Here is a 100,022-nt window from a genome sequence, read left to right as displayed (position 1 = left end):
AAGCCCAAGCCCAAGCCCAAGCCCAAGCCCAAGCCCAAGCCCAAGCCCAAGCCCAAGCCCAAGCCCAAGCCCAAGCCCAAGCCCAAGCCCAAGCCCAAGCCAAACCCGCCGCGTAAAACCCTCAAACACAAAAGGCCGGTCAGCAACACGAAGTTGCTGACCGGCCCCTTCGCCGCCGGCCGCCGGCCACCCGACAGCCGACCGCAGACCCGCTTAAAACGAGTGATGAACGCCCGTCAGAAAGATGGTCTGATTGCGGCTGTTCGAGACACCTGCCGTGAAGAACGCAGCGTCCGTATTCGAACCCGCCCGCTCGTATAGCGCATTCACATACACCTGCGTCGACTTCGACAGCGCGTAGATATCGCCGATCTCAAACTGCGTCCAGCGATGACCGTCGAAGCTCGTCGTTGCCGCGCCGCCCGCCACGCTGTTAAACGGTGTGAACTGATAGTTCGCGCCGGCATCGTAGCTCTGATACGTGCTCGAGTACCCCGGATTGTCCAGCTTCACGCGCGTGTACAGGCCATGCACCAGCAGGTTGCCGAACTGATACGACAAGCCGGCACCCATGTTCTCCATCTTGTCCGCCGTGTAGTTGGCGGCCGTCATTCCCTGGAAGTTCGTGATGCCCGTCGTGACGATCGACGGCGTCTGGTTATGCTCGTTCGAGTACACGGCACCGGCCTTGAACGGACCGTTCGCGTAGCTCGCCGCGAAACTCAAGGTGCGGCCGGTGGCGAAGTCGGTCGTGTTGCCGAGACCCATCATTGCGCCGACTGAGAAGCCGCTAAAACTCGTCGAGCGGAACTTCACCGAGTTGTTGAACGGCACGATGCTCGTGTCGGCGAGTTCGTCGATATTGCCGGGGTGGAACGCAAACCAACTGGCGGCGAGATAGCCCGTGCTAAGCGGGCCGAGCACGTCGAAATTGAACGGCGTCTGGTGACCCAGCGTGAGCGTGCCGATCTGATCCGAACTCAAACCCACATACGCCTGGCGGTTCCACAGCGTGCCGGGCGAAGACATCGCACCAGTTGTCGTCGCGAAGCCGTTTTCCAACTGGAAGATCGCGTGCAGGCCACCACCCAGATCTTCGACCCCCTTCAGGCCCCAACGGTCAGGCTGCATGTTGCCCTGTTCTGCCATCCACTTCGTTCCGCCAGCCACGTTGCTGACGTACGCGACTCCGGCATCCAGGCTGCCGTAAAGCGTGACACTGCTTTGTGCCCACGCCCCTGTCGCGGCGCACATCGCGGTAAGCCCGACTGCAATGATTCTTTTCACCGTTGGTTCTCCTGATCATATGACGAATGGCTAGATCCCATTCCGCCGTCCGTATTGCGTTGAGTGAATGAGCGGTAGTCGTGGTTTATGCGCCAAAACTTCGCTTCTTATTTGTTCCACCTATGGGCGTGTGTATCGCCTATGGAAAGTATAGGGTTTTCAGAAGTGGTCAAAATAAATTTTCGAGCCCCGAGGAAACCCGAATGCCAGGTGGACGGTTGCCGAGGATGTCGAGAGAAAAGCCTTACGGAATAGACATGTACGGTCGGGGCGCTGCCTGGCCGGTACGGGCAGTCATGTCTTTCCTACGCCACATCAGTGTTTTCCCCTAACGCCACAGATTTTTATTTTTTCTTGCTGGGACGACTCCTATAATTGTCCATACACGAACTGACGTTCCTCCAGTGGAACGTGTGGGCTTCAGGAGAAGGTAGCACATGAGTGAACAATGGCGTTGCGCCGGACATGCCGGCGAACTGTCCGAAGACGCGCCGCTCGAGTTCAAGCTCGACGGCACGGAGATCGGCATCTACAAGGTGGGCGATGCGCTGTACGCGCTGGAAAACGTCTGCCCCCATGCGTACGCGTTGCTGACGCAGGGCTTTGTCGACGGCGATACCGTCGAATGCCCGTTGCACGAAGCCGTGTTCCATATCCCGACAGGCAAGTGCCTGAAAGAGCCGGGCGGTCGCGACCTGAAGGTGTACGCGGTTCGTCTCGCCGGTGAAGAAATCCAGATCAAGGTGGAATGACATGCGAGAGCAAGCCGTGAAATTCAATCCCTCCCTGAAGCCGTGGCTCGCGCCGCAGCCGAACAACGTGGCCGGCAAGGGCGTCATCGAAAAGCCGGGCGAGGCGCAAAACCTCGTGTGGCAAAACCGCAAGGCCGAGCCGACGCAGTACGAGAACGACTTCGGCGATGCGCTCGAAAAGGTGTTCGACGCAGGCGCAGTGGAACTGGAAGAAGTCGTTGCCGGGCTGAACCGCGTGGGCTTCCGGACGCCGGAAGGCGCGACGTGGACGGCCGAACGACTCGCCGCCGAATTCCGCCTGCTCGCCGAATAAGCGCGCTACCCAGATAACTACGCGAACCCGTCGCCCCGTTCCCGCATTCGGAGTCTCTTCATGACGTCCCCCACATCCCACACCACGACGGACCACGGCGCCGCCGATCCGCTTCAGGCTTACCTCGACCTCGGTCTGCGCAACTACTGGTATCCGGTCGCCCCGAGCTGGCAGGTCGGCAATGCACCGATCGGCCTGACGCGTCTCGGCGATCAGATCGTGCTGTGGCGCGATCAGGAAGGCCAGGTCCGCGCACTCGAAGACCGTTGCCCGCATCGCGGCGCGCGTCTGTCGCTCGGCTGGAATCTCGGTGGCAGCGTTGCGTGCTGGTACCACGGTATTGAAATCGACGGCGGCGGCACGGTCACCAAGGTGCCGGCCGTTTCGAACTGCCCGCTGGAAGGCCAGAAGTGCGTGAAGTCGTATCCGGTTGAAGAGCGCGCCGGTGCGATCTTCCTGTGGTTCGGCGACGACGCGCACAAGGAGCCCACGCCGCTCGTACTGCCGGAAGAACTGGTGGGCGAGGAGTACGCGAGCTTCCTCTGCATGTCGAACTGGAAGTGCAATTACCAGTACGCGATCGACAACGTGATGGACCCAATGCACGGCGCGTATCTGCATGCCACCTCGCACTCGATGGCTGAAGGCGACAAGCAGGCCGACATGCGCGTGCGCAAGACCGACACCGGTTTGATGTTCGAGAAGGTCGGCCAGCGCGACGTCAACTTCGACTGGGTCGAACTCGGCGAAACCGGCTGCCTGTGGATGCGTCTTGCGATTCCGTACAAGAAGAAATTCGGCCCGGGCGGCAACTTCGGGATCATCGGCTTCGCCGTTCCTGTCGACGAAAACAATTGCCAGGTTTACTTCTGGCGTACCCGCAAGGTTTCCGGCTGGCAGCGCGACGCATGGCGCTTCCTGTATCGCAACCGCCTCGAAGGTCTGCATTGGGACGTGCTGGAACAGGACCGCTATGTCCTCGAAAGCATGGCGCCGAACGCGCGTCAGCACGAATTCCTCTATCAGCACGATGTCGGCATGACGCGCGTGCGTCGCATGTTGCGCCAGCGTGCGCAGCAGGACTTCGACGCACTGGCCGCGCATCGTGAGCAAGCGGCGACTACTGCAGCGGGCGCAGCCGCAGGACATAGCCATGCATAACGCCAACGCGGCGCTCGCGGCGCTGAACGGACGGCGCGTGATCGTCACGGGCGGCGCGCGCGGTCTCGGTGCGGCGTTTGTGCGGTCGCTGGCGCAAGCCGGCGCGCAAGTCGCGTTCGGCGATGTGTTGCACGAGGAAGGCCGTGTACTCGCCGAGACCCTGAAGGGCGAAGGTCATGCGGTGCATTTCCTGCCGCTGGATCTCGCCGAGCCGTCGAACGTTCAGAGCTTCGTGGCCGAAGCGGTTGCACAACTCGGCGGTCTCGACGCGCTCATCAACAACGCGGCGATCACCAACTCGGGCGGCAAGTTCGCCGGCGAGCTGGCGGTGGATACATGGGACGCCGTGATGAACGTCAACGTGCGCGGTACCTGGCTGATGAGCACGGCAGCGCTGCCGCATCTGCGTGACTCGGGCCGCGGCGCCATCGTCAACATCGCTTCGGATACGGCGATGTGGGGCGCGCCGAAGCTGCTGGCGTATGTCGCCAGCAAGGGCGCCGTGATTGCGATGACGCGCTCGCTGGCGCGCGAATTCGGTGTGCATGGCGTCACGGTCAACGCGATTGCGCCGGGCCTCACCGAAGTCGAAGCCACCGCCTACGTGCCGGCCGAGCGCCACGAGTACTACCTGAAAGGCCGCGCGCTGAACCGCGCCCAGGTCCCCGACGATGTGACGGGACCGGTCCTGTTCCTGTTGTCCGATGCCGCACGTTTCGTGACCGGCCAGTTGCTGCCGGTCAACGGCGGCTTTGTGATGAATTGATCTTGTCTTGACCGAAAGGAGAAAGAGATGGCGGACACCGATATCGAACGTAAGTCGTGGGATCAACCCACGGAAGCCAGCTTTGCGCAGTGGATGGACACGCGCGTCGCGCGCCTTGAAACGCGTCGTTACGACTGGGACGCGCTGAAGTTCCAGGCCGACTACGACCCGAAGTATCGCCGTGCGCAGATGCGCTATGTCGGCACGGGCGGCACGGGCGTCGCCAAGGACGTCAACACGGTGCCGGCAGGCGGCTTCACGTTTTCGACGATGGTGATTCCGGCCGGCAACATCGGCCCGAGCCATATTCATATGGATGTCGAAGAAATTTTCTTCGTACTGCGCGGCAAGATGAAAGTGATCTGCGAGCGCGATGGTGAGACGTGGGAATCGGTGCTGGGCGAACGCGATCTGATCTCGGTGCCGCCGGGCGTGTATCGCACGGAAGTGAATATCGGCGAAGAAGATGCGCTGATGTGCGTGATGCTCGGTTCGCCGAAGCCGATCACGCCGACGTATCCGCCGGATTCGCCGCTTGCCAAGCTGAAGCGTTAAGCGCCAGGCGCTAGAGATAGTCCACACGGCAACCGTGCAACGCACGGTTGCCGTACCGAAGCCACTTCACCTTGCCCTCGCAGATAGAAACCATGTCCGCTGTCCCATCCGTCACTGCCGATCTCGCCGCTCCGCTCGAAGCGCGTCTTGCGCGCTTTCTCGCGCAGCAGACCGTCACCGCGGCGGGGCAGCGCGTGGGATATCGCGAAGCAGGCGCGGCGTTGGCGAACAACGGCGCGTTGCCGCTTGTGCTGTTGCATGGCATCGGCTCGGGTGCGGCGTCGTGGGTGCAGCAGTTTGAAGCGCTGGACGGCACGCGGCGAGTGCTTGCATGGGATGCGCCGGGGTATGGCGCGTCCACGCCGGTTACCTCTGCTTCGCCTGAAGCGACGGACTATGCGGAAGTACTGCGCGACTGGCTCGACGCGCTGGGTATCGAGCGTTGCGTGCTGGTCGGCCATTCGCTGGGCGCGATCATCGCGGGCGCATTTGCTGCGGCGAATCCGCAGCGTGTCGTCGGCCTGTTGTTGATCTCGCCCGCCGGCGGCTATGGCGCGGCCGCAGCCGACGTGCGCGAAACGAAGCGCGACCAGCGTCTCGCCATGCTCGCCGAGCTCGGCCCCGCAGGCCTCGCCGAAAAACGCAGCGCGAACATGCTGTCGCAACATGCGGACGACACGGCCCGCGCCTGGGTGCGCTGGAACATGGCGCGCATCGTGCCGCGCGGTTATGCGCAAGCCACACACCTGCTCGCCAACGCCGATCTCGCCACCGACCTTGCCCGTTTCCACGGCCGCATCAACGTGGTGGTGGGCGCCGACGACACCATCACGCCGCCATCCGCCTGCGAACGGCTGGCCCTGTCTGCGTGCACGCCTTTGCAGATCGTGCCGCGTGCGGGCCATGCCGGTTATATCGAAGCCGATGACGCGTACACCGCGATCATCGACACGTTCTGCCGCGCCAGCGCGGCACCACGGAGCCACTGAATGACGCCCGACACGATGAGCGCCGAGCGCGAAACAGGCAATACCCGGGACGACACCGGAGACGACACCGGCTACAAGGTGCCGGGTCTCGAACGCGGTCTGAAGATTCTCACCGAGTTCTCGCCTCGCGAGCCGGTACTAGGTGCACCGGAATTGTCCCGGCGCCTTAAGATTCCTCGCACCACAGTATTCCGTCTGCTGCAGACGCTCGAATCGCTCGGTTTTCTGGAGCGTGCCGACAAGGACCGCAACTATCGCCTCGGCGTCGCAGTGCTGCGCCTCGGCTTCGAATATCTGAGCTCGCTCGAACTGACCGACCTCGGCCTGCCGATCATCGAGGCCTTGCGCAACGAGACGGGCCTGACGAGCCACATCCTGATTCGCGACGGACGCGACGTCGTGTTCGTCGCCAAGGCGCAAAGCCATACGCCGATCTTCAGTTCGGTGAAGGTCAACGTCGGCACACGTCTGCCCGCTCACGCCACGACGCATGGCCAGGTGCTGATGGGCGACCTGACGCTCGACGACTTGCGCAGGCTGTATCCCGAGCCGAAGCTGCATCGCTTTACGAAGCTCACGCCGGAGACGATCGATGAGCTATACGAACGGATTCGCGACGACGCGCAGCGCGGCTTCGCGATCAGCGAGTCGTCGTTCGAGCGCGGCATTTCGGTGGTGACCGCGCCGGTGCGCAACGACACAGGCCGCATCGTCGCGGTGATTACGACGACGATTCCCCGTCCTGAGATCGACGCGGCGCTGCTCGACAGCGGCCTGATCGACAAGGTCCGCCATGCGGCCGACGAACTCTCGCAGCGCCTGAACTACCGTCCGAAGCACGGGCCGGGGGCGGGCAGCAAATACATGAAGGCATTGGGGATCTGATGATTCAAATCGATTTGACCGGACAGGTGGCGGTGGTGACGGGCGGCTCGTCCGGCATCGGTCTCGCTACTGCCGAACTGTTTTTGCGCGCGGGCGCCTCGGTGGCGATCTGCGGTCGCGATGCCGACCGGCTCGCGCAGGCGGAAGCCTCGTTGCGGGCGCCATTCCCGGCGGCGCAATTGCTCGCGGTGCGTTGCGACGTGCTCGCCGCCGATGAAGTGAGCGCCTTCGCGCAGGCCGTGCAGGATCGTTTCGGCCGCACCGACATGCTGGTGAACAACGCCGGCCAGGGCCGCGTGTCGACCTTCGCCGACACCACCGACGACGCCTGGCGCGAAGAACTCGACCTGAAGTATTTCAGCGTGATTCGCCCGACCCGTGCGTTTCTGCCGATGCTGCGCGACGCGGCCGGCGCGGGTAACGCGTCGATCGTCTGCGTGAATTCGCTGCTGGCGCTGCAGCCTGAGCCGCATATGGTGGCGACCTCTTCGGCGCGCGCCGGCTTGCTGAGTCTGATCAAGTCGCTCGCGGTCGAACTTGCGCCGCAGCGCATCCGCGTGAACTCGATCCTGATCGGCATCGTCGAGTCGGGCCAATGGCGCCGCCGCTTCGAGACGCAAGCGCAGCCCGGTCAAAGCTGGGAAGACTGGACCGGTGAGCTCGCACGCAAGAAAAACATTCCGCTTGGCCGCTTCGGCCGTCCCGAAGAGGCCGCGCAGGCACTCTTTTATCTGGCTACGAACCTGTCGTCCTATACGACGGGCAGTCATATCGATGTCTCTGGAGGCAATGCACGACATGTCTAATAAAACCACCGTCGGCGAGCTGATTGCCGCCTTTCTCGAGCAATGCGGCGTTCGTACTACGTTCGGCGTGATTTCGATTCACAACATGCCGATCCTCGACGCGATCAACAATCGCGGCAACATCCGCTATGTCGGCGCGCGCGGCGAAGCCGGCGCGGTCAACATGGCCGATGGCCTCGCGCGCGTGTCGGGCGGCCTCGGCGTGGCGTTCACCAGCACGGGTACGGCAGCCGGTAATGCGGCCGGTGCGATGGTTGAAGCGCTGACGGCGGGCACTTCGCTGCTGCACATCACCGGCCAGATCGAAACCGAGTACCTCGATCAGGACCTCGCGTATATCCACGAAGCGCCGGACCAGTTGTCGATGCTGTCGTCGATCTCGAAGGCCGCGTATCGCGTGCGTACCGCTGAAACCGCGCTGCCGACGATCCGCGAAGCCGTGCGCGTCGCGCAAACGGCGCCGAGCGGTCCGGTGAGCGTCGAGATTCCGATTGACATTCAGGCCGCAGAAATCGAATGGCCCGCCGACATGGCCGCGCCGCACGTGACCACCCTGACGCACGACAGCAAGCGCGTCGAGCAGCTCGCCGAAGCCTTGGTGAAGGCCAGGCGCCCGCTGCTGTGGCTGGGCGGCGGCACGCGCCATGCGCGTGCCGCGGTGGAGCGTCTGGTGGCGCTCGGCTTCGGTGTCGTGACGAGCGTGCAGGGCCGCGGCATTCTGCCGGAAGATCATCCGGCGACACTCGGCGCGTTCAACGTGCATGCCTCGGTGGAAAGTTTCTACAAGACCTGCGACGCGGTCCTCGTGGTCGGTTCGCGTCTGCGCGGCAACGAAACGCTGAAGTACAAGCTCGCCTTGCCGCAACCGCTGTATCGCATCGACGCCGACGCACTGGCCGACAACCGCGGCTATCGCAACGAACTGTTCGTGCATGGCGACGCCGTCTCCGTGCTGGAAGAACTGGCGACGCTGCTCGAAGGCCGTTTGAAGGTCGATCCGACGTTCGCCGCCGATCTGGCCGCCGCGCGCGAAATCGCCGTGGCCGATGTGGGCAAGGGGCTCGGCCCGTACAAGCGTCTCGTCGACGCGCTGCAGCGCTCGGTCGGCACGGACTACAACTGGGTGCGCGACGTCACGATCTCGAACAGCACGTGGGGCAACCGTCTGCTGAAGATCTTCTCGCCGCGCGCTGGCGTGCACGCGCTGGGCGGCGGCATTGGCCAGGGCATGCAGATGGCGATCGGTGCGGCGCTGGCTGAAAACGCTGCGAAGACCGTGTGCCTGGTGGGCGACGGTGGCCTGATGGTCAACGTCGGCGAACTCGCGACGGCCGTGCAGGAAAACGCCAACGTGATGATCGTGCTGATGAACGACCAATGCTACGGCGTGATCCGCAACATTCAGGACGCGCACTACGGCGGCCGTCGTTGCTTCGTCGACCTGCATCAACCGGATTTCGCGCAGTTCTGCGAGAGCCTGAAGCTTACGCACTACCGCATCAAGTCGCTCGACGACGCGGACGAGATCATTCGCGAAGGCCTGGCGAAGACCGGTCCGGTGCTGGTGGAAGTGGACATGCTGTCGGTCGGCTCGTTTGCCACCGCGTTTGCCGGGCCGCCGGTCAAGAAGCAGGAGCCCGAACATGCTTGATGGTCGCCAGTTGGGACATCCGGGGCATCACGCACCTGTCGATGTCGCGATGATCGGCTTTGGGGCGATCGGCCAGGCGGTGTATCGCTCGGTCGTCGCCGACCCCCAGGTGCGCGTCTCGCATGTGATCGTGCCCGAGCGCCATGCCGCTTCGGTGCGTGAAGTGGTGGGTGCATCCGTGGATGTGGTGTCGTCGGTGGCGGCGTTGAACAGCCGTCCGCAATTCGCGCTGGAATGCGCGGGCCACAGTGCGCTGGTCGATCATGTCGTTCCGTTGCTGAGAGCCGGTACGGACTGCGCGGTGGCTTCAATCGGTGCGCTGTCCGACGTGATGCTGCTCGATGCGCTCTCCGTTGCAGCCGATGAAGGCGATGCGACGCTGACCTTGCTGTCCGGTGCGATTGGCGGCGTAGATGCGCTGGCCGCGGCGAAACTGGGTGGCCTCGACGAAGTGCTGTACACGGGCCGCAAGCCGCCCACAGGCTGGCTCGGCACGCCCGCCGAAGAGGTCTGCGATCTGCAGACGCTGACGGAAGAGCGGATCATCTTCGAAGGCAGTGCACGCGAAGCGGCACGGCTTTATCCGAAGAATGCCAACGTGGCGGCGACGATAGCGCTCGCGGGTCTCGGTCTTGATCAGACGATTGTGCGGCTGATCGCAGACCCGGCGGTCACGCGCAATGTGCACCGGATTCTGGCGCGCGGCGCGTTCGGCGAGATGTCGCTGGAGATGAGCGGCAAGCCGTTGCCCGACAACCCCAAGACTTCCGCGCTGACCGCATTCAGCGCGATCCGTGCCCTGCGCAACCGCGCGGCGCGCTGTGTGATTTGACCTGATTGAATTGATGTAACTGAGCGGATGACCGACATGACTCACTTCGATACCAGCCTCGTGCCCACCGGCGATATTTTTGTCGGCGGAGAATGGCGGCAAGGGCGTGGCAACCCGTTTAAAAGCCTGTATCCGGCGGATCAGTCGGTCAATATGGAAATCTCTACAGCCAACGCTGACGACGCGCGCGACGCGGTCGAAGCGGCGGACGCGGCATGGCGCAAACCGGATTGGGCCGGCCTGAAGCCGCATCAGCGTGCGCTGATTCTGTATCGCATCGCCGATCTGATCATGGCCAGGCACGAAGCGCTTGCCAACCTGCAGCGGCGCGACAACGGCAAGCCGATTGGCGAAACGCGCGTGCTGGTGGCGAGCGCGGCGAACACGTTCCGCTATTTCGCCGCGTGCCTTGAAACGCTCGACGACGAACTCACGCCCTCGCGCGGCGACTACATGACGATGAGCGTGCACGAGCCGATTGGTGTGATCGCGGCCATTACGCCGTGGAATTCGCCGATCGCCTCGGATGCGCAAAAGCTCGCCCCGGCGTTGGCGGGCGGTAACGCGGTGGTGTTGAAGCCTGCTGAAGTGACGCCGCTGGTGTCGCTCGCTTTGGCGCGCATCTGCGAAGAAGCCGGCGTGCCGAAGGGCGTGCTGAGCGTGTTGCCCGGCAAGGGCTCGGTGATTGGCGACGTGCTGGTGCGCCATCCGCTCGTGAAGAAAGTGTCGTTCACCGGCGGCACCGAAGTGGGCCGCGGCATCGCGCGAATTGCAGCGGACAAGCTGATGCCGGTGTCGCTGGAACTGGGCGGCAAGTCGCCGACCATCGTGTTCGACGACGCGGACATCGATCACGCCGTCAACGGCGTGCTGTACGGCATTTTCAGCTCGTCGGGCGAAGCGTGCATCGCGGGCTCGCGCCTCTTCGTGCAACGGCCGATCTACGACGCGTTCATGAAGCGTTTGACGGAAGGCGCACGCAAGTTGCGCGTCGGCGATCCTTCGCGCGCCGAAACGCAAATGGGTCCGCTGATTACGCCGGCGCATCGCGAATCGGTGGAACGGTATGTGGCTTTAGGTCTGGAAGAAGGTGGACGCTTGCTGTGCGGTGGCGAACGTCCCGTAGGCGATGGACGCGAAGCCGGCAACTTCTATCAGCCGACCATTCTTGAAGGCCTGTCGAACAGCGCACGCATCTGCCAGGAAGAGATCTTCGGACCGGTGCTGGTGGCGATGCCGTTCGACGACGAAGCCTCGCTCCTCAAGGAAGCCAACGACAGCGTGTTCGGCCTCGCCGCGGGCATCTGGACGCGCGACTACAAGCGTGCGTGGCGCGTCGCGCGTGCGCTCGAAGCGGGCACGGTGTGGATCAACACCTACAAGCTGTTCTCGATCTCGACGCCGTTCAGCGGCTGGAAGGAGAGCGGGATGGGCCGCGAGAAGGGGCGCCTCGGCATCCGCGAATACATGCAGCAGAAGAGCCTCTACTGGGGCTTGAACGACGCGCCTCTGGCGTGGGCGAACTAGGAAACACGGGGCAAGACATGACGATTCTCGGTATTGAACAGATCACCTACGGTGTAACGGACCTCGAAACCTGCCGGCGCTTTTTTGCCGACTGGGGTTTGAAAGAGACTGCGCACGACGAAACGCGCGCCCGCTTCGAATCGCTGAACGGTTGCACGATTCTCGCCGTCGACGCAAACGACCCGTCGCTGCCGCCTGCCTTCGAAGAAGGTCCGACGCTGCGCGAAGTGACCTGGGGCGTGGCGACGCGCGCCGAACTCGACGCGTTGCGCGGCCGCTTCGCCGGGCAGCCGGGTCACTTCGAACAGGACGATGCGGTGGGGTGTATCGACCCGAACGGCATGGCGATCCGCGTGGAAGTGACACGCAAGCGCGAGCTCGACACGCACGGTTCGCCGTCGAACGTGTGGGGCCAGACGTTGCGCGTGAATCAACCGTCGCCGATTTACGAACGCGCGGAGCCGGTGGAAGTGGGGCACGTGGTGTTCTTCACGAACAACCTCGCGGAAACGGAGAAGTTCTATCAGGACCTGCTTGGGTTCGAGATGTCCGACCGTTATCCGGGCCGTGGCGCGTTCCTGCGCTGCGCGCCGCATGGCGGTCACCACGATCTGTTCTTGCTGGCGCTACCCAATGGCAAGCGCGGCCTGAATCACGTCGCCTTCACGGTGCGCGACATCCACGAAGTGTTCGGCGGCGGCATGCATATCAGCCGCTGCGGTTGGGACACGCAACTCGGGCCGGGCCGCCATCCCGTGTCGTCCGCTTACTTCTGGTACTTCCAGAACCCGGCCGGCGCATTGATCGAGTATTACGCGGACGAGGACCAGCTCACGCCGGAATGGCAACCGCGCGATTTCGAACCGGGTCCGACCGTGTTCGCCGAATGGGCCATCGACGGCGGCATTGACGGCAACACGCGCCGGCAGAAAAACGCCAAGGCGCCGGAAGGCAAGTTCATGACGGAGCGCAAACATGACTGACGCTGCTACTCAGCACGCGCAAGCGGCCCACGCCGGACTGGAAGCACCGCGCACGATCGTCGTGATCGGCGGTGGCCAGGCAGCGGGCTGGGTCGTGAAGACGTTGCGCAAGGAAGGTTTCGACGGCCGCCTCGTGATGATCGCCGATGAGATCCATTTGCCGTACGAACGCCCGCCTCTGTCGAAGGCGGTGCTGGCGGGCGAAGCGGACATCGACACCGTGCGTCTCGTCAAGCCGGACGACTTCGCCGCGCTGAACATCGAAGCGTGGCAGCCGGACACGGCCACCGCGATCGATCGCGAACAGCGCATCGTACGCACGCAGTCCGGTCGCGAAGTGCAGTACGACCGCCTCGTGATCGCTACGGGCGGCGCGGCGCGGCGCCTGCCGGACGCGCTGGTGAAGACCTCGAATATCGCCTATCTGCGCACGCTCGATGAAGCCGTCGCGCTCGGCGAACGGCTTCGTGCGAGCCAGCGTGTGCTGGTGATAGGCGGCGGCTGGATCGGGCTCGAAGTCGCGGCTACTGCCCGCAAGCTGGGCGTCGCGGCCACCGTGGTTGAAGGCGCGCCGCGTCTGTGCGCGCGCTCGGTGCCGCCGGCGATTTCGGATTTCCTGGTCGAACTGCATCGTGCCAACGGCGTCGACGTGCGCCTGAATTCCGGCCTTGTTTCGCTGGACGATCACCCGCACGATGCGAAGCGCGTGCGCGCCACGCTCGCGGACGGCACGACGCTCGACGCCGACTTCGCGGTCGCCGGCATCGGCCTCACGCCGCATACGGCGCTCGCGGAAACAGCAGGCCTCGCCGTTGCCGACGGCATTGTGGTGGACCATTTCGGCGCGACTTCGGACCCGCGCATCTTCGCGTGCGGCGACGTGGCGAATCATCCGAGCGCGTGGTTGAAGCGCCGTGTGCGGCTCGAGTCGTGGGCGAACGCGCAGAACCAGGCCATCTCCGCGGCGAAGGCGTTGCTCGGCGTGTTCGAAGCGTATGCGGACATTCCGTGGTTCTGGTCCGATCAGTACGACGTGAACCTGCAGATTCTCGGCGACATCCCCAACGATGCGCAACTCGCGGTACGCGGCGATCTGCCCGGCAAACGCGCGACGCTCTTCTACGTGGAAGACAGCGCGATCCGCGGGGCCATTGCGATCAACATGCCGCGCGATCTGAAACTCGCGCGCAAATGGATGAACCAGGGCCGCACGATCGACCTTGCAACTCTGACCGACGCCAGCACGGCGCTCGCGTAACTCTTTTCGGACGGCGATAACGGCATGAGAACCATCGACAACACCATGGGGGACCGCAGCGGCGCCGGTGTCTCAGGCCCCGTGACCCGGGGCTCGATCATTGCGCGTCTGGAGCGCTTGCCGGCCAACGCCATGCAGATTCGTGCGCGTATCCTGATCGGGCTGGCGACGTTCTTCGACGGCTTCGATGTGATCGCCATCGCCGCCACGCTGCCGATCCTGATCCAGAAGTGGGGCCTCACGCCGTGGGAAATCGGCTTTCTGATTGCGTCGGGATCGATCGGCCAACTGGTGGGCGCGTTCGTGTTCCCCTGGTATGCGGAACGCAAAGGCCGGGTGCGAGCGATTGCGGTGAGCTCGGGGATTATCGGCGTAACGAGCATTGCTTGCGGGTTTGCGCCGTCGTTTACCGCGTTCGTCGTGCTGCGGATTGTTCAGGGCCTGGGCCTCGGCGGCGAGCTACCGGTGGCTGCGACCTACATCAACGAAATCAGCCGCGCACATGGTCGTGGACGATTCGTGCTCCTGTATGAAATCGTCTTTCCGGTGGGACTGCTCGCGTCGAACGCACTGGGTGCGTGGATCGTGCCGCGCATCGGCTGGCAGGCGATGTATTTCATCGGCGGCATGCCGTTGATCCTGTTCTTCGTGTTGCGCAAGCTGGTGCCGGAATCGCCGCGCTGGTTGGCCGAGCGTGAGCGGATGGCCGATGCGGATGCGGCCGTGCTGGCGTTCGAACGCGCAGCGAAGGGCCCGCTGCCGCCGGTCGAGCATGCTGCGGAATTCGATGCGATGGCGAACCGCCATCCGCGCCGCCGGATCGGCGATCTGTTTGGGCCCGCTTATCTGAAGCGCACGCTGGCGGTGGCGATGCTGTGGGTGACGTGCGGATTTATCCAGTACGGTCTGTCCACCTGGCTGCCGACTATCTATCGCACGGTCTATCACGCGCCGTTGCAACTGGCGTTGAATCTGGCGGTGGCGGCATCGGTGCTTGGCGTGATCGGCTCGTTGACCTGCGCGCTGCTGGTCGACAAGGTGGGGCGTAAGCCGATCATCAATTTGTCGTTCGTGCTGTGCGCGGTGTCGTTGGCGCTGGCCGGCGTGTTCCACAACTCGTCGGTGTATGTGGTCGCGACATGCTGCGCGTTCGCGCTGGGCTTCCTTGCCTGCGGGTTTATCACAGCGTATGTGTACACGCCGGAGTTGTATCCGACCAGCATTCGCGCGTTCGGCTGCGGCGTGGGCGGCGCGTGGCTGAAGGTGGCGGCCATCTTCGCGCCGGCGATCGTGTCGAAGACCATGGTGGGCGGCCATCTCGACATCGCGTTTTATATCCTCGCGGCGGTGCCGTTCCTCGCGGCCTTGACCGTGCATTTCCTTGGCATCGAGACGAAGGACAAGGTGCTGGAGCAGTTGGAGGCTTAATCTCTACAGCGCCTTTCGGTACACTACAAAACCCGAACGGTCCGCGATGCGGTCATAGAGTTTCATCGCGGTCTGATTCGTCTCATGGGTTTGCCAATACACGCGGCTCGAACCGGCCGCTTTCGCCTGCTCGTAGACGGCTTCGATCAGCGCCCGCCCGACGCCTTTGCCGCGCTCGCTCGCCAGCGTGTAGAGATCCTGCAGATAGCAGATCGGGCCGGCCATCGTCGTGTGTCGATGGTAGAGATAGTGGACGAGGCCGAGCAGTTGACCGTCGCGTTCCGCGACCATCGCATGCATGGGCTCATAGCCGTCGAAGAAGCGCGTCCACGTCAGCAGCGTGATATCGCGGGGCAGCGCCGTCTCGCCGGATCGTCCGTAGAAAGCGTTGTAGGCGTCCCATAGCGGCAGCCAGGCGGGGAAATCGGCAGTGGTCACGGGGCGGATCTGGATCGGTTGTGTCACGAGCGGGGCTCCTTGTTTGGGTATCGTTGAAAGTGATGTCGTGGATGGCGTTGGTCGCGTCGTCAGGGTTGGGTCGAACAGGCGAGCAGCGTTTCACTGAGCCTCTGTTCGCGGTCGTACCTCTCGCCGGATTGTGCGGATTGTGAGGATTGTGAGGATTGTGCGGATTGCCCGGTTTGCGGGTTTGCCGCCGCCGCGCTTCGCGACTCATCATAGGCAGCAACACACGCGTCCATCCGCGCACGCGCGTTTGTCACCGGCTCCAATGCGTCATAGCCCAGCGCGAGGAGAACAAAAGCCAGCACCCAAGCCGCCCGCTTCATCAGCGCGCCGCGCCTGCGCACCGGCGCTTCAGCTTCACCATGAGTGGACCGGCCGAGAGCGGAGGTATCCATGTCAACGACCCTTATCGTTAAGTGCCTCGTACCCTTCCACGCTGCAACCGGCACTGCGGCTCGCGGCACGACCATACCGTCAGCTTAAGAAATTTGTGGCACCATTGTTAGCTCCACGCACCCGCAATTATCTGGAGCCACGCATTTGGACTACGGCCTGTTGATGTCGAACTTCGCGAAGCAACTGGGCGGCCGCAAGCTCACGCAGCAGAACCTGCTCTACGAAAGTTTGCGCCGGGCCATTCTCGATGGCGACATCCGGCACGGCAGTCAGCTCATTCCCACCCGCTCGCTTGCCGAACAACTCGGGATTGCACGTAACTCGGTGCTGTATGCGTACGAGCGACTGACCGAGGAGGGTTTCGTCAGCACCAGCCGTCACGGCTCCGTGGTGTGCATGGTGAGCCGCGCGGCGGCGCCGCCCGCGGCGCAAGTCGATAGCGCGGGTGTGCCGGTCAGCCGTCTGTCGCGCCGCGTGGCCGACCTGCCGCGCGAACGCACGCGCGCGAACGACCCCACACCATTTCGTCCCGGCGTGCCCGCGTTGAACGAATTCCCGATGGCCCAGTGGCGCAGTTCCATGGAACGCGCGTGGCGTTCGATCGACCCGCGTGAACTCGACTATCGCAACAACGCGGGACATCCCGCCTTGCGCCGCGCGATTGCGGAATATGTACGCGTGTCGCGCGGCGTGCGCTGTTCGGCCGAGCAGGTATTTATCACCTCTGGCACACAGGCGAGTCTCGATCTATGCGCCTGCATGCTGGCCGATCCGGGCGAGCGCGTCTGGATGGAAGACCCCGGCTATCACGGGGCGAAGGCGGCGTTTCAGGCGGCAGGACTGAGCCTTCAGCCTATCCCCGTGGATGCCGCCGGGATCGCGCCGACCGAAGAACACTGGCAGCGCACGCCGCCGCATCTGATCTACATCACGCCATCGCATCAGTACCCGCTCGGCAGCGTGTTGAGCCTCGAGCGCCGTTGGTCGATCATCGAACATGCGATCGAGCGCGGGGCATGGATTATCGAGGACGATTACGATAGCGAACTGCGTCACAACGGGCCACCGTTGCCGTCTATCCAGGGGCTGACGGAGAACGCGCCGGTGATCTATCTGGGCACCTTCAGCAAGACGATCTTTCCGGCTTTGCGGATGGGGTTCATGATCGTGCCGGCCCATGTGGTGCAGGAGGTGCACGCTGCGCACAGCGAGATCGCGCGTCAGGGGCGCGTGGCCGAACAGATGGCGTTGGCCGATTTCATCGAGAGCGGCAAATACGCCCGTCACCTGCGACGCATGCGACGGATCTACCAGCAACGCCGCGCCGCGCTCGTGGCCGCGCTGGAGCGGCACATGGGCGATCTCGTCACCGTGTCGTCCGATAGCGGCGGCATGCATCTGACGGTTCGTCTCGATGCGCCGCTGGTCGATGCGGACGTGACCGTGGCCACGCGCGCGCATGGCCTGACGATCGCGCCGCTCAGCACCTACTGCGATCCCGCAACAGATAGCACGAAGTACAACGGCTTCATGCTGGGATACGCCGGTATCGCGCCGGAAGCCGCGGACGCGCTAGTGGCGAGGCTTGCGCAGATTGTGCGGTCGCTGGTGAGCGAGCGCGTGTGACCGCGCGGTGGCCGCCGCGCTAGTTCTTTCGGCTTGTGGAATGCCGCAACGTGTCGCGCACTTTTTTCGCCACGAGGAGCGGCATGTAATCGAACACGCGGGCATCAGTCTTGTAGTTAGCCAAAGTGTCGGCGTAGATCTTCGAGACCGTTTCCGTGGGGGTATTGGTTTCCGCGGCAATGGCCTGTACAACTTCGTCAACGTTGGTCTGGGGCTGAGCCATGAGGTTCTCCGGGTTTGGCAGGGGGCAAACTGCAAACAACAGGAGTTTCATTACAGGATGCGGACGGCCATCATGCCAATTGAATTGGCCTATGAGGTATCTGCTTCAGACATGTTTTTGCTTGCAATAGCGAAAGGGAACGATCGCAGGGTGCGATCCTGACGCGCCGCCGCATCCGTTGCCTGCCTGTCTGCGTATAAGCTGCATCGCTCCTGGATGAGGATGTCATGCCGCCTGTCGCCGTCGCCGTGATTGCACTGGTTGGGCTCGTGCTTGTGTTCGGCGCCGTCTGGGCGTGGCAAGTGAAATCGGAAAATGCGGGCATGATCGATCCGGTGTGGGCGTATTCGCTCGGCGCCGTGGCGGTGTTGTACGCGGTGCTCGGCACGGGCGATTCGCCCACCCGCGCGCTCGCCGCGCTCGGCGGCCTGATCTGGGGCGCGCGCCTTGGCACGCATTTGTGGCGGCGCAATTTCGGCCAGCCGGAAGACGCCCGCTACCGACGCTTTCGCGAGGAGTGGGGCGATGCCGCGCCGCGTCGGATGTTCTGGTTTTTCCAGTTGCAGGTCGTGATTTCGATGCTGCTCTCCGTGGCGTTTCTGGCGCCGTCCTATCGTTCGAGCGAACCGGCCACCGGCTGGATTCTGCTGGCGGTAGCGATCTGGATCGTCTCGGTGGGGGGTGAAGGTCTCGCGGACCGTCAGTTGCGCCGCTTCAAAAACGATCCGTCCAACCACGGCAAGGTCTGTCGCGAGGGGCTATGGCGTTACTCGCGGCATCCGAACTACTTTTTCGAATGCGTGCACTGGGTATCGTATATCGCGCTGTCGATCGGCTCGCCGTGGATCTGGCTGACGTTCTTGCCGCCCGTGCTGATGGCGTGGCTGTTGCTGAAGCTCTCGGGTATTCCGTTGCTCGAAGCGAGTCTCGCGAAGACACGAGCCGGTTACGCCGAATACATGCGCACCACCAACGCCTTGATTCCGTGGCCGCCGGCCGCGCCCGGCGACGGCTGGCTGATTCGCTGCTGCGAGCGCGGCTGGTTGCCCGACCCGCTGATCCGCCTCGGCATGCGTCAATTGATGGGCCAGCGTCTGCGCGACGAGGCCATCCACAACGGCGAGCTCCGCGCACAACGCCTCAACCGTTTGCTCGACGACCTGCGTTCAAGTCCGATCGCCATCGAAACGCAGGCCGCGAATACGCAGCACTACGAGGTACCCGCAGCGTTCTTTCATACGCATCTTGGACCGCATCTGAAGTACTCGTGCTGCCTGTATCCGGAAGGCAAAGAGACGCTCGCCCAGGCCGAAACCGCGATGCTCGAACTGTATGCCGCCCGTGCTGAACTGGCCGACGGTCAGCGCGTGCTCGATCTCGGCTGCGGCTGGGGTTCGTTGTCGCTGTGGCTGGCGGCACGCTATCCGAATTCGCGGATCGTCGCGCTATCGAACTCGCACGGCCAGCGTGCGTTCATCGAGGCTTGCGCGGCCGAGCGCGGGCTGACGAACCTGAAGGTCGTCACCGGCAATATCGTCGATTTCGAATTCTCCGAGGCCCAGCTCGCGGGCGGCTTCGACCGGGTGGTGTCGATCGAGATGTTCGAGCATATGAAAAACTACGGACTCCTGCTCGCGAAGATCGCGCGCTGGATGCGCGACGACGCGAAGCTATTCGTGCATATCTTCGTGCACCGCACGCTCGCCTATCACTTCCAGGTGGAGGACGGCAGCGACTGGATGTCGAAGTACTTTTTCACCGGCGGCACGATGCCGTCGGAGAATCTGCTTCTCCACTTTCAGGACGATCTGCGCATGGAGCGGCAGTGGTGGGTCAGCGGCACGCATTACGAGCGCACGGCGAACCAGTGGCTGGCCGCGCTCGACGCCGCCAAAGACCGCGTGATGCCGCTGCTCGTCGACACCTACGGCGCACGCGATGCGGCCATCTGGTTACAACGCTGGCGCATGTTCTATATGGCCGTGGCCGAACTGTTCGGCTACGCGAACGGCAACGAATGGGGCGTCGGGCACTATCGCTTCGAGAAGCGCTGAGCCGCGGCGTCGAGGCCGCGGCCGCGCTAGACCTGCCGCGCCCGCGCGAATTCGAGCATCGTCTGCGCAAAGCGCACGGCGGCCGGGTTGCCGGCATCGCGCCGCGTGACCAGATGCAACGGGGCCGTGATGGCCTCGTCGCTATCCATCGGGCAATACACCACGCTTTCCTGCTGATAACGCTGCATCGAGGCGGGCACGATCGTCACGCCTGTCCCGGCCGCGACGAGATTGATGGCGCTCAGCATGCGCGGCACTTCGGTGGCGACGCGCGGCGTAAAGCCCGCCGCTTCGCAGGCGTCGATGAAGTCCGCGTACATGCCGCGCGCGCCAGGACGGCGCACGAAGATAAACGCTTCGTCAGCCAGCGCGTCGAGTGCAATTGGCCGTATCCGGCCGGACTTGCCGCGCCCCTGCAGCAGACGATGCCCCACCGGCAGCACGAGGACCATGCTCTCTTCCAGCAGCAGATCGAAGCGCAGTTCTTCCGGCGTGTCGCTCGGCTTGCGCAGGATGGCCGCGTCGACGCGGCCGCTCACCATCCGCTCGATAATCTCCGCAGCATTGATTTCGTTGAGATCGATGGCGATGTCCGGGCAGGCCTCGCGAAACGCGCGAATCGCAGCGGGCGCGAGTGGGTGGAATGCCGATGAGCTGGTCAGCGCGATCCGCACCGAGCCGATCCGGCCGTCCGCAATGCCTTTACCCTTGGTCACCGCCTGATCGAGCGCCTGCAGCACAGCGCGCGCATCGTCGGCGAAGGAGGCGCCCGCCGAGGTGAGTTCGACCCCGCGCGCCACCCGCGTGAACAGCGCAAAACCGATCTCGCTCTCCAGCGCCTGGATCTGCTGCGACAACGGCGGTTGCTGGATGTGCAGTCTTGCGGCGGCACGGGTGAACTGCCGCTCGTCGGCGACCGCCAGGAAGTAACGCAGATGTCGCAATTCCATCGCAATGCCTCATATATATGAAACGTATGGCAGGGTCATTCGATCGGTATTTTACATTTACCGCGATCATCCGTACGCTTGAGGGATAGAGAAAAAAGGCTTAAGGAGACTTATGGACTCGATGCTTTCCGCCGCGGCGTCTTCCGCGCATCCCGTTCCCGTGCCGGCAGCTTCGCAGGTGCGGCGTGCCGTGATCGCCTCGGTGATCGGCAACGGCCTCGAGTGGTTCGATTTTCTGATCTACGGGTACTTCGCGAAGACCATCTCGCACGTGTTCTTTCCGGTCGGCAATGCGTTCCTGTCGACGGTGCTGACGCTGGCCACCTTCGCGATCGGCTTCATCGTCAGGCCGGTGGGCGGCATTGTGCTGGGTGCCTACGCGGACCGCGTGGGGCGCCGCCGCACCTTGTCGCTGCTGATCCTGCTGATGGCGGCCAGCACGCTGCTGATGGGCCTGACGCCGGGCTATAGCAGCATCGGCATTGCCGCGCCTTTGCTGGTGTTGCTCTCGCGCGTGCTGCAGGGTTTGTCGGTGGGGGGCGAGTTCGCCACGGCCGCGGCGATGTTGTCGGAGTACGCGCCGCGCGGCAAAAAGATGTTCTATGGCAGCTTCCAGATGACGTCGCAGGCGTTCGCGCTGCTGCTCTCGTCCGCGTGCGGCTATTTGCTGACCACGCATCTGGACCGCGCCTCGCTCGAAGCCTGGGGCTGGCGCGTGCCGTTCCTGCTCGGCGCGCTGATCGGGCCGATCGGCTTTTACATCCGCCACAAGGTGGCGGAATCGCCGGAGTTTGTCGAGATGCGCGAGCGCCTTGGGCATGCGCCACAGCAATCGATGCGGCAGTTTCTGCGTGAACGCAGCGATGCCTGCCTGTGTGCGATGGGCGTGATCATCGTCGGCGCGGCGACCAATTATCTGTGGCACTCGTTTTTGCCGTTGTACGTGGAGCGGCAGTTGCATTTGCCGCTGAAGAACGCGTTGTTCGGCACGGCCGTGTCGGGTCTGATCAGCATCGTCGCGTATCCGCTGGCGGGTAAGCTCGCCGATCGCGTCGGCGCATGGCGCGTGTTCTTTCCCGTGGTGGTGATCTGGGCGGTGATCGCGTATCCGCTGTTCGCGTGGGTGGTGGCGCAACCCACGGCCGAGCGCCTGTTCACTGCGCAGATGATCGCCACGCTGGTCTTGAGCATCATGTCCGGCCCGCATCCGGGGATGCTGACGCAGTTGTTCCCCACCGCGACGCGTTCCACCGGCGTCGCACTGTCGTACAACGTCGCGGTCACGCTGTTCGGCGGGCTGGCGCCGTTGACCGTGACGACCTTGATCAGCTTCACCGGCTCGAATCTGGTGCCGGCGTATTACCTGATTTTTGCGGCGATCGTCTCGCTGCTGCTGGTTGGCCTGAGCCGGTCCGGGCGGCGCTTGTTGCGCGACCCTGATGCCGTGCCGCACGACTAACCCCATTTTTTCGACGTTGATTTGACCATGACCGATTTCAGTCCCCGCGAGCGGGCCCGTCCGCGCAACGAGTATCCGGTGCGCGTGGTCGGCAGCGAGCGGTTTCGCGTCAGCACGGCGCGCGGGTCCGGCTGGGTGCCGGTGTACCGCTCGGCGGGCGAGGCGCTCGATCATCGCGTGAGCCGTGTCGTCATCGTGCTGCACGGCCGGCTGCGCGACGCGGATGCGTATCTGTTGTCCGCGCAACGTGCTTTGGCCGCGGCCGATGTCGACCCTGACGACACCTTGCTGCTCGTGCCGCAGTTTCTCGCCAGCGCCGATATCGCTGCGCACGACCTGGATGCAGATGCGCTGCATTGGGACTGGACCAGCTGGATGGGCGGCGACGATGCGCTCGGTCCCGCGCCGCTTAGTTCGTTCGATGTCCTTGATAGTGTGATCGAAGCCGTCGCGGACCGCTCGCGCTTTGCCGCCTTGCGCGAAGTGGTGATTGCCGGTCACTCGGGCGGTGCGCAGGTGGCGCATCGTTACGCGGTGGTGGGGCGCGCGGCGGCCCTGCTTGAACAGCAGGGCGTGCCTTGCCGTTATGTGATCGCCAATCCTTCGTCGTATGTGTATTTCGACAAGCTGAGGCCCGATGGACAGGGCGGCTTCAGTCCGGTGGACGAACGCGACTGCGTCGGGGTCGATACCTGGAAGTACGGCATTCACGAGCCGCCGCGTTACGCGAGTAGCGCGGCGTTTGCGACGCTCGAGCAACGCTACGTCAGCAGCGACGTCATCTATCTGCTTGGCGGGGCCGACTGCGATCCGCAGCATCAGGCGCTCGACCGCTCTTGCGCCGCCAACGCGCAAGGCCCGCACCGGCTGGCGCGTGGTCTGGCTTATGTGGCGTACCTGCGCACCCGGCATCCGCAACTCGGGCACCGCTGCTGGGAGGTGCCCGGCGTGGGGCACAACGGCGAGGGCATGTTCAATTCGGCTGAGGGTCTGCTGGCGCTGTTCGATGCAAAGGCGCGGGCGGATTGGGTGGACGCGGGCGGACTGGCGTCGCAAGCGCAATCGGATCCGAGCGAGGGCGGCGCGACGGAGTGACTCGCGGCGCGAACTGGGGTACGCCCGCGCCGTAGTGCGCGTCTCGACAGCACACGCCGCACGGCGTCATACTTTGCGGGCTGCGCGGCGCTTCACGTCCCGTTATCGCGCGGCTTCGACGGAACCGCCTATGACGACGCCTATCCCGTTCATCCCTGATCGCTTCAAAAGCAATGCCGCTCACTATCTGAGCGGCCGCCCCGCTTATTCGCCGCGTCTGATCCGCCGCGTGGCCGAATCGTGCACGCTCGACGGCACCCAACGATTGCTCGACGTCGGTTGTGGGCCGGGGCAACTGTCGCTGGCGTTTTCGTCATGGGTGGGCACAGGCGTCGCGCTCGACCCCGAGCCGGAAATGCTGCGCATCGCGGCTGACCTTGGGCTAGGCATCGCGCCGAACATCGAATACCGGCTGGGGAGTTCATACGATCTGTCGGCGGAGTGGGGCCGTTTCCAGCTTGCCGTGATCGGCCGTGCGTTTCACTGGATGGACCGCCCCGACACGCTGGCACGACTCGATCAACTGCTCGATCCCGCGGGCGCTGTGGTGCTGTTCGCGACCTCGCATGCCGACGATGCATCGACGCCCTGGCACGCGCCGTATCGGGCGCTCCTCGATGAGTATGCGCAAACCGATCCGGCGCGCGAGCAGCGCAAGTCCGATAGTTGGGAGAGTCACGAGACCGTGTTGCTGAAGTCTGCGTTCAACGCGCTGGAGCGTGTGTCGATCATCGAAAAGCGGCGCGTGGCGCTGGACTCGCTGTTCGCGCGGGTGCTGTCGATGTCGAGCCTCTCGCGCGAGCGGCTTGGCTCAAGGCTCGATGAACTGTTGGCACGCGCGCGGCAGTTGCTCGAAGCGCATGCGGTGGATGGCTCGCTCGACGAGCGGGTGGAATCGATCGCGCTGATCGCGCGACGTTGAGAGCGGTGCGGTGGACGTCATGCACAGCCTCATGGCGACCACCTCGGCGCAAACATTTGCCACCGGATGGTGAACGGATGCGCCAGCGTGTTGATGCATCATGCCGATGCTGGCGCACCCTCCACGTTTATCTAGCCGCCCGAGGGTGACGTGTGGCCAAGCACGCCGGCCACGACCAGGATAGCCACCATCGCCACGGCCTCAACCGCCAGCAACCGGTCGAAGCTGCGCTGCGCATCGCGATACGCGGGGCCGCCGTCAGCCGCAGTGTGTTGGAGGCGCGGCAGATAGATCATCCGGTTGTAGCCCCCTAGCAGCACCGCCAGCGTGACCAGCACCAGCTTGAGCGCCAGCACGCGCCCATACAGTACGCCTAGCAACGGCGCGGTGAGGTGCGCGGTGTCCTGCGTGGCGTTATAGATGCCGGTCACGATCACCACAGCGAGCGCGACGGTTGCCAGATGCGACAACTGCGCGCAGAACGCTACGCGGTTTGCGGGCCCGGCGGAGGCTACCGTGGTTGCCTCCGTGGATACCGCCGCGTTCGAGTTCCACCTCCACAGCACCGGCGCAGCAACAATCACGCTACCTGCCCACAAAGCCGTCGCACTCAGATGCAGGACATGGATGCCTTCGCGTAGCGTGAAATCGCCGGCATCGGCCGCGTGACTGGCGGCAGCCTTGCCCGCCACGTAGACGATCATGCCCGCCGTCGCCACCCACCCTGCTGTGCGGCCGCGACGCGCGCCGCCGAAGCAGGCGAGCACCGCACCGGCGCATCCCACCGACCAGGCAATCCCAAAGTGCGATTGCGTCAACACCGCACTCACGACGGGTCCCGCCTCGCTTAACGGCGTCCCGCCCATCACGGCGGCTTGCAGCCACAGATACAGGCCGCAGGCGAGTACCAGCAGCACAAGCGCAGCGAGTCTCGAACGGCCAAGCGCAGCCGAAGCGGCCGGGCAAGCGGACGGTTGCCGCTCGAGCATCGCACTGCACGCGAGCGCCCCAACCGCGAGCGCCAACACCATGTCTTGCGCGGCCGCGACGAGGATCTGCACGACGACGAGCGGATCCACCGTCACTTCACCGTGAAGCTGTAGTGGCCCTGCGTACGGTGCCCGTCTTCCGCCACCGCGACCCATGCGACCGAGTAGTCCCCAGGTGTCAGCGGGTTCAGCGTCACCGACATGTGCTTGTTGTTCGACGGATCGACCACAGCCTTGCCGCTCGTCACCGGCTTGCCTTGCGCATCGGTCACGGTGATCGAGCTGAAGGCCGGTTCGAGGCCGTCGTCGAAATCGATCGCCACGTCCTTTTGCGAGGTGGACACGGTGGCGCCGGCGGACGGCGCCTGGTGAGTCGGATAGGCATGAGCGTGCGCGAGTTGCGCGACCGTCAGCGTCAGCGCGGCGACCAGGCCGCGCGCGAGGGATGAGTTCACGAGAGCGTTTTTCATTTAGTTGAAGAGCGGCTTGCCAAGAGAGTTAGGGAAGATGTCGTCAAAATACAGGTGCGCGTCGAACAGCACGCCAACGTGATTGCCGCTCAGGTGATTGACCGGAATCTGCGCTTCGATGCCGAACTGGCCGTAGCGGTTAAGCCAGAGAAACCCCGGGTTGATCGTGCCCGTGGTTTGCCCGGCGCACGCGCCCTCCGTACAGGTGCTCATCGGCGCCTCTACGACCAGGACCATGTCTTTGAACGGTTGCGGAATTCCGAGGTCCTTCACCTGGTCTTGCAGGTAAGGAATGCTGTACTGCAAGGTGAAGCCCCAGCCGAAGGAATTCGGACCGTTGTCCGACGAAGCCGTCGTCAGGTTGGGACCCAGTTCGCCGGTGATCGCGAACGGCCGCAGGTAGCTGAGCGACGCGGGCAGATCGCCGAAGCCCTTGCCGAAATAGAAGGCCGGTGTGAAGGTCGAAAACGAGTTTGCAATCGATTTCGCACCCGTGCCGCCGATTTCCGTTTCGAGCCCGATCGACATCATGAATTCATGCCGCGCGTTGGCGTAGAGCAGATATTTGGCGCCGACGGTGACGTTGTCCCAGCCCTTTGTGGATCCGCCGTTCGGGTCGTTCTGGCTGACGTAATCGCTCGATACGCTGAAGGCGAGATTCTTCGTGATCAGCTTGTCCCACTCATACGAGACCGTGTTGACGCTCATGTCGTTGCCGCTGTCGTCCGGGGTTTTGATGTGGCCGAACTGGGTATCGAACTCGTCTCCTACGCCGGGGTCGTCGACCGTCAGCGTGGCAGGGAAGACGCGGTCGCCCACTACCGCATGGGCTGAAGCACCAGGCGAGCTGGCAAGACACGCGGCGCCGGCCGCCGCCATGAAGGCGGCGCGTGCGGGTGCCGCGTGCCGTTTGAAAAACGTACGCATGATCTGATTGTTCTCCGATCGTGTTGATCAGTCGCCGTACAGATAGATGCGCGGCGACATTCCGCGCCTGCTCGCGCAGCGCGGGTACGGTTCGTGTACGGATCGAATCAGGAGAGGGGAGGCGCACGCGGCTGGGCCGCGGTATAGACGAGCGGGACGTGGACGGTCTCGTGCGTGACGGCGATCGTTGCGCGTGCAACCGATAGCTCGGCGACGAACGCGGCGGCCGTGCCCGGCAGCACCGGCACATGGGCGAGCATGCCGCAATACGCGCACGCTTGCCAATGGAATGCGGAAGAATGGGATGATTTGCTGTCGTGCGCGAGCGGGCTGTTGGCCGGGTCCGCAGAGCAGTAGGTGGACAGCGCCTCGCCCAGGCGGTCGTGTGCTGCGAGCGCCTGCGAAACCGTCGGCGCAAGCGTACTCATCAGGATTGCAAGCAATCCCAACAAGCTGCCGATTTTCTGGAGGCGCAGACGTAGCATGCTGTGCGTCGAGCACGAGAAGAAGCGATGATTGGCGCAGATTATGCCACGCAGGCCGCGATGAATATACGCAAGAACCGCATGCCGGGCATCTTCAGTCGATGCGTTACCAAGGGCAGCGGTAACGTAGGCAGGGGTGTTCGGGCCACCGGCGTACGCGCAAGGCCGTTTCATAGGAAGATTGTGTATTTCGTGCGCGCGGCAGGGAATAAATCGCTGCGGCGCGGCGTTTGCATAATTGGCTGCTGTCACGCTATGCACCAACGCCGACGTTTCGCTGCTTCATTGCCGGTTTAATTTCAAACAGCTTTCGCATTCGCGCACAATTTCGGACGGAATTACCGATGAGCACTCAGGCCAACTCCCCCCTCGCCGACACGACCAGCGTGCAGGCGGTTGCCCGCTACACCCGCACGGCCATGGTGCTGCACTGGATCATCGCGATCCTGATCATCTGCAACGTGGTGCTGGGGTTGAGCGCCGATTCGCTGCCCGACGACTGGGTGCGTCCGGTGATCGACACGCATAAGTCGATCGGCATCACCGTGCTCGGTCTCGTGCTGCTGCGCCTTCTGTGGCGCGTCTCGCATCGGCCGCCGCCGCTGCCGGCGGCGTTTCCCACATGGGAGCGGATTGCCGCGCACGTTGCGCACTTCCTGCTGTATTTGCTGATGATCGGCCTGCCGCTGTCCGGCTGGTTGCACGACTCGGCCTGGAAGGATGCGGCGACGCATCCCATGCATCTGTTCAACCTGGTTCCATGGCCGCGGATCGGCTATGTGATGAACCTCGACCCGACGCTCAAGGAAACCTTGCATGACCGCTTCGGCGCCTTGCACACCTGGCTGGGTTACGCGCTCTACGCGCTGCTGGCCATGCACGTGGGCGGTGCGCTGAAACACGAGTGGATCGATCGCAAGTCCGTGTTGAAGCGCATGATTCCCTGAGGACGGCGATTCCGTCCCGCATGCTTCTTCGCGCGCGGGTTGCGGCAGCAGGTCCGCACCCGCAGGCGCCATCCGCAGGTCCCACCCGCGGTTCCCATGATTAACCCCGCAGTATCGACGGATTCAGCAGCTATTTTGAAGAGAACTCTGGAACAAGCCTTGGCGCTCGCCTCGCCCCGTATCGTGCCGCGCCCCACTACGCTGTTGAGCACGTTCATTCACCTCAGCGTGGTGGTGCTGTGGTTGCTGCTGTTCGCGCGCGCGTTTTTCCTGCAAGGCGTGGTGGCGTGGTCGACCGGGATTGCTTACGTGGTCTACGACACCTTGCTGCTCGTGTTCGTCACGATCAAGACACTGCCGCTGATACGACCGCTGCCGTCGCTCGATCCGGCCTCGGACCGGCGCGGCTTGCCGAGCATGGGCGTGATCGTCGCCTCGCATAACGAAGCGGCGGTGTTGCCGGTCACGCTCGCCGCGCTGCTGCGGCAAACGCACGGCCCCGCGCAGATCGTGATTGCCGACGACGGCTCGACCGATGGCACTGCCGCGCTGCTGACCGGGCGCTTCGGCCTGACCGCTGCGCCGGACGGCGAACTGAGCGCGCCAAGCGCGCTCCACCCGAACCTGTACTGGCTGCGCGTGCCGCACGGCGGCAAGGCGCGCGCGCTGAACGCGGCCATCACGGAGATGACCACGGATACGGTGATGACCGTCGACGCCGACACCCTGCTCGACGACGACGCCACCTACGCGATGCGAGCGGCCTTCGCAGACCAGCCGAAACTCGTGGCGGCGGCCGGCATCCTCGTGCCGGTCTGCGGCAAGACCGTCTCGGGGCGCGTGTTCCAGTGGTTCCAGACGTATGAGTACATGCGCAACTTCATCGCCCGCTTTGCTTGGATGCGCGCCGACAGCCTGCTGCTGATCTCGGGCGCGTTCGCTTCGTTCAAGCGCTCGGCGCTCGTCGAAGTGGGCGGCTTCGACCCGCAGTGCCTGGTGGAAGACTACGAGTTGATTCATCGGCTGCGGCGCTATTCGGTCGATCATGGGCTCGGTTGGGACGTGCGCGTGGTGGGCGATGCGCAGGGACGTACCGACGCGCCCGGCACGCTCGGCAGTTTTCTGCGGCAGCGGCGCCGCTGGTTTGCGGGCTTTTTGCAGACGCAGTACTGGAATCGCGACATGACGGGCAATCCGCGCTATGGCACGCTCGGCATGCTGATGCTGCCGGTCAAGGCCATCGACACGATGCAGCCGATCTACGGCCTGACCGCCTTCGCGCTGCTGCTCGCCTTTCTGTTCGGCGGGCATGGGACGCTCGTGCTGTCGATTTTTGGCGTGATCGGCGCCAAGATCGCTATCGATCTGGCCTTCTACGTGTGGTGCATCCATCTGTACCGACGCTGGACCGGTCAGCGTGTCGGCTCCAACCTGGGGCTGGCCCTGGTGGCGGCGATTGTCGAACCCTTCACGTTCCAGTTGCTGCGCCATACCGGAGCCCTGATGGGCTGGCTGCACTTTTTACGGGGTGGCCGCGTGTGGGGCGCGCAGCGCCGCTCGGGGCTGGTGGCGCACGATGAGGGCTGACCGGGGCCGGGGCTGACAGGGACGGACTGGCGGGAAACCCTACATATTGTCAAAAACATCGATCACGCACCTTCTAGTAGACTGAGTCCTTATGTTGGCCGCCCGTGCAAGTTACGGGCCCACCCAGATCTCAGACTGCAAGGAGGCGTTGCCCATGCATGTAGTTCCTTCGCTGGACAGCAGCACTATCGATGCGCCTACCGAGGCACCGGCCGAAGCCGCCGATGACACATCCACTGAGTCACTCAGTGGCGCGCCCGTGCGCGATCTGCGCCGCGTCCCCATCCACCCCGATTACTGGTACCCACTGGCGTGGTCGCGCGAGCTGAAGCGCGGCAAGGCGCACGGCGTCACCTTCGCGGGCGAGCCGATCGTGCTCGTGCGCACCGAGTCGGGCAAGGCGTTCGCGCTGGAAGACCGCTGTGCGCACCGGCAGGTGCCGCTGCACGGCGGCGTGGTGGATGGCGAAACGATTCGCTGCTGTTACCACGGCTGGACCTACGATTGCAGCGGCCGCTGCGTCGACATTCCGTATCTGGGCCGCGAGCGTTTGCCCAACGGCGTGCGCTCGTATCCGTGTCGCGAGGAGCAGGGGCTGATCTTCGTGTTTCCCGGCAATCCCGCGCTGGCTGAGGAACGTCCGTTGCCGCCGCTCGCTTCGGTGGGCGACAAGGCCTACAAGACGCGCCGCCTGGGCCGCGAAGTGAAGTGCCATTACTCGTTCATGCACGAAAACCTGATGGACATGAACCATCAGTTCCTGCACCGCAAGCAGATGGGGCAGATGCGCGCGCGTTCGCTGGGACGCCGGCGTGGCGACGACTGGGTCGAGGTGGATTACACGTTTGCGCGGATGGCCGGCGAACAGCCTATCGGCGAGGCGCTGGTGTTCGGACAGAGCCGCAAGGGGACGCAAGGCGCGGACAAGGACGTGATGACCATCCGCACCCAGTATCCGTATCAGACGCTGCAGATCCGCACCTCGGATTCGACGCTGGTGATGAACCTGTGGATCGTTTATGTGCCGCTCGATGCCGAACAGCGCACTAACCGCACCTTCGGCCTGCTGTCTATCCGCAAGCCGGGCATTCCGGTCCTGCTCGATATCGCGTGGCCCTTGCTGGTCTGGTTCACCGAACGCATTTTCAAGGAAGACCGCTGGATCGTCGAACGCGAGCAGGAAGCGCACGACAGGCAAGGCGCGGACTGGAATCACGAGGTGTTCCCGGTCATCAACGAACTGCGCGCGCTGCTGCGCGAGTGCGGTGCGCCGCCGTCAGCCGGCCATTTCAAGGGCGTGCGGATTGGGCCCGCCGAGGCGACGACATAACGCGCGCTCCGCTCGCGTTCATTCGCTCTCGCGGATGCCGGCTTCGGACAGGCCGGCTCCGCTCGCGAGGCCGGCCGTGCGCCTGTTCTGCAGCCACGGCCCGGCGATCGAAGCCACCGCGCCGATCGCTCCCATTGTCAGCGACAACAGCACGATCAACAGGCCGGTATGCCCACGTCCGGCGAATAGGCCCACCAGCAAGCCCGCGAGCGGCTGGGTCAGGTTGTTCAGCAGGATGATGACGCCCGTCGTTTTACCGTAGTCCTTTGGCGGAATGATCTTTTGCCGGGCGCTGCGGATATAGACGTTGAACATCTTGTCGAAACCGATAATCAGCACGAAGCCCACCGCGTAGCCCCACGGACTGGCACTCGCGCCGGCGATCACGCCGCCGAGGCAGATCGCCAGAAACGCCAGCAGCCCTAGCGTTTTCCTGGAAAACGAGGCGCGGGCGATGGTCAGCAGGATCAGCACGGTGGCGATGGCGCCGATGGTTTGCAGTACCGCGTAAAAGCGTCCCGATTGATGATGGATGCCGGTGACCATAGCCGCGGAGGTGGCGAGCGTCACGCCGATCACGAGATTCTCGGCGGCGGCCAGCAGGATGACTTTCTTCAGGCCGGGCAGACGCATGACATGCTCTACGGCGGTGCGCAGCGGCTGCGTCCAGTGACCCTGAGGCGGTTCAGCCGCCGTGGCCTGAAATCCGCTCACGCGCTGCCACAGCACGAATGCGGCGTCGGCGATCAGGAACAGCGCGCCGGTCGCGGCCACCACGAATTCCCAGCGCCACCAGCCGAGCAACAACGCGGCGGCCATTGGGCCGAGCACCACGCCGAGCTGGTCGGCCAACTGCGAGACGGCCAGCACGCGCTCGAACTTATGAGCCTTGAAGATCTGCGGGAGCATGACCTCACGCGCGACGAAGCCTTGGCTCGTGAGGATGCCGCAGCAAGCGGATAAAGCAATCAGCCAGCCGATGCCACCGCACAGCGCATAGCCCACCACCCCCGCGATACATACGACGGCCCGGTACGTTTGACTGATACGCATCAGCTTGAGCGGCGAGAAGCGATCGCTGAGCGCGCCGAACAGTGGGAAGAACAGATAGCGCGGCAGCGCCTCGACAAAGAAGGCGATGCCCGACCACGACACCTTCTGGGTCGTCTGGAACACGACCAGCGGGACCAGGAAGAGCAGAATCTGGTCCGCCAGCCGCGCAAAGAAAAGCGAGCAGAAAAAAGCCTGATGGTTGACGCGCACGGTTTGATCGCCTGTTGTTCGCTGCGTGACGACTGGGCAGCCGCACACTTGCGGACAGACTGAAGGATACCGCGGGAGACGCTTAACGTATGGTTTGTGCCCTATACCGCTGTCCGCGCAGGCGCCGCGGTGGCGGAGGTGATTGAGATATCTTTCGCGGCTTTTGCGGTTCTATGCGTCAAGCACATTTGACGAGCGTATGCTGGAGGAAGCCGGTTGCTCTGCCAGATCGGCGAGCCGGCGTCTGCATGCTAGCGTGCAAATCATCCGAAAAGCACTCCCTAATGTCCGTTCCCGGCGACTGAAATTGGCTTAACTACGGATGGGCGCAATTCACGTTCCCGAGTCTTACATTTGACGTTCCATTTCCGGGCTTGGCGAAGAGCCCTTCACCAGTTCTTGAAATAATCAACGGCAAGGATCGCGGAAATGAAACGCTTACTCTCGATGCTCGTCCCTATGGCTGGGGCAATGTGTAGTACTGCTAATGCTCAAGGCAACCTGACGATCAACGGAACGACCTATACCTATTGCGCGGCGGAGAACCAGCAGTGCTCGTTCACGGGTAGTGCGCTCGTGGTGTTCGGCACGACGAGTCCCTCGCTGATGTACGACATTAATGGACCGTTTACGAACGGCGTGGATTGTGCGAATGGTGTGGTATCCGCGACCGATCCGGCCTACGGTTATGCGAAGAGTTGCTGGTATGGTCCGACGGGGACGCCCACTTCTACGCCCGCCCCGACTCCGACTCCCGCCGGGACGTTGACGAAGTGCGCGTCCGAGAATGCGGCCTGCGCGTTTACGGGGACGAAGCCCGTCACGTATGGAGGCAGTACGACCGCCAACAATGTGACCAAAACGTTCACTAACGGTGTGACGTGTTCCAACACGGCTTTCGGAATGGATCCCGATCCAGGTGTGTTGAAGGCCTGCTGGATTCCGGCGATTGTGACGCCGACGCCGACACCGACACCGACACCGACGCCGACGCCGACGCCGACGCCCACACCGACGCCCACACCGACGCCCACACCGACGCCCACGCCCACACCCACGCCCACGCCCACGCCCACACCCACACCCACACCCACACCCACACCCACACCCACACCCACACCCACACCCACACCCACACCCACACCCACACCCACACCCACACCCACACCAACGCCCACACCAACGGGCACCATCGCCTGCGCCAAGCCCACCACCACCGCGGGCGGCACGCCAATCGGCCTCATCACAGCCGACACGCCAACCGCCAACGGCACCCGCCTGTTCGCCGAAGCCACCGCGTTTCAGGTGTCGTTCATCACGGCGGCGCCTTCGGCAGACACCGTCGTATGGTCGATGCAGGACCAGTTAGGCAACATCAAAGGCAGCGGCTCGTTTGCGGTCCCGAGCGGCACGCAGACCAGCACGATGTCGTGCAACGCGGCCGTCTCCGGTTACTTCGCCATCACGGCAACGCTGTCCGCAGCGGGTGGTACCTTACCCCGGGCCGGCACGCGGCCCACGGGAATCACAACCTTCGGTATCCTGCCTAATTTGTCCGCCACGATCCCGGTTGTGAGCTATGCGCATCAGGAGCAGCATCGCTTCGGCATGCAGGGCTTCAACGACAACGGCGCCATGCTGGCGGACCTCGGGGTTTCGCAGACGATCGACAACCGTCAGCTCTCCACGATGGAACCGACCGCCGCGAACACGTGGACCCCGGCTCTATCCGACCTCGATCCGTTCTATACGAATGGGAAGATCATGCGGCTGATCCGTCTGGACGGCATCCCGGCATGGGCCAGTCCGACCGGCGCTTACCAGGACGACACCAATGCGCCCACGAGCGAGACCTATTACCAGAACTATATGGCGCGCGTCGGCACCGATTCGGTGGCGATTCGCCAGGCCTATTTCCCGAATCAGCAATACGACTACTACCAGGTGACGTGGGAACCGCAATGGGCCGATTCCACCGCCAACTTCGTGGCCATGTATGCGGCGGTTTACAAGGGCCTGCACTCCACCGACGCCAATGCGGTGGTGATGGGCACCACCAACCCCTTCCCTGGGAATTGCGTGACGCAGTGCACGCAAGGTTATCTGCAGACCTACGTTCCGCTCGGGCTGGGGAGTTACATCGACGGTGTGACCACGCATGGCTACTACAACGCCGGGACGTATCCGGCGCATCCGCCCGAACAGTACGACACGGACCCGAACCCCGCGAACGTCGCAAATGCACTGGATCAGCAGATGCGCTCGCTACGCGCCGAAATGCAGACGTTCAAGCCGAACATGCGCTTGTGGTCCACGGAGCTGGGCATCAGCTACGACGCGGGCGCGGCGTACGGTTCAAGCTATCCGCCCGCCAACGAACTGTACGGGCAAGCGGCGGTCGCGATACGTGCGCATCTCATCATCCTCGGTGAGGGGGCGCAGGTGACCTACTTCTTCTATGGCTCGGACTTTCCCGCGGAGGTCGGCGACGGCACGTTCTTCGACATCGTGGACGCGCAGGGTCAATACGGCGCCACCAATCTGAGCCCGAAACCCGAGGCGATGGCGATGGCGGCGCTGACTCGCGTGATCGACGGCACGCAGACACTCGGGCATCTCAACGGCTTGCCGTCGATGGTCTACGGCTATGCCTTCCAGCAGCTTAACGGCGGCTCTGTGATCACCGCGCTGTGGACGCACAACAATGCGGACTGGCCGACCTCGGCGGGCACCTATAGCTCGACCTACAGTACGACGTATGCGCTGAGCGTGGACTCGGCGGGGACGAGCGGCCATGTGACGGTGATCGACATGATGGGCAATCCGTCCTCGGTGGCGTATAGCAACGGCGTGGTGAACCTGACGCTGACGGAATCGCCGATTTACGTGGTGTCCTCCAATGCGACGGTGATGAAGAGCAATGTGACCGCGCCGGTGGGGTATACCGGACAGTAGCGATGGATGAGCGCGCGGTGAGTGTGCGATGGGACGCCGCGCCTTGAGGTAAGCTGCGAACGTTCCGTTACCCGCTTGCCAAAGCATCCAGATGAATCCAACGCCCGAGAGTCTTGTCGAAACGCTGTCGCAACGAGGCATCCAGGTTCCGGAGGGCCGACTCCGAATCGTCGGATTCGGCGATTCCGAGGCGCTCTCGGCCGAACTCATCGCGCTGATCCGCGAGGGGACCAAGCGCGGCACCTGCAGCATGCTGTGGTCGTGGGAGTTTGAGGGCGAGGACATTCCCGCGGTGGGCGACATCGGGATCGTGCTCGATTATGCCGATCGTCCGGTGATGATTCACCGCATCACGCGTGTCGAGATCGTGCCGTTCAACGAAGTGTCCGCCGAATTCGCCGCCAGTGAAGGCGAGGGCGATCGCTCGCTTGCGTATTGGCGCAAGGCGCACTGGGATTTCTTCTTGCGCGAGTGCGCGCAGATTGGCCGCACGATCGACGAAACCATGCCGCTTGTCTGCGAGACCTTTGAGGTGGTGGAGACGTGGGCGTGAGTTATCATATGGGCCTGCGCGACTGGCGAGAAAAGATGGATCACCATCGGGAAGCGTAGAGGCCGCACCGCCGTTCGCCTGGGCATCTTGATCGTTCTCTATGGAGACTTCCAATGACTGCCCTGATTGCTACTCTGACCGTTCCGCCAGCTTTTACATTCCCCTCTGCTGTACCTCTGTCGCGGGCATTCCCTCCTCCGCAGGGACTCGTACTTGCCCACCTTCGTTTTGATCTACTGCAACGTAGCGGCTTTGACACCGCAACGGCCGGGAGCTGAGCGATGAACCACCCTCTGACATGCCTGATCCTGGACGGCAAAGCGGTTGCAGCCCAGGGCGAACACGACCTGTCCGCACGCGTCGCCGCGCTCAAGGCAATCAACGGCGCACGCACGCCGATCCTGGCCACCATTCTGGTCGGCGACGATCCCGCTTCGGCCACTTATGTGCGGATGAAGGGCAACGCGTGCCGGCGCGTCGGCATGGACTCGCGCCTCGTCGCTTTGCCTGCCGGCAGCACCACGGACGAAGTCCTCGCCGAGATCGGCCGGCTCAACGCCGACCCAGACGTTCATGGGATCTTGTTGCAACACCCGGTGCCGGCTCAGGTCGACGAGCGCCGCTGCTTCGATCACATCTCGACCCTCAAGGATGTGGACGGCGTGACGAGTCACGGCTTTGGCCGGATGGCGCTCGGCGAGCCGGCGTTCGGCCCCGCCACGCCCACCGGCATCATGCGGCTACTGGCTCACTATGGGATCGAGCTTGCCGGCAAACGTGCGGTGGTGGTCGGGCGCAGCGCCATTCTGGGCAAGCCGATGGCGCTGATGCTGTCGAATGCAAACGCGACCGTCACCTTGTGTCATTCGAAGACCGTGAATCTCGAAGCGGAGGTGCGGCGCGCGGAAATTGTCGTGGGCGCAGTGGGCAAGCCGAAGTTCATTCCGAACCACTGGATCAGAGATGGCGCGGTCGTGATCGACGCCGGCTACCATCCAGGCGGCGTCGGCGATATTGATCTCGACGGACTGGCAAGCCGTTGCGCGGCGGTGACGCCCGTGCCCGGCGGCGTCGGACCGATGACGATTGCGACGCTTATCGCGCAGACCGTCGATGCCGCCGAGCAGGTTGCCCACCCCACCGGCCAAACCGATTGACCAAAAAATTAACGCGCGTTAGCATCGTCCCATGACCTTCGCTACCCGCTCACTCGTCTGCTTCATGCCTGCATGCTGTCAAAGCCTGCCAGCGGGAGCTTGCGTCTAGCGCGTCGCGTTACGTCACGTCCGAGCAAGTCCCGATGGCCACCTGTTGAAAAACCGGTGGCCTTTTTGTTTTTTGGGCATCCCTAACCCCCAACACTCAACCCACGGAAATGCCGATGTCTCTCGCCTTGTACGACACCTGGTCGCGCGCGCTGCGCCCGTTCACTGCTTTGCAACCCAGCCACGTGGGTCTGTACTGCTGCGGACCGACGGTGTACGACCATGCGCATATCGGCAATCTGCGCACCTACGTGTTCGAAGACGTGCTGCGGCGTGCGCTCGCGCTAAACGGCTACGAGGTGCGGCATGTCGTGAACATCACCGATGTCGGTCATCTCGTCTCCGATGCCGATGAAGGCGAAGACAAGATGGAGAAGGGCAGCCGACGCACGGGCGCATCGGCCTGGGAGATTGCCGAACGCTATACCCGCGCATTCATGAGCGACTGGCAAGCACTCAACCTGCTGGAACCCACCGTGTGGTGCCGCGCGACGGACCATATTGCGGAGCAGATCACCTTCATCGCCGAGCTGGAACGCAACGGCTACACATATCAGACCAACGACGGCGTGTACTTCGACACCAGTCGCCAGGACGACTACGGTTATCTGGCGCGCCTCGATCATGCGGGCTTGCAGGCCGGCAAGCGGGTGGCCGTCGGCGAGAAGCGGCGCGCGACCGACTTTGCGCTGTGGAAATTCAGCCCGCCCGACTCGACGCGGCAAATGGAATGGGACAGCCCATGGGGACGCGGTTTTCCGGGCTGGCATATCGAGTGCTCGGCGATGTCGGCCAAATACCTGAGTCCGTGGTTCGACATCCACTGCGGCGGCGAGGACCACATCGCCGTGCATCACAGCAACGAGATCGCACAGACGCAGGCTTGCCACGGCACGCGGCTTGCCAACTTCTGGATGCACGGTCATTTTCTGACGCTCGATGCCGCCAAGATGTCCAAGTCGGATGGCGACTTTCTGCGCCTGCAGAGTTTGACCGAGCGTGGGATCGATCCGCTGGCGTACCGCTATCTTTGCTTGAGCGCGCATTACCGGAGCAAGCTGCGTTTCAATCATGAGGCGCTCGATGCCGCGCAAGCTGCATTGGACAGACTGCGCAAAGCGTATGCGAGCTGGCCTGCGGGCGGTACGGTGGACGCGGGATTCGTTGCGCGCTTCAATGCCGAGGTCAATCAGGATCTGAATTTGCCGCGTGCGCTGGCGGTCGTGTGGGAGGTGGTGAGAAGCGATCTGCCGGTGGAGACGCGTCGGGCGACGGTCGAAGCCTTCGAACCGGTGCTTGGATTGCGGCTCGCCGATTGGCATGCAGAGGCGTTCGAGATTCCGGCGGATGTGGCCGTGCTGGCTCAACAGCGTGAGAGGGCTCGCGCTGCTAAGGACTGGGCCGAGTCAGACCGGCTGCGTGAGACGTTGAAGGCAGCGGGTTGGCAGGTTGAGGATGGTGTGGGCGGACAACGCTTGAGTCCGCTGGCCGGGACTGGGATCCAGGAGCGGAGTTGAAGCGATGCTCTACCGAGGCGCGGCTCAAGCTCACGCTCACGCTCACGCCTAGCCGCGCCCCTCTGCGCAACAACGCGGCAGCGGGTGTGCGCTAACGCTTACGCTAGGGAAGGTCAACGAGACCGGGTATCTCATCGACGCTCTCGAGTAGACGCAGTGGCGACTGATCCGCCAATTCCTTGCGCGAACCGTATCCCCATAGCACGCCGACTGAACCGATGCCATTCGCATGAGCGGCCAGCAGATCCACAGAGCGATCGCCGATCATCCTCGCCTGCGGATCGACAGCACCGTCGCTTAGCAAACGCGCGATTTGCTGTTGCTTCGTCACGCCGATATCGCCACCGCTAATAAAGCGAAAATGGTCGCGTATGCCGAACCGGTGCAAGATCTTGTCCGCGAAGTTTGCGAGCTTCGACGTGCAGATGCCCATGGGGATGCCCTGTTGCGCCAGCGCATCGAGTGCGGTGTCGATGCCAGGGTAGAGCGTATTTTCTGCGAAGCCGGTTTCGGCATAACGTTCGCGATACAGCAAGATCAACTGGCGGACCTCAGCTTCGGGCGCGCCGGTGACAACCCGGAATGTGTCGTCGAGCGGAGGTCCCACATACTGCGCGACCTCCGACTCGGGAAGCGCCGTATATGCAGACTGCGCTACGATCATTGCTATCGCTGCGCGTTCTCTCGCCGTCCTCCCAAGCAGCATAAACGACACCTCCAACCCTACCCGCATATGAAAAGCGCTCGCGCCTTTTTCGACCGACTCAATCAAGACTATCTGACGATTCATCAAAAGGAATGCGAGCTCTTCTGGCTAACACACACCGGCCAGAGCGACGACCACGACGCGCAGGGCGCGGCTGGTCTCGCACGCAGAACCTTCCTCGCAGACGCGCAACGCCTGGCGCAAAGCCGCGACCATCTCGCGAGGATTGAGGCCACGGCGCAGTGTGACGAGCGCGATGGGCTCGTGACCGGCCTGCGCGGCTGGGTCGCGGCCTTCGAAGGCAACGCGATGGGTAGCGAGCGCGCCAACGTGTTGCTGACCGAGCTGATCAAGATGGACGCCGAGCTGTTCGCGTGCCGCCAGGCGTACAAGATGCATCATGTCGGCGCGTCGGGGCTTACCGAAGAGGCCTCACCTGCCACGCTACGCTCGAACCTGGCATCGAACCCGGACGACGCGTCACGCAAAAGCTCGCACGAAGCGCTGCATGGACTCGAACGCTGGGTGCTGGACAACGGTTTCCTCGAGATTGTGGCGAGGCGCAATGCATTGGCGCGTGAACTCGGCTATCGCGACTTCTTCGACTACCGGCTGCGCACCGGCAGCGGCATGAGCCCCGAGCAACTCTTTGCGATCTTCGACGAGTTCGAGCGGAGTACACGCGAGGCGCATTTCGCCTCGTTGAACCGCCTCGTCATGGAGCACGGCGACGCGGCCTTGCAGCCGCACAATTTACCCTACCGGATGCGCGGCGGCGCGGCGCAAAAGGTGGACGCCTACTTTCCGTTTAGCAAGGCGCTGGAGCGTTGGGCGGAATCGTTCCGGCGACTTGGCGTGTCGTATCGCGGCGCGCGGATCGAAATCGATTTGCTGGACCGGCCCGGCAAGTTTCCGACGGGCTTTTGCATCGCGCCCACGCCGAGCTATCGCGACGACAGCACCGGCTGGGTGTCGGCGGATGTCCGCTTCACCTCGACGGCACGCCCGCAGCAAGCGGGTGCAGGACTGCAGGGGCTCAACGTGCTATTCCACGAGGCTGGACACGCTGCGCATTTTTCTAACGTGGCGCGCAATTCGCCCTGCTTCTCGCACATCTACGCCCCTAGCTCGCCTGCGTACCTTGAAACGCAGGCGAAGTTCTTCGATGCATTGCCGGGCGATCCCTGCTGGATCAGACGGTATGCGCGCAACGCAACCGGCGAGCCGATGCCCGACGACATGCTGCGCTCGCGTGTCGAGTCGAACCAGGCGTTCCTCGCTCACGCCGAACGCCGCGATCTGGTGCCGACGTATTTCGAACGGGCGCTCTATGCCATGGACGATGCCGAGCGCACCATGGAGTCGGTGCTCGAACTGGCGCGTTCGCTGACGCTGCGCATCCTTGGTGTGCCTCATCACACGGGCTATGTGCTGAGCATGCCCCATCCTATCTATCACGACATCGCGGTCTACTATCACGGCTACCTGCTGGCTAAGATGGCGGCGTCGCAGACGCGTGCCTATCTGACGCGCTCGCTTGGTTATATCGTCGATAACCCCGCCGTCGGGCCGCTGCTTGCGAAACACTACTGGACGTCGGGCAACAGTCTGACGCTCGATCAAACCTTGCGGAACATGACGGGGGAGAGTTTGACTTCGGCCTATCTGGCGACGGAGTGCAATCGTTCGCCGCAGGAAGCGTGGGCACTCGCACAGGAAGCCTTCGAGCGGGCCGATCGTGTCGCGCCGCTTATGGCCACGGGCGAGGGAGATCTTGATGCGTCGATCTCGATCGTTCATGGCGCACAACGCATTGCGACCAACGAGGCGTCGCTACCGGCAATGTACGCGGAGTTTGAGGCGTGGATTGAGCGGTCGGCGCAGGTCGCATAGCGAGTTGAGGCGGCACAAGGTTGAGCGAAAGCGGCATGGTGCGCGAGTGCGCCCTCGACATTCCGCTTTCCGTTTTCCGCTTTCGGTAGCGGACCTCACATAACACTTGTGCCAATTTCAATGATCGTTTATAAAAACATATCTCGATCACAAGTCGAGATAACACCTATCTAACGTTCACTCGCGGAGGATGCTATGTCACCGTTAAACGTAATGCCGCACTGATTTTCCCACTCTCCACGCAGCACGCGCCGCCTTTCATTGGCCGGCACTTCTCGCTTCGCGCATTTCCTCGTATCCGTTTCCCTCGCTCGTTTCACTTCGCTTCCGCGCGTCGCGCGACAACTCGAATTCACCATTTGATAGCGAAGCAGAAATGAAACCGCAACCTACCTTGACTGGCACAAAGCGTTGCCATCCAACCCGACGCCGCGCTGCCGCGAGCGTGCCCGATCGCCCCAGCCTCGACGCGCTCGAAGCGCAGTGGACCGAGTATTGGCAAGCGCAGCACACCTACCGCTTCGACCGCAACGCCGAGCGCGACGAAGTCTTTTCGATCGACACTCCGCCGCCTACCGTCTCGGGTTCCTTGCACATGGGTCATGTGTTCAGCTACACACACGCGGACATCATCGCCCGCTATCGGCGTATGACGGGCAAGAGCGTTTTCTATCCGATGGGATGGGACGACAACGGCCTGCCGACGGAGCGGCGCGTCGAGAACTTCTACGGCGTCATCTGCGACCCGGATGCGGCCTACGACCCGCACTATCGCGAACCTGCGGCACCGGCTGCGCGTCGCGCGGAATTTGCGCGGATCAGTAGGCGCAACTTTATCGAGCTGTGCCATAAGCTGACCGCCATCGACGAACGCGCCTTCAGGGCACTGTTCGTGCGTCTTGGCATCTCGGTGGATTGGAGTCTCACCTACGCTACCATCGACGACCGGTCGCAGCGCGCCAGCCAGTTGGCATTCCTGCTGAATCTGGAGAGAGGAGAGTTGTACAGCCAGGACGCACCGTGTCTGTGGGACGTGACGTTTCAGACCGCGGTCGCGCAGGCGGAGCTTGAAGATCGGGAGCTTGCTGGGGCGTATCACGATCTGCGCTTTGTCGATCATGGCGGCAACCCGATCGTGATCTCCACGACGCGCCCGGAACTGTTGCCGGCTTGCGTGGCCCTGGTGGCTCACCCCGACGATGGGCGTTATCGCCATCTGCTGGAAACGACAGTGCGCTCACCGCTCTTCGGGATCGATGTGCCGGTCATGGCGCATCCGCTTGCGGATCCCGCGAAGGGCACGGGTCTCGCGATGGTTTGTACCTTCGGCGATGTCACCGATGTGATCTGGTGGCGCGAGCTCAGCCTGCCGACGCGCAGCGTGATTGGCAAGGACGGCCGTCTGCAGGACGAGGTGCCGCAGTGGCTCGCGTCGCCGCGTGCCCAGCAGGCTTATGCGCGGCTCGCCGGTGCGTCTGTCGCGCAAGCGCGCAACCGTATTGTCGAGATGTTGACCGAAAGCGGTGACCTGTCCGCGCCGCCGCGGCCGCTGACACACAGCGTCAAATACTTCGAAAAGGGCGATCGCCCGCTCGAAATCGTGGCCACACGGCAATGGTATCTGCGCAGCGGAGGACGCGATGACGCATTGCGCGCGCAATTGCTGGAACGAGGCACGCAACTGAGCTGGCATCCCGAGTACATGGCTGCGCGCTACGATCACTGGGTGGCGGGCCTGAACAGCGACTGGCTCATCAGCCGCCAGCGCATTTTCGGCGTGCCGATCCCGCTGTGGTATCCGCTCGACGCAGCCGCCGAGCCGGACTACAGCAAACCGATACGCCCCGACACGTCTGCATTGCCGGTGGATCCACGTTCGCACGTGCCGCCCGGTTATACCGAGGCGCAACGAGGCCAACCCGATGGCTTCGTGGGCGAAGCCGACATCATGGACACGTGGGCCACCAGTTCGCTGACGCCGCAAATTGCAGGCGGCTGGCAGGACCCGGACGGGTGTTTTGCGAGAGTCTTCCCGATGGACCTGCGTCCGCAGGCACACGACATCATCCGCACGTGGCTGTTCTATACGGTGGTGCGCGCTGGCTTCGAAGCGCAGAGCGCGCCCTGGAAACACGCGATGCTCTCCGGTTGGATTCTCGATCCGGATCGCAAGAAGATGTCGAAGTCGAAGGGCAACGTCGTCACACCGATGGCGCTGTTGGACACCTACGGCTCCGACGGCGTGCGCTATTGGGCCGCGATGGGCGGGCCGGGCACGGATACCGTCTTCGAAGAAAAGCAGATGAAGGTGGGCCGCAGGCTTGCGCTCAAGCTGCTGAACGTGTCGAAGTTTGCATTGGGCTTCGATGGGGATCCGGATGGATGCCCGACCGAGGCCCTCGACCACGCCATGATGCGGCGTCTGGCCGCTGTGGTTGCGGATGCAACGGTCGCGCTGGAGGCGTTCGAGTACAACCGGGCCATCGAATGCACGGAAGCTTTCTTCTGGTGGTATTGCGACGACTACGTCGAACTCGTGAAGGGACGCGCCTATGGCAACGGCGCGCCGGCGGAGTCGGCCCGCCACGCGCTGGCCGCTTCGCTCTCGGTGCTGCAGCGGTTGTTCGCGCCGTTTTTGCCGTTTGTTGCGGAGGAGTGCTGGTCCTGGTGGATGGAGGGAGCGGTGCATACCGCGCAGTGGCCGACGCTTGAGGCGTTCGAAGCAGCGACCGGAAGCGATGACGGTTCGTCGTCTGCGGTGTTCATCGCGGCCGTCTCTGACGTGCTGGGCGAGATTCGTAAAGCCAAATCCGAAGCCAGCTTGTCGATGAAGGCCGAGGTGAAGCAAGTAGTGGTCGAAGACGCGCCAGGCCGGCTGGAACTGCTCAAGCTCGCACAGGATGACTTATGCGAGGCAGGACAGGTCAAGCGGTTGGAAATGCGTGCCGCTGATGGGTTCCGTGTGCGAGTGGAGTTGTCCTAGCGCAGCCGCTCAACCCCATGCCGCGTTTTGCAACACGACGCGGTAACCATCGGGGTCTTCGAACGTCACGCCCTGGCGGTCCCAATAGGGATTCTCGGACCGGCAGGGCGCAATGCCCAGCGCCTGCATTCTCGCGACCGCTGCGTCCCACGCCTCGCGCTCCGGCAGATACAGCACCAGCAAGTGCTCCGCCGTGGGCGCGTTGGCGACGGTCACGCCGTGCTGATGCGTGAACTCGATGTGCCACGGATAGTCCCGCCGTCCCAGGATAATCCCGTCAAAACCTTCATGGTCTTCGAAGTGGGCCAGCACCTCGAAACCTAATCCCTCCGTGTAAAAGCGGGCGACTCTGCCGATGTCGTTCGTTGGCCGTGCGACGCGCAAAATGGGCGGGGGCATCTCATCGCTCTCCATAGGGGTGGGCTCGCAATTTCGATGCACAGCATAGCGTGCGCTTCGGGACTGCGCCGAATGCCCGTGGGACGAACGGGTTATTCCGCGCTGCCGTTCCCTGTGGCCACCATTGCGCGCGTTCATCGCGGCATGTATCTTGGCGATGAACCTGCCGACACGTCTGCGCCACGAACGCGATCGTGCGAATCGTGCGTCGCGATGGCTCGGCACTCACACTCTGGAATCGCTCATGTACCCATCAATTGAACCCTACAAGCACGGATTTCTCGACACCGGCGACGGACACCAGGTCTACTGGGAGTTGTGCGGCAATCCCAATGGCAAGCCGGCGGTGTTTCTGCACGGCGGCCCTGGCGGCGGCTGCAGCCCGGAGCACCGGCGTCTGTTCGACCCGGCGCGCTACAACGTGCTGCTGTTCGATCAGCGCGGCTGCGGCCGCTCCAAGCCGCACGCCAGTCTCGACCACAACACCACGTGGGATCTGGTAGCCGATATTGAACGGCTGCGCGAGATGATCGGCGTCGAACAATGGGTGGTGTTCGGCGGCTCGTGGGGCAGTGCGCTCGGCCTCGCCTATTCGGAGACGCATCCGCAACGCGTCACGGCGTTGATCGTGCGCGGCATCTTCACCATGCGCCGTGCCGAACTGCTCTGGTACTACCAGGAAGGCGCGTCGTGGCTGTTCCCCGATCTTTGGGAGGGCTTCCTCGCGCCGATCCCTGTCGAAGAGCGTGGCGATCTGATGGCGGCCTATCGCCGCCGTCTGACCGGCGACGATGAAGCTGTGAAGCGACAAGCTGCGCGCGCGTGGAGCCTGTGGGAGGGGCGCACGATCACCCTGCTGCCCAGCCCCGAACTCGAACAACACTTCGGCGACGACGAATACGCGCTTGCTTTTGCGCGGATCGAAAACCACTACTTCGTCAATGACGGGTTCGTCGAGGAAGGACAACTGCTGCGGGACGCGCATCGCCTCGCGGACATTCCCGGCGTGATCGTGCAAGGTCGTTACGATGTGGCTACGCCGGCACGCACCGCGTGGGATCTGTCGAAGGCGTGGCCCAAGGCGAGTTTCCAGATCGTGCCGGACGCCGGCCACGCTTATAACGAGCCTGGCATCCTGCAGGCGTTGATTGCGGCGACGGATCGGTTCGCGAGCTAGGCGAGCAAAGCGTGCGTTGCTGCCTTAGGTAAGCGATGTCCGCAGAGGGATAAGCGGACATCGCAGTACCCTGCCTCGATTGATCAAGGCTTCGCTTGCGCGCGGACCAACCGAATGCCCCAGCCCGTGCGGATGGTCCCGTCACTTTGCTGCAAGCCTGATAGCGCGTGAATCACATCTTCACGCAGCCGCGCTTTGGCCGGTGCGGAGAGCCGGTCGATATCGTAGGTTTTGGTCAGCGAGTCCCACAGCTCGTGGGGAAGCGGTTCCCAATCGACATCCAGGTCTTCGAACTGCACGTTTTCGAAGTCGTGCTTGAGCAGTTCGGTCCATCCTTCGTTGCTCCGAGTCCGGGCGTCGCCGAACGGGAGCGATCCTGCATCTTCCTTGAGAACGGGCAGGAGAACGTCGCGCAAAACCTTGTTCGCTTCGCCGAGCAAAAAGCTGCGTCCCACCACCGTGGCGAATTGCCCTTGCGGACGCAGCACGCGCCGGATTTCCTTGATCACCGCTTCGATATCGTCCATCAGCATGACGGCCATGTGCGACAGCAGGCAGTCGACGCTGCCCGTTTCGACGGACAGTTCCTGCGCGCGTTCCTTCAACAGCGCGACGGAGTCCGGAAGCGTGGCCCGCGCGACGTCCAGTTCGCCTTGGCTCATGTCGACGCCAATCAGCTTCAGCGACGGCCCCGGTCGGTCTGAGAGCAGCTTGAGCAGATGTCCGTCGCCGCAGGCAAGATCGAGGACCGTCAGCGGCGCCTTCGACGCCGGGACGCATGCGACAAGGGCGTCATAGGTCGAGGCGTAGTCGGCCGCGCAGGAGTGGGCACGAAGGTGCGCGAACGCGGCGCTCGTGGCGCCGGGCTCACGCTGATGGAAGTCTTGCAGATACGTCTCGACAGGGGACAGTGCTTTCATGCGTGGCGACTCCGGACAAGATATGCGTGACGCGTCGTTGACGAAAACGTTTCGGCCGAGCGGGGGGCGATTATCCGTCGCCGAAGCGGCCTTGGCAATTCACCTGGAGCGCGCTGCCTGGACGCGCTGAGCGTCTTTCGATCACCTGTCATGGGCCGGCGCGCGACGCTTGACGCAAACGCCGCGAACCTGGAATATGGGCGGGCGTGCGATAACCGACGTTGTCCCTTTCATACGAGAGGTGCGAGATGGCTTTCGAACAATCTTCTTTCTTCGAAGGCGGCTGTACCTGCCGCGCGGTGCGTTACCGCATGACGAGCAAGCCGCTGTTCGTTCACTGCTGTCACTGCCGCTGGTGTCAGCGCGAAACCGGCACCGCCTTTGCGCTCAACGCCTTGATCGAGGCGGACCGCGTCGAACTGCTGCAAGGGGAGATTGAACTTGTCGATACGCCGTCGCTAAGCGGTAAGGGGCAAAGAATTGCCCGCTGTCCGACATGTCATGTGGCGGTGTGGAGCCACTATGCAGGAGGGGGCAATGCGGTTTGTTTTATTCGGGTGGGGACGCTCGATGAGCCTGATCGTTTCCCACCGGACATTCATATTTTCACCGCGTCTAAACAACCTTGGGTCGTGCTGCCGGAAGGCACGTTTGCGGTTGAAGAGTTTTACAAGGCTTCCATTTATTGGCCGCAGGAGAGTCTTGAGCGGCGTGCCGCGCTTGCGGCTCGGAAGTAGCTTAAGGTAGCTCGCGGTATCAAACGCAGTGGTTGCCTGTCACACGCCTCAATACCCAGGTAGAGATCTTGACGCGCACTCAACAAGAAGAAGCGATCGCAGTGGACCCATTCGAAATCTACCGGACTTCGTTTTATAAGCTGAGCCAGGCGTATAGCTTCCATGTGCCTGGTTATCTGATTCTCGAAACGCTTTCGCCTGCTCGGCGCTTCTCTGATATTCCCAGCGAGGCCGATGCCGATCTGGTGTCGTGCTTTCGCGTCGCAGAGCGGCTGCTCGATAGCTTGCTAAACCCTGAGCGGATCTACTTTCTTCGTTTTGGCGAGAGCACGGAGAATATCCACTTCCACATCGTGCCGCGCACCAGTGCGATAGCGGACATGTATGGACGGCCAGCTCCTGGTGAAGACGCACTGAACGGCGCGGGCGTCGTCAGTTGGTTGTGGGCGAATCATCAGCGTCTGGGGTACGCGGAGTCGGACGTTCGCGTGTTCATCCAGGCCGCGCGGCAGAGTCTCTTACCCTAATCACTGCCCCTCCAGCCCTTTGGGCAACTCTCCCAACTGACGAAACACCGAAAGCCAATCCTCAAGATGCCATGTCTTCGCAATCAGATTCCCGCGCATCTGATGGAACGAGTGAATCGCGAACTGGATGTGTTTAGAGCTTGCAGCAATCCCAAGCAGTTCGCCGGATTGCGTGCCGCTCACCTCCGCGCGAACGCCCACCCGGTCGCCATGCACCAGCACGTCGAGAATGGTGATCCGCATATCGGGAAGCGCTGTTGCGAGGTTGTCGAAGATGGGGATCATCTGGTCGGGCCCCAGCGTCGCTCCGGCGGGCTCCGGGACATATTCCCAATCGGGGGTGACGACCGCTCGTAGCAAGGTCACGCTTTTCTTCTCGACGGCCTCGTAGAACGCCTTAATCGTTGCCTGCGCCACCTGTTCGCTGGTGCTTTCGGTCATGATCGGTTTCTCCTGAAGAATGCTCCACGGATGCTTCGTAAGCATGCACTCCACGTTCGCGATCAGGCAAGCGGTTTGCAAAGAACCGTATTCAACCGCCGACCAGCGACATCCGCACGGTGGGATAAACCTTTGCCGATCCCGGCCTGCGCGGCGCCGAACGGAGTTCGGAATAGCGGTCGTCGCGCTGGATCCACCGGCCGCGCACCGCCGTTGCCAGTTGCTCGACGGAGGCGTTGTCAGCGAGCCAGGGTCTGAGGTCCGTGCCCTGGGTGGCGAACAGACACGTATAAAGTTGACCGTCGGCCGATACGCGGGCGCGCGTGCACGTCCCGCAGAACGGTTGCGAGACGCTCGCGATGAACCCGACGTCGCCCTCACCATCCGCATGGCGATAGTTGACGGCCGTACCCATCTGCTCAGGACTGACGATGGGGATCAACGGGAACTCGGCTTCGACGATTTGCCGCGTTTCGCGCGCCGTGATCACCTTCGTGTTCGACCAGCCGCCCGCACCGCCGACGTCCATGTATTCGATAAAGCGCACGGCCACGCCGCTGCCCTTGAACTGCCGGACCAGCGGCAGGATCTGGCTGTCATTGACGCCCCGCTCGACCACCGCGTTGACCTTGATCGGCGCGAGTCCGACCGCGCGTGCTGTTTCGATACCGTCCAGGATCCGCGACACAGGCATGTCGACGTCGCTCATACGGCGGAATACGGCATCGTCCACCGCGTCGAGGCTGACCGTCACGCGATTGAGGCCGGCGTCGCGCAGCGAGCGTGCCTTCGCGGCGAGCAGGGAGCCGTTTGTCGTGAGTGCGAGCTCCATCGGCTTGCCGCTGGCGGTGGTCAGCTTCGCGAGCTGTTCAATCAGCGCTTCGAGCCCACGGCGCAGGAGCGGCTCGCCGCCGGTGATGCGGATCTTCTCCACGCCGAGCAGAGCGAACGCTTTCGCGAGCTTGACCATCTGTTCGAACGACAGGCGTTGCGCAGACGGCAGGAAGGGATAGTCCGGGCCGAAGGTGTCGCGCGGCATGCAGTACGTGCAGCGAAAATTGCACTGATCGATGACGGACAGACGCAGATCGCGCAGCGGCCGATTGAGTTTGTCGAGGGGGGGCGAGGCATCGCTGACGGATACGCGATGGCGGTATTCCGTTTCTGCGGCGATGGGCGCGTCGATGATGTTCACGAACTATCCGAAAGTGGGCAGCGTGCGGCGGGGACCGAGCAACGCTACGGCCCTTAATGACATGCTGTCAGGATAGTGTTTCCCTCCCGCGTATGGGACGCACAGTCTGTGGAGGATTTAAGGAGTACAGTTTTGTGCACCGCATGGTCATCGGACCGCGCAACCTTTACCGCATCGCGCAGGCATTCGGAAACCATCATGTATTCGTTTCGCGCCTGCTCTCTTCTTCGACGGTAAAGATTGCCTCGGGAACGGCTTCGAGGCGGGCCTTCGGTATCGGGTCGCCACTGGCGTCGGAGAAGCCGTAGGTGCCGTCCGCAATCTTCTGCAGCGCCCGCTGGATGTTTTGAATGCGACGGTCGTTCGCATTACGTAGCGCCTGATTGACTTCATCCTGAGCCATGCCCTGTGCGTCGTCTTCGAACTCCTCGGCTTCCTCGCCGTGCTCCTGCTCGTCTGCACGGCCACGCGCGATCGTATTTTCTTCTCCGCCCAGCACTTCCCGGCGCAGCGCTTCGAGACGCGTACGTTGCTGCGCAATGAACTCCGTGCTCAATGGGGTGGGTTGCGCCGGCATGGTTTTCTCCTCTGTCATGGCTATCGTGTGGTTCGACGCGTCAGCACGCCGTCGCGGCAGCACGTAGTGATCCGCCCTGGATTTAGCATAGTTGAAGTTCGTGGAAGTCCCAATGCTATCTGGTGGACTACCGTCAGGTAAACGACAGCACGATAAGTATTACTGAGTTAATCGTGAACGCCGGTCGATAGCCTTGTGGATTCCCAGATTGGCACTACACTGGTGGACGGGCTCTCATGCGCCAATCGTGCACCCTTCGCGGCTAGACACGGAGAAAACAATGCAGACACACACTGTTTCGTACGGCGAATTCGAAATCGTCGTGCGGCCCGAGCGAAACGCGCGCGGTGCTTGGATCGCAGACGTGAGTGTGAGTCGCGGCGCGCAAACCATTGTCGATACGCGACCGTCTACTGTTCAGCCGGAATGGTTGAACGAGGAGGAAGCGATCAGAGACGGGATCGAATGGGGCCGCCGGTTTATCGACCGTGAGTTCAACACGCACGAATCCGGCTCCTGGGTTGCGGCCCGTTCGCGTGCGGAACGCTGGTTCCGCGACGCCGAGGAATCGTAGATCGCCGGTGCTGCACGTGCGCCTGAATGTCTCGCGTGTTGTCGGCTGTAAAATAAAAGGATTGGTAAAGGGGACTGTCATGAGCGACCTGCCTTCACGCCCGTCGTTGGGCGCCGCGGTGTACTACGACGATGCGTTTGCCGCGCTGGACTGGCTCGAGAAGGCCTTTGGCTTCGAGCGTCAGTTCGTCGTCACGGACGAAGACGGACAACTTGCCCATTCGGAAATGCGTTTCGGCGATAGCTATGTAATGGTCTGCCGCGCATGGAACGAGGACATGGCGAGCCCTCAGACGTTGGGCGGCAAGAACACGCAGTCGGTGCATGTGCAACTGCGCGATGGCATTGACGCCCATTGCGCCCGGGCGCGCGCAGCCGGCGCGGTGATCACGCGCGAACCGGAGGATCAGTTCTACGGCGATCGCGTCTATGCGGCGCGCGACCCGGAAGGCCACGTCTGGAGTTTCGGCCAGACGTTGCGCCAGGTGTCGCGCGAAGAGGCCGAACAGGCCACTGGCCTGAAAATAGACGGCTGGGTGTGAACCGGCGGCTTGGGTCGCGCTTCCTGCCGGATTCTCCAGCCCTTTAGCTACCCGCAGGAAACAGTGCATCTCCCTGGCGTAGCTAATGCGCCGTCCACCTGAGGCGATAATTGTGGTCCGCCACGCGGGCTGCGAATTCGTCGCGGCGACCGCACGGATAGGCTCCTTGAGAATGCGACGCGCTAGCCGCGTGCGCTAACGGAGCCTGCCTCATTCAATCGTACGCAGGCTGGCGACGATCGCCAGCCGCCAGGAAACTGTTTGCATGTATAAAAAGGGCGTGGCCTTAGAAATTCAGTTTGCCCCTGAGCGACTCAACGATGGGGCCGGCGATCCGTACTGGATCGATCTGACGCTGACGGAAGCGCAGAGTCTGCTTCAGACGCTACAGACGCAGTTAGCCGCGAACAGCGCGGGGACCGCCGCGCCGCTGGTCGTGAGCCTCGATGACGCGCAAGCTTCGCGCGAAGCGCAGTCCGCCGATTTGTCTGTATCCGTCGACGTGCAGGAGGTGTCGGCCAGCAGCGAGTTCAAGCAGTGGGTGTGCGTGATCTGCGGCTGGATCTACGACGAAGCGGCTGGCGTGCCGGAAGAGGGCATTGCCCCCGGCACGCGCTGGGCCGATGTGCCCGTTGATTGGCGCTGCCCGCTGTGCGACGTGGGCAAGGAAGATTTCGCGCTGGTCGAGTTCTAGCCGAGGTGGAATTCATGCGAGGCCGGCTCGGGAACCGGCGCGGCCCGCGCCTAGCTCGATCGCGGCCAGGTTTATTTGGCCATGATCCGTTGGCGTTCAAACGTTACGGCCGAGGCCTCGCCAAAGCGGCCACTCAGAGAAGCGTACAGCACACTGATCCAGAGAATCGCACCGGTTGCAAACTCTCCGGCTGGGTAGTTCGAATCGGCGCCTGCCATCCACGGGTAGGCCAGTGCGACGACGATCAGCGCGAGGCCGGTGACGTAGTGTCGAGGCGCGCGGAACAACCGCGCCAGGGGAAGCAGGTGTAGACCGACGATCAGGATGACTGCAGGTGCGGTCCAGCCGGGACGCCCGACGGCATTCAGGACGATATTCGCTACGACGACCGCGAGCCACTGCACCGCGTTGATCCATCGAAAAGCGCGTGCACGCGCTTTCTGCGCCGCGGGTTCCGCTTTCGGGTCGACGTATGGCCGAAACGCGCGATAGTCGCACCACGCCCACAAAAACAAGGTGCTGCCGGCCATCAATATCAATCCGAGCATCGGCCAATCCCAGCCATGCAGGTGCAGGCACCAGGCTGTCATCCAGAGCGTGCCGAATCCGGCGAAGAACATCTGCCCAACGGCTGAACCGGCTTTACGAGCATACATGGCGTGTTCCACGAATCTCTCCCGAGAAAGGCTTTCACAGAGGTTGATCAAGGGCTTGCAGTTCTGCTGCGGTGCTTGAGTCCTGAATCCGTACGACGATGCATGGCGCGGCTTGGGCGATACCGCTTACCGCAACGCGTCACCGGGGTGCATCAAGGCGTACCGTCGAGAATGCCGCGCAGGTAATCGACGTAGCGCTCGAACGCGCGCCGGCCCGCTGTGGTCAGCGCTACGCGCGTGCGCGGTTTCTTGCCGACAAAGTCTTTAGTGATCTCGATGTAGCCGCACTTTTCCAGTGTGGCGAGATGCGCGCCGAGATTGCCTTCAGTGGCGTCGACGATGGTGCGCAGCCGGACAAATTCGATGGGCTCGCGGTTGGGCAACGCCTTGAGCGCTGCCATGATCTTGAGCCGAACCGGCTGGTGGATGGTTTCGTCTAGCTGATCCATTTACGCGGTCCTCAGCCACAGACCGGCCAACATTAGCGCGCCGCCGCCTACCACCGCCATCCAGAGGAAAAAGTAGGCGGGAAACAGGTAAAAGCCGACGACGGTGAATGCCGCCATGGCGATACCGGTGATCGCCAACCGGACCCCGATCCATATACCGCCCAGCACGTAAAACAACGCGACGATCAGAGCCATCAGCGCCGCGGATTGTTGCCCCGAGAACGGCTGAAAAATGTTAAGGATGACGATGTAAAACACGAGAATGGCGGCGATAGAACCCAGCCAGCGCCACGCGATGCTATTCGATGCTTCCTGCTTGCCTTTCCCGCCGAGGTACATGCATCCGGCTATGCCGATCACGTCGAGCGCGATCCACAGCCGCGAGGCGAGGGTGGGGAAGAAATGCGTCATGGCAAAACCGATCAGCCAGATGACGCCCCAAAGCACCAGCATGGGCGCGAACCGCTGGTACTGATAGAGCTGGCCGCTGCGGTGGCTAACCGCCTCGACTTCGCGCAGGGCCTGCGATGCTTGCTCAGAGGAGAGTGTCATGATGACTCCATCAGTGTCGTTTCAGAGTACTCTATACGGCAGAGTGAAAAAGTGCAAGGACTCTGTTTTGTGCGATTTTGGGGTTGGGGCGCCGCCTGTTGCTGGTTCAGGGTCAGCAGGTGCGCGCGCCAGGACCATTTGGTAGAGTGGCGGCGTCACCGCAAACCAAAATCAAGAACGAGATGAACGACACAAAACAACCCTACCCGACTGTTGTTCAAACCCGGCGATTCGTCCTCTCGCCACTTAGGGCGACTCATGCCGAACGGATGTTCGAGGGACTCAGTGACGAACGAGGCTACGACTTCATTCCCGAGATGCCGCCTGCCAACGTGGGTGCATTGGCGGACCGATACACACGCCTGGAAGGTCAAGTCTCGCGTGACGGTCAGGAAGTCTGGTTGAATTGGGTGATCGGTTCGGCGAGCGAGCCGACGCTATACGGCTACGTGCAGTTCACGATCAGACCGGCCGAGCAGCGCGCGTTCGTTGCCTATTTCGTTTTTCCGCGCTATCAGCGGCAGGGGATCGCGTCGGAGACGGTGGCCGCCGCCTTGTCGAGCGTGGCAGCGACATTTCAGGTCACCCAGATCGACGCGGAGATCGATACGCGAAACGCAGCATCGATCGCGCTGGTGGAGTCGTTGGGCTTCGTTCGCACTCGCGTGGTCGAGCATGCCGATGAATTCAAGGGCGCCGTCAGCGATGAATACCACTATTCGTTCCACGTGTCCGGCAAGCGCTAGGCTGACCGGCTGTCCAGAAGACCCACAGTCGCGTGTGCAAAGCGCCCCTTTATACAAAGCAAAGGAGTTTGCCGAGTGAGCCATGATCCCGCATCAACTGTCACCCTGGCGCCGCAGAACATTTACGACGATACGACCTTCTTCGAAGGCTATAAAGCGCTTCGCGACAACGACACAGGCCTGAACGGCGTATTGGAAATTCCCGCCCTGCATCGCCTGTTGCCTGATCTCTCGAACCTGCAGGTGCTCGATCTGGGCTGCGGCTTCGGCGAGTTCGCGCGTTTTGCGCGAACGCAAGGCGCGGCCTCCGTGACCGGTGTCGATATCTCGAAGCGAATGCTCGAGGAAGCCGCCACACGGACAAGCGATGCGTCGGTGATGTATCTGCATTGCCCGATCGAGCACTACCAGCCGGCACCGGATGCCTTCGACCTCGTCGTATCCTCGCTTGCGCTGCATTACATCGAAGACTATGCGGCGCTGGTCGAGCGCGTGTTTCAATGCCTGAAGCCGGGTGGTCGCTTTCTGTTCTCGGTGGAGCATCCGGTGTGCACCGCGTATCCGGCGGGCTGGGCTCGCGATAACGAGGGTCGCAAACGACACTGGCCGGTCGATCACTACCGTCAGGAAGGCAAACGGGACACGCGCTGGTTTGTCGATGGCGTGATCAAGTATCACCGCACCGTTGAAACCTACATCAACACGCTGATCCAGGCGGGCTTCCGGCTCGAGCATCTCGGCGAACCGGCGCCTTCCGCAGAGGCCTTGAAGGTTCGTCCCACGCTCGAGGACGATTGCCGTCGGCCGCCGTTTCTGTTTTTACGCGCTTTGCGGCCAGTGGGTTAGGCGCGCGGATGGCCTTCGCTACAAGCAAGCATGTCATTCTCTGAACCGCGGCCACTTTCAGGCGTGTCATCGTTTTCACCCGCCACATTTCCCCTGCCTTAAGCATTTCGTAGTCATTCGGCATAATTGCAAATGAGAATCGTTTGCAATTATGCCGAAACTGTCCCATTATTAAGCGTGCCTCAACGTGGTGATTTTCCTGCGCATGCTTTTACTCGTCCTACCTGTTCAAACTGACTTGACCGTCCTCGGCGAAGCGCATCACTGCGCGCGTCTGGCATTGCGATCGTCCAGGGCTGCCGGCCACCGGCCACTCCTTAAACCGGAGGTTCCATGAATTTCCATAGCTCATCCGCAGTGATGCATTCACTGCTGGAGGATCCATCCAGCTCGCACGCCGACGAAGCCGAGCAGACGGTCCTGAACGCGGTTCGCACCTGGTTGCGTCCGCGCTGCGATGCACAGGGCCGCAACGGCGACTGGCGCGACGTGCTGTCCGACGCCGGCGTGACCGTCGACGGTCTCGGCTATTTCGACCTCCTGATGGGTCTGCTGCGACGCTTTGCCTATCGACGCATCGACACGCGCTGCCGTTGCGCGAGCGACCTCGCGAAAGACGAAGCGTCGCTGCTGCAGACCATCGCGTTGCTGCAGCGGGTGCGCAGCGATGCCGCCGTCGAGTTGCTCAACGACTGGCTGCCCGAGCCTGCGGTCAGCGGTGCGCTTAAGATCGTGCGCTGGTTCGCGATTGCGTTGCTCGATGCAGGACTCGTGATTCAGGTGCGCACGCGCCGCGTCACTTATATGCACTGATTGAGCGGACGAGTCTTTGCATGTCGGTTAACTCTTCAATCGCAATTGCGGCAATCGCGGACGAAACACCGGTACCGTCCCACCCATCCAGTCCCGCCCGAATCGACGGTGCCGACGTTGCCGTTGTGCCGGAACTCGAATTTGTGCCTTGTAGCCTCGCGTACCGGCACGCCGCCGGCATGGTTCATCCGAAAGACGGAGAGTTGCTGCTATGGCGCTTTCGTCCGGAATGGCATCTGGTGTCGAAGGATGAGGCCTACGCGCGTCTTTCGAAGGCCGAACTGGCGCGCGTCAGGAGTCATCCCAATCCCGCGCTCGGCAAGCGCTTTGCCGTGGGCCGTGCGGTGATGCGCGAGATTCTGGCCCACATGGTCGGCTGCGCGCCCGGCGACGTCGAACTGACGGAGGATGAGCGCGGTCAACTGCGTCTTGCGAACGCCGACCCGCGTGAACCCATCGAAATCGCTATCGCTTATGCGGGGATCTGGATCGTGATCGGCGTGAGCACGAGTCCGCTCGGACTCGCGACCCGTGTACCGACGCTGCCGGACAATGCCGCTAGCGGTCACCCGGAAGCCACGACGCGGTCGCGTCGAACCAAGGCGAGCCGGTCGATCGAAACACGAAGCGGCGTGCGCCACGACAGCCTCACGATCGCAGCAGGGACGCCCGTGCTGAATGCCGACGCGCACGTATTGCGGCAGGATTCGGCGAGCTTCGTGATCGATACGCCCGGCGCCATGCGCTGGCACATTCTCGACCTGCCGATGCCCGGCATCATCAGCGCGGCAGCCGCGGTCGCTCAACCGTTGACGCGCGTGCTTGCGTTCGGTTGGGCGGGGCGCGACGGCCGGACTATCGCACGCTAGCGCGACGCCCCATTCAACGAAGCCGGTGCCGTCAGCACTTGAGCGGCCGCTGCCGCATCGCGCGCAATCGCTGCGTCGCTGAACGGCACGCGCAACCAGCGTTGCTTCGCGTACTCGCGCGTGCCGTCGGCGTAGTGCGGAGAAGCGGGATCATCCGATTCCGATGAGGCGAGCATCGTGTCCGCCACGACCTCGCCCTGCTCGAACCGCACTATCTGCAGATAGCTGTTGCCGTCCGGATTGACGTCCATCGAATACGCGCGCTGGTCGAAAGGATGCTGGGCGCACGCGGCAGTGATATAACCGCCCTCGCTGCAGCCGCCGAACAGCGGAATGCGCTCGTCATTGCGTTGTACGTAGAGCGCCTGGCTGCGCGGGGCGTCGATAGGGATGCCGGCGCTCTGCAAGGCCGCGAGTGCCGCGCGCATCACTGTCGCGAGTTTGGCGCGGTCGACCGCGATGCCGGACGGCGTCGTCAACGGCCGTTGCGGATCGAACGGCACGGCGTATAACTGCGAAGCGGGAAGATCGTCGAGGCGTCGCCAGAATTCGTCCCACAGTGTCGCGCCGCGTGCATCGACCGCGCCCGTATCGTTCCATGCTGCCAGAACCGTGCATGCCTGCTGCAGATCGCCGGCGTTAGCGGACCCTCGTGAGCTATCCGCGAGCGGCGCGGACGCCGGTGCTGACGTCGTGGTTGCCGAATCAGTCGTGCACAAGCGATCGAGCACAGGCTGCTTGAAGAGGATCGCCGACATCGAGCGGCTGTCCAACGCCACACGCTGCAGCGCGCCGGCCGACACACCCGCCGGATCGGCCTGCAGTTGCGCGGCGATGGTGTGGCCAAGGCGGGTACGCAGGGACTGCGCGGTGTCGCTTGCGCCGATCACGCGCGCATAGCCCGTCAGCGGTTCGGCCGGATTGGCGAGCCAGAAGCTGCCGTTGAAATTGCCGACATAGTCGCGCCGCAGCAGGCTCGGCATGTGGGCGACCGGCAACGCTTGCGGCTGCACGGAGTCGCGCTCGACCTGCCAGTCGCATGCGCTGTGTGCGCCGTCGAGGAACGGCACGCCAGGCATGAAGCGAGCGAACGCCTTGCCGATCGCCGTCGTGCAGCTTTGCGCGAGACGATCGGGAACATCGGGTACGGCGCCGATGTCCGCGTACCACACGCGCGGATCGTCGCGGCCGATCGCGAGCGTATTGACCCACGGCATCGCCGCATTGCGCTTCTGGATGCGGATGAAGTCATCGAGCGAGCGCGCCTGATTCCACTCAAGGAAGTTTTCGAAGACGCGGAAGTTGTCGGCGTTGATATCGCGCAGCGCGAACGCCTGCTGTGCATTCCACGCAAGCGCTGGCGATTTCGAACTCAGGTTGACCAGCGGACCGAAGCGCGAGCGGTATAGCGTTCGCGTGACTGGATGCAGGGCGCCATCGGCCGCACGGACCTGGACCGTCACGCGCGTGGGGGTCATCGTTTCCACGTGTCCATCGTATTGATAGGACGTGGGCGACCCCGCCACGAGGCTTAACTGAAACAGACCGAAACGCGCTGCGGTGGAGACTGTATGGGTCCACGCGACATCACGGTTAAAGCCGATCATCGTTACGGGGACGCCGAGAAGCGACACACCGCTGACGTCGAGCTTACCGGGAATCGTCAGTTGTGCCTGGTAGAACCGGTCCGGTCCGCTCCAGAACCAATGCGGATTGCCGAACAGGAGGGCGCTGTCGTTGTGCGTCGCATCCGCACCGAACGCGAGTCCGTTGCTGCCCACGCCTTCATGGCCGCCGAAATGCGCGAGCGGCGCGGTGGCGGCCACGCTAAGCGAGGCCGGCGAACCTTGCGGCGTGGCTGGTGAGCGCAGTGGTGTGGCCGAGGCGGCCTGATGCGGTTGCGATTCCGTGACCGCGCCGGGCGGCTGAGCCGTTGCAATGGCGGACGCGAAGCGCGCCGCGCCGCCCGCGAGATTCAACGCATAGAGACGCCGGTAGATGTCCGCCGAGCTGATCTTGCCCACCCACGGCGCCGAGCGGCAGGCCGCATGCGCGCCGGCAGATTCACCGTGGGCGAGCTCGTCCACATAGCGGTTGTAACCGCTCGCGAAACCGTCGACCAGCGCGCGCATCGGTTCGCTCTGGGCGTTGCGGTAGCGCGTCACGGCCGCATCGTCGTCGATGAAGCGGAAGAAGAAGTCCGCGTCGAGATTGGTCGGTTGACCGAAGGTGGCCTCGCTTGCGGGCTTGGCATCGGCGCCGAAGTAGCGTGAACGCTCGCCCCGGAAGGTCACGAAGGCATCGGCCATCGTGCACAGGTTGTCCTGCGCCTCCACGTAGCCATACCCGTAGCCAAGGCTACCCCAATCGTCCGCCTTCAGATGCGGAATGCCCAGCGCAGTGCGGCGGATCTCGACCCGGTAAGCCGGCGTGCCGGTGTCGGCGTGCTGCTGGACGTCTGAGGAAGGTGCAGTGCAACTGAGTAGGGCAAGCGCGATAGGGACAGCGAGCAGCAGACGCGCGCTGCGGATCAGCAAAGGTATCAGACGCATGGAGTGGTGGGCCGTGCAGGGGTTTCGGAAGGCGCTAGCCGGGAGCGCAGCCGCATGGGAGGTCCGCAGCTGACGGACTTCTTCGACGCTTGGGGTTGCCCCACGTCAGGCCCATACTAATGCGAATGATTCGCAATTACAAGCAAGCGCAACCTTCGCGGTTCTTTCATTGCGTTACGAACCCGGCGGCCCGCTCAGCTTCCCAACGCGGCCAGTTGCCTCAGGCGCCGCGCCAGCGCCTTCGATACGACCTGCGATTTCGCGCCGTTGCCGATGCCGCGCGCGGCTTCGCTCTCGCGCAGGAACGCGGCGGTCTCGCTGGCCACGATTTCGCGTTCGTTGTCCGACGTGATCATGTGATACGAGTCGTCGAGGTAGATCGTGCGCAGGAACGGCGAGGCAATCTTCGCTGCGACGTAGTGCGCGTTGCGAGGATTCGCGGTCTCATCGTCGATGGCATGGATGATCAGGCAGTCGGTGGCGATATCCGCGAGCTTTGCACGCACGCGTGTCGCAAGCCGGCTGGCCTCGCGTAGCGCGGGCAGTGAAATGGTCGACGGTCCGACTTCGCTGATGCCGTTGCGCTGCATGGCGCGAGCGATCTTGGCGCGCAGCGCTTCGTTGCGTAGTCCGAACGGCGACGCCTCGCGATATCGCCAACGGCTGCGCAGCGGCGTGTAGTACGCCCAGCCAAGCAGAAAGCGGTACCACGGGATCGCCCAACCGTCGTACGAGAGCGTGACCGACAGCAGCACGACCGCATGCGCCGTCGGCCGCTGGTTGACGACCGCCAGCGCCAGCGCGGCGCCCACCGACAAGCCGCATACCGAGACGCGGGCATAGCGCTTGGCGAGTTTGTCGAACTCGTGCACGGCGGCGTCGACCCATGCCTGCATGTCGCGTTCGCTCGTCCCCGCGCTGTAGCCGTCCAGCACTGGCGCAAAAGCGGTGAAGCCCTCGTTGTTCAGATGACGCGCGAGAAAGCGCATTTCGAGCGGTGAACTCGACAGGCCGTGCAGCATGAGTACGGCGTGCTCGCCGCCTTCCTGGAGGATATGTTTGGCTCGGTCCAATGCTTAATCCTCGATGCGCAGGACCAGGAAATCGCCGGCGTGTGTCGTAAATCGCTCGCCGACGCAATCGACAGGCTTGTAGTGGTGCTCGCCGCTCTTGACGCGCAAGCGATGACTGCCGGGCGAAAGCGTGTTTTGCAGACGTGCGATATCGGCCGGATGGACCGAGGAAAAACGGCTGCCCGGCGCACTGGTATGCGGCAGCGTGCTGGCGCTGCCGGCGGTGTGCTCGGCATCTGGACGCAACGACGCTTTCCGGTCGAGCGCCTGAATCAGAATAATGGTGTCGTGGTAGTGAGGCAGATGGCGCAGCAGGCGATGCGTTTCGTCGATCGTACGAAGTCGCAGCGCACGGTTATTGTCCGCGCGCAGCAGCATTTCATAGCGCGATTTCGCCACTGACGCGAATAGCTCGGCACGGAACTGCATGCGCCGCAGCCGTTCGATCAGGGCAATGATGAAGATCGTCAAGGTTGGATACGAAAGCAGCAGCCTGACGTCGTGGTAATCGAATACCGAGAAATCCGCATAAGGGGGAACAAACAGATAGTCGGCAATCACGAGTCCGACCAACATCACGGTCAAAGCCGGCCCCAGCCCGAAAAAATATTCGATGAGGGTGGCGGCGACGCAGAAGAATGCGCCCGGCATGGCCGGACCGACGAATGGATTGAGTAAAAGGCGTACCCCGCTCGCCACCGCCAAAGCCAGGCACGCGGCAAGCCAGGCCCGGGAACCGCGTGGCGCCCACCGTTTGGCGTTTTGAATTTTCACAGCACCGCGTGCTTCGTAGCACGCTTAATTTAGAGATTGGGCGCCAATGGTATCGCATTCGCTGGCCGGCGACATCGATTTTGCTAGCACTAATGTGAAGAAAACGCTACAGGGTCTCCGTTTCCGTATGTTTCGGTTGCTTACACAATCGACAGGTTTGGGTGTACTCACTAATCGGCACGCGAGGCGAGCCGTTAGAACGTGTACGTCAGTGCGAGCGTGTCCGTGTTTTGCTGAACCCGCCGTGTAATCGGACTGGAAGCAGAGTTGCCATACAGACGGGCAAATTTCAGCTCGACGGTGGCGATCAGCGATTTGGTGATCAGATAATCCGCTTCGACCGTGACGTAGCCCGTCGCCGCGCCGCCGTGCGCGTCGTAGACAGGCAAACCGGACGCTGCGCTCTGGCTCGGCGTCACGCCGAAAAACGTTTGCTGGTAGGTCCCGTTCGTCCACGTGACGCCCGGCCCCGCGGTTAGATACAGCTTTTTGCCGACCGGCAGCGTGAGGGTGGTGTTGGTGTCCACCACCAGCCCTTCGCGGTTGCCGGCAATGTCCTGGGCCGCCGAGGTCGAGAACGTGAAAGCCGATTGCGTGTAGGTGAGGAAGGCCTTGGCGCGCGGCGTGGCGGGCACGTTCTGCAGGCCGCGCAGCCGTGCGTCTTCGCTGGTCTCGCGCTCGGTGAAGTCGTATTGGAGCGCGAGGCCCGCGCTCCAGTTGGCGTTGTTGACGAAATACACCCCGAACAGCATGTCTTCTTTGGCGAAGAAGCGATTCTTGTATTCGATGTCGAACGCTGGAAACGGTCTGAGCCGCATGAAGTTCGCGCCCGGATACGCGGGTTCCCATTGCGCTTCGGCGCCGACGGTCACGGTCCAGTCCGGCGCCGGCGCGGCGGTGGTGGCGTTGGCCGGGGCCTGTTGCGCAAACGCCGCGACAGGCGCCAGCAGGCCGGCAAGCGCCATCAGGCCGGCGCCGAGTTGGGGTGACGAAAGCATAGTGCTCGTTCGGAGAGGAGGAAGATCTCTGAGGCGGGACTGTGCGGTTTAAACGCTTCGGTCCTCTATTTAAGCCTCATTGTGAAGCCCGGAAGATTCAGGGCGCGCGTGATTATGAGGGATGCAGCGCAAACCTGCACGCCTTGTCAAAAGCAAAGCGCTGTACAGATGGGGGACACGAGGGGAGATTGGACCGTTGACGCATGCCTCGGCGGGAGGCGTGCAGCGGGCCGCGCGCAGCAGGCGCGGCCCGTGTGGTTCAAGTGTGGAGGCGTCGAACCGTGGCGCAGATTAGAACTGGTGACGCAGGCCGACCGTCACCGCAACCTGGGTACCCGTCGACGAAGGCGACAACGTATTGATCGTGGCATCGCCGAGTACCGAGCCGGTCCCTGCGCCATGGACGTGTTGATACACGCCTTCGACGTAGACATCGGTCCGCTTGCTCAGCGAGTAATCGGTTTGCAGCGTGAACTGATTCCACTCCGGCGATGCGCTGGCGCCACCGTTGCCGTACGAGCCGTCCGTGAAGGTGTACGCACCGGCGAGGCTCAGGCTCGGCGTCAGCGAGTAGCGTGCATTCACTTCGTAGTTGTCGAGGCGCAGGCCGCCACCCAGAGCGGTGTAACCGTCGCCGCCGGCAAACACGCTCGAGAGGTTGTCGATCTGCGAGTGGGTCCATAGCAGGCCCACGGTAGCCGGACCGAACGCATAGTTGCCGCCTGCGCCCCAGATGCGTTGACGTTGCGCGACGAAGTCGGCGCTGCCGTCGTCGAGCGCGACGGCGCCGTTCGGATTCGTGTCGCTTACGCCGCCGCCGGCGTTGTTGAGCTGCAGGTAGCCGGCCGCCAGGTTCAGGGGGCCATGCGCATACGTGGCGCCAAAGCCATAGGCGCGGTTGTTCGAGAAGCCGCCGGCCTTGTTGCTGAACGCGTACATGCCTTCAACCGTGAAGCCGCCGTAGGTGTTGCTGGTGTACTTCACCGCGTTGTTGATGCTCATCGAGTCCGCAGCGAGGTTATCGTTGTTGAACGGATGCGCGGAGAGGTTGCCGCCGTAGCTGCCGCCGGCTGAGGAGATCGGGCCGAGCACGTCGTTGACGGTGTCGAACTGGCGGCCGAGCAGCAAGGTGCCGAACTGATCTGTTTGCAGCCCGACGTAGGCCTGCTCGCCGAACGCGTCGCCCGCGTTGTAGAGGCTGCCGTTGTTCAGGTTGAAACCGTTTTCCAGTTTGAAGATGGCGTGCAGGCCGCCACCCAGGTCTTCCGAACCCTTGAGGCCATACACGGTGTTTTCCGTGGCGGCGCTGGTTTCTTGCCAGCTGTTATGGCCACCCTGATTATTCGCAAACACGAGACCCGTATCGATAACGCCATACAGGGTGACGCTGCTTTGCGCGTGCGCGGACAATGCGAATACGCCTGACAGCGCGAGTGCCAGCAAAGACTTCTTCATGCTTTTAAGCTCCATGATGTAGCGGGGACTGCGAGAGTCAATCGCCCTAAGCGGTCATACCGTCGTACGGCTTGTCCATGCAGGCCGTACCGCCGCGTCGGGAATCCTGCGGGGTCGTAATGAACGAGAACCGCGATGCTACGGGTTCGGAAATAAAAACGTTGTATAAAGTGACGGCGCTAATCGCGCCAAAAAAGTAAAGGCGAGCCGGCCATTTACGTCGCTGGAACAACAATCTGTTCTCTTTCAATGCGCTATTCACGGTGCATGTCCGCTCATAGAATCGCTTCCTCAGCCTGTTCGTCTGCGTCGTGGACGAACTGCCCTCAAGACGCCAGCAAAGTTGACGATGACGACAGTTCTGCCGCTTAAGCAGCGATATAGCGCAACCGCAATGGGCCTTCACTGGCTTATCGCGTTGCTGATCGTGGCCGGTTTTTATCTCGGCTGGATCATGACCGATATCCCCGGTTTCACGCCCACCAAGCTCAAGTACTTTTCCTGGCACAAGTGGATTGGCGTGACCGTGTTCGTGCTTGCCGTGATTCGCCTCGCCTGGCGCCTGACGCACCGCGCCCCGGAGATGCCGCCCGGCATGGCGCCGCTGCAGAAGCTCGCAGCGGAAGCCGCGCACGTGTTTCTGTACGTGCTGATGCTGGTGATTCCGGTCACGGGCTATCTGTACAGCTCGGCAGCTGGGATTCAGGTGGTCTATCTGGGCATCGTGCCGTTGCCGACGCTGATCGGGCCGGACGCCGCGCTGAAGGTCATGCTGAGAATCGTCCACATCTGGTTGAACTACACCTTGCTCGCGCTGGTGATTGTTCACGTGCTGGCGGCCCTGAAGCATCACTTCATCGATCGCGACGGCTTGCTGGCGCGCATGATCCCTTTTCTTAAGTAGCTCTCAAATAGCCTCACGCTCAAGGCAGATATGAAAACTCCTTTCCTTCGCTGGATCCTGGCCGCGACCGCGCTGACCTCGCTGTGCCTCGGCGTGGCGCATGCGCAGGTCGATACGTCGAAAAGCACGGTGACCGCCACGTCAAAGCAGATGAACGTGCCCGTCGACGGGACGTTCAAGAAGTTCACGGCACAGCTCAACTTCGATCCGGCCAAGCCGGCCGCGGGCAGCGCCAAGCTGAGCATCGATACCGCGAGCTACGACCTCGGCGACGAAAGCTACAACCAGCAGGTGCGCGGCAAGGAATGGTTCGACGCCGCGCAGTTTCCGAATGCGACGTTCGTCTCGAGCGCGATTGCGCCGGCGGGCGGTAACCAGTTCAAGGTCAGCGGCACGCTGACCATCAAGGGCAAGTCCGAAAACGTCACGGTGCCGGTCACCGTGGCGCAGCAAGGTACGACTCAAAGCTTCGACGGCGCATTGCCGATCAAACGCAGCCAGTTCGATATCGGCACGGGCGAATGGAAGGACACGTCGGTTGTCGCCGACGAAGTCGTCATCAAGTTTCACATCGTGGCAGCCAAGAAATAAGCCGCACAACCCACCTGGAGAATGATTTTGAAAAAGCAACTTTTGGCTGTAGCCATCGCCGCAGTGGCAGCAGGCGCATCGTTTGGCGCAATGGCCGCTGACGTGACCTATACGCTCGATCCGACCCACACCTACCCGAGCTTCGAAGCCGACCACTTCGGCGGCGTCTCGATCTGGCGCGGCAAGTTCAACAAGAGCAGCGGCTCGGTGACGATCGATCGCGAAGCGAAGACGGGCACGCTGGAAGCGACCATCGACATGACCTCGGTGGATATCGGCAACGGTACGCTGGATACGGAGTTGAAGAGCCCGAAGTTCTTCGACGCCACGCAATTCCCGACGGCCGTCTATAAGGGCACGTCGATGAAGTTCAACGGCGATGTGCCGGTCGAAGTGATCGGCGAGTTGACCTTCCACGGCGTGACGAAGCCGCTGAACCTGAAGATCGAGTCGTTCAAGTGCTTCCAGAACCCGATGCTCAAGCGCGAAGTGTGCGGCACGGAATCGACGGCGACGTTCGACCGTTCTGACTTCGGCGTTGACTTCGGCAAGACGTATGGCTTCAAGATGGCCACCGTTCTGCACATCCAGGCGGAAGGCGTGAAGCAGTAAGCGAGGATGAGCCCGCTACGCGATGGCGGGTTGCCTTGATGGACGCCCCGGTCTGAGATGACCGGGGCGTTTTTGCATGGGGCGTTGGTGCTGCGCTCGCGTGAAGGCGCGTGTCGGCCCGTATCGGCCCGTTAAGCCTTGCTGCCGGACGGCTTGCCGTCATGCGGACCCATCGGACGCACGGGCCAATCCACCCAGCGGTCCTCGCGGGTGGCTTCGTGAGCCTCGTTCATCGGATAGCGAATCCGGTTTTCCTTCTTTTCGGTCTCGCCGATGACCAGCAGCCGCACGTCGTGATCCGTGTTGTTCATGAAGGTATGGCAAATCCCGGTGCCCGCCGGAAACGCGACCGAGTCGCCCGGCTTCAGCGGATGCAGATGGCCGTCGATCCACACATCCGGCGTGCCTTCGATCACAAACACGAATTCTTCTTCCGCACTTTCGGCATGCGGGTACGAGCTCCGGCGGCCGGGCGGCAGGCGCATGTGGTGAATGCCGATGCGCTGCAGGCCCAGTTTCCTCGCGAGCGGCGCGCCGATACCGAGCAGTTCGGTACTGCCCTTGTAGTGGGCGTCGTCCGCACTCTCCAGCTCGGTCCAGTGGCGGATGAACTCGGGTCGTTCCATCAATGTCTCCTTGTATGGGCGTTCCTTGCGGGTCCGCCGTGCACGGGACGGCCGCACCCGTTTTGATGGCGCGCCGCGTGCGACGATCTTACTGCAGCCAGGGAAGACTTCGTACCGCTACAAAATTCTCCGTGCGTTGCGCCGCAAGCGCGTTGCCGCCTTAGCGGCGCAACGCGCGCAGATGCTCGAGCAGCCTGTCGATTTCCGCCTCGGTGGTCAGATAGCTCACGGATGCGCGAGCAATCGTGTCGAGACCCCGGGCAGTCATATCGAGCGGCGTGTAGGCCACGCCGTTGCTGCCGATCGATATGCCCTGCGCGGCCAGCGCGCGTTGCACCGCGGCCGGCTTGTGGCCCGCCAGGTTGAACGCCACCAGCCCCGAGCGTTCGCGGCCCTGATCGAGGACGGTCACGCCATCGATCTGCGCCAGCTCGGCGCGCAACGTCTGTGCAATGGTGTCGATGCGTGCGCGGATGTGGTCGAGGCCGATATCCAGCGCCTCCTGCAGCGCATTGGCCAGTCCGCAGCGCAGCGCCGGCGCCAGTTCCGACGGTTCGAGGCGCGCGGCGTCGGCCCGCAGGATGGGCTCGCCGCTGGCATCGAGCGGTGCCGAATGGGTGTCGACGAACGCCGGCGTGAGCTGTGGCAGAAAGTCCTGCCGCACATACAGCAGGCCGGTGCCGCGGGGACCGCGCAAGGCTTTGCGACCCACGGTGGTCAGGACATCGCAGCCGATCTGCTGCACGTCGATGGGCAACTGTCCCACGCTTTGCGCGCCATCGATGAAGTACGCAATGCCATGGCGACGCGCAATCTGGCCGATGGCCGCCGCAGGATTGATGAGGCCGCCGTTGGCCGGCATCCACGTCAGCGCGATCAGGCGCACACGCTCGTCGAGCATTGCCTCAAGCGCTTGCGGATCGACGGCGCCGCTGTCGTCGGAGGGAATCGTTTCGATCGAGGCGCCGGCCCGTTGCGCTGTCAGGCGCATGGTTGCGAGATTGCCGCCCCATTCGTGGCGCGCCACGAGGATACGGTCGCCCGGCCGCCACGCGCCCAGCGCGGCGAATGCGCCGCCCCAGGCCGACGAGTTGCCGGTCGTCACGGCGATCTCCGACGGCTGCGCGTTGAGCAGTCGAGCCGCGAGTGTGCGGGCCTGTTCCGTTTGCTGACGCGCTGTCACACCTGCTTCCATGGGACCCTGGGTCGCTTCGCGCCAGAGGTGCTCGCGGATCGCTTCCAGCGTAGCCGTTGACGGCAATGACGAACCGGCGTGGTTGAAGTGCGTGATGTGCTGCGTACCCGGCGTCTGGGCGCGCAGCGCTTCCACGGCGGCAACGGTAAGAGGGGCTGGCATGCTTGGGGTGCTCCAGTGGGGCGGGCAGGGTTTAGGGCTGCGGTTTGCAGGCTGCGCTTCAGGGCTGTGAATCACGGTTGTGACTCACGGCTGTGAATCACGGCTATGACTCAGACCCTGCGTACGAGGGCCACGTTTCAGGATTGCGTGAGCGAGACGACGGCCTCGACTTCCACGGCCACCCCGGAAGGCAACGACGCGACACCCACCGCGCTGCGCGCATGCCGGCCGGCGTCGCCGAACACCTGCACCATCAGATCCGACGCGCCGTTGCCAATCGCGCTCTGACGATTGAACTCCGGCGTACTGGCGACAAACACGCCAAGGCGCACGATGCGCGCCACGCGGTCGAGCCGGTCGCCGGTAGCGGCGGCAATCTGCGAGAGGATGCCGAGCGCGGCGAGACGCGCCGCCGCGATGCCGTCTTCGTCCGTGACATTGTCGCCGAGACGGCCCAGGTATGCAGCCTGGCCGTTCTTGCGCGAGATCTGCCCGGAAATGAACAGCAGTTGACCGTCCTGCACGAACGGCACGTAGTTCGCGGCCGGCGCGGCGGCGGATTCCAGGGTGAGGCCGAGTTCAGCGACGCGAGCGGTGAGGGAGAGGCTCATGGTGGGTGTCTCAATGGAATGAATGAACGACCATCCTATGGTGGCCGCCGCCCGCTGACCAATGAATTCTTGCCGGCGACACGTGAGCCAAACTCATGCGTTCAGTCTGGCGAATCTTGCGCGGCCATCTGCATCAACCATTCGCGGAAGGCCGTCGCGGCTTCGCTCTCGCCTGTCGCCGTGCGCGGCGTGACGAGCCACCAGCCGATGCGCGGATCGTCCAGCACCGCGTCGGGCGCCGGCTGGATCAGCGCGCCGCTTGCCAGTTGCGCGGCGATGAGGCGGTGGCGGCCCATTGCGATGCCTTGTCCGGCGAGTGCCGCTTCGACGACGATGTTGTAGTCGTGCAGATGCACCGTCGTTGCATGACTGAGATCGACGCCGAAACGCGTGGCCCAGGCTTGCCATTCGAAGGGCATTTTGGCGTGCGAGGCGAGCAGCGGATAGCGCAGCAGGTCTTGCGGCGTGCGAGGCCGCCGTGCGCCGGCGAGCAGCGCGGGTGCACACACCAGCGAGAGGCGCTCGGACATGAGCTTGCGGGCGCGTACGCCGGGCCAGCCGCCGCGGCCATAGCGAATCGACAGATCCACTTCGCCGCCGGACACGTCCGCTAGCGCGATATCGGGCCGCAGTTGCAAGTCGATACCGGGATGCGCGGTGGAAAACGCCGGCAAGCGGGGCGCGAGCCAGCGTGTGGCGAACGAAGCCAACAGACCCACGCTGAGCTTCATCCGCGCAGCAGCGGGAGCACGCGTTTCCTCGGTGCCTGCGCGCAGCAGTTCGAAGGCGGCATGTACCTTGGCATAGTAGGTGTGTCCGGCAGCGGTCAGTGCGACCGCCCGCGTGCGCCGTTCAAACAGCGGCACGCCCAGTTCGCTCTCCAGCTTCTGGATATGGTGGCTGACAGCGCTTTGCGTGACGAAGAGTTCCTGAGCCGCCTGACTGAAGCTGAGGTGTCGTGCGGCCGCTTCGAAAGCGCGCAGAGCAACGAGTGGCGGCAACGGACGCATGGAACGCATGGGGCTGGAGCGAAGACCTGAGTGAGTGCGTCATGCTACCCGTTGTTGCCGGACAGCGCGTGTTTTGCGGTGGCGGGTAATCTGATTATGATGTGTGTCTCCGCCCGACATTCCCGTCAGGCGCACGATCACCGCGTGCCTTCCAGGCGCTGCCCGTAGCGATGTCACTTATGAACTCTACCCCCGATGCTGTTCCGCGTCCCGCCATGCGTCCTCTGACGCCAGTCGAGGCGCGCGTGCTCGGTGTGCTGGTCGAAAAGCAGCACACGGTGCCGGACACCTACCCGCTTTCGCTCAACTCGCTGACCTCCGGCTGCAATCAGAAGACGGCGCGCGCGCCGGTGATGAACGTCACGGATGCCGAAGTGCTCACTGCTATCGACGGCCTGAAGCGTCTCAGTCTGGTGCTGGAAGGCAGCAGCAGCCGTGTGCCGCGTTTCGAGCACAACCTGAATCGCGTGCTGGGCATTCCCAGTCAGTCGGGTGCGTTGCTCACGGTGTTGATCCTGCGCGGTCCGCAGACCGCGGCGGAATTGCGCCTGAATACCTCGCGCCTGCATGACTTCGCTGATATTTCGTCGGTCGAAGTGTTTCTGGATGAACTGGCGGCGCACGAACCGCCGCGCGTGGTGAAGTTGCCGCGCACGCCAGGTGAGCGCGAGAATCGCTGGGTGCATCTGCTGTGCGGCGAAGTCAGCGTGAGCGAAGCGTCTTCGCGTGGCGTCGTGGAAGACGCTACGCCCTCTGCCGAGGTCGAGACGCTCAGCGCGGAAGTGAAGCGTCAGGGTGAGGAACTGCTGCGCCTTCAGACACTGGTCGAACACATGGCCGCCGAACTGGGTATCAACCTCGACAAGTTTGCGCGCGAGCCGTAAAGCGCATTCGCCGACCGGTCAGTCTCCGGGAAAATCCGCGAACGGGTTACCCGTGTCTTTCGTTTCGGTGCTCAGGTTGTATTCAGCGCGTACGGCCTTGAGCACTGCGGCGATGTCGCGATCGAAACCGGCGGCATTGCCGAAGTGCTTCATGTCCCAGTTGCAGCCGCTTGCGTCGGGCTCCTGAAGCTGCGGCCGCGGCACGCGAATCCTCACGCCGTCTTCGACGATTTCATGCAGTCGATGCAGCCGCCGGTTCACCTCCTGCTGCAACTGCGATGCGTTGAGCGTTTTGCGTATCATCGAAATCTCCTTTGGATTGCCCTTGCGAGTGTATCTGGTGTCGCGCTGCTGCCCACCGCGCGTGCTACGCTCCGGGAAAATCCAATCAGATCAACCATGCGCTCATTATCTTCTCGTTGTTGGCTCGGGGCTGCGCTCCTTGTTGCGGTACTGTCAGGCGCTTGTGGTGGCGGGGGCGGTGGGGGCGGCGGCAGTGGCCAGGCATCGAGCGGGACGTCCGGCAGTTCCACCAGTTCCGCCAGCAGCAGCACCAGCACGGTCGTGCCTTCGGGGTCAACCAATGTGACGATCGCGGCGGCTCGCAATCTGCCGGCGTCGCCGGTCTGGGCCGTCTACTACGGCACGGCTGCGCAAACCGATATCAATCAGCTCGCCTCGAGTTTCAACGTGATCGTGATCGACGCCGATCCGGGCACCGGCACCCCCAACTTCACGCCCGCGCAGATCACCGCGCTGAAGGCGCATGGCGCGAAAGTGCTCAGCTATCTGAATGTCGGCGCCTGCGAGACCTGGCGAACCTATTGGACGACGGTGCCCACCGGCTTCGTCTCCTGCGGCGCGAACCAGGCGGCGCAACTGGGCCAGTACAGCGGCTACTCCAACGAGTACTGGATGAACGTCGGCAACGCGGACTATCAGAACCTGATCGTCAACTACGTCGCGCCGCGCCTGGCGGCGACCGGCGTCGACGGCTTCATGCTGGATAACTTCGAGATCGTCGGCCACGACGCGAACGCCGCACAAGGTCCGTGCGACGCGAGTTGCAAGCAAGGCGGTCTCGATCTGGTCGCGCAGTTGCGCACGGAGTTTCCGAACGCGCCGATCGTTCTGAACGCGGCACCGACCTCGGCGCTCAACGGATCGAGTGGCGGACTCTCGTTTCCGATGCTGGTGGACGGCAACTTTGCCGAACAGGTATTCCTGCCCTCGCTCGACAGCTCGCTGCTGCAAACGCTGCAGACGTGGAAGAGTACCGAGGCGCAATTGCCGCGCAGTACGTTCTTCACGGGATCGCTCGACTATGTGAGTAGTTGCTCGGCGATATCGACCGCACAAAGCGGCTGGAATGCCAGCATTGCCGCAGGGCTGAGTCCGTCGATTGCGACCTCGGCGCTCAATCAGGTGTGCTGGTGGCCGTTTTTGCCGGCGCTGGCGTCGAACTGAGCCAGTGTATCGGGGAGGCGAGCGGGCAGAGGGCGCGCTGCTCCGGCTTATCCTTCGCTGTGTTCGATCTGGCTGTTAGCCGCGCGGATCTTTGCGCGCGCCGCCTTGGTTGCGTTATCTGCCGGCCAGAAATACAACACCCGGCCTTTGTCGCCTGGCCGCTTGCGGCCGTCGTGCGGCGCTTCGCGCTCCGCCACGTTGAAGTTGGCCGTGGCCAGATCGGGACGGCTGAGCGCTTCAAAGATGCTGGACGCGAGCCACGCAGGAATGAATTCGTCGCGGTTGGCCAGTCCGCAGAGCAGGGCGCTCAACGCCATGAGGGCAAAGGGAGCGCCGGCAAGAACGATCAGGAAGACCGTCAAATCCCAGGCGCTATTGAGCGTGAGTTCGCCCACGTTGATCAGTAGCATGGGAATCATCATTACCCAGAAAAGCAGCTTGCTGACCCACCAGAGATTTTTCATGAGGAGGGCGAAGCCGTATTTGCAGCTCGAATAGATCGACATCGCCGTCTGATCCGGCCGCGCGACTGCCAGCAAAGTCCCTTTCGCATCGACGACTGCGTTCACGTCGTCACCCTCGCTGAAGCAGAGGCCGCTCAGCATGGTGCGGTATTGCGTGCCGGCGATGGTGATATCCATCAGATAGAGAAAATCGGCGAGCGCCGTGAGTTTGACGGTTTGCGAAGCCGCACCGCGGGCCGTCTGATTCAACTGATCATAAATGCCCGATAGATAACGATTCTGCCAATGGTTCATTACCGCCATACCGATTTTTCCGCCTAGCGCGAAAAGAATCGGTGCAAAGATTCGGGCCAGCATGCCGGCCGACGGCTGGCCGGCCGTCTGAAGGCTCACGGGCACACGCTCCATGGAGGTGATTTTCCCATGTATGACGCATAACTGATCGGACATCACTGAAACCTTTTTCGGGGTGTAGTGACAGATTTGGGTTAGCGCTGCCGCGCGTGGTAGCCCTTTGCGAACCGGAAGTTTATCCGAAAGACCGTTTGTTTATATAACGGTATGTAAGGGAGATTCATTAAACGCGAATTTAAGCGAATTGAATTTATGCAGGATAGGAACGCCAGGTAATAGAGAGTAATAAATCCGGCTGTCTATTTCGCTCTACATTCCACTCGACCCGAGAGCGGAATGTAGAGATGGATTGATGACCGCGACGTTTGATCGGGTTGCGTAGTCAACGAACCTGCGGCACCAGTTCAAGCCGATGCATGGCTGCCCCCGGCAAGAACGGCGTGGCGTCGCCATGGACCCACGCTTCATGTCCCGCGAGGAAGTACGGCGACAACGGGTGACCGGATTGACCGCCCGGCATTTCAAAGAAGCCGTCCTGTTCGCGCCCCGGCGAGACGACGATCCGCTCGGAGGCCCCGAACGAAGGCGCTTGCACGCGCGGCATGTTGATGTCGCCCGGCAGCGGATCGTGCGGCGCGCCTAGGGAGGCGCGCAGCCATGGCAGCCACGCCGGCACGATCCGCGCGAACGGATGATCGATCGCCGCGCGATTGCGATCGCCCCAGCGCGCATCTTCGAGTTTCACGCCCGGTGGCAACTGCGTGATGGCATGGTCGATCCGGTCGAGCATGAACGCGCGCCAGTCGGCGCTGCCGTCCGGCACCCATGCGTGATGCGCTGCGAGCGCTTCCATGACCGCGTCATAGCGCGAACTCGCCCCGCGAAAGCCGAGCGGCGGCGTGTCCGGTCCGCTGCCGAAATGGGTTGCGAGGTCCTTGTCGAGCGGGCCGAACCAGGCGTCGTAGAGCGAGAAGTAGAACGCGCGCACGAGACGATAGCCGACTGCGTCCGCATCGGCGCGGCCGTTCCATCCAAGCACGAGGCGCTGGAATTCGGCGCGCTGCGGATGGTCGCGCAATGCGTCGGCGTCGAGCACTGAGAGTGCGAGACGCCGCCAACGATCGATCCATAGCGCGCGGTCGTCGGTCTGGATGGCGAGCATGTCACGCTCGTTGGCGCGCGGCAGCGCTAGCAGGTCGTCGCGGATCTGCGAGGCGCGCGCGCCGACGTCGGCGCCTGCGTCGCCGAGCAGCGCGGCTTCGGAAGCCGGCAAGGTGTGGTTGTTCGCCGTCCACAAACGCCCGAGCGGCGGGTCGATTCGCGACGGGTACGCATCCGGTGCGAGGTAGCCTTGCCAGCCTTGATAGGTAGCCGAATCAAAGGGCAGGTCGTCGACCGGGTTGTCCTTCGATGCAACCGCGGCGGGGTTCCAGCGCGGCAGCGGTCCCGCCAGCGTCCAGCCGATCTTGCCGTGCGAATCGGCCACCATGAAGTTCTGCGTCGGAATCCCGCTGGTCTGCGCCACGTGCAACGCGTCCGCGACGCTCGTGCTGTCTTCGAGCCGCTGCAGGTTGACGTTGACCGCCTGGGGATCGTGAGCGACCCAGTGCAGCGCATAGGCGTGTGAACCGACCACCCTCTCCGGGCCCCATTGCGTGTCCGCGACGGGCAGATCGACCGGCGTGCCGCCCTTGACGTCAATGCGTTCGTGGTGGACCACCGCACGTTGCCACGCGCCGCCGGGAGCGCGGTATTGCAGCGGATCGGCGGGATTGCGGTGCAGTTCGATCAGGTCAATGAAGTGGCCGTAGCTGTTAGTGAACCCCCATGCAACCTGGCCATTGCTGCCGGCGATGACGAGGGGTCCACCGGGCAGGCTGACGCCGGTAATGTGCCGTGGCCGACCGTCCGCGCCAGGCCATGTCAGCGAAAGCCGGTACCAGATGTTAGGCAGCGACAGGCCGAGGTGCATGTCGCTTGCGAGCAGTGCGCTACCTTGCGCGCTGTGGGCGCCGTCGACGGCCCAGCCGTTGCTGCCGATCATCGAATCGTCGGTGCTCGGGTTGCGGTCCGCGAGTTCGGTTCCGGGCAACGCGATGCTCGCGGACTTCGCGGCGTGCAACCAGTCGGGACGCGTGGCGGGCGGTGTGGCGAGTTCGACAGCGGGTGGCGTCGCGAGATCGAACGGTGCGTCCCAGTGACTCGCGGTGGGTAGCAGGAAGGCGAACAGATCGGCGGGGACGCGCTCGCGAAGGGCCGCGCGCGAAAGGATCCGGCTGACCTCGTGGGACTGGAGGTCGAAGTACATGGCGTAGATGACGAGCAGCGTGTCCTCGGGGCGCCACGCTGCCGGGTGCGTGCGCAATACCCAGTACTCGAAGGGGCGCGATGCGAGCGAAGCGAGTCCGTCGTTGACGCCGGCTGCGTAGCGCTCGACCAGCAGCCGCTGGTCGGCGGGCATCGCGTTGAGTACGATCTCGGCGCGCTCGCGGAACCGGCTCGGGCGATTGCTGCGATCGAGGTCGAGCGCGGCCGGCCCGATTAGCGCGGCCATCTCGCCGGCCGCGACGCGGCGCAACAGGTCCATCTGGAAGAAGCGGTCCTGCGCGTGCACGAAGCCCGTCGCGTAGGCCACGTCCGCGCGTGAGTTGCCGTGCAATGTGGGGACGCCGAGCGCGTCGCGTTCGATCGTGACTGGGGCGGAGAGTGTAGGCGCGGTGTGCGTGCCGTCGAGTTGCGGGAGGCTGGCGCGCAAGGTCATCCAGCTTGCAAGTGCAATCGCGACGAGGATCAGGACGAGCGCGTAGAACGCGCGGATCAACCAGGTCGCGCGCGGACGTTTGGAGGCGGCAGGTGTTGGGCGAATCATCGCGGATCACGGAGGTCGTGGTTTCAGCCTGGTGCGGCATGCCATGTCGGCGAGATGGCGTATGACCATAGCACGGGTGCCGTGTCGGGCATCGGAGGCGACGTTGTTTGATAGACGCAACGGCGTATTCGCGCGCCTCGATGATTTTCCGGCCGGTAAACAGCGAAACTTTATGCGTAAGGCCTTGATGTAGGCGAGATGTAAAACCGCGTGACTCGTTTGGCTCATCGAACCGTTAAAAGCGCGCTATATCCAGAACAATTCTGGACACCCACATCCGCATCGGATACTTTTGCCGCTGGGAAAAATTATTTAATGAATCGAGGCCATCCCACCTCGAAGAGGGCGACTGGCTATATCCATTCCGATAGCGTCCCGCCCTCTTAAGAAAATCAAAACGCATAAATACAGGTTAACGGGCAATCAAAATGAAAGATATCAAGCGGGCGGGGTTTGCCATCGCAATGGGCTTGTCGGCGTTACTCGCCGGCTGCGGCGGTGGAGGTGGAGGTTCCAGTTCATCATCAACGGCTAATCAGTCTTCATTGAGTGCAGATCAGCAGGCGTTTGAACAGTTCGCACTGGCGCCTAATGCCGTCTATAACCTGAGTTGGTTGTTGCCGCTTTCAGGTACACCCGCACCGAGTACACAATATTTCGTTGAGTCGCATGCATCGATGGCGGCCTCGCCGTCTACCGCAGGGACGCAGGCGCTTAACGGATCCACGCCCACCTCGATTGCGAATACGCTGAGTGTGCCGAGCACCACGTCCGTCTCGCGCTATGTGATCAACGGCGCCATTGTAGTGGGATCGGGTTCGCAGGACAGCGTGAGTTATCAAGGCACCGGTGTCAAAGTCAACGCGCTTGCCGCTGACGGCGTGACCGTTGTGGACAGCGTGATACGCAGCGGCTTCTCCGTGGTCCCATTGAGCGGCACCGTCGCGTCTGCTCCGACCGATCTCGCGCATTGGTTGAACTCGCTTTATTTCAATACGGCGCTGCTCAGCACGACGGCCACATGGAACTCGGGCGCCGCTTACGTGAAATACACGTCAACCGAAGTTGCCGACACCTACACGGTTGTCGACTACGACTCTACCGCAACGGCCACCGCAACCAGCACCACAACAGGCACCACCCCGGGTCCTGTTCCGGGCGGGACGACGATCGCCGGGTTGATGGCGAACGGTGGCATTTTCCTGGTCGACGACAACACGACTTACACGCTCAGCAACGGTAGCGTGTCGTCGATCAACGGTGTGACGACTTATGTCGCATCCGCCGTGCGGCCGAATCTGACGACGCCAACCTACCGGACCTTTTACGAGCTCAACGGCAACGTCTATGTCGGCAGCCTCGTCAAGGCGGGAACCGTTATCGGCGGCAACGCCTATCCGGTTGCGGTGTCCGGCGGAGGTTCGACGCCCAATTATTCGGAGCAGTATCAGATTCGCTTTAACGCCGCCGCTGTTGCGAGCTTGCACGCGGCAGTGACGTTCTAAAGCATCTGCACGCGCGGCCCACGCCGGTTCGAACGATTGGCGTGGGCTTGCACATGAACCGGCAAGTTGCATCAGACTGAAGCAGACCTAAGCGAGTCCCCAATGCACCCGAGCATGATCGTTGTTCGCAAGGCCAGCGCGGAGGAGCGTCTGCCGCTCTATCGCATGCTGGAGCTGTACCAGCACGACCTTTCCGACATCTGGGACCAGGACCTCGATGTTCATGGCGAGTACGGCTATTCCATCGCCTAGGCCACTCGTTGAAGCAACTTTCGCGGCAGAGCCGGTCTGAGCAAGCTGGCTAGCGAACCCCGAGACTTCCGCTCTCGCTATACTTCATCCACCATGCTCGATGAGGCTTCAGTCAATGCAGGTAACTTCGACTCACGGGGCAGTCCTTCTTTTAATCGACCTGCAACGGGCTATCGACCACCCCGACTGGGGTATTAGGAACAACCTCTCGGCGGAGCAGGAAATCTGCCGATTGCTGACCCGTTGGCGTGCTGAAAAATGGCCCGTCTGGCATGTGCGGCACGATTCTCTCGAGCCGGCGTCGCACTATCGTCCCGGGCAGCCTGGGAATGATTTCAAGCCGGAGGTTGCTCCGGTACCCGGCGAGCCGATCGTTCCAAAGCACACGAACAACGCTTTCATTGGCACGGGGCTCGAAGATCGCCTGCGTGGAGGCGGGCATACAACGCTCGTGGTGGTAGGCGTGATCACGAATAACTCCATCGAGGCGACGGTGCGAATGGCCGGGAATCTCGGCTTCGATACCTATCTCGTTCAGGACGGCTGCTTTACTTTCAACCGCATGGATTGGGATGGTCGAATGCGCAGTGCCGAAGAAGTCCATGCCATGTCGTTAGCGAACCTGGATGGGGAATATTGCACGGTGGTCTCAGCAAAGGAATTGTTGGGCGATGCGGAGTAGTGCCGGACCAGCAGCGAAGCCCGAATTCGTTTGTTGTGTTGTGCTTATGGCCAAGCTGCTGGCCGAGGCGTCCTACGAAGCGAAAAACATATCCATCGTGGGTTTTTTTTGACCTTCCCTAAAGATTTGCGTGCTAATGACGATACTGAGTAAGGTACGCTTGCATTGAGTGGACGCGAATCCGGACAGTGATCCACCCGGATGAAGTGCCTTCGCAATCCACGCGTCAGACCACCACGCAGTCGTCAAAAACTCAAACAATGTCCGCTCGTCACGCGCTTAACAGGCTTCCTGGCTTTCTGAAGATCGTCGTCATCGCCGCCTTCAGTGCGGTCTTGATCGATTACGCCGCGGCCGCGGGATCAACGGGCTTCGCGGTTGACGAGTTGCGTGTTCCAGACCATATCAGCGACGCCGTACTGAACGGCGAGAAGAGCGCCTACGAGCATGCGCTGGACGCCTATCGCGAGGCATTGCTTCAGCACCCCGCTGATGCGTCGCTCGCCCTGGCAGAATGCAAGTTCATCGAACGCTTCGCGTCCGCGGAGGATCTGGCCTGGAGTGATGCGGCGGGCAAAGACTTCGATGCCTGTGAGACGACGCTCGATAAACAGTTTTCGTCCGACCCTGAAGCAGCGCTATTTGTGCTCGAGCATCGCTTTGGTGCGCAAGCCGTTGCATACGGCGAGCCATTGGTCAAAGTTTCGAACAACTGGTCGACGGCGCAACGCGTCCGTTTGCACGCAGCGCTATCGCACGGCTACGAATTCGCCAAGAACGATACGCGAGCCGGCCAGGAGGCCTTAATCACGGTGCAGCTCGACCCGGGCAACGAACGCGTGATTGCTGCGATGCGCTATCTCGTGCAGACCAAGCGCGTCCGGGACGCGAGCAAGCTGCTTGCTGCCGCACCCGTCGCATCGAACTTCTGGCAGGAAACAGCCCGAATCAAGGCCGCAACGGAATTGTTGCCCGGCACCGAAGCGAGGGACGAGTTACGTCGCGCTCAACACGCCGGATTGAAGATCGACGCGTACACGACGGCGCGTGCTCTTCAGCATGTCGGCGATTCGGCGGGCGCCGAGGCCGTATTGAGCGCCGACGCCGCGTCGCGCAAATTCGAGTCCCCACAGAATCAGCAACTTCGTCTCGACGTGGCGTTCGACGCAGGCAACGCGAAGGCCGCCGCTGACGTCATTCACGACCAGTACACGAAGACACAAAATGCGACAGCACTGACCGGAGCGTATGCGCGCCTCCTGGATCTCGACCCAGCCATGATCGGCCGAACGGACTTGCGTCCGCTGACCTTTGGCCTGCTGTTCATGCTTGCCTTGACTGCGGCAGCGCCGGGAATGCTGCTGTTTCCAGCGCACTATCGTGGCACCGTCCGGCAACGGATCGGCAAGACGTCGATGCCGCTGTTTGGCCGGATCGGCTTGCGTCACGGGTGGATAGCGCTCTCGATCTATTTTGGCGTACTGTATTTCGTCACGGACTTGCATGCCGGCACGGCGTCGCTTTCGCCAACGGGTAGTGGCGTCTTGCGCATGGATTGGCAGAGCCGACTCGCGACGACCTATTTATGGGCGGTGGTGTTCTGCGCGCTTGGGCTCGCGTGGGCTGCCCGGTTGCTAACCTGGCGCGACTGGTTAGGTGGCGGCCGATGGAAGCGGAAATGGTTTGTGTGGCCGGCAATCCTTCTCGGCTTTGCTCTGCTCCATCCCGCCGTGAGCCTGCGCGGCATTACGCCGAAGGTGCCGCCCAGCGGGTGGCCGGTAGCCCTCGTTCACGGCGCCGAATCGGTTGGGGGCATTGCACTGGCGCTCTTCGTGTTGTCCGTGCTGGTCCCGATCGTCGAGGAACTGGTCTTCCGCGGCTGCTTGTTGGGCGGACTGTCGCGCCATATCAGTTTCGGCTGGGCCAATCTGTTGCAGGCCTTGCTGTTCGCGGCAATGCATCGGGACGTCTGGCACTTTGGTTACCTGTTCGCGATGGGCGCGGTGTCAGGGTGGCTGGTGAAGAAGACCAAGGGGCTGTCAATGTCGATCCTGTTGCATGCGCTCAACAATGCGATCTTCGTATTTACGGTCGTGCCATAGGATCGCGACGGTGCCAGGCTTGCCGTTTAACGCCTTGCCTCAGCAACTCTGTTAGATTAATCGCTTCGCGCCTCGCCGACACTTGTGACTCGTTATGTCATTCCAGAACTATTGGCTGTTTCTGCCCGCCTGCTTCGCCATCAACATGGCGCTCGGTCCGAACAACGTGCTTTCCATTTCCAACGGAGCGCGCAACGGCGTGCGGTGTGCCGTTCTGGTGGCGTTTGGACGACTGCTGGCCTTCGCGGTCATGATTGCAATCGCGGGCCTGGGACTCGGAGCGCTGCTGCTCGCCTCCGCGACGCTCTTCACGGCGTTGAAATTCGGTGGGGCGGCTTATCTTGTCTGGATCGGTATCAAACTCTTTCGCTCGGGTCCGACGCTTCTCGCGCGCCCAACCCAGGAGACGGCGGATGGCCGTGAGTCGTTCAACTTTCGTCAACTGGCGAAGCAGGAATTCATCGTGGCGGCTGGAAACCCAAAGGCGATTCTGGTTTTCACCGCGTTTTTCCCGCAGTTTGTGGACCGATCCGCATACGCAACCAGTTTCACCGTGCTTGGTTCGACGTTTCTCGTGCTCGAACTGGTGGCCATTTCCGTCTATGCCGTCATCGGAGCGCGCCTCGGAACCTTGGTGAGTAGTTCGCGAGGACTTCGCTGGTTCAACCGCGTGAGCGGCTCGACGATGATTGGCTTTGGCCTGCTCCTGGCATTCCTGCGGCGTCCGGCGACCTGACTGCGGTTGCGTTGACGCGGGATGCTATCGGCAGCCACGCGCCATGAAACCCCGCAGGAATCCGTCTAGGCAGTTGCACGGTCGCGATCGGAGCGCTTGCGATATCCCGGCCGTCGAGAATGACGACATCACTGGTATCCGTCGCACGACGGTAGACACAGACCAGTAGCCAGCCATCGTCTTCAGCGGCGGCATCGGGACGTGCAACGAACACCGGTTCGCTGTTCTGATCGCCTTCGGGAACGCGGTATCGCTGCATCGAAGCGTCTGCGAGATCGTAGCGAACCACACCGCGAATCTCGCGATTGGTCGGCTGCTCCGCCGCATAGGCAAAGCGATACGGTCGACCGGTCCGGCCTTCGTTGATACGAGGCAGTTCGATACCGGCATCGTCAAGCTGCGTTTCCGTCACCGTTCCGCGATCGAGGTCGATCACGTAACGCCACAGCACACCAACCGGGTTGTCCTCGAACGCGGCACCGCGATCCGCCACACGCAAATAGTGCGTATATCGCACGGCATCCAGAACGACCGTCGACGTACCCACGTCGTACGCATTCACCCCATGCTGGATAAAGCATGGCGCGATTTCAAACCAGCGAACCTCGCCGCCATGACGGGGCATGACGCCGATCCGCGCTTGACGCTCGTCATGCCAACGCAGCGGCATGCGATAGCCGCGCGATAGCATCGAGAAGTCATACGCGACGTTCAGGTCCAGCAAGATACTGCGGGTCGCCGTGATAGCCATGTCGTGCATCATCGACGCAGACGGCACGGCGATTTCAACGTCGACGCCTGGCGCACCGTCCGCATCCGTTACCCCGTAGCGCAACCACGGCTTTTGCCAATCGGCCCGAAACGTCATGAGTTCGCCCGTCTCGGGATCGACCTTGGGATGCGCCGTCATCCCGCCCGCGAGTCCTGGGTGACGGCGACTGGCTCCGAGGCTTTCGAGTCCGGCCGTCATCGCGAGTGGAGCGCCGCCTTCGGCAAGCGCCAATATCTCACCGGCGTGATGGAGCACGTTGACGTTCGGATTGGTGTCGAGCAGAGACGCCGCGATATCCGGCGCGTGCACCTCGGCCCATCGCTGTGTGCGAGCCCAGCGGTTGCGGTAGCCGGTGACGCGGCCGTCCTGAAACGAGATGCCGTGCCACATCGCAGCCTCCGGCCACCAGTTCAGCACGTTGTTTCCTTCGAAGCGACCCTGCAGCGGGTTCGGGCCATTGCGTACCAGCACGCCGTTCAGGTCCCGCGGAATCGTGCCCGTCACGCGGAGATCGACCAGGTCGATTTCATCAACGACGGGCGCGGTTGCGCCGGCATTCAGATCTAGTGTGGTCATGTCGGAAGTCATCGAGCTTTGAGTGGGCTCGAATTTATATCCGGGTAAAATTATTGTCAATAATACCCGGATAAAAATACATGACGCATACGTGCGGATAATTGCCCCTCGCTGTCCAACGACTGCATGAAGGGTAAACACCCAGAACATTTCGCCGCGATGGAAAGCAGCCAGAAGGCGTCCGTTTTTTATACTCCACGCAAGCGCTGCATCAGACGACCCGTCGCTATCGGGCGGCTGCTTCGCAACAGCAGCCATCGACAGGAGACACCCTGCTATGCCACCGTTCGCCCGTTTCATGGCGCCCGCCTTCGCCGCCTGCGCGATCCTGTTCTGGACGCCGCATGCCGACGCGGAGAAGCTGACGCTCATGACCGGTGGCGTGACGAAGATCATCTATCTGCCGGTCACACTGGCCGCGCGGCTGGGCTACTTCCGCGATGAAGGGCTGGACGTCGAAATCCTCTCGGAACCCGCCGGCGTCGATACCGCGACCGAACTGATTGCGGGTGCCGTTCAAGGTGCGGTGGGTTTCTACGACCACACGATCGATCTGCAAAGCCGAGGCCTGGAAGTCGAATCCATCCTCGTTCTGGCGCAGTCCGCGGGGCTGGCCGAACTCGCGTCGACCAGGGTCGACACGCCGATGCGGACGATGGCGGATGCCCGCGGCCGAAAACTCGGTGTGACGGGGTTCGGGGCCTCCACGCACTTCCTGACCCGCTATCTCGCCCAGCAAGCGGGCTTGGCCGGGAGCACGTACACGATCGTGCCGATAGGTCCCGACAACGGCTTCGTCGACGCCATGATGAAAGGATCGATCGACGCCGGCATGGTCGAGGAGCCGACCGCATCGCGCCTGCTGGCCGCGAACGCCGCGCAGGTGCTGGTGGACATGCGCAGTATCGAGGGCACACGTGCGGCGCTTGGCGGGCCGTATGCCGGCTCCTGTCTCTATGCGCAGCGCAAGTGGGTCGCGGCGCATCCGGACCAAACCCGGCGCCTCGTGCGCGCCGTTGCGCGCGCGCTTGTTTTTATTTCGACGCACAGTGCCAGCGACATCATGGCTGTGTTGCCGAAGAATTTCGTTGGGGATAACGAAGCGCTTTACCGGCAGGCACTGGCTGACATGATTCCCGCGTTTTCGCGCGACGGCCGGATGCCCGACGGCGCACCGCAGACGGTGCTGGGCGTGCTGGCTGCGGTCGACCCGTCGATCGTGCCACGCCACGTCGATCTGGCGCGGACCTACACCAACCGCTTCGCCGATGAGGCCAACGTGGTGTCGGGCCACTGACGAGGACCGCTGCGCGAGCACAGGCGTGCACACGGTCAAGGCAACAGCATTCCATCAAGCTAGGGGACACGACTTATGAAGGCCATCCGCATCGAGCAATACGGCGGACCGGAAGTACTGCAGCGCGTTGACATTGCCATTCCTTCGCCGGGTTCCGACGACGTGCTGGTCCGCGTGGGTTGCGCCGGCATCAACTTCATGGACATCCATACGCGACAAGGCAAATACAAAGCGTCGCGTACGTACCCGGTGCGGCTGCCCTGCACGCTCGGGATGGAGGGCGCGGGCGAGGTGGTCGAAGTGGGCACGAACGTCACCGCATTGAAGCGCGGCGACCGGGTTGCGTGGTGCATTTCGTGGGGCGCGTATGCCGAGTATGCGGTCGTGCCGGCCGCCCGCGTCGCCCGCATTCCGGCGGCGATTCCGTTTGACCTGGCAGCAGCGGCGATTTTTCAGGGATCGACTGCGCACTATCTGCTTGAGGACGTCGCGCATCTTGACGCAGGCAGCACGTGCCTCGTGCATGCCGCGTCGGGCGGCATCGGCCAGTTGCTGGTCCAGCTCGCCAAACGGCGCGGCGTGACCGTCTACGCGACCACGAGCAGCGAGGCGAAGGCCGAAGTTGCACGCGGACACGGCGCCGATCACGTGATGCTTTACGACGAGGGCCGTTTCGCCGAGCGCGTGCGAGAAGCGACTAACGGCCGTGGCGTCGACGTGGTGTTCGACGCCGTCGGGCGCGCCACCTTGCGAGACAGTTTCCGGGCTACCCGCACGCGCGGTCTGGTGGTGAACTACGGTTCGGTGTCCGGATCGTTGAACGATCTCGACCCGATCGAACTCGGCGAGGCCGGCTCGCTATTTCTCACGCGTCCGCGTCTTGCCGATCATCTCGCGGATGCTGCAACGGTGCAGCGTCGCGCGGATGAAATCTTCGCTGCCCTGCAGGACGGCACGCTGAAGATCGAGATCAGCGGCCGTTACACGCTCGACAACGTTGAAGCCGCGCACGAAGCGCTCGAGTCGCGTCGTCAATTAGGCAAATCCGTGATGACGATCGGCTGATCCATCACGTTCCATCGTATGCGAAGCCGTACCCGGTGGCCTCGATGGCTGCTGAGGACGTGTTCGTCCTTCACTATCGAGGTCATCATGACATCTTCAACTTCAACAAACGGGACGGCGGCTGTCAGCGCACCGTCCGCTTCGAGGGAATCGCGCGCCCGCTCGGTGTTCCGCGTGGTCAGCGGCAACTTCCTCGAAATGTACGACTTCACCGTGTACGGCTACTACGCGGCCGCCATTGCAGCCACGTTCTTCCCGACCGGTAACGAATTCGCCTCGCTCATGCTGGCGCTTTCCGTATTCGGCGCCGGCTTTCTGATGCGTCCGGTGGGTGCCCTGGTGCTGGGCGCGTACATCGACCATCACGGCCGCCGCAAGGGCTTGATCCTGTCGCTGATGTTGATGGCGATCGGCACCGCATGCGTGGCGTTCGTACCGAGCTACGCGTCGATCGGTCTCCTCGCCCCCGCCGTCGTGCTGTTTGGGCGGCTGCTGCAAGGCTTCTCCGCCGGGGTCGAACTGGGCGGCGTGTCCGTCTATCTGTCCGAGATCGCCACCAAAGGCAATCGCGGCTTCTACTGCTCGTGGCAGTCCGCGAGCCAGCAGGTCGCAGTGGTGTTCGCGGCGTCGCTCGGCGTGCTGTTGAACCGCCTTGTGCCGACGTCGGAGATGAACGCGTGGGGCTGGCGGATCCCGTTCATCGTCGGCTGTCTGATCGTGCCGTTCCTGTTCTATGTGCGCCGTTCGCTTCAGGAGACCGAAGAGTTTGCAGCACGCCGTCATCACCCCGGTATGGCCGAGATTGCCAGATCCATGGTGAAGCATGCACGGCTGATTCTCGCCGGCATGGGGCTCGTCATCATGACGACCGCCTCGTTCTACCTGATCACCGCCTACACGCCGACGTTCGGCAAGGTCGTGCTGAAGCTGACGTCGCTGGATTCGCTGCTGGTCACGGTCTGCGTGGGCGTGTCGAACTTCATCTGGCTGCCGATTGCCGGCGCCGTGTCCGATCGCATCGGCCGCCGCCCTGTGCTGATCGCCTGTACCGTGCTCGCGATTCTCACGGCTTATCCGGCGATGCAATGGATGGTTGCGCAACCGTCGTTCGCGCGTCTGCTGCTGGTCGAGCTGTGGCTGTCGTTGCTCTATGCGTGGTACAACGGCGCGATGGTGGTCGCGCTGACGGAATTGATGCCGGCACACGTACGCACCACCGGGTTTTCGATGGCGTACAGTCTCGCCACGGTGGTGGGCGGATTTACGCCGGCGATCTCCACCTGGCTGATTCATACTACGGGTGATAAGGCCTCGCCGGGCGCATGGATGTCGTTTGCGGCCCTGTGCGGCGTAGTTGCGACACTGGTCCTGTACCGTTCCACCCAGTCGCGGGAGCAGTACAGGACGGCATGAACGCTTTGGGGATAGATGCGATGAGGCTACTGCTCGTCGAAGATAATGATCAGCTTGCACACTGGCTCGCGAAAATGCTGCGCGACGACGGCTTCATGCTCGATCGCGTCAGCGACGGTGAAGCGGCCGACGCTGCAGTGCGCACCGTGCCCTACGACGTCGTGCTGCTCGATCTGAATCTGCCGCATCTGTCGGGTAAGAGCGTCTTGCGCCGCATGCGCGAGCGCGGCGACGCGACGCCGGTGTTGATCCTGACGGCAACCGGCGCCGTCGACGAAAAGGTGGTGTGCCTCGGCGCGGGCGCGGACGACTACATCGTGAAGCCGTTCGACGCGCGCGAGCTGGTCGCGCGTGTGAAGGTGCTGGCGCGGCGGCAGTCGCCGTCGCGCTCGAACCGGCTCAAATGCGGCAATCTCACGTATGACATGGACCGTTGCCAGTTCGCGGTGGAAGGCGAGCCGTTGACCTTGACGCCGCGCGAACACGCAGTGCTCGAAGCACTGATCCTGCGCGCCAAGAAGACCGTCGCGAAGACCATGCTGGCGGATTCGCTGAGCAACGCGGACGCGCCGACCAGCGAAGACGCGATTGAAATCTATGTGTCGCGTCTGCGCAAGAAGCTCGAAAAGAGCACCGCCACCATCATCACGCTGCGCGGCCTCGGCTACCTGCTTGAAGACGGCGCCGATGACGAATAGCCTGCGCCTACGGCTGCTGCTGTGGCTGCTGCTGCCCATGACCGTGTATGTGTTCGCGGCGGGACTGATTGCACACGACAACGCGCAGCGGACGGCGAGTCTGTTGCAGGACGAAGCATTATTGTCTTCGGCGCGCGTGATGGCGGGCGATATTCAATGGGAGGGCGGCTATCTGCATGCGGAGATCTCTCCCAGCGCGATCGAAATTCTGAGTTCGCCGTACGGCGACGAAGTCTTTTTCAGCATTCGCGAAGTGGGTGGCGCGACGATTGCGGGGACCTCTGATTTCCCGCTGCGCGTGCCGGGCGAAGGACCGCTCTGGTATGACGCGACCGTGAGCGGACACCCGATTCGCGCGGTGTCGCTGATTCGCCCCATGTACGACTCGGGGGCGGTGAAACAGGTTGTGGTGTCGGTTGGACGGACCTTGCAGCAACGCGATGCCACCGCCACCGAGTTGTGGCGGCCGCAGATGCTGCATTTTGCGGGCATTGTGACGATTGCGGTGGTGCTGGTGTGCGTCGGGCTCACCTTCGAACTGCAGCCGTTGATGAGGCTCGCGAAAGAGATGCTTGGGCGCGCGCCGAACGCGTCACTACGGGTGCGGGCTGACCCATTGCGCAACGAGTTGCGTCCTATCGTCACCGCGTTCAATCAGTGCCTCGATATCATCGAGCGTAAGACGGCCATGCAGCGGCGCTTCATTGCGGATGCGGCTCATCAGTTGCGCACGCCGCTGACGTTGCTCGGCACGCAATTGCAGTACGCGCGCCGTCAGGACGATCTCGCGCAAATCAAAGAGACCTTGCTGGCCATGCATCGCAGCAACCTGTCGCTGGTTGCGCTCACCAACCAGTTGCTGCTGTTGGCTCAGGCGGAAGCAGCGGACTACGCGGACTTCGAAGGCGCGCCGGTGGATCTGCGCGCAGTGGCGACGGGGACGATCGAACAGCTTGCGCTGCTCGCGCAGCGTCGCCGTGTCGAACTGTCCGCGCATCTCGACGAGCCTGCGGAGGTGATGGGCAACGAGCCGCTACTCTCCGTGCTGCTGTTCAATCTGCTCGACAATGCGATTCGTTATACACCCGCTGGCGGACATGTTGCGCTCAGGCTCTCGTCGACGGGCGAGCGGGTGGTGCTGACTATCACGGACGAAGGGACAGGCATTAACGCCGAACTTCGCGATCGCGTGTTCGAGCCGTTCTTTCGCGCGTCCGGCGAAGAGGGCAGTGGGCTTGGGCTGTCGATCGTGCGGGAAATCGCGCGTGCGCATCTGGCCGAAGTCTCATTGGCAGATGGGCCTGGCGGAGCGGGCCTGACCGTTTCGGTGGTCTTTCCGGTTGTGCGGCGATGAGGCTGTCGAGTTTGACGGGTCTGACGAAGCGGCATGCCCAGGAAGAAGCCTGCTAGTTGCGCCGCGCGACACCGTCCCTGCGGCACAAGCGCGCCGCAGGGACGTGCCCCAATCAGCCTTCGAAATAGCGTGGCCGGTCGAGATCGGCAATCAAGCCGGGTTGCGTCGGCTCCCAACCCAGCAGTTCCCGCGTGCGTTGGCTCGAGGCCAGGTTGTCGATCTGGGCGAAATGCGTAAACCAGCCAAAGTGGTCAGCCGCTTCCTCAGGGTCCTTGCTGACAACCGGCAGATTGAGACGCCGGCCGATCACGCCCGCGATGTCCCGGAACGGCACACCCTCTTCAGCGAGGCCGTGATACCGCGCGCCTGCGACACCCTTCTCGACCGCAAGACGGTAGACACGCGCCGCATCGAAGCGATGCACCGCAGGCCAGCGGTTGAGTCCCTCGCCGACATACGCCGACACACCCTTTTCACGCGCCAGCCCGATCAAGAGCGGGACGAAACCGTGATCGCCGTCGCCGTGGACTGACGGCGGCAGGCGCACCACCGACACGTTCACGCCGCGCGCCGCCTCCGCAGCCGCGGCTTCTTCCGACGCCACACGCGGAATCGAGTTTGGACCGGAAGCGGGCACGTCTTCTTCGGTCACGATACGGTTGGACGACAGAAGCCCGGTCCCGGACGTGACGACCAGCGGCCGGTCGGAGCCCGCGAGCGCGGCGCCGAGCGCTTCAATGGCGCGCCGGTCCACCTCGCAGTTCTCCTTGAACTTCGAGAAGTCGTGGATGAAGGCCGTGTGGATCACGCCGTCGCATGCATCGGCGCCGGCAGCGAGGCTCTCGGTGTCCAACAGCTCGCCCCGGTGGACCGTGGCGCCGATTCGCGCCAAAGCGTCGGCGCCGGCGTCGCTGCGTGCCAATCCAAGCACGGAGTGTCCCGCTGCGAGAAGCTCGCGGACGACCGCTTCACCGACAAAGCCGGTGGCTCCCGTTACGAATATACGCATACTGATTGCCTCATGGGTTTAGGAACAGACCAACCCATTCTCTTGCGGACTTGGGAGCAGTAAAAGCCGGGAGCGTATACCGTTATGGGAGTTAACACCCTGCCGGCTGAAGGACGGGGTGTGACGTAGACCTATAAAGCACGCCAGACAGGAGACAGCATGACGAGTACGGTTGCCGCATCCCCGAGACTAAAAATCATCCAGCGCAGCACGTTGGCCATGCTGGTTGTCAGCATTGCCATCAGTACCATCGACCGCGCCGCGTTGGCCGTCGCCAATCCACTGATCCGCCATGATCTGGGACTGTCGATTGCCGAAATGGGGATGCTGCTTTCGGCCTTTTTGTGGGCCTACGCGTTTTCCCAGTTGCCGATTGGCGCGTTGATCGACCGTTACGGTCCGCGCTGGCTGCTCGGTTGCGGACTCGCGGTCTGGTCGAGCGCGCAGTTGTTATGCGGTCTCGTGACGAACACCGCGCAGTTTGCCGCAGCACGCGCACTGCTCGGCATTGGCGAGGCGCCGCAGTTTCCGGCAGCGGCACGCGTCGTCAAGGACTGGTTCGCCGTGCGCGACCGCGGTTCCGCGACGGGCATTTTCATGTGTGCTTCGTATCTCGGCACGGGACTCGCCGCGCCGCTGCTTACGGCCATGATGCTGAGCTTCGGCTGGCGCTGGATGTTCATGACCATGGGCATTCTCGGTCTTGTGATGGCGGCGGTCTGGTTCGCCGTGTATCGCAATCCGTCGCAACTGGCGCTCACGGATGATGAGCGCCGCTACCTCGGACTCGGAGAAGCCACTTCAAGCGGAGAGAAGCGCGGGCTGAGTCTCGTGCAATGGCGCAGTCTGTTCAGATCGAGTACGACCTGGGGTTTGGTCATTGGGTATTTCGGCGTGATCTACGTGAACTGGCTGTTCAATACCTGGTTGCCGGGCTATCTGCACATGGCCCGGCATATGAGCCTCGCGCAGGTCGGATGGACGGCGGCCATTCCCTATACGTTCGCGGTCTTAGGGGCGCTCGTGGCGGGCTATTTGACCGACTGGCTCGCGCGCAAAGGCATGAGCCTGACCCATAGCCGCAAGGTGCCCGCGTGTGCATTTCTGGTCGCGCAGACGCTGTTCGTCGTGGTGGCCGCGCTCGTACCCGACAACAACGTTGCTGTGGCGTGTCTGTCCGGCGCGTTGTTCTGCGGCACGGCGGCGACCACGATCGCCTGGGCCATGATCAGCGTATTCAGTCCGCAGCGGTGTACCGGTTCGCTCGGTGCGCTGCAGAACTTCGGTGGCTATATGGGCGGCTCGCTCGCGCCGATCGTGACCGGACTGATCGTGCAAAAGACGGGGTCCTTTGTGCCGGCGTTATACCTGGGCGCGGGGATGTCGTTGTTCGCGGCGCTGGCGTATCTGGTGTTGATTCGTGGACCGGTCACCTTGCGAGTGAGTGAGGGGGGGGGAGGGCGTGTCGGCCGATCAGGTGTAGAGCGTGGCAAGCTGGAACCCGACCACGATAGCGTTGTAGACAGCGTGAGTCGCCATCGACGCGAGCAGCATTTTCTTGCGCCCGTACACCCATGCCGTTCCGAGACCCAGCACGAACACCGGCAGCATGGAGAAAGGCGGGTGAACGATGGCAAACAAGCCTGCGCTCCCCAAGGCCGACAGCAAGACATTGAGCGAGCGGCGCATGCCGCCGAAGATGAGGCCGCGGAACACGAATTCCTCGAACACCGGCGCTGCGCATACGGTCAAGGCGCAGAGGGCGAGGCGCGCGGACGGTGATAGCAATGTCGGTGGGATAGCGGGTGCAAACCCATAGCGCCTGGTCAGCCACAGGTAGAGCAGGCCCACGCCGCCGCAGAGCACGCCGATTGCAGCGCCGTATGCGACGGCGCGGATCGGTTGAGGGCCAAGAACGTGTGGTATGCCACGGGTTTTCAGGCTCCAGAACGCAGTGCGCATCAACAGATAGGTCACGGCCCCGGCACACACATAGCCAAGCAGCACGCGCGTGAACGCATCGACATGCACTGTTTGCTTCAACACGTAGCCGGCAATGAACTGCAGCACGAAGAACAGCATCGCCGCGATCAGACCGTCGGCCAGCGAGACCTGCGACGGCGGAGTAGCCGTGGGATCGAGCAGATAGGGCAGCCTGTCGCTCGCCTTTTGCCAAAGCGCAAAAGCGAGCGCGCCGCACAGGATGGGTGTGGTGATCTGCTGCCACCAGACGTGGGACGCCAGCGCGTAAATATAGAACCCTGCCAGTGCCATGAAAAGATAGGCATAGCGGATTCCTAGCTGGCGCCTGCCTGTTTCAGCGGGCATCCCGGACAATACGCCTAGCGATAGCGCGATCACGGCGTAGATGGGCAAACCGAGCAAGACCAGCAGGGCGCCTACTGCAAAATGCCAGGGCGCAAGATGGGACAGCGTCATGCAACCGGCGAACAACAGCAGCGGATAAATGAGTGCGATCCCGCAGTAGAACTGCGCTTTTTCCAGCAATACGCCGGCGAGCGAGCGGGGGAATGTATAAAGCAGCCAGAGCCGTTCGCCTTCCGTGATCAACGCCGGCATCACGGTCTGCATGAAGGTGTACGCGCCGATAAAGAATGCGACGCTCGCCGTGAACGCGGGATTCTGCATGACCGTCGCGCCCAGATGGTCGTTGAGCAGGAACTGGCCGAACACCATCATGAGCGGCAGGCCCAGGCATTGGATCAGATGGCGGCGATCGCGCAAAAGCAAAATCAGTTCGCGTCGTTTGACGGGCGATAGCCACACCCTGCCAGCGTTGCGAGTGCGCTCGCGTGTCTGTTCGTCTTCGCGCGACTTGCGGGTATGCCGCGCGGACCGGCCGCTCTCGCGCAGGCCGTGCGTCACAATGCCCGCGCGCAACTGAAAGCGCAGGAACAACACGCTGAGTAGCGCAACCATGCCGGCCTCCACCAGCAAGATGCCGTACAGGCTCAGGGCGTGCAGTTCGAACGGCGCGGACAGTATCTGGATGGCGACGCCGGGCGGCGTCCAGATGGCCCACTGCGGCGTGTGCCCGGCAAGCATCAGTGCATAGTGCCTGGCGGTTGGCGACTGAAGCGACATCACCAGATAAACCACCGGACCCACCACGAGCATGAGGATGGCCTGAAAATTACGCAACGCAGCCGGTAGCAGCATGACATGCAGCCCCAGATCGAGGACGGTCCAGAGCGAAGCGACCAGCAATAGCAAAGGCGGGATGATCAGTAGCGTATAGAGCGGCGTCAACCAGCCTGCATTGGCATACCACGCGGTGATCCCACCGGTAATACCGAACGCGAGCCACGCGGTTGGGTTGATAAGGGCGCGTTCGGCGATTCGCGTGCATAGCAGCGTGGTTCGTGTCATCGGTAGAGTCGCGATCCATTCGAAGTCCCAGTCGGGACCGGATCGCATCGACGACACGAACGGATACAGCAAGGCGAATAGCCCCATCACGCTCATCAACATCGTCATGCCGCGCGTCATGCCGTCGCTGAACGGCGTCATGTGCGCGTACGCGGCAATCCGGGGAGAGAGCATCGAAGATATGCCGCTGCACGCTGCGTTGCCCTGGCAATACAGCGTGAGCAGAAACGCCCGCGTGCTGTTGCCGAATGACGAGGCCATCATCGCGGCCACGCATAGCATCACCAGCCAGCCTATACCCGCCTTGGCCGGTGTGGCTTGCCGATGGTCGCCTTTCGCTACCCCTTTGGACAGCCGCCGCAAGGTGGTGACAGTCATGATGTTGTGCAGCCTGCGCAGGCGCAGGCCGGCGAGCACACGGGTTGCGCGCAGTGCCTCGTGATAGGCCATGTCACGCCACCCTGGAGATTGACTCGCTCGTCGGCGAGACGTCGTTCGTCAGGCTGAGGAAGATCTCTTCGAGCGAACCGTTGGTGGCTGTGGCGGCGCGAATCTGGTCGAGCGTGCCGGTGGCGACCAGCTTGCCGTGGTGGATGATGCCGACCCTGCTGCACAGCCGCTCGGCCATGTCCAGCAAATGGGTTGAGACGAAAATGGTCATGCCTTGCGCTGCGCATTGGAGCAGACGCTCGTTGACCTCGCGCGCGGCGCGCGGATCGAGACCGTTGATCGGCTCGTCCAGAATCAGCACGCGTGGTTCGTGAATCAGCGCGCAGGCAAGGGCAAGTTTCTTTTTCATGCCCATTGAGTAATTGACGGCGAATTCTTCGCTCGCGTCATCGAGGCTGAACTCTTTCAGCAAGCGCTGCGTGCGCTGTTTTGCTTCTGCGCGCGGCAGACCATGCATCTCGCCGACGAACTGGAGAATCTCGTGACCGCGCAGGTAGTCGTAGAAAATCGGATTGTCGGGCAGGTAGCCGATGCGACGTTTGACTTCGGTGTTGTCGGCGTGGCAATCGAGTCCGTCGATCTGGACCGAGCCGCTGCTCGGCACCAGCAAGCCCATCATCATGCGGATGGTGGTGGTTTTACCTGCGCCATTAGGACCCAGGAAGCCGAATAGTTCTCCACTGGAGATTTGCAGATCCAACGGATGCACAGCATCAAAGCTGCCGTACTGTTTGGATAACCCCTGGAATTTAATCATTGTTAAGCAGCAGTGCTTGTTATTATCGATGGAGATGGGCCGGTGCCAAGCTTAAAACAAAGATAATCAACGGTGCTAGGAATTTTCTTTCTAAGCTCTTACCGGACCCAAGACCGGCACCACCACAAGCTCAATCGCCTATGCCTGACCTTCCATCATTTGTTGCGTTGCTGATCGTCGCGTTACTGTGTCTCTCGCTGCTGGTTTTTCAGCTCATCACGGGCGTACCGCCTATGCCGTCAAAAGCGTCGGAAGCGGCCGACGTCGTGGCGCTATTGAAACAGGCGAACTTGCCGCAGCAGGCCATCGTGTACGAGCTGGGCAGCGGCTGGGGTTCGCTCGTCATCGCGCTGGCCAAGGCGTTTCCCGAGGCGCGGATACGCGGCATCGAAATGTCGCCGCTGCCCTACTGGGTCGCGCGGTTTCGGACCCGCAAGCTAGCCAATGTTGCTTTGCAGCGAGCCAATTTCTACGCGTGCAATCTGCAGGACGCGCACGCCGTCACCTGCTACCTGATGATCAAGCCGATGCCCAAACTGGCGGCGCTGCTTGATCGTATGCTCAAGCCTGGGACGCCAGTGGTGTCGCTCACGTTCTGGTTCCGTGAGCGCGAAGTTGTGGCGAGCCGGCAAGGCCCCGGATTGCGCGGTGCGGCGGCGTTGTATTTCTGGCCTGCACGCAAAGCTCAAGCGCGGTGACGGGTGACGGGCTTTGCCAAGGCGGAGTCCTCCGCTGTGGAGTCCGAAGAGTGGCACCGGTTGAGGTGGTTTAAGCCGAAGCGAAGACGAGCCAACAGGAGACACCCATGACCGATCGGCAAGATCCGGCACCGGACAGCACAGCCGCACGTGTCGCCTTGTGGCGCGCGCTGCATGTGGAAGCCGACGCGCCGCCGCATGTGCTCGAAGACGAAATCGGCCTCAAGCTGCTGGCCCCGGGCGAGGACTGGCGCCGCCGCGGGGACATGGATCCGCAGTTCACCCGACCATTCCGCGCTTCAATCGTAGCGCGTGCCCGCTTCATCGAGGATCTGGTGGTGGAGCAGGCCGGGCGCGGGCTGAGTCAGTACGTGATCCTCGGCGCCGGCCTGGACAGCTTCGCGCAGCGGCGGCCTGAGATCGCCTCCCGCCTGAAGGTGTTCGAGGTCGACCGGCCGGGTCCTCAGGCATGGAAGCGTCAGCGCCTGATCGAACTCGGCTTTGGCGTGCCGGACTGGCTGCGCTTCGTACCCGTCGATTTCGAAGCCGGCGCCAGTTGGCAGGATGGCCTCGTGACGGCGGGCTTCGATAACAGCCAGCCGGCCATCGTGGTGTCTACAGGTGTCAGCATGTACCTCACCAGGGAAGCGAACGCGGCCACGTTGCGCGAGGTCGCGGCCCTCGCCCCAGGATCGACGCTGGCCATGACGTTCCTGCTCCCGCTGGAGCTGGCGGATCCCGAGGTTCGTCCGGGACTCGAGATGGCGGAGAAAGGGGCACGAGCAAGCGGCACGCCTTTTGTCAGCTTCTTCACCCCGCCGGAGATCCAGGCGCTGGCGCGGGAAGCCGGCTTCCGGGAGGCACGGCACGTTTCGGCGGGCGATCTCACCCAGCGTTACTTCGCAGGCAGGCCGGACGGTCTGCGTCCGCCGGCCAATGCGGAGGAACTGCTGGTGGCGAATACGTAGCTGCCCTCACGATTCGATCCGCATCTCACGCTGGCGTGCAACGGTCATGTAAGGGGTAGTCCGGGGTAGAGAAGTGTCCTAAAGCGGGATAGATTGCTTACTAGAATAAAAGCGTTGTAAATATAGACAGGAGATGCGCGGGACGTCGCAGACGAAGCCCGCGCGGGACTGGAGGGAGCCTGACATGGTGCGCACCGATTTGACGGTACTCGCGGGCGTCGGGATTCTGGCGCTAGCTTGCCTGGTTGCCTGCGGCTTGTACGTGTACTGGTGTAGCGATCGCTATCGCAGCCGAAAACAGCGGCCACAGTGGCCCATGAGCGTTGGGTGGGTGAACCCGCGCACTCACGAAGCGCCAGCGGCCGTTGAGGAAACGGTCGGCACGCAATTAAGCCAACGCTGTAAAACTTCGTTGTACCGGCTGATGTTCGGCCAGGCGCATGACGAATGCATCGTCTTCCTGATGGCCGCCAGCCGCGCCGCCGCGCAAAAGGAGGCGACGGACGCGCTCGCCGCTATCCATTGCATGGCGCCCGACGAGGTGTGTGTCTATAACCTCGCCTCGTTTCGCGAGCTGATCGATAGCGGCGTCAGCGAGGATGAGGATCTGCGCCTGTTCGAGGTGGCCTGGGAAGGCTCGAACGTCAGCGCATGGGCCGACCATCCGCTTTTCCTGACCGACGACTCCAGCTTGCTGGGCAAGTGGGCCGAGTTATATGCGGACCTGGCGCGCGAGCTGGCGACGAGCGCGATCAATCGGGCGCGGGGGTAGCGTACCTCGCGCTGGCTATCATCGGATCTTGACGACGGCCTTCCCCTTTACACGCCCTGTTTCGACGTAGGCCAAGGCCTCTTGGGTTGATGCAAACGGGAAGACCCGATCGATCACAGGCTTGATGACACCTGCGTCGATGAGCGCAGCGATCTGCGCCAACTGGCTCCCATCGGCACGCATGAAAAGAAATGAATAGGTGACGTCATGACGTTTCGCCGCTTTTCTGACGCGATAGCTCAGAAAGCGCATCGCTGTTTTCAGGAACCAGGCGGCGCCGATCTCTTTGGCAAAATCCGGATCGGGCGGACCGGCGATCCCGATCAGCCTGCCACCTGGCTTGAGCACTTGCAGTGATCGCTCGAGGGTCTTTCCGCCCTGTGTGTCCAGCACCACGTCGAAGTCTTTCAGGACGGCGGCAAAGTCATCTTTCCTGTAGTCGATGACGATGTCCGCACCGAGTTGCTTCAGCCATCCGGCATTTCCTGCGCTCGCCGTCGTCGCGACGGTCGCGCCCACATGCTTCGCCAGTTGGATGGCAAAGGTGCCGACGCCGCCCGAGCCGGCATGTATAAGCACCTTCTGCCCTTTCTTCAGTTGTCCTTTTTCAATCAGCGCTTGCCAGGCGGTCAAGCCCACCAGCGGGATTGAAGCCGCTTCTTCCATCGTGAGTGTTTTAGGCTTGAGGGCGACGGCGTCTTCCCTGAGCGCGATGAATTCCGCAAACGTACCGATCCGATCTTTATGCGGACGGGCATAGACCTCATCGCCCGGCTTGAATTGCTGCACACGCGATCCGACGCGGATCACGACGCCGGCCACATCGTTGCCCAAAATCAGCGGCAAACGATAGGGCAAAATGAGTTTGAACTCTCCGTCCCTGATCTTCGCGTCGAGAGGGTTCACGCCCGCGGCGTGGATCTGGATCAACACGTCGTCTTCGCGCGGCTCGGGGACCGGCATATCAGCGGCCCGTATGCCACTCTTGCGTCCATATCGATCGACAACAAATGCCTTCATCATGGTTCCTTATCAGTGTTTTGTTGCGTCAGAAGCAGGGGCAGTCACGCCGTCTTCGACGCACTTGTTGTGCGATTCGATGCGCGATGCTGGATGCAGTTGGGTGTCGTCAGGAAACCGTCGGTTCACGCATGACTGGCCAGGTCAGCACCTGCCAGGGCGCGTTACCGGCAGCGCGAAGGCGCAGCGCCGCCGTTTGCGCGGAAGCCGCGTTATCTTCGACGAAGCCTGCCGTCAAAAGCAGGTCGGTTTCGAAGTCTTGCCAGTCGGCGTAATGCATCGCGACTTCCTGCGCGATTTCTTCGATCCGCGTGCGGGCCTCGGCCTCCGCAACGTAACCTAAGCGACACCCAGCCCGGTAGTAGAGCACCATGCGACTGGCGTCATAGGCGAGGCCGTTCATCCGCCGCCACCGGTCAGGCTGCTCCCGCAACGCACGGAACTGTTGCTCGCGCATGCCTCGCAGCGGGCCGTAGGTATGCGAAAACGCCGATAACCAATCTCCTGTGGAACCCGCATCGTGCGTCTGCTCGCCACGGGCCAATCGCGACATGAGCGCTCTGATCAGGGCGATGTCGCGCCGATGACCTCCTTCGCGTAGCCATCGCAGTCGCATCGTCCACGCCGCCGGGCTGTTGATCTCATGGCGCGAGGCGAAGCGGGCCATGAAACGCGCCGCCTGACGTGCATCAGGCGGCAGAAGATCGAGCCGGTCGTGATAGAACCGCTCGCGCTCGCAATCCAGGGCGGACAACGCGATGGCCCACTGCACCGGGGTATCGGCCGGAGGGCCATGTTGATACAGCCCCTCGCGGACATCGACAAGATTGATGCCACGCGGCGGATCAGTGCTACGTTGTCCTGCTTTTTCTCCACGACGGCCAAAACGCGCATACAGGCGTTGCACGCTTGCGAAAATCGCCCAGCCTGCAAGCAGGCCGACCCACAGCGCCGGATCGAGCAGTAGCGGAATCATCGCGCCAGGTCGGTGAGGTGAATCTTTTGGAGCGCGTTATCCAGCAGCAGTTCGAATTCGTTAGCTTCGCCACGCTCGCGTTCGGAGAGCGGAGCGAGCAATTGCATCTCGTAGAGCGCGGAGACGAACAACCATTGGGGGGCAGGCAGCGCCATCTCCCAGGCGAGCAGTTTCCATGGGCTGTGCGGATCTCGTTGCGCCAGTTCGATGACTTCGCGGGTGGCCTCCTGGGTGGGGATCATGGCGGGGTCACCGCCGGCCCAAAAACCGCGTGCCCGCATGAACTGATCGGCGCAGTCGAGCCAGCTTTTGTAGTCGCGCTGCAGGTAGAGCGAGGGCAGCAGAATGAAGTCACGCGCTTCCCGTTCGTCAATGAGGTCCAGCAACAAGCCGTTCTGGCAAAGCATAATGAATCGCACCATGTCCCAGGCGAGAAAGTTAACCGACTGCACACCATCGCGGTTGTCTCGCGCAGCCTGCATTTGCCATAGGGACTCGCGCCGCGCTTCGTCAGGCAGTTCACGATCCTCGCGCAGCCGTTCGACCTCCTGCTTGAACGCTGCTTCTGGAAAACCGGCGTAGTGGCCGACAAACGGCTGGAGCGCCTGACGATGTCCACCCGTGAATACGCCGTGAAGCTGCTCGAGTAGCGTGGCACGATCGCTAATGCCCCACGATTGACGCAGGGACTGACGGGTTTCGTCGGCGGAAGCGTCCAGACGCAAGCTATCCCAGGCGCATCCGTTGCGCACGTTGAAGACCAATGTGTTGGCCAGCGCCCAATACTGCGGCTCAGGCTGGAAGGTGCTGGGCGATGTTTGCCAGCGTAATGTCAAAGGCTCCGTCTTGCGTGTTTCGGGCTTCTTCTTTTGCCGCTTCCGGCGGGCCGGCAGCGTGGCGAAAACCGCGATCACGAAGAGTGTGCAGGCCACCTCGATGGTCGTATTGTTCATTGCGATACCGTCTCCCATTGCCCCAGAACGTGTGATCGGAACCGTTCTTTGCGAGCGATGCCTTGAATGATCGATTTTCCAAAATGGTCGCGATTATTCTAGGGATTCAGACGTTGCAATGCGAATTTACCCAAGACGCATGGGTCGCGTGAATCAAGCGGCGCGTAGCGGCAAAGCGCGGGCCCGCTCCCGCCTCTACAACGTAAGGACAGGAGCGCGAGACCCGCTTGTTCAATTACGCTCAGAACTTGTACGTCGCACCAATCTGCGCGAAGCGGCCGACATACGTGTACAGCGACGTGTCATAGCCCTGCTGCCACAGCGGACCATCCGCCCATACCGCATCGAACGGCGGCACGCGGTTGAAGATGTTGTCGATGCCGCCGTAGATCGTCCAGTGCTTGAAGCCCGTGTAGGTCACCATCAGATTGAACTGGCTATAGGACCCCACGCTGCCGTTTTGCGGTGTCGGCGTTGGGATATAGGTGAAGGTCTGCGTGTACGGTCCCGTGTACTGCCACGACAGCGCCGTATTCCACTGGTGATACGCCCAGCTCAAGGTGGTGTTGCCCTTCCAGCGCGGGAAGCTGCCGCCGAACGGCTCGTTGAGCGCGAGGTTGTTGCCAGCCGCATTCACCGTCTGACCGCCTAGCTGGAACTTGAACGTATCCACATAAGCCCAGTCGCCCGACAGCGTGAACGTGCCGATCGAGGTCGGCAACGACTGGCGGAAGGTGGTTTCGAAACCGCTCGTATCGAGATTCCCGAGGTTCTCATACTGGAAGGTCTCGTATTCGGGTGTGGTCGAACCGGGGTAATAGACCGTCGACGACGGCTGGTCGATGCCGATCACGTTGCTGATGTGAATGCGGTACCAGTCGAGCCCGACGTCGGTCGTGCGGGTCGGCGACAGCTCGAAGCCAATGTTGTAGTTCTTCGTGCGTTCCGGTTGCAGGTCCGGATTGCCGGAAGTGAGCGATGTGACGGAACCCGACTGATTGATCACGAGC

General features: G+C 62.7%; 95 protein-coding genes, 2 pseudogenes and 1 riboswitch (1 of these 98 cut by a window edge). Of the genes and pseudogenes, 58 read left to right on the top strand and 39 right to left on the bottom strand.

What is annotated here, in order from left to right; all coding sequences use genetic code 11:
* Nucleotides 1-213: 213 nt before the first annotated feature.
* Nucleotides 214-1,254 (bottom strand): porin, encoded by a 1,041-nt coding sequence (locus P3T42_RS27680; protein ID WP_429307832.1) that lies wholly within the window; start codon nt 1,252-1,254, stop codon nt 214-216.
* A 470-nt stretch (nt 1,255-1,724) separates the two neighbouring features.
* On the opposite strand from P3T42_RS27680, the gene P3T42_RS27675 reads away from it, so the two are divergent.
* From P3T42_RS27675 to P3T42_RS27610, 14 genes are all read left to right on the top strand, one after another.
* Nucleotides 1,725-2,039 (top strand): non-heme iron oxygenase ferredoxin subunit, encoded by a 315-nt coding sequence (locus P3T42_RS27675; RefSeq protein WP_074293877.1) that lies wholly within the window; start codon nt 1,725-1,727, stop codon nt 2,037-2,039.
* A gap of 1 nt (nt 2,040) precedes the next feature.
* Complete coding sequence (locus P3T42_RS27670) at nt 2,041-2,352, top strand: recombinase-like helix-turn-helix domain-containing protein (protein ID WP_074293876.1); 312 nt, start codon at nt 2,041-2,043, stop codon at nt 2,350-2,352.
* A 60-nt stretch (nt 2,353-2,412) separates the two neighbouring features.
* Nucleotides 2,413-3,513 carry an aromatic ring-hydroxylating oxygenase subunit alpha gene (locus P3T42_RS27665; protein ID WP_074293875.1) on the top strand — a complete coding sequence of 367 codons (1,101 nt, stop codon included), beginning with the start codon at nt 2,413-2,415 and terminating at the stop codon, nt 3,511-3,513.
* Nucleotides 3,506-4,279, top strand: a complete 774-nt coding sequence (locus tag P3T42_RS27660; protein ID WP_429307822.1) for an SDR family oxidoreductase — start codon at nt 3,506-3,508, stop codon at nt 4,277-4,279. Before P3T42_RS27665 ends, P3T42_RS27660 begins: the two co-directional genes overlap by 8 nt.
* Before the next feature lie 27 nt (nt 4,280-4,306).
* Nucleotides 4,307-4,834: a cupin domain-containing protein gene (locus P3T42_RS27655; protein WP_074293873.1), complete on the top strand. Its 528-nt coding sequence runs from the start codon at nt 4,307-4,309 to the stop codon at nt 4,832-4,834.
* 92 nt (nt 4,835-4,926) lie between these two features.
* A complete protein-coding gene (locus P3T42_RS27650; RefSeq protein ID WP_429307821.1) occupies nt 4,927-5,823 on the top strand; it encodes an alpha/beta fold hydrolase in 897 nt (298 codons plus the stop codon).
* Complete coding sequence (locus P3T42_RS27645) at nt 5,824-6,708, top strand: IclR family transcriptional regulator (protein WP_074293871.1); 885 nt, start codon at nt 5,824-5,826, stop codon at nt 6,706-6,708.
* Nucleotides 6,708-7,514, top strand: coding sequence for an SDR family oxidoreductase (locus P3T42_RS27640; protein ID WP_429307820.1), 807 nt, complete (start codon nt 6,708-6,710; stop codon nt 7,512-7,514). Before P3T42_RS27645 ends, P3T42_RS27640 begins: the two co-directional genes overlap by 1 nt.
* Nucleotides 7,507-9,165 (top strand): thiamine pyrophosphate-binding protein, encoded by a 1,659-nt coding sequence (locus P3T42_RS27635; RefSeq protein WP_074296972.1) that lies wholly within the window; start codon nt 7,507-7,509, stop codon nt 9,163-9,165. Before P3T42_RS27640 ends, P3T42_RS27635 begins: the two co-directional genes overlap by 8 nt.
* Nucleotides 9,158-9,997, top strand: a complete 840-nt coding sequence (locus P3T42_RS27630) for an aspartate dehydrogenase (protein ID WP_074293869.1) — start codon at nt 9,158-9,160, stop codon at nt 9,995-9,997. The genes P3T42_RS27635 and P3T42_RS27630 overlap by 8 nt, the downstream gene beginning before the upstream one ends.
* Nucleotides 9,998-10,033: 36 nt before the next feature.
* Entirely contained in the window at nt 10,034-11,524 is a 1,491-nt protein-coding gene (locus P3T42_RS27625; RefSeq protein WP_429307819.1) for an aldehyde dehydrogenase, read from the top strand.
* 17 nt (nt 11,525-11,541) lie between these two features.
* Entirely contained in the window at nt 11,542-12,507 is a 966-nt protein-coding gene (locus P3T42_RS27620; RefSeq protein ID WP_074293868.1) for a VOC family protein, read from the top strand.
* Nucleotides 12,500-13,765 (top strand): NAD(P)/FAD-dependent oxidoreductase, encoded by a 1,266-nt coding sequence (locus P3T42_RS27615; protein ID WP_429307818.1) that lies wholly within the window; start codon nt 12,500-12,502, stop codon nt 13,763-13,765. The genes P3T42_RS27620 and P3T42_RS27615 overlap by 8 nt, the downstream gene beginning before the upstream one ends.
* Before the next feature lie 24 nt (nt 13,766-13,789).
* Nucleotides 13,790-15,193, top strand: a complete 1,404-nt coding sequence (locus tag P3T42_RS27610) for an MFS transporter (RefSeq protein WP_429307817.1) — start codon at nt 13,790-13,792, stop codon at nt 15,191-15,193.
* A gap of 3 nt (nt 15,194-15,196) precedes the next feature.
* On the opposite strand, the gene P3T42_RS27605 is transcribed toward P3T42_RS27610, so the two are convergent.
* Both P3T42_RS27605 and P3T42_RS27600 read right to left on the bottom strand, forming a co-directional pair.
* Nucleotides 15,197-15,658, bottom strand: a complete 462-nt coding sequence (locus P3T42_RS27605) for a GNAT family N-acetyltransferase (RefSeq protein WP_074293865.1) — start codon at nt 15,656-15,658, stop codon at nt 15,197-15,199.
* 62 nt (nt 15,659-15,720) lie between these two features.
* Nucleotides 15,721-16,053: a hypothetical protein gene (locus P3T42_RS27600; protein WP_429307816.1), complete on the bottom strand. Its 333-nt coding sequence runs from the start codon at nt 16,051-16,053 to the stop codon at nt 15,721-15,723.
* A gap of 145 nt (nt 16,054-16,198) precedes the next feature.
* On the opposite strand from P3T42_RS27600, the gene P3T42_RS27595 reads away from it, so the two are divergent.
* Complete coding sequence (locus P3T42_RS27595) at nt 16,199-17,680, top strand: PLP-dependent aminotransferase family protein (protein WP_429307815.1); 1,482 nt, start codon at nt 16,199-16,201, stop codon at nt 17,678-17,680.
* A 19-nt stretch (nt 17,681-17,699) separates the two neighbouring features.
* Here P3T42_RS27595 and P3T42_RS27590 read toward each other — a convergent pair whose 3' ends face one another.
* Nucleotides 17,700-17,903 carry a DUF3562 domain-containing protein gene (locus tag P3T42_RS27590; RefSeq protein WP_074296967.1) on the bottom strand — a complete coding sequence of 68 codons (204 nt, stop codon included), beginning with the start codon at nt 17,901-17,903 and terminating at the stop codon, nt 17,700-17,702.
* A gap of 227 nt (nt 17,904-18,130) precedes the next feature.
* Between P3T42_RS27590 and P3T42_RS27585 the strand changes: the two are divergent.
* Both P3T42_RS27585 and P3T42_RS27580 read left to right on the top strand, forming a co-directional pair.
* Nucleotides 18,131-18,898 (top strand): annotated as a pseudogene (locus P3T42_RS27585) (DUF1295 domain-containing protein); the annotation flags it as partial.
* A complete protein-coding gene (locus P3T42_RS27580; RefSeq protein ID WP_429307831.1) occupies nt 18,881-19,957 on the top strand; it encodes an SAM-dependent methyltransferase in 1,077 nt (358 codons plus the stop codon). The pseudogene P3T42_RS27585 and the gene P3T42_RS27580, both read left to right, overlap by 18 nt.
* Nucleotides 19,958-19,983: 26 nt before the next feature.
* Here P3T42_RS27580 and P3T42_RS27575 read toward each other — a convergent pair whose 3' ends face one another.
* The gene (locus P3T42_RS27575) at nt 19,984-20,907 is read right to left on the bottom strand and encodes a LysR family transcriptional regulator (RefSeq protein WP_074293861.1); all 924 of its coding nucleotides are present in this window, start codon (nt 20,905-20,907) and stop codon (nt 19,984-19,986) included.
* A 121-nt stretch (nt 20,908-21,028) separates the two neighbouring features.
* Here P3T42_RS27575 and P3T42_RS27570 point away from each other — a divergent pair, with 121 nt between their 5' ends.
* The 3 genes from P3T42_RS27570 to P3T42_RS27560 all read left to right on the top strand — a co-directional run bounded on the left by P3T42_RS27570 (nt 21,029) and on the right by P3T42_RS27560 (nt 24,383).
* The gene (locus tag P3T42_RS27570; protein ID WP_429307830.1) at nt 21,029-22,366 is read left to right on the top strand and encodes an MFS transporter; all 1,338 of its coding nucleotides are present in this window, start codon (nt 21,029-21,031) and stop codon (nt 22,364-22,366) included.
* Nucleotides 22,367-22,393: 27 nt separating this feature from the next.
* On the top strand, nt 22,394-23,461 hold the full coding sequence (locus tag P3T42_RS27565; protein ID WP_429307814.1) for a hypothetical protein: 1,068 nt from the start codon (nt 22,394-22,396) through the stop codon (nt 23,459-23,461).
* A gap of 130 nt (nt 23,462-23,591) precedes the next feature.
* A complete protein-coding gene (locus P3T42_RS27560; protein WP_429307813.1) occupies nt 23,592-24,383 on the top strand; it encodes a class I SAM-dependent methyltransferase in 792 nt (263 codons plus the stop codon).
* A gap of 131 nt (nt 24,384-24,514) precedes the next feature.
* Here the strand turns inward: P3T42_RS27560 and P3T42_RS27555 are convergent, their stop codons facing one another.
* The 4 genes from P3T42_RS27555 to P3T42_RS27540 all read right to left on the bottom strand — a co-directional run bounded on the left by P3T42_RS27555 (nt 24,515) and on the right by P3T42_RS27540 (nt 27,506).
* On the bottom strand, nt 24,515-25,462 hold the full coding sequence (locus tag P3T42_RS27555) for a CopD family protein (RefSeq protein ID WP_429307812.1): 948 nt from the start codon (nt 25,460-25,462) through the stop codon (nt 24,515-24,517).
* A gap of 2 nt (nt 25,463-25,464) precedes the next feature.
* Nucleotides 25,465-25,827: a copper resistance CopC family protein gene (locus P3T42_RS27550; RefSeq protein WP_429307811.1), complete on the bottom strand. Its 363-nt coding sequence runs from the start codon at nt 25,825-25,827 to the stop codon at nt 25,465-25,467.
* Between the two features lie 15 nt (nt 25,828-25,842).
* Nucleotides 25,843-26,769 carry a hypothetical protein gene (locus P3T42_RS27545; RefSeq protein WP_429307810.1) on the bottom strand — a complete coding sequence of 309 codons (927 nt, stop codon included), beginning with the start codon at nt 26,767-26,769 and terminating at the stop codon, nt 25,843-25,845.
* A 107-nt stretch (nt 26,770-26,876) separates the two neighbouring features.
* A complete protein-coding gene (locus P3T42_RS27540) occupies nt 26,877-27,506 on the bottom strand; it encodes a DUF2946 domain-containing protein (RefSeq protein WP_429307809.1) in 630 nt (209 codons plus the stop codon).
* 92 nt (nt 27,507-27,598) lie between these two features.
* Here P3T42_RS27540 and P3T42_RS27535 point away from each other — a divergent pair, with 92 nt between their 5' ends.
* From P3T42_RS27535 to P3T42_RS27525, 3 genes are all read left to right on the top strand, one after another.
* Nucleotides 27,599-28,201: a cytochrome b gene (locus P3T42_RS27535; RefSeq protein WP_429307808.1), complete on the top strand. Its 603-nt coding sequence runs from the start codon at nt 27,599-27,601 to the stop codon at nt 28,199-28,201.
* A gap of 135 nt (nt 28,202-28,336) precedes the next feature.
* Entirely contained in the window at nt 28,337-29,788 is a 1,452-nt protein-coding gene (locus tag P3T42_RS27530) for a glycosyltransferase family 2 protein (protein WP_429307807.1), read from the top strand.
* 154 nt (nt 29,789-29,942) lie between these two features.
* The gene (locus tag P3T42_RS27525) at nt 29,943-31,118 is read left to right on the top strand and encodes an aromatic ring-hydroxylating oxygenase subunit alpha (RefSeq protein WP_074293852.1); all 1,176 of its coding nucleotides are present in this window, start codon (nt 29,943-29,945) and stop codon (nt 31,116-31,118) included.
* 18 nt (nt 31,119-31,136) lie between these two features.
* On the opposite strand, the gene P3T42_RS27520 is transcribed toward P3T42_RS27525, so the two are convergent.
* The gene (locus P3T42_RS27520; protein ID WP_429307806.1) at nt 31,137-32,381 is read right to left on the bottom strand and encodes an MFS transporter; all 1,245 of its coding nucleotides are present in this window, start codon (nt 32,379-32,381) and stop codon (nt 31,137-31,139) included.
* Nucleotides 32,382-32,852: 471 nt separating this feature from the next.
* On the opposite strand from P3T42_RS27520, the gene P3T42_RS27515 reads away from it, so the two are divergent.
* From P3T42_RS27515 to cysS, 4 genes are all read left to right on the top strand, one after another.
* Nucleotides 32,853-35,336 carry a hypothetical protein gene (locus P3T42_RS27515; protein WP_429307805.1) on the top strand — a complete coding sequence of 828 codons (2,484 nt, stop codon included), beginning with the start codon at nt 32,853-32,855 and terminating at the stop codon, nt 35,334-35,336.
* A gap of 91 nt (nt 35,337-35,427) precedes the next feature.
* On the top strand, nt 35,428-35,889 hold the full coding sequence (locus P3T42_RS27510) for an ASCH domain-containing protein (RefSeq protein ID WP_074293850.1): 462 nt from the start codon (nt 35,428-35,430) through the stop codon (nt 35,887-35,889).
* Nucleotides 35,890-35,897: 8 nt separating this feature from the next.
* A riboswitch (ZMP/ZTP riboswitch) is annotated at nt 35,898-35,980 on the top strand.
* A gap of 190 nt (nt 35,981-36,170) precedes the next feature.
* Nucleotides 36,171-37,046, top strand: coding sequence for a tetrahydrofolate dehydrogenase/cyclohydrolase catalytic domain-containing protein (locus P3T42_RS27505; protein ID WP_429307804.1), 876 nt, complete (start codon nt 36,171-36,173; stop codon nt 37,044-37,046).
* Nucleotides 37,047-37,270: 224 nt separating this feature from the next.
* Entirely contained in the window at nt 37,271-38,671 is a 1,401-nt protein-coding gene (gene cysS, locus P3T42_RS27500; RefSeq protein WP_429307803.1) for a cysteine--tRNA ligase, read from the top strand.
* Nucleotides 38,672-38,774: 103 nt separating this feature from the next.
* Here cysS and P3T42_RS27495 read toward each other — a convergent pair whose 3' ends face one another.
* Nucleotides 38,775-39,461, bottom strand: coding sequence for an HAD hydrolase-like protein (locus tag P3T42_RS27495; protein WP_429307802.1), 687 nt, complete (start codon nt 39,459-39,461; stop codon nt 38,775-38,777).
* A gap of 180 nt (nt 39,462-39,641) precedes the next feature.
* On the opposite strand from P3T42_RS27495, the gene P3T42_RS27490 reads away from it, so the two are divergent.
* Nucleotides 39,642-41,270: a M3 family metallopeptidase gene (locus P3T42_RS27490; RefSeq protein ID WP_429307801.1), complete on the top strand. Its 1,629-nt coding sequence runs from the start codon at nt 39,642-39,644 to the stop codon at nt 41,268-41,270.
* 445 nt (nt 41,271-41,715) lie between these two features.
* A complete protein-coding gene (valS, locus tag P3T42_RS27485; protein WP_429307800.1) occupies nt 41,716-44,253 on the top strand; it encodes a valine--tRNA ligase in 2,538 nt (845 codons plus the stop codon).
* 9 nt (nt 44,254-44,262) lie between these two features.
* On the opposite strand, the gene P3T42_RS27480 is transcribed toward valS, so the two are convergent.
* Nucleotides 44,263-44,652, bottom strand: a complete 390-nt coding sequence (locus P3T42_RS27480; protein ID WP_429307799.1) for a VOC family protein — start codon at nt 44,650-44,652, stop codon at nt 44,263-44,265.
* 244 nt (nt 44,653-44,896) lie between these two features.
* Between P3T42_RS27480 and pip the strand changes: the two genes are divergently transcribed.
* Complete coding sequence (gene pip / locus P3T42_RS27475) at nt 44,897-45,829, top strand: prolyl aminopeptidase (RefSeq protein ID WP_074296955.1); 933 nt, start codon at nt 44,897-44,899, stop codon at nt 45,827-45,829.
* An 83-nt stretch (nt 45,830-45,912) separates the two neighbouring features.
* On the opposite strand, the gene P3T42_RS27470 is transcribed toward pip, so the two are convergent.
* Nucleotides 45,913-46,749: a class I SAM-dependent methyltransferase gene (locus P3T42_RS27470; protein WP_429307798.1), complete on the bottom strand. Its 837-nt coding sequence runs from the start codon at nt 46,747-46,749 to the stop codon at nt 45,913-45,915.
* A gap of 248 nt (nt 46,750-46,997) precedes the next feature.
* On the opposite strand from P3T42_RS27470, the gene P3T42_RS27465 reads away from it, so the two are divergent.
* Nucleotides 46,998-47,486 carry a GFA family protein gene (locus tag P3T42_RS27465; protein ID WP_429307797.1) on the top strand — a complete coding sequence of 163 codons (489 nt, stop codon included), beginning with the start codon at nt 46,998-47,000 and terminating at the stop codon, nt 47,484-47,486.
* A gap of 101 nt (nt 47,487-47,587) precedes the next feature.
* Entirely contained in the window at nt 47,588-48,013 is a 426-nt protein-coding gene (locus P3T42_RS27460; protein ID WP_143788222.1) for a hypothetical protein, read from the top strand.
* Here P3T42_RS27460 and P3T42_RS27455 read toward each other — a convergent pair whose 3' ends face one another.
* The 3 genes from P3T42_RS27455 to P3T42_RS27445 all read right to left on the bottom strand — a co-directional run bounded on the left by P3T42_RS27455 (nt 48,014) and on the right by P3T42_RS27445 (nt 50,244).
* Nucleotides 48,014-48,454, bottom strand: a complete 441-nt coding sequence (locus P3T42_RS27455; protein WP_074296953.1) for an ester cyclase — start codon at nt 48,452-48,454, stop codon at nt 48,014-48,016.
* Between the two features lie 91 nt (nt 48,455-48,545).
* Nucleotides 48,546-49,628: a GTP 3',8-cyclase MoaA gene (gene moaA / locus P3T42_RS27450; RefSeq protein WP_429307829.1), complete on the bottom strand. Its 1,083-nt coding sequence runs from the start codon at nt 49,626-49,628 to the stop codon at nt 48,546-48,548.
* 217 nt (nt 49,629-49,845) lie between these two features.
* Nucleotides 49,846-50,244 (bottom strand): TraR/DksA family transcriptional regulator, encoded by a 399-nt coding sequence (locus P3T42_RS27445; RefSeq protein ID WP_429307796.1) that lies wholly within the window; start codon nt 50,242-50,244, stop codon nt 49,846-49,848.
* Nucleotides 50,245-50,506: 262 nt separating this feature from the next.
* Here P3T42_RS27445 and P3T42_RS27440 point away from each other — a divergent pair, with 262 nt between their 5' ends.
* From P3T42_RS27440 to P3T42_RS27430, 3 genes are all read left to right on the top strand, one after another.
* Nucleotides 50,507-50,800 carry a DUF6566 family protein gene (locus tag P3T42_RS27440; RefSeq protein WP_074293841.1) on the top strand — a complete coding sequence of 98 codons (294 nt, stop codon included), beginning with the start codon at nt 50,507-50,509 and terminating at the stop codon, nt 50,798-50,800.
* A gap of 79 nt (nt 50,801-50,879) precedes the next feature.
* Nucleotides 50,880-51,341: a VOC family protein gene (locus P3T42_RS27435; RefSeq protein WP_074293840.1), complete on the top strand. Its 462-nt coding sequence runs from the start codon at nt 50,880-50,882 to the stop codon at nt 51,339-51,341.
* Between the two features lie 265 nt (nt 51,342-51,606).
* Nucleotides 51,607-52,035: a rubredoxin gene (locus P3T42_RS27430; protein WP_429307795.1), complete on the top strand. Its 429-nt coding sequence runs from the start codon at nt 51,607-51,609 to the stop codon at nt 52,033-52,035.
* A gap of 71 nt (nt 52,036-52,106) precedes the next feature.
* On the opposite strand, the gene P3T42_RS27425 is transcribed toward P3T42_RS27430, so the two are convergent.
* From P3T42_RS27425 to P3T42_RS27415, 3 genes are all read right to left on the bottom strand, one after another.
* Complete coding sequence (locus P3T42_RS27425; protein ID WP_143788221.1) at nt 52,107-52,703, bottom strand: hypothetical protein; 597 nt, start codon at nt 52,701-52,703, stop codon at nt 52,107-52,109.
* A gap of 140 nt (nt 52,704-52,843) precedes the next feature.
* Nucleotides 52,844-53,140, bottom strand: coding sequence for a winged helix-turn-helix domain-containing protein (locus tag P3T42_RS27420; protein ID WP_429307794.1), 297 nt, complete (start codon nt 53,138-53,140; stop codon nt 52,844-52,846).
* Nucleotides 53,141-53,692 carry a hypothetical protein gene (locus P3T42_RS27415; protein WP_429307793.1) on the bottom strand — a complete coding sequence of 184 codons (552 nt, stop codon included), beginning with the start codon at nt 53,690-53,692 and terminating at the stop codon, nt 53,141-53,143.
* Nucleotides 53,693-53,838: 146 nt separating this feature from the next.
* On the opposite strand from P3T42_RS27415, the gene P3T42_RS27410 reads away from it, so the two are divergent.
* The 4 genes from P3T42_RS27410 (at nt 53,839) to P3T42_RS27395 (ending at nt 56,966) form a co-directional block, all read left to right on the top strand.
* The gene (locus P3T42_RS27410; protein WP_429307792.1) at nt 53,839-54,438 is read left to right on the top strand and encodes a GNAT family N-acetyltransferase; all 600 of its coding nucleotides are present in this window, start codon (nt 53,839-53,841) and stop codon (nt 54,436-54,438) included.
* 75 nt (nt 54,439-54,513) lie between these two features.
* Complete coding sequence (locus tag P3T42_RS27405; RefSeq protein ID WP_074293835.1) at nt 54,514-55,284, top strand: class I SAM-dependent methyltransferase; 771 nt, start codon at nt 54,514-54,516, stop codon at nt 55,282-55,284.
* Nucleotides 55,285-55,617: 333 nt separating this feature from the next.
* On the top strand, nt 55,618-56,097 hold the full coding sequence (locus P3T42_RS27400; RefSeq protein ID WP_429307791.1) for a hypothetical protein: 480 nt from the start codon (nt 55,618-55,620) through the stop codon (nt 56,095-56,097).
* A 20-nt stretch (nt 56,098-56,117) separates the two neighbouring features.
* On the top strand, nt 56,118-56,966 hold the full coding sequence (locus P3T42_RS27395; RefSeq protein ID WP_429307790.1) for a hypothetical protein: 849 nt from the start codon (nt 56,118-56,120) through the stop codon (nt 56,964-56,966).
* On the opposite strand, the gene P3T42_RS27390 is transcribed toward P3T42_RS27395, so the two are convergent.
* The 5 genes from P3T42_RS27390 to P3T42_RS27370 all read right to left on the bottom strand — a co-directional run bounded on the left by P3T42_RS27390 (nt 56,963) and on the right by P3T42_RS27370 (nt 63,818).
* On the bottom strand, nt 56,963-59,518 hold the full coding sequence (locus P3T42_RS27390; protein ID WP_429307789.1) for a penicillin acylase family protein: 2,556 nt from the start codon (nt 59,516-59,518) through the stop codon (nt 56,963-56,965). The genes P3T42_RS27395 and P3T42_RS27390 overlap by 4 nt on opposite strands.
* A gap of 194 nt (nt 59,519-59,712) precedes the next feature.
* Entirely contained in the window at nt 59,713-60,540 is an 828-nt protein-coding gene (locus P3T42_RS27385; protein ID WP_074296949.1) for an alpha/beta hydrolase, read from the bottom strand.
* 54 nt (nt 60,541-60,594) lie between these two features.
* Nucleotides 60,595-61,365: a DUF4118 domain-containing protein gene (locus tag P3T42_RS27380; protein WP_429307788.1), complete on the bottom strand. Its 771-nt coding sequence runs from the start codon at nt 61,363-61,365 to the stop codon at nt 60,595-60,597.
* Between the two features lie 194 nt (nt 61,366-61,559).
* Nucleotides 61,560-62,363 (bottom strand): MipA/OmpV family protein, encoded by an 804-nt coding sequence (locus P3T42_RS27375; protein ID WP_429307787.1) that lies wholly within the window; start codon nt 62,361-62,363, stop codon nt 61,560-61,562.
* A 291-nt stretch (nt 62,364-62,654) separates the two neighbouring features.
* Nucleotides 62,655-63,818, bottom strand: a complete 1,164-nt coding sequence (locus tag P3T42_RS27370) for a porin (protein ID WP_429307786.1) — start codon at nt 63,816-63,818, stop codon at nt 62,655-62,657.
* Nucleotides 63,819-64,167: 349 nt separating this feature from the next.
* Here P3T42_RS27370 and P3T42_RS27365 point away from each other — a divergent pair, with 349 nt between their 5' ends.
* The 3 genes from P3T42_RS27365 to P3T42_RS27355 are packed head-to-tail and all read left to right on the top strand — an operon-like array spanning nt 64,168 to nt 65,925.
* Nucleotides 64,168-64,722, top strand: coding sequence for a cytochrome b (locus P3T42_RS27365; protein WP_074293828.1), 555 nt, complete (start codon nt 64,168-64,170; stop codon nt 64,720-64,722).
* A 30-nt stretch (nt 64,723-64,752) separates the two neighbouring features.
* A complete protein-coding gene (locus tag P3T42_RS27360) occupies nt 64,753-65,313 on the top strand; it encodes a YceI family protein (RefSeq protein WP_074293827.1) in 561 nt (186 codons plus the stop codon).
* A 27-nt stretch (nt 65,314-65,340) separates the two neighbouring features.
* Entirely contained in the window at nt 65,341-65,925 is a 585-nt protein-coding gene (locus tag P3T42_RS27355; protein WP_171991570.1) for a YceI family protein, read from the top strand.
* Between the two features lie 131 nt (nt 65,926-66,056).
* Here the strand turns inward: P3T42_RS27355 and P3T42_RS27350 are convergent, their stop codons facing one another.
* From P3T42_RS27350 to gcvA, 4 genes are all read right to left on the bottom strand, one after another.
* On the bottom strand, nt 66,057-66,551 hold the full coding sequence (locus P3T42_RS27350; protein ID WP_429307785.1) for a cupin domain-containing protein: 495 nt from the start codon (nt 66,549-66,551) through the stop codon (nt 66,057-66,059).
* Nucleotides 66,552-66,711: 160 nt separating this feature from the next.
* Nucleotides 66,712-67,908, bottom strand: coding sequence for an aminotransferase class V-fold PLP-dependent enzyme (locus P3T42_RS27345; protein ID WP_429307784.1), 1,197 nt, complete (start codon nt 67,906-67,908; stop codon nt 66,712-66,714).
* A gap of 137 nt (nt 67,909-68,045) precedes the next feature.
* Nucleotides 68,046-68,519: a RidA family protein gene (locus P3T42_RS27340; RefSeq protein WP_429307783.1), complete on the bottom strand. Its 474-nt coding sequence runs from the start codon at nt 68,517-68,519 to the stop codon at nt 68,046-68,048.
* A gap of 101 nt (nt 68,520-68,620) precedes the next feature.
* Nucleotides 68,621-69,538, bottom strand: coding sequence for a transcriptional regulator GcvA (gcvA, locus tag P3T42_RS27335; protein ID WP_429307782.1), 918 nt, complete (start codon nt 69,536-69,538; stop codon nt 68,621-68,623).
* Nucleotides 69,539-69,708: 170 nt separating this feature from the next.
* Here gcvA and P3T42_RS27330 point away from each other — a divergent pair, with 170 nt between their 5' ends.
* Nucleotides 69,709-70,413, top strand: coding sequence for a YceH family protein (locus P3T42_RS27330; protein WP_429307781.1), 705 nt, complete (start codon nt 69,709-69,711; stop codon nt 70,411-70,413).
* Between the two features lie 18 nt (nt 70,414-70,431).
* On the opposite strand, the gene P3T42_RS27325 is transcribed toward P3T42_RS27330, so the two are convergent.
* Nucleotides 70,432-70,716 carry a hypothetical protein gene (locus tag P3T42_RS27325; protein WP_429307780.1) on the bottom strand — a complete coding sequence of 95 codons (285 nt, stop codon included), beginning with the start codon at nt 70,714-70,716 and terminating at the stop codon, nt 70,432-70,434.
* 261 nt (nt 70,717-70,977) lie between these two features.
* On the opposite strand from P3T42_RS27325, the gene P3T42_RS27320 reads away from it, so the two are divergent.
* A complete protein-coding gene (locus tag P3T42_RS27320; protein WP_253189978.1) occupies nt 70,978-71,880 on the top strand; it encodes an endo alpha-1,4 polygalactosaminidase in 903 nt (300 codons plus the stop codon).
* A gap of 47 nt (nt 71,881-71,927) precedes the next feature.
* Here P3T42_RS27320 and P3T42_RS27315 read toward each other — a convergent pair whose 3' ends face one another.
* The gene (locus P3T42_RS27315) at nt 71,928-72,794 is read right to left on the bottom strand and encodes a hypothetical protein (protein ID WP_143788219.1); all 867 of its coding nucleotides are present in this window, start codon (nt 72,792-72,794) and stop codon (nt 71,928-71,930) included.
* A gap of 286 nt (nt 72,795-73,080) precedes the next feature.
* Nucleotides 73,081-75,567, bottom strand: coding sequence for a penicillin acylase family protein (locus tag P3T42_RS27310; protein ID WP_429307779.1), 2,487 nt, complete (start codon nt 75,565-75,567; stop codon nt 73,081-73,083).
* 545 nt (nt 75,568-76,112) lie between these two features.
* Between P3T42_RS27310 and P3T42_RS27305 the strand changes: the two genes are divergently transcribed.
* From P3T42_RS27305 to P3T42_RS27285, 5 genes are all read left to right on the top strand, one after another.
* On the top strand, nt 76,113-77,072 hold the full coding sequence (locus P3T42_RS27305) for a hypothetical protein (RefSeq protein WP_429307778.1): 960 nt from the start codon (nt 76,113-76,115) through the stop codon (nt 77,070-77,072).
* Nucleotides 77,073-77,186: 114 nt separating this feature from the next.
* Entirely contained in the window at nt 77,187-77,324 is a 138-nt protein-coding gene (locus tag P3T42_RS27300) for a hypothetical protein (RefSeq protein WP_429307777.1), read from the top strand.
* A gap of 115 nt (nt 77,325-77,439) precedes the next feature.
* Entirely contained in the window at nt 77,440-78,006 is a 567-nt protein-coding gene (locus P3T42_RS27295; RefSeq protein ID WP_429307776.1) for a cysteine hydrolase family protein, read from the top strand.
* Between the two features lie 188 nt (nt 78,007-78,194).
* A complete protein-coding gene (locus tag P3T42_RS27290; RefSeq protein ID WP_429307775.1) occupies nt 78,195-80,108 on the top strand; it encodes a CPBP family intramembrane glutamic endopeptidase in 1,914 nt (637 codons plus the stop codon).
* A gap of 94 nt (nt 80,109-80,202) precedes the next feature.
* Nucleotides 80,203-80,844, top strand: coding sequence for a LysE family translocator (locus tag P3T42_RS27285; RefSeq protein ID WP_429307774.1), 642 nt, complete (start codon nt 80,203-80,205; stop codon nt 80,842-80,844).
* Here P3T42_RS27285 and P3T42_RS27280 read toward each other — a convergent pair.
* The gene (locus P3T42_RS27280; RefSeq protein ID WP_429307828.1) at nt 80,771-82,192 is read right to left on the bottom strand and encodes a carotenoid oxygenase family protein; all 1,422 of its coding nucleotides are present in this window, start codon (nt 82,190-82,192) and stop codon (nt 80,771-80,773) included. The genes P3T42_RS27285 and P3T42_RS27280 overlap by 74 nt on opposite strands.
* 277 nt (nt 82,193-82,469) lie before the next feature.
* Here P3T42_RS27280 and P3T42_RS27275 point away from each other — a divergent pair, with 277 nt between their 5' ends.
* The 5 genes from P3T42_RS27275 (at nt 82,470) to P3T42_RS27255 (ending at nt 88,019) form a co-directional block, all read left to right on the top strand.
* A complete protein-coding gene (locus P3T42_RS27275) occupies nt 82,470-83,489 on the top strand; it encodes an ABC transporter substrate-binding protein (RefSeq protein WP_429307773.1) in 1,020 nt (339 codons plus the stop codon).
* Nucleotides 83,490-83,564: 75 nt separating this feature from the next.
* Nucleotides 83,565-84,554, top strand: coding sequence for a quinone oxidoreductase family protein (locus tag P3T42_RS27270; protein ID WP_429307772.1), 990 nt, complete (start codon nt 83,565-83,567; stop codon nt 84,552-84,554).
* A gap of 87 nt (nt 84,555-84,641) precedes the next feature.
* Nucleotides 84,642-85,967, top strand: coding sequence for an MFS transporter (locus P3T42_RS27265; protein ID WP_074293811.1), 1,326 nt, complete (start codon nt 84,642-84,644; stop codon nt 85,965-85,967).
* Nucleotides 85,968-85,987: 20 nt separating this feature from the next.
* Nucleotides 85,988-86,665, top strand: coding sequence for a response regulator transcription factor (locus P3T42_RS27260; protein ID WP_074293810.1), 678 nt, complete (start codon nt 85,988-85,990; stop codon nt 86,663-86,665).
* Nucleotides 86,655-88,019 (top strand): sensor histidine kinase, encoded by a 1,365-nt coding sequence (locus P3T42_RS27255; protein WP_429307771.1) that lies wholly within the window; start codon nt 86,655-86,657, stop codon nt 88,017-88,019. The genes P3T42_RS27260 and P3T42_RS27255 overlap by 11 nt, the downstream gene beginning before the upstream one ends.
* Nucleotides 88,020-88,131: 112 nt before the next feature.
* On the opposite strand, the gene P3T42_RS27250 is transcribed toward P3T42_RS27255, so the two are convergent.
* On the bottom strand, nt 88,132-89,028 hold the full coding sequence (locus P3T42_RS27250) for an SDR family oxidoreductase (RefSeq protein ID WP_429307770.1): 897 nt from the start codon (nt 89,026-89,028) through the stop codon (nt 88,132-88,134).
* Nucleotides 89,029-89,187: 159 nt separating this feature from the next.
* Here P3T42_RS27250 and P3T42_RS27245 point away from each other — a divergent pair.
* A pseudogene (locus P3T42_RS27245) lies at nt 89,188-90,330 on the top strand (MFS transporter); the annotation flags it as partial.
* Nucleotides 90,331-90,501: 171 nt separating this feature from the next.
* Here P3T42_RS27245 and P3T42_RS27240 read toward each other — a convergent pair.
* Nucleotides 90,502-92,868, bottom strand: coding sequence for a CPBP family intramembrane glutamic endopeptidase (locus P3T42_RS27240; RefSeq protein ID WP_429307769.1), 2,367 nt, complete (start codon nt 92,866-92,868; stop codon nt 90,502-90,504).
* A gap of 1 nt (nt 92,869) precedes the next feature.
* A complete protein-coding gene (locus P3T42_RS27235; protein WP_074293805.1) occupies nt 92,870-93,625 on the bottom strand; it encodes an ABC transporter ATP-binding protein in 756 nt (251 codons plus the stop codon).
* 167 nt (nt 93,626-93,792) lie between these two features.
* Between P3T42_RS27235 and P3T42_RS27230 the strand changes: the two genes are divergently transcribed.
* The 3 genes from P3T42_RS27230 to P3T42_RS27220 all read left to right on the top strand — a co-directional run bounded on the left by P3T42_RS27230 (nt 93,793) and on the right by P3T42_RS27220 (nt 96,063).
* Entirely contained in the window at nt 93,793-94,323 is a 531-nt protein-coding gene (locus tag P3T42_RS27230) for a class I SAM-dependent methyltransferase (protein WP_429307768.1), read from the top strand.
* 107 nt (nt 94,324-94,430) lie between these two features.
* A complete protein-coding gene (locus P3T42_RS27225; protein WP_429307767.1) occupies nt 94,431-95,291 on the top strand; it encodes a class I SAM-dependent methyltransferase in 861 nt (286 codons plus the stop codon).
* A gap of 184 nt (nt 95,292-95,475) precedes the next feature.
* On the top strand, nt 95,476-96,063 hold the full coding sequence (locus tag P3T42_RS27220) for a hypothetical protein (RefSeq protein WP_429307766.1): 588 nt from the start codon (nt 95,476-95,478) through the stop codon (nt 96,061-96,063).
* A gap of 18 nt (nt 96,064-96,081) precedes the next feature.
* Here the strand turns inward: P3T42_RS27220 and P3T42_RS27215 are convergent, their stop codons facing one another.
* The 4 genes from P3T42_RS27215 to P3T42_RS27200 all read right to left on the bottom strand — a co-directional run.
* The gene (locus P3T42_RS27215; RefSeq protein WP_429307827.1) at nt 96,082-97,083 is read right to left on the bottom strand and encodes an NADP-dependent oxidoreductase; all 1,002 of its coding nucleotides are present in this window, start codon (nt 97,081-97,083) and stop codon (nt 96,082-96,084) included.
* A gap of 109 nt (nt 97,084-97,192) precedes the next feature.
* On the bottom strand, nt 97,193-98,059 hold the full coding sequence (locus tag P3T42_RS27210; protein ID WP_429307765.1) for a DUF1266 domain-containing protein: 867 nt from the start codon (nt 98,057-98,059) through the stop codon (nt 97,193-97,195).
* On the bottom strand, nt 98,056-99,012 hold the full coding sequence (locus tag P3T42_RS27205) for a DUF1266 domain-containing protein (RefSeq protein ID WP_429307764.1): 957 nt from the start codon (nt 99,010-99,012) through the stop codon (nt 98,056-98,058). The genes P3T42_RS27210 and P3T42_RS27205 overlap by 4 nt, the downstream gene beginning before the upstream one ends.
* Nucleotides 99,013-99,253: 241 nt before the next feature.
* On the bottom strand, nt 99,254-100,022 hold the end of the coding sequence (locus tag P3T42_RS27200; RefSeq protein ID WP_429307763.1) for a TonB-dependent receptor. The gene runs 1,979 nt beyond the window's last position; the window shows 769 of its 2,748 coding nt (coding positions 1,980-2,748); the start codon falls outside the window, past its right edge; the stop codon is at nt 99,254-99,256.

This window comes from Paraburkholderia sp. GAS38 (assembly GCF_050434965.1).
In the GTDB taxonomy this organism is placed as follows: Bacteria; Pseudomonadota; Gammaproteobacteria; order Burkholderiales; family Burkholderiaceae; genus Paraburkholderia; species Paraburkholderia phenazinium_A.
Note: the sequence above shows the minus strand (reverse complement) of the source record. Positions and strands in the feature narration are given on the sequence as shown.

Excerpts from the sequence above, each read along its gene's own strand:
- P3T42_RS27680 (WP_429307832.1), bottom strand. The coding sequence starts at position 1,254 with ATGTGCGCCGCGACAGGGGCGTGGGCACAAAGCAGTGTCACGCTTTAC.
- P3T42_RS27675 (WP_074293877.1), top strand. The coding sequence starts at position 1,725 with ATGAGTGAACAATGGCGTTGCGCCGGACATGCCGGCGAACTGTCCGAA.
- P3T42_RS27670 (WP_074293876.1), top strand. The coding sequence starts at position 2,041 with ATGCGAGAGCAAGCCGTGAAATTCAATCCCTCCCTGAAGCCGTGGCTC.
- P3T42_RS27665 (WP_074293875.1), top strand. The coding sequence starts at position 2,413 with ATGACGTCCCCCACATCCCACACCACGACGGACCACGGCGCCGCCGAT.
- P3T42_RS27660 (WP_429307822.1), top strand. The coding sequence starts at position 3,506 with ATGCATAACGCCAACGCGGCGCTCGCGGCGCTGAACGGACGGCGCGTG.
- P3T42_RS27655 (WP_074293873.1), top strand. The coding sequence starts at position 4,307 with ATGGCGGACACCGATATCGAACGTAAGTCGTGGGATCAACCCACGGAA.
- P3T42_RS27650 (WP_429307821.1), top strand. The coding sequence starts at position 4,927 with ATGTCCGCTGTCCCATCCGTCACTGCCGATCTCGCCGCTCCGCTCGAA.
- P3T42_RS27645 (WP_074293871.1), top strand. The coding sequence starts at position 5,824 with ATGACGCCCGACACGATGAGCGCCGAGCGCGAAACAGGCAATACCCGG.
- P3T42_RS27640 (WP_429307820.1), top strand. The coding sequence starts at position 6,708 with ATGATTCAAATCGATTTGACCGGACAGGTGGCGGTGGTGACGGGCGGC.
- P3T42_RS27635 (WP_074296972.1), top strand. The coding sequence starts at position 7,507 with ATGTCTAATAAAACCACCGTCGGCGAGCTGATTGCCGCCTTTCTCGAG.
- P3T42_RS27630 (WP_074293869.1), top strand. The coding sequence starts at position 9,158 with ATGCTTGATGGTCGCCAGTTGGGACATCCGGGGCATCACGCACCTGTC.
- P3T42_RS27625 (WP_429307819.1), top strand. The coding sequence starts at position 10,034 with ATGACTCACTTCGATACCAGCCTCGTGCCCACCGGCGATATTTTTGTC.
- P3T42_RS27620 (WP_074293868.1), top strand. The coding sequence starts at position 11,542 with ATGACGATTCTCGGTATTGAACAGATCACCTACGGTGTAACGGACCTC.
- P3T42_RS27615 (WP_429307818.1), top strand. The coding sequence starts at position 12,500 with ATGACTGACGCTGCTACTCAGCACGCGCAAGCGGCCCACGCCGGACTG.
- P3T42_RS27610 (WP_429307817.1), top strand. The coding sequence starts at position 13,790 with ATGAGAACCATCGACAACACCATGGGGGACCGCAGCGGCGCCGGTGTC.
- P3T42_RS27600 (WP_429307816.1), bottom strand. The coding sequence starts at position 16,053 with ATGGATACCTCCGCTCTCGGCCGGTCCACTCATGGTGAAGCTGAAGCG.
- P3T42_RS27590 (WP_074296967.1), bottom strand. The coding sequence starts at position 17,903 with ATGGCTCAGCCCCAGACCAACGTTGACGAAGTTGTACAGGCCATTGCC.
- P3T42_RS27575 (WP_074293861.1), bottom strand. The coding sequence starts at position 20,907 with ATGGAATTGCGACATCTGCGTTACTTCCTGGCGGTCGCCGACGAGCGG.
- P3T42_RS27570 (WP_429307830.1), top strand. The coding sequence starts at position 21,029 with ATGCTTTCCGCCGCGGCGTCTTCCGCGCATCCCGTTCCCGTGCCGGCA.
- P3T42_RS27565 (WP_429307814.1), top strand. The coding sequence starts at position 22,394 with ATGACCGATTTCAGTCCCCGCGAGCGGGCCCGTCCGCGCAACGAGTAT.
- P3T42_RS27560 (WP_429307813.1), top strand. The coding sequence starts at position 23,592 with ATGACGACGCCTATCCCGTTCATCCCTGATCGCTTCAAAAGCAATGCC.
- P3T42_RS27545 (WP_429307810.1), bottom strand. The coding sequence starts at position 26,769 with ATGCGTACGTTTTTCAAACGGCACGCGGCACCCGCACGCGCCGCCTTC.
- P3T42_RS27535 (WP_429307808.1), top strand. The coding sequence starts at position 27,599 with ATGAGCACTCAGGCCAACTCCCCCCTCGCCGACACGACCAGCGTGCAG.
- P3T42_RS27525 (WP_074293852.1), top strand. The coding sequence starts at position 29,943 with ATGCATGTAGTTCCTTCGCTGGACAGCAGCACTATCGATGCGCCTACC.
- P3T42_RS27515 (WP_429307805.1), top strand. The coding sequence starts at position 32,853 with ATGTGTAGTACTGCTAATGCTCAAGGCAACCTGACGATCAACGGAACG.
- P3T42_RS27510 (WP_074293850.1), top strand. The coding sequence starts at position 35,428 with ATGAATCCAACGCCCGAGAGTCTTGTCGAAACGCTGTCGCAACGAGGC.
- P3T42_RS27505 (WP_429307804.1), top strand. The coding sequence starts at position 36,171 with ATGAACCACCCTCTGACATGCCTGATCCTGGACGGCAAAGCGGTTGCA.
- cysS (WP_429307803.1), top strand. The coding sequence starts at position 37,271 with ATGTCTCTCGCCTTGTACGACACCTGGTCGCGCGCGCTGCGCCCGTTC.
- P3T42_RS27495 (WP_429307802.1), bottom strand. The coding sequence starts at position 39,461 with ATGAATCGTCAGATAGTCTTGATTGAGTCGGTCGAAAAAGGCGCGAGC.
- P3T42_RS27480 (WP_429307799.1), bottom strand. The coding sequence starts at position 44,652 with ATGCCCCCGCCCATTTTGCGCGTCGCACGGCCAACGAACGACATCGGC.
- pip (WP_074296955.1), top strand. The coding sequence starts at position 44,897 with ATGTACCCATCAATTGAACCCTACAAGCACGGATTTCTCGACACCGGC.
- P3T42_RS27470 (WP_429307798.1), bottom strand. The coding sequence starts at position 46,749 with ATGAAAGCACTGTCCCCTGTCGAGACGTATCTGCAAGACTTCCATCAG.
- P3T42_RS27465 (WP_429307797.1), top strand. The coding sequence starts at position 46,998 with ATGGCTTTCGAACAATCTTCTTTCTTCGAAGGCGGCTGTACCTGCCGC.
- P3T42_RS27455 (WP_074296953.1), bottom strand. The coding sequence starts at position 48,454 with ATGACCGAAAGCACCAGCGAACAGGTGGCGCAGGCAACGATTAAGGCG.
- P3T42_RS27445 (WP_429307796.1), bottom strand. The coding sequence starts at position 50,244 with ATGACAGAGGAGAAAACCATGCCGGCGCAACCCACCCCATTGAGCACG.
- P3T42_RS27440 (WP_074293841.1), top strand. The coding sequence starts at position 50,507 with ATGCAGACACACACTGTTTCGTACGGCGAATTCGAAATCGTCGTGCGG.
- P3T42_RS27435 (WP_074293840.1), top strand. The coding sequence starts at position 50,880 with ATGAGCGACCTGCCTTCACGCCCGTCGTTGGGCGCCGCGGTGTACTAC.
- P3T42_RS27430 (WP_429307795.1), top strand. The coding sequence starts at position 51,607 with ATGTATAAAAAGGGCGTGGCCTTAGAAATTCAGTTTGCCCCTGAGCGA.
- P3T42_RS27420 (WP_429307794.1), bottom strand. The coding sequence starts at position 53,140 with ATGGATCAGCTAGACGAAACCATCCACCAGCCGGTTCGGCTCAAGATC.
- P3T42_RS27415 (WP_429307793.1), bottom strand. The coding sequence starts at position 53,692 with ATGACACTCTCCTCTGAGCAAGCATCGCAGGCCCTGCGCGAAGTCGAG.
- P3T42_RS27400 (WP_429307791.1), top strand. The coding sequence starts at position 55,618 with ATGAATTTCCATAGCTCATCCGCAGTGATGCATTCACTGCTGGAGGAT.
- P3T42_RS27395 (WP_429307790.1), top strand. The coding sequence starts at position 56,118 with ATGTCGGTTAACTCTTCAATCGCAATTGCGGCAATCGCGGACGAAACA.
- P3T42_RS27390 (WP_429307789.1), bottom strand. The coding sequence starts at position 59,518 with ATGCGTCTGATACCTTTGCTGATCCGCAGCGCGCGTCTGCTGCTCGCT.
- P3T42_RS27385 (WP_074296949.1), bottom strand. The coding sequence starts at position 60,540 with ATGCTGCACGGCCTGTCGAGTTCACCGCTCGAAATGCGCTTTCTCGCG.
- P3T42_RS27375 (WP_429307787.1), bottom strand. The coding sequence starts at position 62,363 with ATGCTTTCGTCACCCCAACTCGGCGCCGGCCTGATGGCGCTTGCCGGC.
- P3T42_RS27370 (WP_429307786.1), bottom strand. The coding sequence starts at position 63,818 with ATGAAGAAGTCTTTGCTGGCACTCGCGCTGTCAGGCGTATTCGCATTG.
- P3T42_RS27365 (WP_074293828.1), top strand. The coding sequence starts at position 64,168 with ATGACGACAGTTCTGCCGCTTAAGCAGCGATATAGCGCAACCGCAATG.
- P3T42_RS27360 (WP_074293827.1), top strand. The coding sequence starts at position 64,753 with ATGAAAACTCCTTTCCTTCGCTGGATCCTGGCCGCGACCGCGCTGACC.
- P3T42_RS27350 (WP_429307785.1), bottom strand. The coding sequence starts at position 66,551 with ATGGAACGACCCGAGTTCATCCGCCACTGGACCGAGCTGGAGAGTGCG.
- P3T42_RS27345 (WP_429307784.1), bottom strand. The coding sequence starts at position 67,908 with ATGCCAGCCCCTCTTACCGTTGCCGCCGTGGAAGCGCTGCGCGCCCAG.
- P3T42_RS27340 (WP_429307783.1), bottom strand. The coding sequence starts at position 68,519 with ATGAGCCTCTCCCTCACCGCTCGCGTCGCTGAACTCGGCCTCACCCTG.
- gcvA (WP_429307782.1), bottom strand. The coding sequence starts at position 69,538 with ATGCGTTCCATGCGTCCGTTGCCGCCACTCGTTGCTCTGCGCGCTTTC.
- P3T42_RS27330 (WP_429307781.1), top strand. The coding sequence starts at position 69,709 with ATGAACTCTACCCCCGATGCTGTTCCGCGTCCCGCCATGCGTCCTCTG.
- P3T42_RS27325 (WP_429307780.1), bottom strand. The coding sequence starts at position 70,716 with ATGATACGCAAAACGCTCAACGCATCGCAGTTGCAGCAGGAGGTGAAC.
- P3T42_RS27315 (WP_143788219.1), bottom strand. The coding sequence starts at position 72,794 with ATGTCCGATCAGTTATGCGTCATACATGGGAAAATCACCTCCATGGAG.
- P3T42_RS27310 (WP_429307779.1), bottom strand. The coding sequence starts at position 75,567 with ATGATTCGCCCAACACCTGCCGCCTCCAAACGTCCGCGCGCGACCTGG.
- P3T42_RS27300 (WP_429307777.1), top strand. The coding sequence starts at position 77,187 with ATGATCGTTGTTCGCAAGGCCAGCGCGGAGGAGCGTCTGCCGCTCTAT.
- P3T42_RS27295 (WP_429307776.1), top strand. The coding sequence starts at position 77,440 with ATGCAGGTAACTTCGACTCACGGGGCAGTCCTTCTTTTAATCGACCTG.
- P3T42_RS27285 (WP_429307774.1), top strand. The coding sequence starts at position 80,203 with ATGTCATTCCAGAACTATTGGCTGTTTCTGCCCGCCTGCTTCGCCATC.
- P3T42_RS27280 (WP_429307828.1), bottom strand. The coding sequence starts at position 82,192 with ATGACCACACTAGATCTGAATGCCGGCGCAACCGCGCCCGTCGTTGAT.
- P3T42_RS27275 (WP_429307773.1), top strand. The coding sequence starts at position 82,470 with ATGCCACCGTTCGCCCGTTTCATGGCGCCCGCCTTCGCCGCCTGCGCG.
- P3T42_RS27270 (WP_429307772.1), top strand. The coding sequence starts at position 83,565 with ATGAAGGCCATCCGCATCGAGCAATACGGCGGACCGGAAGTACTGCAG.
- P3T42_RS27265 (WP_074293811.1), top strand. The coding sequence starts at position 84,642 with ATGACATCTTCAACTTCAACAAACGGGACGGCGGCTGTCAGCGCACCG.
- P3T42_RS27260 (WP_074293810.1), top strand. The coding sequence starts at position 85,988 with ATGAGGCTACTGCTCGTCGAAGATAATGATCAGCTTGCACACTGGCTC.
- P3T42_RS27255 (WP_429307771.1), top strand. The coding sequence starts at position 86,655 with ATGACGAATAGCCTGCGCCTACGGCTGCTGCTGTGGCTGCTGCTGCCC.
- P3T42_RS27250 (WP_429307770.1), bottom strand. The coding sequence starts at position 89,028 with ATGCGTATATTCGTAACGGGAGCCACCGGCTTTGTCGGTGAAGCGGTC.
- P3T42_RS27240 (WP_429307769.1), bottom strand. The coding sequence starts at position 92,868 with ATGGCCTATCACGAGGCACTGCGCGCAACCCGTGTGCTCGCCGGCCTG.
- P3T42_RS27235 (WP_074293805.1), bottom strand. The coding sequence starts at position 93,625 with ATGATTAAATTCCAGGGGTTATCCAAACAGTACGGCAGCTTTGATGCT.
- P3T42_RS27225 (WP_429307767.1), top strand. The coding sequence starts at position 94,431 with ATGACCGATCGGCAAGATCCGGCACCGGACAGCACAGCCGCACGTGTC.
- P3T42_RS27220 (WP_429307766.1), top strand. The coding sequence starts at position 95,476 with ATGGTGCGCACCGATTTGACGGTACTCGCGGGCGTCGGGATTCTGGCG.
- P3T42_RS27215 (WP_429307827.1), bottom strand. The coding sequence starts at position 97,083 with ATGAAGGCATTTGTTGTCGATCGATATGGACGCAAGAGTGGCATACGG.
- P3T42_RS27210 (WP_429307765.1), bottom strand. The coding sequence starts at position 98,059 with ATGATTCCGCTACTGCTCGATCCGGCGCTGTGGGTCGGCCTGCTTGCA.
- P3T42_RS27205 (WP_429307764.1), bottom strand. The coding sequence starts at position 99,012 with ATGAACAATACGACCATCGAGGTGGCCTGCACACTCTTCGTGATCGCG.